General features: G+C 70.6%; 130 protein-coding genes and 1 pseudogene (1 of these 131 running past the window's edge). 104 read left to right on the plus strand and 27 right to left on the minus strand.

Features of this window, described 5'->3' with window-relative positions; translation table 11 throughout:
* Both OG219_RS46970 and OG219_RS46975 read right to left on the minus strand, forming a co-directional pair.
* Positions 1 to 541: the 5' portion of an SDR family oxidoreductase gene (locus OG219_RS46970; RefSeq protein ID WP_266837772.1), read on the minus strand. The gene continues 215 nt to the left of window position 1, outside the view; the window shows 541 of its 756 coding nt (coding positions 1–541); the start codon lies at positions 539 to 541; its stop codon lies beyond the left edge, outside the window.
* A gap of 51 nt (positions 542 to 592) precedes the next feature.
* Positions 593 to 1,813, minus strand: a complete 1,221-nt coding sequence (locus tag OG219_RS46975; RefSeq protein WP_266837774.1) for an acetyl-CoA C-acetyltransferase — start codon at positions 1,811 to 1,813, stop codon at positions 593 to 595.
* A gap of 298 nt (positions 1,814 to 2,111) precedes the next feature.
* Here OG219_RS46975 and OG219_RS46980 point away from each other — a divergent pair, with 298 nt between their 5' ends.
* Together OG219_RS46980 and OG219_RS46985 are read left to right on the plus strand one after the other, a co-directional pair.
* On the plus strand, positions 2,112 to 2,930 hold the full coding sequence (locus OG219_RS46980; protein ID WP_266837776.1) for a PaaX family transcriptional regulator C-terminal domain-containing protein: 819 nt from the start codon (positions 2,112 to 2,114) through the stop codon (positions 2,928 to 2,930).
* A gap of 78 nt (positions 2,931 to 3,008) precedes the next feature.
* Positions 3,009 to 3,839, plus strand: a complete 831-nt coding sequence (locus OG219_RS46985; protein ID WP_266837778.1) for a p-hydroxycinnamoyl CoA hydratase/lyase — start codon at positions 3,009 to 3,011, stop codon at positions 3,837 to 3,839.
* Positions 3,840 to 3,943: 104 nt separating this feature from the next.
* Here the strand turns inward: OG219_RS46985 and OG219_RS46990 are convergent, their stop codons facing one another.
* Both OG219_RS46990 and OG219_RS46995 read right to left on the minus strand, forming a co-directional pair.
* The gene (locus OG219_RS46990) at positions 3,944 to 4,897 is read right to left on the minus strand and encodes an oxaloacetate decarboxylase (protein ID WP_266837780.1); all 954 of its coding nucleotides are present in this window, start codon (positions 4,895 to 4,897) and stop codon (positions 3,944 to 3,946) included.
* A gap of 34 nt (positions 4,898 to 4,931) precedes the next feature.
* On the minus strand, positions 4,932 to 6,392 hold the full coding sequence (locus tag OG219_RS46995) for an aldehyde dehydrogenase family protein (RefSeq protein ID WP_266837782.1): 1,461 nt from the start codon (positions 6,390 to 6,392) through the stop codon (positions 4,932 to 4,934).
* 186 nt (positions 6,393 to 6,578) lie between these two features.
* On the opposite strand from OG219_RS46995, the gene OG219_RS47000 reads away from it, so the two are divergent.
* The 11 genes from OG219_RS47000 to OG219_RS47050 all read left to right on the plus strand — a co-directional run bounded on the left by OG219_RS47000 (position 6,579) and on the right by OG219_RS47050 (position 17,367).
* Positions 6,579 to 7,760, plus strand: coding sequence for a CdaR family transcriptional regulator (locus tag OG219_RS47000; protein ID WP_266837784.1), 1,182 nt, complete (start codon positions 6,579 to 6,581; stop codon positions 7,758 to 7,760).
* A gap of 283 nt (positions 7,761 to 8,043) precedes the next feature.
* On the plus strand, positions 8,044 to 9,546 hold the full coding sequence (locus tag OG219_RS47005; protein WP_266837786.1) for a 4-hydroxyphenylacetate 3-hydroxylase family protein: 1,503 nt from the start codon (positions 8,044 to 8,046) through the stop codon (positions 9,544 to 9,546).
* 22 nt (positions 9,547 to 9,568) lie between these two features.
* Positions 9,569 to 10,573: an amidohydrolase family protein gene (locus tag OG219_RS47010; RefSeq protein ID WP_266837788.1), complete on the plus strand. Its 1,005-nt coding sequence runs from the start codon at positions 9,569 to 9,571 to the stop codon at positions 10,571 to 10,573.
* 11 nt (positions 10,574 to 10,584) lie between these two features.
* Positions 10,585 to 11,598 (plus strand): hypothetical protein, encoded by a 1,014-nt coding sequence (locus OG219_RS47015; RefSeq protein ID WP_266837790.1) that lies wholly within the window; start codon positions 10,585 to 10,587, stop codon positions 11,596 to 11,598.
* Positions 11,595 to 12,293: an RraA family protein gene (locus tag OG219_RS47020; RefSeq protein WP_266837792.1), complete on the plus strand. Its 699-nt coding sequence runs from the start codon at positions 11,595 to 11,597 to the stop codon at positions 12,291 to 12,293. The genes OG219_RS47015 and OG219_RS47020 overlap by 4 nt, the downstream gene beginning before the upstream one ends.
* Entirely contained in the window at positions 12,290 to 12,937 is a 648-nt protein-coding gene (locus OG219_RS47025; RefSeq protein WP_266837794.1) for an RraA family protein, read from the plus strand. The genes OG219_RS47020 and OG219_RS47025 overlap by 4 nt, the downstream gene beginning before the upstream one ends.
* Positions 12,934 to 13,584: an RraA family protein gene (locus OG219_RS47030; protein ID WP_266837796.1), complete on the plus strand. Its 651-nt coding sequence runs from the start codon at positions 12,934 to 12,936 to the stop codon at positions 13,582 to 13,584. The genes OG219_RS47025 and OG219_RS47030 overlap by 4 nt, the downstream gene beginning before the upstream one ends.
* Positions 13,581 to 14,609, plus strand: a complete 1,029-nt coding sequence (locus tag OG219_RS47035) for a flavin reductase (protein ID WP_266837798.1) — start codon at positions 13,581 to 13,583, stop codon at positions 14,607 to 14,609. Before OG219_RS47030 ends, OG219_RS47035 begins: the two co-directional genes overlap by 4 nt.
* A gap of 45 nt (positions 14,610 to 14,654) precedes the next feature.
* Complete coding sequence (locus OG219_RS47040) at positions 14,655 to 15,800, plus strand: cupin domain-containing protein (RefSeq protein ID WP_266837800.1); 1,146 nt, start codon at positions 14,655 to 14,657, stop codon at positions 15,798 to 15,800.
* Complete coding sequence (locus tag OG219_RS47045) at positions 15,797 to 16,648, plus strand: fumarylacetoacetate hydrolase family protein (protein ID WP_266837802.1); 852 nt, start codon at positions 15,797 to 15,799, stop codon at positions 16,646 to 16,648. The genes OG219_RS47040 and OG219_RS47045 overlap by 4 nt, the downstream gene beginning before the upstream one ends.
* A complete protein-coding gene (locus OG219_RS47050) occupies positions 16,645 to 17,367 on the plus strand; it encodes a maleylpyruvate isomerase family mycothiol-dependent enzyme (protein ID WP_266837804.1) in 723 nt (240 codons plus the stop codon). Before OG219_RS47045 ends, OG219_RS47050 begins: the two co-directional genes overlap by 4 nt.
* Before the next feature lie 43 nt (positions 17,368 to 17,410).
* On the opposite strand, the gene OG219_RS47055 is transcribed toward OG219_RS47050, so the two are convergent.
* The 11 genes from OG219_RS47055 to OG219_RS47105 all read right to left on the minus strand — a co-directional run bounded on the left by OG219_RS47055 (position 17,411) and on the right by OG219_RS47105 (position 29,306).
* Positions 17,411 to 18,955, minus strand: coding sequence for an amidase (locus OG219_RS47055; protein WP_266837806.1), 1,545 nt, complete (start codon positions 18,953 to 18,955; stop codon positions 17,411 to 17,413).
* Positions 18,956 to 19,072: 117 nt separating this feature from the next.
* Positions 19,073 to 20,542 (minus strand): substrate-binding protein, encoded by a 1,470-nt coding sequence (locus tag OG219_RS47060; RefSeq protein WP_266837807.1) that lies wholly within the window; start codon positions 20,540 to 20,542, stop codon positions 19,073 to 19,075.
* Between the two features lie 12 nt (positions 20,543 to 20,554).
* Entirely contained in the window at positions 20,555 to 20,902 is a 348-nt protein-coding gene (locus OG219_RS47065; RefSeq protein WP_266837809.1) for a helix-turn-helix transcriptional regulator, read from the minus strand.
* Between the two features lie 121 nt (positions 20,903 to 21,023).
* Positions 21,024 to 21,878: a carbohydrate ABC transporter permease gene (locus OG219_RS47070; RefSeq protein ID WP_266837811.1), complete on the minus strand. Its 855-nt coding sequence runs from the start codon at positions 21,876 to 21,878 to the stop codon at positions 21,024 to 21,026.
* Between the two features lie 2 nt (positions 21,879 to 21,880).
* Positions 21,881 to 22,870 carry a carbohydrate ABC transporter permease gene (locus OG219_RS47075; protein WP_266837813.1) on the minus strand — a complete coding sequence of 330 codons (990 nt, stop codon included), beginning with the start codon at positions 22,868 to 22,870 and terminating at the stop codon, positions 21,881 to 21,883.
* 73 nt (positions 22,871 to 22,943) lie between these two features.
* Positions 22,944 to 24,287 (minus strand): sugar ABC transporter substrate-binding protein, encoded by a 1,344-nt coding sequence (locus OG219_RS47080; RefSeq protein ID WP_266837815.1) that lies wholly within the window; start codon positions 24,285 to 24,287, stop codon positions 22,944 to 22,946.
* Positions 24,288 to 24,393: 106 nt separating this feature from the next.
* Positions 24,394 to 25,869 carry a glycoside hydrolase family 32 protein gene (locus OG219_RS47085; RefSeq protein ID WP_266837817.1) on the minus strand — a complete coding sequence of 492 codons (1,476 nt, stop codon included), beginning with the start codon at positions 25,867 to 25,869 and terminating at the stop codon, positions 24,394 to 24,396.
* A 232-nt stretch (positions 25,870 to 26,101) separates the two neighbouring features.
* Positions 26,102 to 26,293, minus strand: a complete 192-nt coding sequence (locus tag OG219_RS47090) for a hypothetical protein (RefSeq protein ID WP_266837819.1) — start codon at positions 26,291 to 26,293, stop codon at positions 26,102 to 26,104.
* Between the two features lie 94 nt (positions 26,294 to 26,387).
* Entirely contained in the window at positions 26,388 to 27,446 is a 1,059-nt protein-coding gene (locus tag OG219_RS47095; protein WP_266837821.1) for a LacI family DNA-binding transcriptional regulator, read from the minus strand.
* Between the two features lie 137 nt (positions 27,447 to 27,583).
* Positions 27,584 to 28,528 (minus strand): phosphotriesterase, encoded by a 945-nt coding sequence (locus tag OG219_RS47100; protein WP_266837823.1) that lies wholly within the window; start codon positions 28,526 to 28,528, stop codon positions 27,584 to 27,586.
* 73 nt (positions 28,529 to 28,601) lie between these two features.
* Entirely contained in the window at positions 28,602 to 29,306 is a 705-nt protein-coding gene (locus OG219_RS47105; RefSeq protein WP_266837825.1) for a GntR family transcriptional regulator, read from the minus strand.
* A gap of 244 nt (positions 29,307 to 29,550) precedes the next feature.
* Here OG219_RS47105 and OG219_RS47110 point away from each other — a divergent pair, with 244 nt between their 5' ends.
* From OG219_RS47110 to OG219_RS47150, 9 genes are all read left to right on the plus strand, one after another.
* Positions 29,551 to 30,330: an SIS domain-containing protein gene (locus tag OG219_RS47110; RefSeq protein WP_266837827.1), complete on the plus strand. Its 780-nt coding sequence runs from the start codon at positions 29,551 to 29,553 to the stop codon at positions 30,328 to 30,330.
* Positions 30,327 to 31,019, plus strand: coding sequence for an SDR family oxidoreductase (locus OG219_RS47115; protein ID WP_266837829.1), 693 nt, complete (start codon positions 30,327 to 30,329; stop codon positions 31,017 to 31,019). Before OG219_RS47110 ends, OG219_RS47115 begins: the two co-directional genes overlap by 4 nt.
* Positions 31,016 to 32,350, plus strand: a complete 1,335-nt coding sequence (locus tag OG219_RS47120) for an FAD-dependent oxidoreductase (RefSeq protein ID WP_266837831.1) — start codon at positions 31,016 to 31,018, stop codon at positions 32,348 to 32,350. The genes OG219_RS47115 and OG219_RS47120 overlap by 4 nt, the downstream gene beginning before the upstream one ends.
* Positions 32,351 to 32,404: 54 nt before the next feature.
* Complete coding sequence (locus OG219_RS47125; protein WP_266837833.1) at positions 32,405 to 33,085, plus strand: bifunctional 4-hydroxy-2-oxoglutarate aldolase/2-dehydro-3-deoxy-phosphogluconate aldolase; 681 nt, start codon at positions 32,405 to 32,407, stop codon at positions 33,083 to 33,085.
* 107 nt (positions 33,086 to 33,192) lie between these two features.
* Complete coding sequence (locus OG219_RS47130; protein ID WP_266837835.1) at positions 33,193 to 34,167, plus strand: ROK family protein; 975 nt, start codon at positions 33,193 to 33,195, stop codon at positions 34,165 to 34,167.
* A 232-nt stretch (positions 34,168 to 34,399) separates the two neighbouring features.
* Positions 34,400 to 35,401, plus strand: coding sequence for a substrate-binding domain-containing protein (locus OG219_RS47135; protein ID WP_266837837.1), 1,002 nt, complete (start codon positions 34,400 to 34,402; stop codon positions 35,399 to 35,401).
* A complete protein-coding gene (locus OG219_RS47140) occupies positions 35,398 to 36,456 on the plus strand; it encodes an ABC transporter permease (RefSeq protein WP_266837839.1) in 1,059 nt (352 codons plus the stop codon). Before OG219_RS47135 ends, OG219_RS47140 begins: the two co-directional genes overlap by 4 nt.
* A complete protein-coding gene (locus OG219_RS47145) occupies positions 36,453 to 37,226 on the plus strand; it encodes an ATP-binding cassette domain-containing protein (protein WP_266837841.1) in 774 nt (257 codons plus the stop codon). Before OG219_RS47140 ends, OG219_RS47145 begins: the two co-directional genes overlap by 4 nt.
* A 150-nt stretch (positions 37,227 to 37,376) precedes the next feature.
* The gene (locus OG219_RS47150; RefSeq protein WP_266837843.1) at positions 37,377 to 37,505 is read left to right on the plus strand and encodes a hypothetical protein; all 129 of its coding nucleotides are present in this window, start codon (positions 37,377 to 37,379) and stop codon (positions 37,503 to 37,505) included.
* 51 nt (positions 37,506 to 37,556) lie between these two features.
* Here OG219_RS47150 and OG219_RS47155 read toward each other — a convergent pair whose 3' ends face one another.
* Entirely contained in the window at positions 37,557 to 38,522 is a 966-nt protein-coding gene (locus OG219_RS47155) for a pirin family protein (RefSeq protein ID WP_266837845.1), read from the minus strand.
* 204 nt (positions 38,523 to 38,726) lie between these two features.
* Between OG219_RS47155 and OG219_RS47160 the strand changes: the two genes are divergently transcribed.
* The 3 genes from OG219_RS47160 to OG219_RS47170 all read left to right on the plus strand — a co-directional run bounded on the left by OG219_RS47160 (position 38,727) and on the right by OG219_RS47170 (position 40,105).
* Entirely contained in the window at positions 38,727 to 39,224 is a 498-nt protein-coding gene (locus OG219_RS47160; protein ID WP_266837998.1) for a MarR family winged helix-turn-helix transcriptional regulator, read from the plus strand.
* Positions 39,225 to 39,250: 26 nt separating this feature from the next.
* A complete protein-coding gene (locus OG219_RS47165) occupies positions 39,251 to 39,688 on the plus strand; it encodes a MarR family winged helix-turn-helix transcriptional regulator (protein WP_266837847.1) in 438 nt (145 codons plus the stop codon).
* Between the two features lie 69 nt (positions 39,689 to 39,757).
* Positions 39,758 to 40,105, plus strand: a complete 348-nt coding sequence (locus OG219_RS47170; RefSeq protein WP_266837849.1) for a M48 family metallopeptidase — start codon at positions 39,758 to 39,760, stop codon at positions 40,103 to 40,105.
* A 274-nt stretch (positions 40,106 to 40,379) separates the two neighbouring features.
* On the opposite strand, the gene OG219_RS47175 is transcribed toward OG219_RS47170, so the two are convergent.
* On the minus strand, positions 40,380 to 41,768 hold the full coding sequence (locus tag OG219_RS47175; RefSeq protein ID WP_266837851.1) for a PepSY domain-containing protein: 1,389 nt from the start codon (positions 41,766 to 41,768) through the stop codon (positions 40,380 to 40,382).
* 202 nt (positions 41,769 to 41,970) lie between these two features.
* On the opposite strand from OG219_RS47175, the gene OG219_RS47180 reads away from it, so the two are divergent.
* Positions 41,971 to 42,627, plus strand: a complete 657-nt coding sequence (locus tag OG219_RS47180) for a peptide deformylase (protein WP_266837853.1) — start codon at positions 41,971 to 41,973, stop codon at positions 42,625 to 42,627.
* 62 nt (positions 42,628 to 42,689) lie between these two features.
* On the opposite strand, the gene OG219_RS47185 is transcribed toward OG219_RS47180, so the two are convergent.
* A complete protein-coding gene (locus OG219_RS47185; protein WP_266837855.1) occupies positions 42,690 to 44,123 on the minus strand; it encodes an NAD(P)/FAD-dependent oxidoreductase in 1,434 nt (477 codons plus the stop codon).
* A 121-nt stretch (positions 44,124 to 44,244) separates the two neighbouring features.
* On the opposite strand from OG219_RS47185, the gene trxA reads away from it, so the two are divergent.
* Positions 44,245 to 44,622, plus strand: coding sequence for a thioredoxin (trxA, locus tag OG219_RS47190; RefSeq protein ID WP_266837857.1), 378 nt, complete (start codon positions 44,245 to 44,247; stop codon positions 44,620 to 44,622).
* Positions 44,623 to 44,631: 9 nt separating this feature from the next.
* Here the strand turns inward: trxA and OG219_RS47195 are convergent, their stop codons facing one another.
* The 3 genes from OG219_RS47195 to OG219_RS47205 are packed head-to-tail and all read right to left on the minus strand — an operon-like array spanning position 44,632 to position 48,368.
* Complete coding sequence (locus OG219_RS47195; RefSeq protein WP_266837859.1) at positions 44,632 to 46,068, minus strand: benzaldehyde dehydrogenase; 1,437 nt, start codon at positions 46,066 to 46,068, stop codon at positions 44,632 to 44,634.
* A 39-nt stretch (positions 46,069 to 46,107) separates the two neighbouring features.
* On the minus strand, positions 46,108 to 47,286 hold the full coding sequence (locus OG219_RS47200; RefSeq protein WP_266837861.1) for a 4-hydroxybenzoate 3-monooxygenase: 1,179 nt from the start codon (positions 47,284 to 47,286) through the stop codon (positions 46,108 to 46,110).
* A gap of 47 nt (positions 47,287 to 47,333) precedes the next feature.
* Positions 47,334 to 48,368: a LacI family DNA-binding transcriptional regulator gene (locus tag OG219_RS47205; RefSeq protein ID WP_266837863.1), complete on the minus strand. Its 1,035-nt coding sequence runs from the start codon at positions 48,366 to 48,368 to the stop codon at positions 47,334 to 47,336.
* A gap of 169 nt (positions 48,369 to 48,537) precedes the next feature.
* Here OG219_RS47205 and OG219_RS47210 point away from each other — a divergent pair, with 169 nt between their 5' ends.
* The 4 genes from OG219_RS47210 to OG219_RS47225 all read left to right on the plus strand — a co-directional run bounded on the left by OG219_RS47210 (position 48,538) and on the right by OG219_RS47225 (position 52,434).
* Positions 48,538 to 49,962 (plus strand): amidase, encoded by a 1,425-nt coding sequence (locus tag OG219_RS47210; protein WP_266837865.1) that lies wholly within the window; start codon positions 48,538 to 48,540, stop codon positions 49,960 to 49,962.
* 47 nt (positions 49,963 to 50,009) lie between these two features.
* Positions 50,010 to 50,234, plus strand: a complete 225-nt coding sequence (locus OG219_RS47215; protein ID WP_266837867.1) for a hypothetical protein — start codon at positions 50,010 to 50,012, stop codon at positions 50,232 to 50,234.
* A gap of 178 nt (positions 50,235 to 50,412) precedes the next feature.
* Positions 50,413 to 51,897, plus strand: a complete 1,485-nt coding sequence (locus OG219_RS47220; protein ID WP_266837869.1) for a flotillin family protein — start codon at positions 50,413 to 50,415, stop codon at positions 51,895 to 51,897.
* Between the two features lie 90 nt (positions 51,898 to 51,987).
* Positions 51,988 to 52,434 carry a type II toxin-antitoxin system PemK/MazF family toxin gene (locus tag OG219_RS47225; protein ID WP_266837871.1) on the plus strand — a complete coding sequence of 149 codons (447 nt, stop codon included), beginning with the start codon at positions 51,988 to 51,990 and terminating at the stop codon, positions 52,432 to 52,434.
* A gap of 63 nt (positions 52,435 to 52,497) precedes the next feature.
* On the opposite strand, the gene OG219_RS47230 is transcribed toward OG219_RS47225, so the two are convergent.
* Positions 52,498 to 53,328: a TIGR02452 family protein gene (locus tag OG219_RS47230; RefSeq protein ID WP_266837873.1), complete on the minus strand. Its 831-nt coding sequence runs from the start codon at positions 53,326 to 53,328 to the stop codon at positions 52,498 to 52,500.
* Between the two features lie 257 nt (positions 53,329 to 53,585).
* On the opposite strand from OG219_RS47230, the gene egtA reads away from it, so the two are divergent.
* The 5 genes from egtA to OG219_RS47255 all read left to right on the plus strand — a co-directional run bounded on the left by egtA (position 53,586) and on the right by OG219_RS47255 (position 58,371).
* Positions 53,586 to 54,956 carry an ergothioneine biosynthesis glutamate--cysteine ligase EgtA gene (egtA, locus tag OG219_RS47235; protein ID WP_266837875.1) on the plus strand — a complete coding sequence of 457 codons (1,371 nt, stop codon included), beginning with the start codon at positions 53,586 to 53,588 and terminating at the stop codon, positions 54,954 to 54,956.
* Complete coding sequence (gene egtB, locus OG219_RS47240; RefSeq protein WP_266837877.1) at positions 54,953 to 56,293, plus strand: ergothioneine biosynthesis protein EgtB; 1,341 nt, start codon at positions 54,953 to 54,955, stop codon at positions 56,291 to 56,293. Before egtA ends, egtB begins: the two co-directional genes overlap by 4 nt.
* Entirely contained in the window at positions 56,293 to 57,084 is a 792-nt protein-coding gene (gene egtC, locus OG219_RS47245; protein ID WP_266837879.1) for an ergothioneine biosynthesis protein EgtC, read from the plus strand. The genes egtB and egtC overlap by 1 nt, the downstream gene beginning before the upstream one ends.
* Positions 57,081 to 58,043 (plus strand): L-histidine N(alpha)-methyltransferase, encoded by a 963-nt coding sequence (egtD, locus tag OG219_RS47250; RefSeq protein WP_266837881.1) that lies wholly within the window; start codon positions 57,081 to 57,083, stop codon positions 58,041 to 58,043. The genes egtC and egtD overlap by 4 nt, the downstream gene beginning before the upstream one ends.
* A 112-nt stretch (positions 58,044 to 58,155) precedes the next feature.
* Positions 58,156 to 58,371: a dodecin gene (locus OG219_RS47255; RefSeq protein ID WP_266472267.1), complete on the plus strand. Its 216-nt coding sequence runs from the start codon at positions 58,156 to 58,158 to the stop codon at positions 58,369 to 58,371.
* 33 nt (positions 58,372 to 58,404) lie between these two features.
* On the opposite strand, the gene OG219_RS47260 is transcribed toward OG219_RS47255, so the two are convergent.
* Positions 58,405 to 58,896, minus strand: a complete 492-nt coding sequence (locus tag OG219_RS47260; protein ID WP_266837884.1) for a hypothetical protein — start codon at positions 58,894 to 58,896, stop codon at positions 58,405 to 58,407.
* Positions 58,897 to 59,171: 275 nt separating this feature from the next.
* Between OG219_RS47260 and OG219_RS47265 the strand changes: the two genes are divergently transcribed.
* Positions 59,172 to 60,359 (plus strand): arabinofuranosidase, encoded by a 1,188-nt coding sequence (locus OG219_RS47265; protein ID WP_266837886.1) that lies wholly within the window; start codon positions 59,172 to 59,174, stop codon positions 60,357 to 60,359.
* Positions 60,360 to 60,556: 197 nt separating this feature from the next.
* Here the strand turns inward: OG219_RS47265 and OG219_RS47270 are convergent.
* The 3 genes and pseudogenes from OG219_RS47270 to OG219_RS47280 all read right to left on the minus strand — a co-directional run.
* Positions 60,557 to 61,729, minus strand: a pseudogene (locus OG219_RS47270) (recombinase family protein); the annotation flags it as partial.
* Complete coding sequence (locus OG219_RS47275; protein ID WP_266835948.1) at positions 61,695 to 61,952, minus strand: hypothetical protein; 258 nt, start codon at positions 61,950 to 61,952, stop codon at positions 61,695 to 61,697. The gene OG219_RS47275 and the pseudogene OG219_RS47270, both read right to left, overlap by 35 nt.
* 114 nt (positions 61,953 to 62,066) lie before the next feature.
* Positions 62,067 to 62,540 carry a helix-turn-helix domain-containing protein gene (locus OG219_RS47280; protein ID WP_266835947.1) on the minus strand — a complete coding sequence of 158 codons (474 nt, stop codon included), beginning with the start codon at positions 62,538 to 62,540 and terminating at the stop codon, positions 62,067 to 62,069.
* A 243-nt stretch (positions 62,541 to 62,783) separates the two neighbouring features.
* Between OG219_RS47280 and OG219_RS47285 the strand changes: the two genes are divergently transcribed.
* From OG219_RS47285 to OG219_RS47410, 26 genes are all read left to right on the plus strand, one after another.
* Positions 62,784 to 63,056 carry a helix-turn-helix transcriptional regulator gene (locus OG219_RS47285; protein ID WP_266835946.1) on the plus strand — a complete coding sequence of 91 codons (273 nt, stop codon included), beginning with the start codon at positions 62,784 to 62,786 and terminating at the stop codon, positions 63,054 to 63,056.
* Complete coding sequence (locus OG219_RS47290) at positions 63,053 to 63,274, plus strand: hypothetical protein (RefSeq protein ID WP_266835945.1); 222 nt, start codon at positions 63,053 to 63,055, stop codon at positions 63,272 to 63,274. The genes OG219_RS47285 and OG219_RS47290 overlap by 4 nt, the downstream gene beginning before the upstream one ends.
* A 105-nt stretch (positions 63,275 to 63,379) precedes the next feature.
* Positions 63,380 to 63,736, plus strand: coding sequence for a hypothetical protein (locus OG219_RS47295; protein ID WP_266835944.1), 357 nt, complete (start codon positions 63,380 to 63,382; stop codon positions 63,734 to 63,736).
* Positions 63,733 to 64,236, plus strand: a complete 504-nt coding sequence (locus tag OG219_RS47300) for a hypothetical protein (RefSeq protein ID WP_266835943.1) — start codon at positions 63,733 to 63,735, stop codon at positions 64,234 to 64,236. The genes OG219_RS47295 and OG219_RS47300 overlap by 4 nt, the downstream gene beginning before the upstream one ends.
* Before the next feature lie 76 nt (positions 64,237 to 64,312).
* Positions 64,313 to 64,723, plus strand: a complete 411-nt coding sequence (locus OG219_RS47305) for a hypothetical protein (protein ID WP_266835942.1) — start codon at positions 64,313 to 64,315, stop codon at positions 64,721 to 64,723.
* On the plus strand, positions 64,720 to 64,998 hold the full coding sequence (locus OG219_RS47310) for a hypothetical protein (RefSeq protein ID WP_266835941.1): 279 nt from the start codon (positions 64,720 to 64,722) through the stop codon (positions 64,996 to 64,998). The genes OG219_RS47305 and OG219_RS47310 overlap by 4 nt, the downstream gene beginning before the upstream one ends.
* A complete protein-coding gene (locus OG219_RS47315) occupies positions 64,995 to 65,912 on the plus strand; it encodes a hypothetical protein (RefSeq protein WP_266835940.1) in 918 nt (305 codons plus the stop codon). The genes OG219_RS47310 and OG219_RS47315 overlap by 4 nt, the downstream gene beginning before the upstream one ends.
* Positions 65,909 to 66,472, plus strand: coding sequence for a hypothetical protein (locus tag OG219_RS47320; protein WP_266835939.1), 564 nt, complete (start codon positions 65,909 to 65,911; stop codon positions 66,470 to 66,472). Before OG219_RS47315 ends, OG219_RS47320 begins: the two co-directional genes overlap by 4 nt.
* The gene (locus OG219_RS47325) at positions 66,469 to 67,311 is read left to right on the plus strand and encodes a hypothetical protein (protein WP_266835938.1); all 843 of its coding nucleotides are present in this window, start codon (positions 66,469 to 66,471) and stop codon (positions 67,309 to 67,311) included. The genes OG219_RS47320 and OG219_RS47325 overlap by 4 nt, the downstream gene beginning before the upstream one ends.
* A 3-nt stretch (positions 67,312 to 67,314) precedes the next feature.
* A complete protein-coding gene (locus tag OG219_RS47330) occupies positions 67,315 to 68,412 on the plus strand; it encodes a hypothetical protein (protein ID WP_266835937.1) in 1,098 nt (365 codons plus the stop codon).
* Positions 68,409 to 69,227: an exonuclease domain-containing protein gene (locus OG219_RS47335; protein ID WP_266835936.1), complete on the plus strand. Its 819-nt coding sequence runs from the start codon at positions 68,409 to 68,411 to the stop codon at positions 69,225 to 69,227. The genes OG219_RS47330 and OG219_RS47335 overlap by 4 nt, the downstream gene beginning before the upstream one ends.
* Entirely contained in the window at positions 69,224 to 69,709 is a 486-nt protein-coding gene (locus tag OG219_RS47340) for a phiSA1p31-related protein (RefSeq protein ID WP_266835935.1), read from the plus strand. Before OG219_RS47335 ends, OG219_RS47340 begins: the two co-directional genes overlap by 4 nt.
* On the plus strand, positions 69,706 to 70,326 hold the full coding sequence (locus tag OG219_RS47345) for a hypothetical protein (RefSeq protein WP_266835934.1): 621 nt from the start codon (positions 69,706 to 69,708) through the stop codon (positions 70,324 to 70,326). The genes OG219_RS47340 and OG219_RS47345 overlap by 4 nt, the downstream gene beginning before the upstream one ends.
* The gene (locus OG219_RS47350) at positions 70,323 to 71,201 is read left to right on the plus strand and encodes a DNA adenine methylase (protein ID WP_266835933.1); all 879 of its coding nucleotides are present in this window, start codon (positions 70,323 to 70,325) and stop codon (positions 71,199 to 71,201) included. The genes OG219_RS47345 and OG219_RS47350 overlap by 4 nt, the downstream gene beginning before the upstream one ends.
* Positions 71,198 to 71,470: a hypothetical protein gene (locus OG219_RS47355; RefSeq protein ID WP_266835932.1), complete on the plus strand. Its 273-nt coding sequence runs from the start codon at positions 71,198 to 71,200 to the stop codon at positions 71,468 to 71,470. The genes OG219_RS47350 and OG219_RS47355 overlap by 4 nt, the downstream gene beginning before the upstream one ends.
* A gap of 6 nt (positions 71,471 to 71,476) precedes the next feature.
* Positions 71,477 to 71,926 (plus strand): hypothetical protein, encoded by a 450-nt coding sequence (locus OG219_RS47360; protein WP_266835931.1) that lies wholly within the window; start codon positions 71,477 to 71,479, stop codon positions 71,924 to 71,926.
* Complete coding sequence (locus tag OG219_RS47365) at positions 71,923 to 72,285, plus strand: hypothetical protein (protein WP_266835930.1); 363 nt, start codon at positions 71,923 to 71,925, stop codon at positions 72,283 to 72,285. Before OG219_RS47360 ends, OG219_RS47365 begins: the two co-directional genes overlap by 4 nt.
* A 17-nt stretch (positions 72,286 to 72,302) precedes the next feature.
* Positions 72,303 to 73,088 carry a hypothetical protein gene (locus tag OG219_RS47370; RefSeq protein WP_266835929.1) on the plus strand — a complete coding sequence of 262 codons (786 nt, stop codon included), beginning with the start codon at positions 72,303 to 72,305 and terminating at the stop codon, positions 73,086 to 73,088.
* Positions 73,085 to 73,735, plus strand: a complete 651-nt coding sequence (locus OG219_RS47375) for a hypothetical protein (protein WP_266835928.1) — start codon at positions 73,085 to 73,087, stop codon at positions 73,733 to 73,735. Before OG219_RS47370 ends, OG219_RS47375 begins: the two co-directional genes overlap by 4 nt.
* Positions 73,732 to 73,947 (plus strand): hypothetical protein, encoded by a 216-nt coding sequence (locus tag OG219_RS47380; protein WP_266835927.1) that lies wholly within the window; start codon positions 73,732 to 73,734, stop codon positions 73,945 to 73,947. The genes OG219_RS47375 and OG219_RS47380 overlap by 4 nt, the downstream gene beginning before the upstream one ends.
* Positions 73,948 to 73,976: 29 nt before the next feature.
* Positions 73,977 to 74,564, plus strand: a complete 588-nt coding sequence (locus OG219_RS47385; RefSeq protein WP_266835926.1) for a hypothetical protein — start codon at positions 73,977 to 73,979, stop codon at positions 74,562 to 74,564.
* Positions 74,561 to 74,830 carry a hypothetical protein gene (locus tag OG219_RS47390; RefSeq protein ID WP_266835925.1) on the plus strand — a complete coding sequence of 90 codons (270 nt, stop codon included), beginning with the start codon at positions 74,561 to 74,563 and terminating at the stop codon, positions 74,828 to 74,830. Before OG219_RS47385 ends, OG219_RS47390 begins: the two co-directional genes overlap by 4 nt.
* Before the next feature lie 33 nt (positions 74,831 to 74,863).
* Complete coding sequence (locus OG219_RS47395; protein ID WP_266835924.1) at positions 74,864 to 75,244, plus strand: hypothetical protein; 381 nt, start codon at positions 74,864 to 74,866, stop codon at positions 75,242 to 75,244.
* A gap of 6 nt (positions 75,245 to 75,250) precedes the next feature.
* Positions 75,251 to 75,499, plus strand: coding sequence for a hypothetical protein (locus OG219_RS47400; RefSeq protein ID WP_266835923.1), 249 nt, complete (start codon positions 75,251 to 75,253; stop codon positions 75,497 to 75,499).
* Positions 75,496 to 75,873 carry a hypothetical protein gene (locus tag OG219_RS47405; protein ID WP_266835922.1) on the plus strand — a complete coding sequence of 126 codons (378 nt, stop codon included), beginning with the start codon at positions 75,496 to 75,498 and terminating at the stop codon, positions 75,871 to 75,873. Before OG219_RS47400 ends, OG219_RS47405 begins: the two co-directional genes overlap by 4 nt.
* 98 nt (positions 75,874 to 75,971) lie before the next feature.
* Positions 75,972 to 76,958 carry a hypothetical protein gene (locus OG219_RS47410; protein WP_266835921.1) on the plus strand — a complete coding sequence of 329 codons (987 nt, stop codon included), beginning with the start codon at positions 75,972 to 75,974 and terminating at the stop codon, positions 76,956 to 76,958.
* A 59-nt stretch (positions 76,959 to 77,017) separates the two neighbouring features.
* Here the strand turns inward: OG219_RS47410 and OG219_RS47415 are convergent, their stop codons facing one another.
* On the minus strand, positions 77,018 to 77,281 hold the full coding sequence (locus tag OG219_RS47415) for a hypothetical protein (RefSeq protein WP_266835920.1): 264 nt from the start codon (positions 77,279 to 77,281) through the stop codon (positions 77,018 to 77,020).
* Between the two features lie 148 nt (positions 77,282 to 77,429).
* On the opposite strand from OG219_RS47415, the gene OG219_RS47420 reads away from it, so the two are divergent.
* From OG219_RS47420 to OG219_RS47620, 41 genes are all read left to right on the plus strand, one after another.
* Complete coding sequence (locus OG219_RS47420; protein WP_323183339.1) at positions 77,430 to 78,581, plus strand: DUF2637 domain-containing protein; 1,152 nt, start codon at positions 77,430 to 77,432, stop codon at positions 78,579 to 78,581.
* Positions 78,582 to 78,598: 17 nt separating this feature from the next.
* A complete protein-coding gene (locus tag OG219_RS47425) occupies positions 78,599 to 78,745 on the plus strand; it encodes a hypothetical protein (RefSeq protein WP_266835919.1) in 147 nt (48 codons plus the stop codon).
* A gap of 127 nt (positions 78,746 to 78,872) precedes the next feature.
* Positions 78,873 to 80,384, plus strand: a complete 1,512-nt coding sequence (locus OG219_RS47430) for a hypothetical protein (protein WP_266835918.1) — start codon at positions 78,873 to 78,875, stop codon at positions 80,382 to 80,384.
* A gap of 11 nt (positions 80,385 to 80,395) precedes the next feature.
* Positions 80,396 to 82,522 carry a hypothetical protein gene (locus OG219_RS47435; protein WP_266835917.1) on the plus strand — a complete coding sequence of 709 codons (2,127 nt, stop codon included), beginning with the start codon at positions 80,396 to 80,398 and terminating at the stop codon, positions 82,520 to 82,522.
* On the plus strand, positions 82,519 to 82,803 hold the full coding sequence (locus tag OG219_RS47440; RefSeq protein ID WP_266835916.1) for a hypothetical protein: 285 nt from the start codon (positions 82,519 to 82,521) through the stop codon (positions 82,801 to 82,803). Before OG219_RS47435 ends, OG219_RS47440 begins: the two co-directional genes overlap by 4 nt.
* Before the next feature lie 20 nt (positions 82,804 to 82,823).
* Complete coding sequence (locus OG219_RS47445) at positions 82,824 to 83,285, plus strand: hypothetical protein (protein WP_266835915.1); 462 nt, start codon at positions 82,824 to 82,826, stop codon at positions 83,283 to 83,285.
* 17 nt (positions 83,286 to 83,302) lie between these two features.
* Positions 83,303 to 83,710: a hypothetical protein gene (locus OG219_RS47450; protein ID WP_266835914.1), complete on the plus strand. Its 408-nt coding sequence runs from the start codon at positions 83,303 to 83,305 to the stop codon at positions 83,708 to 83,710.
* Positions 83,711 to 83,716: 6 nt separating this feature from the next.
* Positions 83,717 to 83,983, plus strand: a complete 267-nt coding sequence (locus OG219_RS47455) for a hypothetical protein (protein WP_266835913.1) — start codon at positions 83,717 to 83,719, stop codon at positions 83,981 to 83,983.
* A complete protein-coding gene (locus OG219_RS47460; RefSeq protein WP_266835912.1) occupies positions 83,976 to 84,155 on the plus strand; it encodes a hypothetical protein in 180 nt (59 codons plus the stop codon). The genes OG219_RS47455 and OG219_RS47460 overlap by 8 nt, the downstream gene beginning before the upstream one ends.
* A 330-nt stretch (positions 84,156 to 84,485) precedes the next feature.
* The gene (locus OG219_RS47465; RefSeq protein ID WP_266835911.1) at positions 84,486 to 84,764 is read left to right on the plus strand and encodes a hypothetical protein; all 279 of its coding nucleotides are present in this window, start codon (positions 84,486 to 84,488) and stop codon (positions 84,762 to 84,764) included.
* Positions 84,765 to 85,032: 268 nt separating this feature from the next.
* Positions 85,033 to 85,278, plus strand: coding sequence for a hypothetical protein (locus OG219_RS47470; RefSeq protein WP_266835910.1), 246 nt, complete (start codon positions 85,033 to 85,035; stop codon positions 85,276 to 85,278).
* Entirely contained in the window at positions 85,275 to 85,577 is a 303-nt protein-coding gene (locus OG219_RS47475) for an HNH endonuclease (RefSeq protein ID WP_266835909.1), read from the plus strand. Before OG219_RS47470 ends, OG219_RS47475 begins: the two co-directional genes overlap by 4 nt.
* Positions 85,578 to 85,711: 134 nt before the next feature.
* On the plus strand, positions 85,712 to 85,906 hold the full coding sequence (locus OG219_RS47480; protein WP_266835908.1) for a hypothetical protein: 195 nt from the start codon (positions 85,712 to 85,714) through the stop codon (positions 85,904 to 85,906).
* Positions 85,907 to 86,064: 158 nt separating this feature from the next.
* Positions 86,065 to 86,265, plus strand: a complete 201-nt coding sequence (locus OG219_RS47485; protein ID WP_266835907.1) for a hypothetical protein — start codon at positions 86,065 to 86,067, stop codon at positions 86,263 to 86,265.
* 112 nt (positions 86,266 to 86,377) lie between these two features.
* Complete coding sequence (locus OG219_RS47490) at positions 86,378 to 86,965, plus strand: bifunctional DNA primase/polymerase (RefSeq protein WP_266835906.1); 588 nt, start codon at positions 86,378 to 86,380, stop codon at positions 86,963 to 86,965.
* Positions 86,966 to 87,013: 48 nt separating this feature from the next.
* Entirely contained in the window at positions 87,014 to 87,502 is a 489-nt protein-coding gene (locus OG219_RS47495) for a hypothetical protein (RefSeq protein WP_266835905.1), read from the plus strand.
* Between the two features lie 81 nt (positions 87,503 to 87,583).
* Complete coding sequence (locus OG219_RS47500) at positions 87,584 to 89,179, plus strand: terminase (RefSeq protein ID WP_266835904.1); 1,596 nt, start codon at positions 87,584 to 87,586, stop codon at positions 89,177 to 89,179.
* Between the two features lie 15 nt (positions 89,180 to 89,194).
* A complete protein-coding gene (locus OG219_RS47505; RefSeq protein ID WP_266835903.1) occupies positions 89,195 to 90,625 on the plus strand; it encodes a phage portal protein in 1,431 nt (476 codons plus the stop codon).
* Positions 90,618 to 91,421 (plus strand): hypothetical protein, encoded by an 804-nt coding sequence (locus tag OG219_RS47510; RefSeq protein WP_266835902.1) that lies wholly within the window; start codon positions 90,618 to 90,620, stop codon positions 91,419 to 91,421. The genes OG219_RS47505 and OG219_RS47510 overlap by 8 nt, the downstream gene beginning before the upstream one ends.
* Before the next feature lie 58 nt (positions 91,422 to 91,479).
* Positions 91,480 to 92,235: a hypothetical protein gene (locus OG219_RS47515; protein WP_266835901.1), complete on the plus strand. Its 756-nt coding sequence runs from the start codon at positions 91,480 to 91,482 to the stop codon at positions 92,233 to 92,235.
* 19 nt (positions 92,236 to 92,254) lie between these two features.
* Entirely contained in the window at positions 92,255 to 92,647 is a 393-nt protein-coding gene (locus OG219_RS47520) for a head decoration protein (protein WP_266835900.1), read from the plus strand.
* 16 nt (positions 92,648 to 92,663) lie between these two features.
* Positions 92,664 to 93,716, plus strand: coding sequence for a major capsid protein (locus tag OG219_RS47525; protein WP_266835899.1), 1,053 nt, complete (start codon positions 92,664 to 92,666; stop codon positions 93,714 to 93,716).
* Positions 93,713 to 94,030 carry a hypothetical protein gene (locus OG219_RS47530; RefSeq protein WP_266835898.1) on the plus strand — a complete coding sequence of 106 codons (318 nt, stop codon included), beginning with the start codon at positions 93,713 to 93,715 and terminating at the stop codon, positions 94,028 to 94,030. Before OG219_RS47525 ends, OG219_RS47530 begins: the two co-directional genes overlap by 4 nt.
* Before the next feature lie 4 nt (positions 94,031 to 94,034).
* Positions 94,035 to 94,481 (plus strand): hypothetical protein, encoded by a 447-nt coding sequence (locus OG219_RS47535; protein WP_266835897.1) that lies wholly within the window; start codon positions 94,035 to 94,037, stop codon positions 94,479 to 94,481.
* Positions 94,478 to 94,831 carry a hypothetical protein gene (locus OG219_RS47540; RefSeq protein WP_266835896.1) on the plus strand — a complete coding sequence of 118 codons (354 nt, stop codon included), beginning with the start codon at positions 94,478 to 94,480 and terminating at the stop codon, positions 94,829 to 94,831. The genes OG219_RS47535 and OG219_RS47540 overlap by 4 nt, the downstream gene beginning before the upstream one ends.
* Before the next feature lie 6 nt (positions 94,832 to 94,837).
* A complete protein-coding gene (locus OG219_RS47545) occupies positions 94,838 to 95,116 on the plus strand; it encodes a hypothetical protein (protein ID WP_266835895.1) in 279 nt (92 codons plus the stop codon).
* Positions 95,116 to 95,523 (plus strand): hypothetical protein, encoded by a 408-nt coding sequence (locus OG219_RS47550; protein ID WP_266835894.1) that lies wholly within the window; start codon positions 95,116 to 95,118, stop codon positions 95,521 to 95,523. The genes OG219_RS47545 and OG219_RS47550 overlap by 1 nt, the downstream gene beginning before the upstream one ends.
* Before the next feature lie 75 nt (positions 95,524 to 95,598).
* Positions 95,599 to 96,231 (plus strand): phage tail protein, encoded by a 633-nt coding sequence (locus tag OG219_RS47555; RefSeq protein ID WP_266835893.1) that lies wholly within the window; start codon positions 95,599 to 95,601, stop codon positions 96,229 to 96,231.
* Positions 96,232 to 96,335: 104 nt separating this feature from the next.
* Entirely contained in the window at positions 96,336 to 96,674 is a 339-nt protein-coding gene (locus OG219_RS47560) for a hypothetical protein (protein WP_266835892.1), read from the plus strand.
* A 170-nt stretch (positions 96,675 to 96,844) separates the two neighbouring features.
* Positions 96,845 to 97,126: a hypothetical protein gene (locus OG219_RS47565; protein ID WP_266835891.1), complete on the plus strand. Its 282-nt coding sequence runs from the start codon at positions 96,845 to 96,847 to the stop codon at positions 97,124 to 97,126.
* Positions 97,127 to 97,129: 3 nt separating this feature from the next.
* The gene (locus OG219_RS47570; RefSeq protein WP_266835890.1) at positions 97,130 to 100,663 is read left to right on the plus strand and encodes a phage tail tape measure protein; all 3,534 of its coding nucleotides are present in this window, start codon (positions 97,130 to 97,132) and stop codon (positions 100,661 to 100,663) included.
* Positions 100,664 to 101,644, plus strand: coding sequence for a phage tail protein (locus OG219_RS47575; RefSeq protein ID WP_266835889.1), 981 nt, complete (start codon positions 100,664 to 100,666; stop codon positions 101,642 to 101,644).
* 60 nt (positions 101,645 to 101,704) lie between these two features.
* Positions 101,705 to 102,826: a siphovirus ReqiPepy6 Gp37-like family protein gene (locus OG219_RS47580; RefSeq protein ID WP_323183337.1), complete on the plus strand. Its 1,122-nt coding sequence runs from the start codon at positions 101,705 to 101,707 to the stop codon at positions 102,824 to 102,826.
* Positions 102,827 to 102,838: 12 nt separating this feature from the next.
* Positions 102,839 to 103,783 carry a hypothetical protein gene (locus OG219_RS47585; protein WP_266835887.1) on the plus strand — a complete coding sequence of 315 codons (945 nt, stop codon included), beginning with the start codon at positions 102,839 to 102,841 and terminating at the stop codon, positions 103,781 to 103,783.
* A 2-nt stretch (positions 103,784 to 103,785) separates the two neighbouring features.
* Positions 103,786 to 105,588 carry a right-handed parallel beta-helix repeat-containing protein gene (locus tag OG219_RS47590; RefSeq protein WP_266835886.1) on the plus strand — a complete coding sequence of 601 codons (1,803 nt, stop codon included), beginning with the start codon at positions 103,786 to 103,788 and terminating at the stop codon, positions 105,586 to 105,588.
* Between the two features lie 80 nt (positions 105,589 to 105,668).
* Positions 105,669 to 105,953, plus strand: coding sequence for a hypothetical protein (locus OG219_RS47595; RefSeq protein WP_266835885.1), 285 nt, complete (start codon positions 105,669 to 105,671; stop codon positions 105,951 to 105,953).
* Positions 105,950 to 106,753 carry a CHAP domain-containing protein gene (locus OG219_RS47600; protein ID WP_266835884.1) on the plus strand — a complete coding sequence of 268 codons (804 nt, stop codon included), beginning with the start codon at positions 105,950 to 105,952 and terminating at the stop codon, positions 106,751 to 106,753. Before OG219_RS47595 ends, OG219_RS47600 begins: the two co-directional genes overlap by 4 nt.
* A 56-nt stretch (positions 106,754 to 106,809) precedes the next feature.
* Positions 106,810 to 107,127, plus strand: a complete 318-nt coding sequence (locus tag OG219_RS47605; protein WP_266835883.1) for a hypothetical protein — start codon at positions 106,810 to 106,812, stop codon at positions 107,125 to 107,127.
* 51 nt (positions 107,128 to 107,178) lie between these two features.
* A complete protein-coding gene (locus OG219_RS47610) occupies positions 107,179 to 107,511 on the plus strand; it encodes a hypothetical protein (protein WP_266835882.1) in 333 nt (110 codons plus the stop codon).
* A complete protein-coding gene (locus OG219_RS47615) occupies positions 107,508 to 108,185 on the plus strand; it encodes a collagen-like protein (protein ID WP_266835881.1) in 678 nt (225 codons plus the stop codon). The genes OG219_RS47610 and OG219_RS47615 overlap by 4 nt, the downstream gene beginning before the upstream one ends.
* Positions 108,186 to 108,328: 143 nt before the next feature.
* Positions 108,329 to 109,187: helix-turn-helix domain-containing protein (locus OG219_RS47620; RefSeq protein ID WP_266837888.1), on the plus strand; the 859-nt coding region annotated here is incomplete at its 3' end.

Here is a 109,187-nt window from a genome sequence, read left to right on the forward strand (position 1 = left end):
TGACGCGGACGGACGGGCCGAGCTCCACCGCGAGCTCCCGGGTGAGATAGGTGAGCAGCGCCTTGCTGGAGCCGTAGACGCCCATCCCGGGTGCGGGGCGAAGTGACGTACCGGAGCCCACGTTCACGACGGCGCCGCCGTGCTCGCCCATCCAGGCCTGGTGCGCCTGCTGCACCCAGGACAGGGCGGCGACGCAGTTGACCTCAATGATCTTCCGTACGGCGGCGAGGTCCACCTCGACGAGCGGCCCGAAGATCGGGTTGATGCCCGCGTTGTTGACCAGGAAGTCCAGGCTGCCGAAGGCCTCGACCGCGCGCTTCACGGTCTCCGCCTGATGGTCGGGGTCGTCGGCCTTGCCTGCGACGCCGAGAGCGTGTTCGGGGCCTCCGAGCGATGCGACGGCCTCGTCGAGCGCCTCCTGTTTCCTGGCAGTGACGACGACCTTGGCGCCCTCGTCCACCAGGCGCTGGGCGATACCCAGCCCGATCCCGCGGCTCGCTCCGGTGACGACGGCCGTCCTGCCCGTGAAGCGTCCTGTCATGTCTTCCTCCTCATTTCCCTTCCCATCTCTTCCCGCAGGTCAGCAAGGGTCCTAGCTCAGGCGCTCGACGATCATCGCCATGCCCTGTCCGCCGCCGACGCACATGGTCTCCAGGCCCACCTGCTTGTCGTGGTGCTGAAGGGAGTTGATCAGCGTGCTGGTGATCCGAGCCCCGGTCATGCCGAAGGGGTGCCCGATCGCGATGGCGCCGCCGTTGACGTTGAGCCTGTCCTCGTCGATGCCCAGCTCACGGGCAGAGGGGATGACCTGCGCCGCGAAGGCCTCGTTGATCTCGACGAGGTCGATGTCGCCGATACCCATCCCCGCGTGGGCGAGTGCCTGACGGGTGGCCTCCACCGGGCCGAGGCCCATGATCTCGGGCGACAGGCCGGTCAGTCCGGTGCTGACGATGCGGGCGAGCGGGGTGATGCCGAGCTGCCGCGCCTTCGTGTCGGACATGATCACTACGGCGGCCGCTCCGTCGTTGAGGGGGCAGCAGTTGCCCGCGGTCACGGTGCCGTCCGGCCGGAAGACGGGCTTCAGTTCACTGACCGCTTCCACGGTGACCCCGGGACGGGGGCCGTCGTCCCGGCTCACCACCGTGCCGTCGGGGAGGGTGACCGGCGTGATGTCCTTGGCCCAGAAGCCGTCCGCGATCGCCTTCTCGGTGCGGTTCTGGCTGCGTACCGCGAACGCGTCCTGCTCCTCGCGTCCGATTCCGTGCAGCGCCGCGACGTTCTCGGCGGTGTGCCCCATCGCGATGTATACGTCCGGCAGGACCCCCTCGTCGCGCGGGTCCGTCCAGGTCCGGCCGCCCGAGGCGATCTCGTCCGTCCGCGCCCTCGCGTCGACGAAGGCCGGGTTGAGGGCGTCGGGACGCAGGTCGGAGTACTCGGGGCCGCCGTAGCGGCTGACGGTCTCGACGCCCGCGGAGATGAAGACGTCGCCCTCGCCCGCCCTGATCGCGTGCAGTGCCATCCGGGTGGTCTGCAGGCTGGAGGAACAGAAGCGGTTGACAGTGGTGCCGGGCACCTGGTCGAGGCCGGCGAGCACCGCCACGATCCGGGCCATGTTGAACCCCGAGACACCGGACTGCTGACCGCACCCCAGCATGAGGTCGTTGATGTCGCCCGGGCCGAGCTGCGGAACCTGGGCGAGAGCCGCGCGCACCATCTGCACGGTCAGGTCGTCGGGGCGTATGTCCCTGAGCGACCCCTTGAAGGCTCGGCCTATGGGAGAACGGGCGGTGGCGACGATGACGGCTTCGGTCACGGAGACTCCTAGAGAGGCGAAACGCTGCGGCTGGAGACTCGGCCCACAAGGCCGCTCCAGATCCGAGGCACGGCCGGCAACCGCGACCGCGCTGTGCATCCGGTGAGCACCATACTCTTCACGAAACACATTTGGAACGCCACGCGCAATTTCGTTAAACATGGATCCTCGGCCCCCGCGATTCCCCAAGCCCAGCCCCTCCACCACCTCCATCGCTTACACCTCAGACCGAACGGATCCTCGAAAGCACCGACGATGATCTGTTACACGTTCCAGGGAGTCCCCTAAGATGGGACCCATGGTGGACACCGAGAACTCACCCAAGCCGACCTCCCTGGCCATGGACCTGCTGGGCGACTTCGACCGCACAGGCGGCCGGGAGATCCGATTGAAGGCCCTCGTCGCGCTGGGCGAGGAGCTCGACATCTCCGGCCCGGTGATGCGGGTCACCCTGGCCCGGCTGCGCGAGCGCGGCTGGTTCGACGTACGACGCGAGGGCCGGGAGTCGATCTACCGCTTCACGCCGACCGCCCTCCAGGCACTCGACGAAGGACGCCGGAAGATCTTCCGCGATCCGACCGCTCCCTGGAACGGCGAGTGGTCGATGGTCATCTACACGGTGCCGGAGAACGATCGCCAGACCCGCGACGACTTGCGCAAGAAGCTGGCCTGGCTCGGCTTCGGCTCGCTCGCCGCCGCCACCTGGGTCTGCCCCCATCCCCGCCTGGACGAGGTCGCCAACGCCGCGGCACTCCTGCCCACCGCCCGGCTGACCCTCCTCACCACCCGCACCACGGGCCTGTCGGCCGACCGCGCCATGGCCGCCCAGTGCTGGGAGCTGGACGAGATCGCCGCGGACTACGCCGAGTTCGTACGACGGCTCCGCACCGGCCACGGAGACTTCCGAGCCCGCACACTCGACGCCGGCGCGGCACTCGCCGAGCGCGTCCGGCTCGTCAACGCCTACCGCCACGTCGTACAGCGGGACCCGCAGCTCCCGACCGAGCTCCAGCCACCCGGCTGGACCGGCGACGAGGCACACCGGCTCTTCACGCAGGCCCACGAGGCGCTCGCCGCCACGTCGACCGATCTCTACGCGAAGGCCTCCGCCCAGTAATAAATAACACTCCTATGGTGGCAGCCGTATTGTTGTTATACATTGCTCCTCGAAGCCTAGTGGTCGAGGAGCTACGACATGCCCCACTACGAGTGCATATCTGTTGAGACCGAGGACCGCGTCACCACGGTCACCCTCAACAGGCCGCACAAGCGCAACGCGATGAGTCCGCAGCTCAATGACGAGATGCTGGACGCTCTGACCCGCCTGTCCACGGACGGCGGGACGGACGTCCTGGTCCTCACGGGCGCGGGGGAATCCTTCAGTGCCGGAATGGACCTCAAGGAGTACTTCCGGGAGACCGATCACGACCCGGTCCTCGCCGACAAGGCGCGGTGGACCATGCGGGAGTGGTCCTACAACCGGCTGCGTTTCTTTCCCCGGGTGACCATCGCCGCCGTCAACGGCTGGTGCTTCGGCGGCGCCTTCATGCCCCTCATCTCGTGCGACCTCGCGATCGCCGCGGACGAGGCCCGGTTCGGGCTGTCCGAGGTGAACTGGGGCATCCTGCCCGGCGGCCTGGTCACCCGGGACATCGCGATGGCGCTGGGCTACCGGGACGCGCTCTTCTACGCGCTCACCGGGGACACCTTCGACGGTCGGCGCGCTCAGGAGATCGGGCTCGTCAACAGCTCAGTCCCGAGGGAGCAGTTGAGCGAGGCCGTTCGTGAACTCACGGCCAAGCTGCGCAAGCTCAACCCCGAGGTGCTCCGCTCCACGAAGGAGACGTTCCGGCACGCGGCGACGATGAACTACGAGCAGGCCACCGACTACATGGCGGCCAAGTCGGCCCAGCTGCTGACGCGCGACCAGGAGGACGGCCGGCAGAAGGGCCTGTCACAGTTCCTGGACACGAAGGAGATCAAGCCGGGGCTGGCGCCGTACCAGCGAACGGACTCCGACGCCTGAGGCGAGAAGGCCGGCGGGGTACCCGCACACCCGCCGGCACGCCCGGCCGCAGAAGATAAACGCGAAGGGGAGAGCAACCGTCGGACTGTTGCATTTCCCGCCGCTCACGTGGACGGCGTGTGCCCGAACGTCGACTCGTAGTCGCGCCGGAACTCGGTCGGCAGGAACTCGTCCTCCAGCTGCCGCACTCGCTCGGTACCGGTGAGGGAAGGCAGCGGAGCCGCGCCCCAAGGGCTCTCGGCGACCTTCCGCGCCCAGGCGTCGAGAGCCGGTGTCCCCTCGTGCCGGAAGGCGTGCAGCAGATCCCATGCGGCCTGCAGCCCGGACTTCGAGGCCAGCACCGGGAAGAGCGCGATCCGCAGGCCCAGCCGCTCGTACTCGTCGAGGGTGGGCCCCGGGCCCTCGCCACCCCATACGGTCATCACCGGGGCCGGAATGCGCTCGCACGCCTCCGCGATCTGCTCCCGCGTCTGGAGCGAGTTCAGCCAGACGAAGTCCGCTCCCCCGTCCTCGACGTAACGGACGCAGCGTTGGACGGCTTCCTCGAAGCCGCCGCCCTCGGCGCCGATGGCGTCGCACCGCGCGCAGATCGTGAACAGCGGGTCGATTTCGTCGCGGGCGCGTACGGCGGCCCGGTATTTGCCGACGGCCTCCTCCACCGACACGAGACGGCGTCCCGCGTCGGTGCCGGACTTCTTCGGTGCTTCCTGGTCCTCGATCTGCACCGCCGCCGCGCCCGACCGGACCAACTGCTGCACCGCGAAATACACGTTCACCGCGTTGCCGTAGCCGGTGTCCCCGTCCACGAGGACGGGGATGTCGGCGTGACCGGCGACGCGTCCGGCGTGGACCGCCATGTCGTTCAGGCCGAGGACACCGACGTCGGGCGCACCGTAGAGGAACGCCGCTGCCTGGGAGCCGGCGAGGAAGAAGGCGCCGTAGCCCGCGCGTTCGGTGATGGCGGCGTCCATGGGACTGAATCCGCCGGGTACGACGGTCACGCCCTCGCGGGCCAGCACGGACCGGAACAACTCGCGCTTCTGTGTCGCCGATCGCACCGTCGGCTCCTTTCGTCCGGGTGGAGCCCGGGGTTCAGATCGGGTAGGTGGGGGCCGTCGGGCTCGCCGTCACCCACTGCCAGTGGGTGAACTCGTCGAGGTTCCAGTGGCCGCCGTGCCGGCCGCCGTTGCCCGAGCCGCCCAGGCCTCCCATGGGAATGTGCGCGGCGTCGTTGATCGTCTGTCCGTTGACGTGGACCATCCCGGCCCTGATCCGGTCCGCCACGGCGAGGCCGCGCGCGAAGTCCCTGGTGTGCACGGCGGCGGAGAGGCCGTACTCGCTGGAATTGGCGAGTGCCACCGCGTGGTCGTCGTCCGTGAACGGGGTGACCGCGATGACGGGGCCGAAGATCTCCTCGGTGAACGCGGGAGATGTGGGGTCCACGTCGGCCAGCACGGTGGGGGTGAAGAAGGTGCCGGTGCGGACGCCGCCCGAGACCAGCCGCGCGCCGGCCGACACCGCCTCGTTCACGATCTTCTCGACGCGGGCGGCCTGCTCCTCGGTGATGAGCGGGCCGATGTTCACGGTCGGGTCCGCCGGATCTCCGACGCGCAGGGCCTCGGCCTTGGCGGTGATCTTCTCGACGTAGGCGTCGGCGAGGCTCTCGTGGACCAGGTGACGGCCGGTGGCCATGCAGATCTGGCCCTGGTGGAGGAAGGATCCCCAGGCAGCGTTGTTGACCGCGGCGTCGAGGTCGGCGTCGTCGAGCACCAACACCGGGTTGTTCCCGCCGAGTTCGAGCACCGCGCGCTTGATGAGGGCCCCGGCCGCGGCGCCGACGCGGCGGCCGGCGGCCGAGGAACCGGTGAAGGAGATCACCGGCACGCGCGGGTCCGTGACCAGCGCCTCGCCGGTCTCCGGCCCGCCGGGAACGACGTGCAGCACCCCCGAAGGCAGCCCCGCCCGTTCGAAGATCCGGGCGATCACCCAGCCGCCCGAGAGCGCTGCCTTCGGGTCGGGCTTGAGCACCACGGCGTTGCCGAGCGCCAGAGCGGGCGCGACGGAACGCATCGCAAGCAGGAGCGGGGCGTTCCAGGGCGAGATCACGCCCACGACGCCGACCGGGATGCGGCGCGCCATGCTGAGCGTTCCCGGTGAATCATGCGGGAGCAGCTCCCCCGTCGGGTGCTCGGTGAGCGATGCCGCCGCCGTCAGTTCGTCGAGCGACTTCGTGATCTCCTGCTCGGCCTTCCCCCTGGTGCTGCCCGTCTCCGTGATCAGCGTCGACACCACCTCGGCGCGCGCCTCGGCGAGGGCCGCGGCCGCGGCCAGGAGCACCTGCTTGCGGTGCGTGGCAGGGCTGAGCCCCCACTGCCGCTGTGCATCCAGGGCTACGGCGCACGCGCGGTCGACGTCCGTGGGGTCACCGAGGCCGATCGTGCCGACCCGCGACCCGTCCGCCGGGTTGAGCACCTCCCGCTCACCGCCGGATGGGACGCGCCACCCGTCGGAGAAGATCAATCCCTGGAGCGAGATCAGGTTCAGGGCGGACATGTGGGCTCCCCTCTCGGCGTACGGCCCCACGCTAAGATCCACCGCGCCCCGCCGCCTTGGGCCCACTGCGCCAATCTGTTCCCTCTGTTTCCTACACGGTGTCGGATGCGATCATGGAGCGGGGCCCATTTACAGGCGAGGGCGGGCGGGCCGTCCCAGGCCGGACCCAGGGCAAGGAGGCCGCTCATGGACATCGACGCGACGGTGGAACACCTCGCCGAGCTGCTCGAACGCCCGCTGGTGCTGTACGACGTCGATCTCAACGTGGCCGCCTACAGCGCCCACGACGCGGACGTCGACGAGGCCCGTCGGCTGACGATCCTGTCCCGGCGCGGCAGCACCACGGTCCGGGACATGCTGCGCGCCTCCGGTGCGGCCCACGCGTCCGCTCCGGTGCGGCTGCCGGCGGCGGACGGGTTTCCCGAGCGGGTGGCGGTGGCGGTGCGCCACGACGGCCAGCTGTTCGGCTATCTGGTGTGGGTCGAGCCCGGTGCCCCGAGCGAAGTACCGGGCGCGGTACGCGAGTTGGTCGACCGGTTCGGACCGGACCTCGGACGGCTGCTCGCGGTACGGGCGCTGGACAACCAGGAGACCCGGCTGCGGCTGCGCATGCTCGTCTCGGACCTGGTGTCCGACGACGCGGCACGGCACGCCGAGGCCGCCCGTCTCCTGGTGGCCGACGGCGTCCTGCCCGCGGCGGCGGAGTACACGGGGCTCGTGATCGTCGCTCCCGGTGCCGGCGGCTCGTCGGCCGCGCAGCGGCGCACCGCGCTGGAGGCGGCGCTGGGGGGCCTCGCCCGGTCCATGCGCGAGGCGGTCGCGGGTGCGGTGATCGGCGACCGGGCCGTGGCCGTCCTCGCTCACGGACCGGGCCGGTCCCCGACGCCCGGTCGGCCGCCCGCCCGTGACGGGGTGCTGCTCGGCATGGGGGCCCCGGTGCACGAACTGTCCGACGCCGTGTCGTCGGTACGGCAGGCCCGACTCGCCGTACGGGGAGGGGAACTGGACCCCGGCCGTTACGGCCCGGTCGTCTCGTGGGACGACCTCGGTCTGGACCGGCTCCTGCTGCAACTGCCGTTGGAGCGGCTGACGGTGGAGGATCTCCCCGCCTCGGTCGGCGCGCTGGTCGACCCGGCGTCCGGGCCCGATCTCGCCACCACACTGGAGGTCTACCTGGACTGCGGCGCGGACGGCCAGGAGACCGCGCGACGCCTGATGATCCACCGCAGCACGCTGTACTACCGGCTCGACCGCGCCCGCAAGGTCACGGGAGCCGACCTCCACGACGGCGCCGTCCGCAGGGAGCTGCACACAGGACTGCGCGTCGCACGGCTGGCGGGGATCCTGCCGCCTGCGCCCGCCCTCTGAAGGACCACGCGGTCCGGAGCGCATGGTCCTCCAGAGGGCGGGCGGTGCCGGGACCGAGCGCCCGCGCTCCCCCGGGCCGACCAGCCACTCCCCCGCTCCCTCGCGTACCCGCGCCCCACGTTCCCCCGGCCCACGCGGGCCTCCCTCGCTCCCGCGCTCTCCGACACGGTGTCGGAAATCCCGCGCCCCATGTGGTCCACCGCATCCGATGTGCCCGCCCCGGTGCCTGGCATTGACTCCGAGACACACAGATCTCGCAGGGTCCAGGTCCGTAGGAGCACACATGACCACCTCAGTACCGGCCGACACTCCCGATGCCCTCGCCGGGGCGAGCGGCGCCATCGCCGACATCGGCGGCGCCACCGGCATCCTGACCGGCGACCAGTACCGCGCGAGCCTCGACGACGGCCGCGACGTGTGGCTGTCGGGCAAGCGCGTGGACAACGTGGCCACGCATCCGGCCTTCCGCGGCGTCGTCGACGAGTTCGCGAGGCTGCTGGACCTGCGCCACTCCCCCGAGCACATCGAGCTGTCCACGTATCGGTCGCCGGAAACGGGCAACCGCGTCAGCCAGGCGTACTCGATGCCGTCCACCCCCGAGGAACTGCGCGCCAAGTTCGCGGCCAGCGAGTGGTGGATGCGCGAGAGCCTCGGCCAGCTCGGCCGCTCTCCCGACTTCATGTCGAACGTCGTCGTCGGTCTGCGCGACTACGCGCCCGAACTCGACGCCGCCCGGGAGGGGTTCGGGCAGCACGCCGTCGCCTACCACCGCTACGCCAGTGAGCACGACCTCGTGCTCACCCATGCCCTGGGCGACCCCCAGATCGACCGCAGCGCGGACCCGCTCGTGGACGACACCCTGTCGCTCCACATCGTCGAGGAGAGAGCGGACGGCGTGGTCGTGCGCGGCGCCAAGCAGCTCGCCACACTCGCCCCCTTCTCGCACGAGGTCCTCGTCTACCTCAACGGCGTGACCGCCGCGCGCGGAGCCGAGAAGTTCGTGCTCTGGTTCGCGCTGCCGATGAACGCTCCCGGCCTGAAGATCCTGTGCCGTGAGCCGTACAGCCTGGACGCCGAGGGCCACACGCACCCGCTCGGACGTCGCTTCGACGAACAGGACGCGATGCTGTTCTTCGACGACGTGCTCATCCCCTGGGACCGGTTGTTCCTGCGCGGCGACAGCATGACCGCGATCAAGGGGCTCGTCCGCATCAACGCGTGGAGCCTGCAGAGCACCCACATCCGGTTCCTGCAGCGGCTGCGCGTGTTCGTCTCCGTCGCGAAGATGGTGGCCCACTCGATCGGCGTGGACACCTTCCGCGGCGTCCAGGAGCAGCTCGGCGAACTGATCTCGTACGCCGAGACCCTGGAGCTGGGCATCATCGGCGCCGAGGCGGCAGCCGAGCGCACGCCCGGCGGGCTGCTCGCCCCGCGCGTCAGCTACGGCCTCGGTTTCTGGTCGGCCGGCGTCTCGGCGCGGGTGGCCGAGATCCTGCGCCAGATCGGCTCCTCGGGGCTGATCATGCAGCCCAGCGAGGCCGACCTCACCTCTGAATTGCGCCCGACCCTTGAGACGTACATGCGCGGCCACGACATCGGCGTGGACGAGAAGTCCCGGCTGTTCCGCATCGCCTGGGACCTGGTGGGTTCCGGATTCGGCTCACGGCAGGAGCTGTACGAGTACCTGCACCGCGGCGAGCCGGGCGCCGGCCGCACCCGGCTGTGGCGCTCGTACGACAGCTCGGCCGTCGACGCACAGATCCGCGACCTGATCTCCCGCCCCTGAAACCCCTTGTAAGGAGCCCCCGTTGATCATCGACGTCCACGGGCATGTCACCGCGCCCGACTCGCTCTACGTGTGGAAGTCCGGCCTGCTGTCGCACCGCGGTGCGCACGGCGTACGACCGCCGTCCGTCAGCGACGACCAGGTTCGCGAGGCCTGGCAGGCCCCGAACCCGAGCTTCGGCCACGTCTCCCACCTCGACCACCTCGACGAGGCCGGGATCGACATCCAGCTGATCTCGCCGCGGCCGTACCAGATGATGCACAGCGAGCAACCCGCCCGCATCGTCACGGCGTTCACCGAGGCGGTCAACGACGCGATCCACCAGTCCGTGCAGCTGTTCCCGGACCGGCTGCGCGGCATCGCCGGCCTGCCGCAGACCCCGGAGACGGACGTGGCCGCGTGGACGAAGGAGCTGCGCCGGACCGTCACGGACCTCGGATTCGTCGGGGCGCTGCTCAATCCCGACCCGTACGAGGGCACCCGGACGCCCCCCGCGCTGGGCGACCGCTACTGGTACCCGCTGTACGAGGCGCTGTGCGAGCTCGACGTGCCCGCGGTCATCCACTCAGCCGGGTGCCGTCCGCCGACCCGCGAGCCCTACAGCCTGCACTTCATCCAGGAGGAGACGGTCGCCGTCTGGAGCCTGCTCTCCTCCTCCGTGCTGACCGACTTCCCGGACCTGAAGATCGTGGTCTCGCACGGCGGTGGCGCGATCCCGTACCAAGTCGGGCGCTTTCAGCCGGACTTGGTCCGCTCCGGCGGCGGGTCCTACGTCGACCGGCTGCGGCGGCTGTGGTTCGACACCTGCCTGTACACGCAGGACGCCATCGAGCTGCTGATCCGCACGGTGGGCGTGGACCGCTGTCTGTTCGGCACGGAGAAGCCCGGAACCGGCTCGCAGATCAACCCCGCCACCGGCGGCTGGTTCGACGACATCCACACCCTGGTCAACGGTATCGAGTGGCTCAGCGACGGGGACCGCCAGGCGCTCTACGAGAAGAACGCCGTCTCGCTGTTCCGGATCTGACGGAGGATCACATGGCTCGCATTGTCACGGGGATCGGCTCCTCGCACGGCCCCCAGCTGAAGATGGCACCGGATTTGTGGCACGTGCGCGGCACCGCCGACCGCCGCAGCGACTCCCTCGCCTTCCGGGGCGGGACGTACACGTTCGCCGAACTGGCCGCACTGCGCGAGGACTTCACGGACCAGTGCACGGTCGAGGTCCAGACGCAGCGCTCGGCCTCGTGCCAGAGCGCCCTGGACGACCTCGGCCGGCATCTGGAGAAGGCCGACGTGGACGTGCTGGTCATCGTCTCCAGTGACCACAAGGAGGTCTACGACGACGAGTTGCTCCCGGCGTTCTCCGTCTACTGGGGCGACGAGGTGGCCCATGTGCCGTTCACCCAGGCGCAGTTGGACGCGATGCCGCCCGGCCTGGCGGAGGCCGCCTTCGGGGATGTGCCCGACCACCTGATCACCCGGCCCACGGCCTCGGCGCTTGCCCGCCACCTCATCGAGGAGACCGTCGGCACCGGCTTCGACACGGCTGCCTCCAAGCGGTTGCCCGCGGGCGACTACGCCAACCACAGCATTCCGCACGGCTTCGGCTTCATCTACCAGCGGATCCTGGGCGAGACCTCGACGGTGCCGTTCGTGCCGGTGTTCGTGAACACCTTCTACGAGCCCAACCCGCCGACGGCCCGGCGGTGCGTCGCCTTCGGTGAGGCGCTCGCCGCCGCCATCGCCTCCTTCCCCGAGGATCTGCGGGTCGGGCTTGTCGCCTCCGGAGGCCTGTCGCACTTCGTCGTGGACGAGGAACTCGACCAGCGCTTCCTGGCGGCCCTGCGGGACGGAGACACCGCCGCCCTGACGGAGTTCACGCCCGAGGAGATGCGGTCGGGCAGCTCCGAACTGCGCAACTGGATCACCGTCGCGGCGGCACTGAACACCACCGGGCTGGCCGTGGACTCCGTGCGCTACGAGCCCTGTTACCGCACCGAGGCCGGCACCGGCAACGCGATGGGCTTCGTCACCTGGAGCCAGGCATGACGACGAACTCGCTTACGGACACCGCTGATCCCCTGGTGCTCAAGCAGCTGCGCGAGCTGGACGCCTGCGCCGTCTCCGACGCGCTGGACTCCCTGGGCCTGCCCGGTGCCGTCATCGGCATCGCTCCCATGTGGGCGGCACCGGGCGTCACCGTGGGTCGGGTCCGCACGGTCAAGGCGGTCCCGGTCGGCACCGACGGCCCCACCACGCACATCGCGTCGCCCCTGGTGGCCGTCGCGGGAGCCGGTGACGTGGTGGTCGTCGACAACGGCGGCCGGACGGACGTCTCCTGCTGGGGCGGACTGCTGGCCGAGGCCGCGACCGTCCGCGGCGTCACGGGCGTCATCGTCGACGGCGCCTGCCGCGACGTGCAGGAGTGCGAGCAGCTCGGCCTGCCGCTCTTCGCCCGCGCCGCCGTACCGGTCAGCGCCCGTGGCCGGATCGTCCAACAGGCCATGGATGTCCCCGTGTTGATCGGCGGCGTGACCGTCGAGCCCGGGGACTGGCTGGTCGCCGACCGCAACGGGCTCGCCTTCATCCCCCGCAGCCGCCTCGACGACGTCGTCGCCGCCGGCCTACGGATCGTGCGACGCGAACGCCTCATGGGCAAGGCGGTACGGGCCGGGCGCTCGGTCGTCGACGTCATGCACGACTCGCAGTTCACCGCATCCCGCTTCCAGGAGCCGACCCCATGACCGACCTCACCGACTGGTCCGGCCTCTCCACGGCCACCATCTCCGACGCCCTCGACCGTCTCTCGCTGCCCGGCTCGCTGCACGGTCTTGCGCCCCTCGGCGCCGGGCAACGACTGGTCGGCCGCGCCTTCACCGTGCGCTACCAGGCCGCGGGGTCCCCTCCGGGCACGGTGGGCGACTACCTCGACGACGTGACGCCCGGTCAGGTCGTCGTCCTCGACAACTCCGGCCGTACGGACGCCACCGTGTGGGGCGACATCCTCACCGCCGTCGCCCACCAGCGCGGGGTGGCGGGAACCGTCATCGACGGCGTCTGCCGCGACACCCACCGGGCACTCGGGCTCGGCTACCCCGTGTACAGCCGGGGCCGGTTCATGCGCACTGGCAAGGACCGCGTGGAGGTGGCCGACGTCCAAGGGCCGGTCACGGTCGGCGGCGTGCAGGTGCGGCCGGGCGATCTGCTGATCGGTGACGAGGACGGTGTGGTCGCCGTGCCCTGGGACCGCGCCGAGGAAATCCTCGGTGTGGCACGCGAGATCGAGCAGCGGGAGGCCGGCATCCTGGCCGCCGCGCTGGAGGGCGCCACCATCGCTGAGGCGCGGGCCCGCTACGGCTACCACCTCCTGCAAAGGAGGTCGTCATGAGCGCCCTCCAAGCCCTCGACGCCGGTGAGCTGAAGGAACTGCTGGACCTCGGCTCGGCCACCGCCTACGAGGCATCCGGACTGCCGTGCGCCCTCCCGCCGGTGTTCCGGCCGGCCTGGGCGGGCGCACGGTGCGTGGGCACCGCCCTGCCCGTCGCCGCGGCACCGGGCGACAACCTGCCGCTGCACTGGGCTCTTGAGGCGGCGGTTCCGGGCGAGGTGCTCGTCGTGGACGCCGGCGGCAGCGAGCACGGCTACTGGGGCGAGGTCCTCGCCGCCTCCGCCCTCGCCCGTGGTGTCGTCGGGCTGGTCATCGACGGTGGCGTGCGCGACACCGACCGGCTGCGCGAGCTCGGCTTCCCCGCGTTCTCGACGTCCGTCTCCATCCTGGGCACCGGCAAGTCCTGGCCCGGCCGCGTCGGCAGCCCCGTTCAACTGCGGGGCCACCGCGTGGCACGGGGCGACCTGGTCGTCGCGGACGCGGACGGCATCGCGGTGCTGCCCGCCGCCGAGATACGGCGCGTCCGGGACGCGGCCCTGGCCCGCGCCGCCAAGGAGGACCAATACATGGCACGGCTGCGCGACGGCGCCCTCACCCTCGACCTCTACGGCTTCCGCGAACTGGGACAACCGGAGGACCACCGATGACGACCACACCATCCACCACCACCTCACCTCCTCCGGCGCAGAGTCTGACGGACCTTGAGGACGCCTTCCGCGGCGCCGCCGGCCGCTTCGCCTCCGGCGTGACCGTCGTGGCCCTGAGCGGACCCAGCGGCCTCTACGGCCTCACCGCGACCTCGTTCGTCTCGCTGTCACTGCGCCCGCTGCTCGTATCGGTGTCGGTGAACACCGGCAGCGCCCTGCTGGACGAGGTGCGTGCCGCCGGTTCGTTCTCCGTGAACGTGCTGGGCCAGGATCAACAAGCCGTGTCGAAGTACTTCGCGACGCGCGGCCGAGGGTTCAGCCAGGACGCGTTCCCCGGCATCCCGAGCCGCACCGAGGTCACCGGCGCACCCGTCCTCGACGGCAGTCTCGCCTGGTTCGACGCGACGGTGGAGGCGATCCTTCCCGCCGGCGACCACGAGACCCTGGTCGGGACCGTCAAGGCCGCGGGCCGCCGAGACGGCGAGCCCCTCGTCTACTGGTCCGGCGGCTACCGGCGCCTGGATCCGACGGATCCCGGTTCCCCGGACGACCGCATCGCCCCCCTCTCGGCCGCCCTGTCCGAGCAGTTGAGCGCCTCGGGCCTGTCGCCCGCGGACCTCATCGACGCCCAACTCGCCCTGGAGCCGGTGGCCGCCGAACTCGCCGCGTTCCGCCACGACCCGGAGACTCTCGCCGCGTTGCGCGAGACCATGCGCCGCGCCCACGCGGCGACCGGTGACCCGGAGGCGTTCACGGCCGAGGCCGTCGCCTTCCACACCGCTCTGGGCCGGGCCAGCGGCAACCCCGCCATCCGCGCGGCGCTCGACACCCTGGTCCACGCCCGGCACCGGCACTACGCGGCCGGCACCGACAAAGCGGCCACCGCCCACACCAACACCGCGCATCAGGTGATCTACGACGCCATCGCCCGGGGCGACGCCGAGGCGGCCCGCGTGGCCATGACGGACCACCTGGCCGTCGTACGCACCGGTCTGCGCCAGGCCCGGCCCACGACCGGCGACTGACCGGATCACCCATCCGCCACCAGGAAGCAGCAGGAGGTTCTCCGCATGAGCGGTACCGAGACGCCGGTCCGGCTGGAAGCCGTCGAGGCGGCCGGCCAGCCCGAGGTCACCCCAGGACTCCAGTCCCTCTACCGCGGGTTCGAGCAGGAGTTGCTGGTCCCGCTGTGGACCGAGATCGGCGACCTGATGCCCGCGCACCCGAGGTCCAGGGCCGTACCGCACCTGTGGCGCTGGGACCGGCTGCGCGAACTGGCGGGCCGGGCCGGGGAGTTGGTCCCGGTGGGCCGCGGCGGCGAACGCCGGGCCATCGCCCTCGCCAACCCGGCGCTGGGCGGGCGTCCCTTCGCAACTCCCACCCTGTGGGCGGCGATTCAGTATCTGATGCCAGGTGAGGACGCCCCCGAGCACCGCCACACGCAGCATGCCTTCCGCTTCGTCGTCGAGGGCGAGGGCGTGTGGACGGTCGTGGACGGCGACCCCGTGCCCATGCGACGGGGCGACTTCCTGCCCCAGGCGGGCTGGAACTGGCACGCCCACCACAACGCCACCACCGAGCCGATGGCCTGGATAGACGGCCTGGACATCCCCTTGCAGTACGTCACGGAGGCGCAGTTCTTCGAGTTCGGCCGCGACCGGATCAGTGACGCGGAGCGGACCACTCCCGACCGCTCGCGGTCGGAACGCCTGTGGGGACACCCCGGACTCCGCCCCGTCTCGGCCGGTACGACGGCTCCCGGCTCCCCGCTGCTGGCGTACCGCTGGGAACACACGGACCGGGCCCTGGCCGACCAACTCGCCCTCGCAGCAGAGGGATTCGGGGGAACAGTCGAGCCCGGCCACGCGGCGGTCCGCTTCACCAATCCGGCGACCGGAACCGACGTACTGCCCACCATCCGGGCCGAGATGCACCGGGTCGTGCGCGGCGCGGAGACCACCCCCGTACGCGAGACCGGCTCCTCGGTCTACCAGGTCTTCGACGGCTCCGGCACGGTCACCGTGGGCGAGCAGACCTGGACGGTCACGCGGGGCGACCTGTTCGTCGTCCCCTCCTGGCAACCCTTCTCGGCGCGTTCCGAGGCGGGAGCCACCGACTCCGACGCAGGGTCCCTCGACCTGTTCCGCTTCAGCGACGCGCCCGTCTTCGAGGCGCTCCGCCTCAACCGCGTACAGACCGAAGGAGCCGCCCGATGAAACTCGCCACCCTCCGCACCGACAGCACGACCAGGGCCGTCCGGCTCGACGGCGACGTCCTGATCGACCTCGGGGACTCCGACCTCGGCACGTTCCTGGCCCGGCCGGACTGGTACGAGCGCGCCGAGGGCGCCACCACGGCCGGTGCGGCGACGTATCCGGTGGCCGGCGCGGACTTCGCACCCGTGGTGCCCCGCCCCTCCAAGGTGGTGTGCGTGGGTCTCAACTACCGCAACCACATACAGGAGATGGGCCGCGACCTGCCCGAACACCCCACGCTCTTCGCGAAGTTCGGCGACAGTCTGATCGGAGCCGGTGACGACATCGCACGACCGGAGGAGACGACTCAGTTCGACTGGGAAGTGGAACTCGCGGTCGTCATCGGCAAACCCGTCCGCCGGGCCACACCCGACGCGGCCGCGGGAGCGATCGCGGGCTTCACCGCGCTCAACGACATCACCTGCCGCGATTGGCAGTTCCGCACCCGCGAATGGCTCCAGGGCAAGATGTGGGACTCCTCGACGCCCGTCGGCCCCTACCTGGTGACGCCGGACGAACTGCCCGGCGGCGTACGCCCGGTACTCGACGTACGCCTGGAGGTGGACGGCGAGATCATGCAGTCCGACTCCACCGGCGACCTGCTCTTCGACCCCGTCGCCCTCGTCGAGTACGTCTCCACGATCGTGCGGCTCAACCCCGGAGACATCATCGCCACCGGCACTCCGGGCGGGGTCGGACACGCCCGCAAGCCCCCGCGTTTCCTGCTGGGCGGCGAGACCGTGGTGGCGGAGGTCGCGGGGATCGGCCGGCTCGACAACCGGGTCGTCAAGGAGGGCGGGGCCCGATGAACCGATCCCTCGCGGACACGCGCCGCTGGATGCGGGAAGGTACCGAACTCCTCATCCACGCCACGGCCCGACTCGACGAGGCGGCCTACGCCGCGCCCTCGCTCCTCCCCGGCTGGTCCCGCAAGCACGTGGTGGCACACGTCGCCGCCAACGCGGACGCCCTGGCCAACCTGGTCCACTGGGCCTCGACCGGCACGCCGACCCCGATGTACGCCTCCCCCGAGGAACGCGCGACCGGCATCAGGGAAGGCGCCCGACAGCCCGGCACACGCCTGACGGAATGGCTCCGCCTCTCCTCCGACGCCTTGGAGAAGGCGATGGACGAGCTGGACGACAACCAGTGGGCGTCGCGCGTCCTCACCGCACAGGGCCGTACCGTCGCGGCCACCGAGATCCCGTGGCTGCGCTCGCGCGAGGTGTGGGTGCACGCCGTCGACCTCGGCAGCGGAATCGACTTCGCCGCCCTGCCCACCGACTTCCTCACCGCGCTGTGCGACGACATCGTGATCAGACGCAGAGGCGCCCCAGGGCCTGAGGTCGTTCTGCGGCCGACCGACCTACCCGCTCGCTGGTATCTGCCCGGCGCACCGGACACGGCCGAGGATGCGACTACGGTCACGGGCCCGCTCACCGAGATCACCGCCTATCTCGCCGGCCGACCGAACGGTGCGACGGCGGTGGGATCGGCGGCAGTACCGGTATTGCCCGCCTGGTTGTGAACACCAGGCGGGCAGTACCGAGTCGTCCGGCTCCGGAATCGATCTATGAACCGCTCCCCGTGACAGGAGGCATCGGAAATCCGCCGACCGCCTGTTCATAGGTGTGCGCGACGCGGAGCACTGTGGCGTCGTCGAAGCGCCTGCCGGTGATCATCAGACCTGCCGGAAGGCCGTCGACCAGGCCGGTCGGCACGCTGCAGGACGGATGGCCGGTCACGTCGAAGGGCGCGGTGTTGCCGACCATCGACAACGCGGTGTGCAGGTAGTCGGCCAGGGAGACATCGGCGGGCGGGATCTCCTTGGCTGTGTACGGGACGGTGGGCATGACCAGCACGTCGTACCGGGCCAGTGCCGCGTCGTAGGCCGCGCGGACCTCCGGAAGGAGGCGGCGGGCCATGCCGTAGTACTTCCCGCCCCCGGCCTCGAAGGTGTAACGGCCGGACAGGCCGACGAGTTTGACGGTCCTGGAGAGAGTGGCGCCGCGGTCGACACGCCCCTGCGCGTAGTGGGCGATCAGCTCCGGGTCGTAGAAGTCCTCGGTGTTCATGCCGTAGGCGTTGCCGTCGAGCATCTGATAGGCGGCGCCCTCGGTCGCGATCACGTTCCATACGTGGAGGGCGTCCAGGTGCCAGGGGATCGACACCTTCTCCACGGTGAGTCCGGCCGAGCCCAGCACGTCGATCGCGGCGTGGACGGCATCGTCGACGCCCGGGTCCGACACCGGCGTACCGAAGCCCTCCGTGACGACTCCGACGCGCAGGCCGGAGGCCGGTTCGGCCAGGGCCGCCAGGTAGTCCACCGGCTCGATCACGTCGGGCTGGCGCGGGTCGAAGCCGTCCACGCCGGCCAGGACGCCCAGCATCGCGGCCGCGTCGGCGACGGTGCGGGTCATCGGGCCCACGTGGTCGATGGTCCGCTCGATGGGGAAGGCGCCGGTGTAGGGCACCAGTCCGTGGGTGGGCTTGTGTCCCACGATGCCGCAGAAGGCGGCCGGCAGGCGGATCGAGCCGCCCTGGTCGCCGCCGAGGGCGAGATCGACCTCCCCGGTCGCCACGAGCGCGCCGCTGCCACTGGACGAACCGCCCGTGTTCCGGCTCTCGTCCCACGGGTTGCGCACCGGCCCCGGGTGGGAGGTGAAACTGGCGCCGGAGAAACACAGGTCCTCGCACACCGACTTGCCCGCGATCGTCGCGCCGGCATCGAGCAACCGCCGTACGACGACGGCGTCCTGGCGCGGGATGAAGCCCTCGACGGTGCGCGAGCCGTTCATCATCGGCACGCCCGCGACGGCGATGTTGTCCTTCACCGCGACGGTACGACCGGCCAGTTGACCTTCGGCGGACTCGTTGACCGAGGTCTTCACATACCAGGCGCCCAGCCGGTTCTCGTCCGGAGCGGGCGATGTCCAGTGACGGTCGGGGGCGGTGGGAGCCGTGCGCTCGTAGAGCCGCTCGACCGCCTCCGAGGCCGCCAGGGTGCCCGCCACCGCGGGTGCGAACTCTTCGAGTTCCTCGACGGAGAGGCCGAAGTGGAAGTGCTGGTCGATCGCCGCGAGGCGAACGGCATCGGGCACGGGGAGTGAGGACAAGGGACGACTCCTTTCAACGGAACATGCGTCAACTTAGAACGTCGCGCCAATAGGTCAATACTTATTGACGTAACTTCGCGGTTAAGCGGACCGACGGAGCTACCCGGATCTACGGGGTTACAGCGAGACCGGTCGCAGTCCGGTGGCGGTCGCCTCGGCGACGAAGAGGTCCTGGGCGACCCGGCCGCCGTCGTCCAACGTGACGGTCCCGCGCGGGAGTTGGAACCTGCCGGGGCGCATCGCCTCGGCGATCAGCCGCGGTTCGTCCGCGCCGACCCGGCGCGCGGCGGACCACCAGATGTGCGCCGCCTCGAAGACCGACTCGCTCAGGGTCGACAGCGGCGGGGCCCAGCGGCCGTACGCCTCCCGGTAGCGGTGCAGCAGTACGGCGTTGCCGGCCGACCCCAGCTGCTCGACGTAGCCGGAGACGGCGTACAGGCCGGGCGCCGCGTCGGCTCCGACATGCTCCAGGGTGGACTCGTCCATGGCCGGTGCGAGCGTGACGCACCGCTCGCGCAGGCCCATCGCGTGGCACTGGCGCTCGAACGCGGCGGCGTCCGCGCCCACGAAGGTGGACAGCACGATGTCCGCGCCCGAAGCCGTCACCGAGTCGATGACCTGTGTGAAGTCGCGCGTGCCCAGTGAGGCGTACCGCTCCCCCACCACCCGTGCGCCCGATCGCGGCAGGATCCGTCGGGCGGCAGCGTGGGTGCTGCGCGGCCAGCAGTAGTCGTTGCCGGCCAGGAACCAGCGCTTGCCGTCGGCCGCCCGCATCAACGGTCGTACCGCCGTGGCCAGTTGGTCCTCGTTGTGCTCGCCGAGTTGGACGCGCAACGGACCGGAGCCGCCACCCTCGTTCATGTGGGGCTGTATCAGGAGTACTTCGGTGCCGGCGAGGGCCCGCGAGACCGCGAAGTAGGTGGCGGAGGTCGTGGCGACGAGGATCGTCCGGCAGCCGGCCCGGACCAGCCGCCGGGCCTCGGCGACGCCGACCATGGGATCCGTGGCATCGTCTCCGACAACCAGTTCCACCGGTCGGCCCTGCACCCCGCCCTCCGCGTTGATCTCCTCGACGGCGAGCGTGGCCATGTGGTCCGTCGCGGCTCCGAACATGCTCCCCAGGCCGGATTTGCTGTTCAGCAGACCGAGCCGCGCGTTCGGATTCGGCGAGGCACCCCGACCGGCAGGCAGGCCTCGGCGGCGCATCAGCCACTCCAGTCCGGCCTCGTCCAGTTCGGCGAACAGCCGGATCCTCGTCCCACCGCGGTCGGCGTCGAAACGCAGCCTGATCCGGCCCCGCCAGGGCTGATCGTGCACGATCTCGATACGGCCACCCCGTCCTGCGGTACTGCCGTACCCGCTCACGGACGACGGCGGCCGTACTTCGGTGATCCGGCCGATGATCTCCACCGCATCGGCCACCTGGCCGCCGAGCGGAGCCCCCATCCTCACCACCGCGCCCACCGCGACCCGGTCGCACACGGCGTCGAAGACCCAGCCCGCCCCCGTGCCCGCGCCGAACAGACCGAACGTCGTGGCCGGCGATGCGCCGGTCCATTCCTCGGCGGGCAGCAGGAGTGCGGCCATCACGTCACCCCATCAGGCAGACCGGCTGTCCTTGTGTTCCTGGCTGCCGGGGTCGGCCGCCGCGGCAGCACGCCCGGCGTCCGCAAGCGCTCCCTGGAACAGCGCCTGCAGCGTCGCGATGACCTCGCGTGCGGGGCCGGCCGGATCGATCGAGTAGTGCCGGAACCGGCCCGCTTTGCGCTCGGTCACCAGGCCGGAGGCACGCAGCACACGCAGATGGCTGGAGACTCCCGTACGGCCGATGCTGCTGATCTGCCCGGCGAGCTCACTCACGGTGCACTCCTCGCGTTCGGCCAGCACGCCCAGAATCTGACGGCGTACGGGGTCGGCGAGTGCGTCGAACGCCAGGTCTGCGGGCACCTGTGATCGCCCCCCTCCATCGGTCAGCGACGGTTGACGTATCACAGCGTAGTCCAGGGTGCCGGACCGCTCTGAGGAGCCGCTTCCCCCCAGCCCGCTCCCGTCCGTCGGGAGATCGGGTTCAGCCCTTGACCGCCGAACTTGCGACACCTTGTACGAACCACCGCTGGAAGAAGGCGAAGACGATCAGCACGGGCAGGACGAGCAGCACGCCGAACGCGAGGACCTGGCCCCAGTCCACGGGCATCTGGCCCTGGAAGACGCTGATCTCCAGGGGCAGGGGGCGCACCGAGGGGTCGGAGACCATCAGGACGGGCCAGAGGAAGGAACCCCACTGGGTGAGGAAGGTGAGGATCGCGACCGAGGCGAACACCGGCTTCGACATCGGAACGATGATCGCGAAGAAGGTACGCCAGGGTCCGGCGCCGTCGATGCGGGCGGCTTCCTCGATGCTGGGCGGGATCGCTCGGAAGAACGTGGCGAACTGGTAGATGGAGAAGGCGTTCGCGATGAAGGGGACGGCCTGGATGTAGATGGTGTTGCGCTGGTCGTTGAACATGTAGAAGAGCGGGACGGCCACCGCTTCGAACGGGACCAGCATCAGCAGCAGCACGAGGGCGAAGACGGCGCGTTGGCCTTTCCAGCGCAGCCGGGCCAGTCCGTAGGCGGCCATGGAGTTGACGATCAGCCCACCGAGGACCACGACCGTGGCCAGGAGCAGTGAGATGCCCATGAAGCGCCAGAAGTAGCCGGTGGCATCGGAGTTGAAGCTGTCCAGGACGGCGGCGTAGTTGTCGAGGGACAGGTGGGTGGGCAGGAAGCCGGTCAGGCCGTTCAGTACCTGGTCGGAGGGCTTGAAGCTGCCGAGGATCAGGTAGAGGACGGGCAGGACGAAGATGAAGGCCAGCACGCTCAGGACGGCGTAGTCGAGGAAGCGGCGCAGGGGTGTGCGGGCGAGGCCCGTGTGGGTGCTCATGGTCAGTCCTCGTTGCCGGTGCGGACGGCGCGGCGCTGGATGAGGGTCAGGGCGACGACGATCAGGAAGAAGACGACGGTGATCGCGGACGCCTGGCCGACGTTGTTCTGGTCGAAGGCGGTGGTGACCGCCTCGTACATCACCGTGCGGGTGGCGTCCTCGTTCAGGCCGCCGCCCTTGACCAGGACGTAGACCTGGTCGAAGACGCGGAAGGACAGCACCGAGGTGAGCATGACGACGAAGACGAGGGTGCCGCGGATGCCGGGCAGGGTGACGTGGCGGAACTGCTGCCACCGGGAGGCGCGGTCGAGTTCGGCGGCCTCGTAGAGCTCGCCCGGGATCTGCTGGAGGCCGGCCAGCAGGATGACCATCTGGAAGCCGACGCCCTGCCAGACGGACAGCGCGATGATCGAGGCCATGGCGGTGAGTCCGTCGCCGAGCCAGTCGAAGGCGCCCCAGTTGCCGAAACTCACCACGTGCAGGGCGGAGTTGAGCAGGCCGTCGCCGCTGCGGGCGAGGATCAGCCGCCAGATGACGGCGACCAGGGCCATGGGGAAGACGACCGGCAGGAAGAACAGGGACCTGAACAGGCCGATGGCCTTCAGTTTGCGGTTGAGGAGGATGGCCAGGGCCAGCGCCAGGCCGGTCTGTACGGGGACCACGACCACGGCGAAGGTCAGGTTGTTCAGCAGGGACCTGAGGAACGGCCCGGACATGTCGGGGTCGGTGAACAGCCGCCGGTACTGCTCCAGGCCGAAGAACGTGGGCGCCAGCGGGGAGCCGAGGCGCACGTTGTAGAAGGAGAGCACGACCGCGTAACCGAACGGGACGCCGACGAAGGCGATGAGCCCGGTGAGGGCGGGTGCGGACATCAGCAGTCCGTGCATCCGGTCACGGTTCTTGCGGGGCGGCCGCGGGGACCTGGTCCTGGCGGCGGGCCGGCTCTGGTCTCGGCCGGAGGGCGCGGCGGCCGCGGGTTCCACGGTTTTCACGAGTGGTCCTGTTCCCGGCGGGGCGGACAGCCTTCTCTCAAGGTGCCCGCCCCGGCCGCTGGGTCCGACGGAGTTACGGGATCTTGTAGCCGGCGTTGTCGGAGAAGTCCTGGTCGATGGCGCGGGCGGCCTTCTCCAGGGCGCCCTTCGGGTCGGCGCCGCCGTAGATCGAGGCGAGGGCCTCGCTGAACTTGGCGGTGACCGTGGGGTATCCGGCGGTGAGCGGGCGGGTCACGGCAACGCAGGACTTGGTGATGTCACTGTCGCCACAGGGCTTGGCGAGCTGGTCGGCGAAGAGCTGGAGCGGGCCGCCCTGCTTGTACAGGGGGCTCGCGGCGAGCGCTGACTTGGTGCCGGGAGGGGCGCCGTTGGCCGTGGTCATCGCGGTGACGTTGGTGTCGTCGAGGAGGGAGTCGAGGAAGGCGCCGGCGGCCTTGCCGTTCTTGGAGCCCGCGCCTATGCCCCAGGCCCAGGAGCCCTGACCGGTCTTGGGGCCGTTCCCGAAGTCGGGCAGCGGCAGGACTACGAGGTCGGAACCGAGAGCCTCGCTGTACGCGGGGTACATCCAGTGGCCGACCCAGCTCAGGGCGACGCGGCCCTTGGTGAAGGCGTTTCCGTCGGTGTTGGGGTCGGTGTACGCCTTCCAGGACTGGAAGGTCTTCAGCGCGGAGGCCACGGCCGGGGTGTCCAGTACGCCCTCTGCCTTGCCGTTCTTCAACAACGATCCGCCGGCCGACCAGACGATCGGGGCGAAGCCGTACGTGCCCCACTCGGTCGCGTAACCGTTGGCCTCCTGGAGGTCCAGGCTCTTCCCGTCGGAGTCCTTGGCGGCCAGCTTCTTCACGGCGTCGGTGAACTCGGCCGCGGTCCAGGCGTCGGACAGCCCCGTCGGGTACTTGACCCCGGCGGCGTCCAGCAGCTTCTTGTTGCCGTAGATGCCGAGCCCCGAGTCGTACATGCCCAGGCCGTAGTGCTTGCCGCCGATCTCGCCCTCGGCCTTGATGGCGTCCGTGGCGTTGGCCATGGTCTTGGCGGAGACGTAGTCGTCGATCGCGGCGAGCTTCTTGTTGTAGACGAAGTTCGCCATGGTCGGGCCGTCGAACTCCATCACGTCCGGCAGCTTGGAGGCGTCGGTCGCGGTGATCGTCTTGGTGTAGTCGGCGTCGGGGATCAGGGTCAGCTTGGCCTTGACCTTCTTCTGTGAGGAGTTGAAGGACTTCACCGCGTTCTGCAGTGCGGTGGACTCGGCCTTGACGCCTTGATGGGCCCAGACGGTGATGGTGCCCGTGCCGCTGCCCTGCTCGGCGGAGGTGTCGGTGGTGCTGCCCCCGCCGCAGGCGGCCAGTGCGGCCAGGGGAAGGACGAGGGCCAGAGCCGTACAGGCTGTCCGGCGGGATGTTCTGCTGCCGATGTTCATCGTGGGTTCCTCCGGTGTGCGGTGCGGGTGAGGGTGGATGGTGCGGAGGTGCATGGGGGGATTCGGGGTCGGCACGGGCCTTACGGCGGCGTGGGCGATGGCTCCGTCATATGGGCCGCCCTTGCGGCAGGTCGGTACCGGTGCTCGGCTCCTTGATCACGAGGGGCAGCAACTCCCAGGCGTCGACCGCGTAGTCCAGCCGGGCGTCCGGCGCGGTGTGGGCCTGCAGGCGCCAGGGTCCGGTGCCCGTCGGGTAGAAGCGCAGGGTGAGCACCTGGCCGGTGGCGGGCAGGAAGACCTCGGCGACGGAGTGGTCGACGACCACGCGCAGCTCGACCGGCTCACCGGTGGGACAGGGCATCCGGTAGGAGCCCCCGTGGGCCCGGTTGTCCGCCGAGGCGTGGTCGCGGTCGACGACCAGTTCGCCGGTGCCCGGATCGAAGCGGATGTCGAGGTACTCGGTTTCGTCCGGGCCGGTGAGCAGTCGTAGACCGGCTGCGGCGGTCGGCTCCAGACGGGCCGTCAGGTCGAAGGCGCGGCCCACGCTGCCGAGTTCCACCGGCCCGGGGCCGTTGGCCACGCCCTCGGTGTGCACGGTGTGCTCGCCTCGCAGGGCGAGCAGTTCCACGGCGGGCCGCTGACGCAGTGTTCCGTCTTCGCTCACGGAGATCTCGCGGGGCAGGGTGAGCACGCCGGCCCATCCGTCCGCGACCGCCCAGGAATCCTCGCGGGCCTCATTCGACCAGCCCCACAGCAGCCACCGGCCGTCCGGTGCGCGCAGCAGCGCGGGTGCGTAGCAGTCCGGGCCGTGGTCCACGAGTACGGGTGCGCCGGCCTGGAAGACGTCGCCGTGCTCCTCGCCGACCAGGGCCACGACACAGCGCGGGCCGCCGTGTTCGTGCCACGCGCTGAAGATGAGGACACCGGGGCGTCCGGACTGTGCCGGGAGGTACTGGGGACACTCCCAGCCCTCGCCGGTGCGCAGGTCGGTGCCGCCGACCTGCTCCTGCTCGCGGGCGGCGAAGGGACCCAGGCAGGTCCAGGTGTCCAGGTCCGTCGACTCGTACAGCAGGGCGGCGCCACGGCCGTCCGCGAGGGTGGCGCCGACCAGCATGCGCCAGCCGTCTCCGTCCCGCCAGACGTACGGGTCGCGGTACATCGTGCAGCCCTCGGGCAGTTCGGGGACGAGCAGTTCGCCGTACGGGGTGAAGGTCCGACCGCCGTCGAGCGAGGTGGCTCGGGTGACCGGCTGGTGCTGGGGCGAGCGGTCCCAACGGTTCGCGGAGTAGAAGGCGATCAGCCGGTCGCCGTCGGAGACGGCGTTGCCGGAGAAGCAGCCGTCGGCGTCCTCGCCGCCCGGGGTCGGGGACAGGGCTGTCGGCAGCGGCTCCCAGCTCAGCAGGTCGGGGCTGCGGAAGTGGCCCCAGTGCATGTTCGCGTGGGCCACGCCGTAGGGGTTGTACTGGTAGAAGACGTGGTACTGGCCGTCATGGAAGACCAGCCCGTTGGGGTCGTTGATCCAGTTGCGAGGCGGCCGCAGGTGCGCGACGGGCCGGTACGGATCAGGGGGCGCGGTGGACACACACGTGCCTTTCGGTATGCGTGGAGAGCATGCGGGGACTATCACCGGGCGCAGCCGGCCACGATCCCCCCGCGGAACTCGAAGCTCGTAGATCTCGAAGAAGGCAGAAGGCGGCTTCCGCCGGCACTCACTGCGGGCGCCCGGCGGCATGGCGACGGAAGCCGGGTCCGGCCGCGAGCTGCGGGGGCGGCTTGTCGGAGCGCCGACGTCCGGTCGGCGAGAAGCGTGCGGCTCAGTAACCTCGCGCCTGAGAGGCCGGGGTGTCGGAGGAGCGGGACGGACTCGCGCGGAACCGGCCGACCGTGTCTGCCGGCTGGGGCTCGGGCTCGGCGAAGGCAGGGCCGGAGTCGGAGTCGGAGTCGGAGTCGGAGTCGGATATCAGCGGGCGGCGGCTCGTCGGCTCGTGGAACGGCTCAGGGGACATGTGTGTACCCTCACTGTGTTCGAAGTACTGACAGGGATGTCGACCGTTTGCCGCGGTCGCCTGTCTTGGTGCGAAACGCTTTGCCGTCCCGAGGTCAGAGTCGGGGCGGCGAAGTGACCGATGCCCGCGCCACGAGCGGGCAAAGCAGCATCTCCTGGGTGTCCGGGCCCGGTGGCCGGCCCGGCGTCGCGGTGAGCGCGAGCAACTGGGCCACGGCCCGTGCTCCCATCTCGTAGTGCGGGAGCTGAACCGTGCTCAGTGCGGGGTGCACGGCCTCACAGATCAGCTCCTGGTTGTCGAACCCCATGACCGACAGATCGGCGGGGATGGACAGTCCCAACTCCGCGGCGGCCCGGTAGGCACCGGCGGCCATCGCGTCGTTGAAGCAGAACAACGCCGTGGGGCGCTGCTCCGCCGTCAGCAGACGCCGGGCGGCGCGGTAGCCCGCGTCCACGTCACTGGCCGCGCTGCCGATGGCCAGTGCCGTCTCTGCGGCGACCAGGGACGGGTCATAGGCGACCCCGACCTCGGCCAACGCCCTGCGGTAGCCCTCCAGTCGGCCCCGCCGGGCGGGCACGTCGACGGTCTGCACGGTCACGCCGATCCGGCGGTGCCCGTAGTCGGTCAGCTCGCGCACGGCCGTGTAGCCGCCTTGCACCTCGTCGGGCACCACGAAGGGGATGGCGGGGTCGTCGGCACGCGCGTCCAGCAGCACGGTGGGGGTCGAGCCCAGGCTCTCCGGCAGACGCACGTCGTGGTGGTACATCGCCGCGTACAGCACACCGTCCACCTGCCGCTGGAGCAGCATCTCGATGCTGGTGCGCTCCAGTTGAGCATCGCCACTGGTGTTGACCAGAAGGAGTACCAGGCCCTCGGCCGCTGCGGCCTCCTGGGCCCCCAGAATCATCCGGCCCGCGTGGGGGGTGGTGGCGATCTCGTCGCTGACGAAGCCGATGGTCTGCGACCGCTTCAGCCGCAGCCCCCGGGCGAGGCCGTTCGGCGCGTACCCGAGTTCCTCGGCGACCTGCAGGACGCGTCGCCGGGTCTCGGCGCCGGCCCGCTTGCCCTCGACGCCGTTCAGGATGTGGGACACCGTCGCGGTCGACACACCTGCCGCCGCGGCCACGTCCTTGATCCCGATCCGGCGCGCCATTGCCCCTGCCCAAAGTAGTGGATATCGGGTTGGCTAATCGTTTAGCCAACTGCGTGAACATGAGAGTGCCGACGGTCGGAGCTGCTGTCAATAGCGCGTTACAAACTCTTGGCCGCCGCATGTCCTCGGCCGCGGGATCAGTCTGTGCGGACGGTCCGGAGAACGGCCTGCGGGGCGGTTTCCAGGACGGTGCGGACCGCGTCGTCGCCGAGCCGGCGGCGCAGCCGGGGGACGAACTCGCGGCCGAGCACGTCCATGCCGGGGCCACCGCCGTACGAGGTCAGCATGTTGCTGCGGCCCACGTCGGTGCCGAGGCAGACGTGGTCGAGCCTGCCGTGGGTGGCGATGGTCTCCAGCAGGTCGAGTACGACGGAGTCGGGCCGGTACTTGATGCGTCCGATGGTGTCGTAGACGAGATGGGCGCCGTGCTCGATGAGATCGAGGTGGAGGTAGGGGTCGGGGTTGCGGTCGGTGTGCGCGAGCAGTACCCGTTCGGCGGGGATGCCGTGGTCGGCGAGGAGTTGGAGGACGGCGAACGCCGCGGTGCCCACCTCGGTGTGGACGGCGATGGGCACCCCGGTCTGGGCCGCGGCGGCTGCCCCTGCGGCGAACCAGCGCCGTTCCAGACCGCTGATCTTCTGGTAGGAGGCGCCGAGTTTGATGATGCCGGCCTTGTGCGGGGTGGGCTCCGGGCGCGGGAACGCCCAGTCGTGACGGTCGATGCCGACGGTCAGGTCGTCCATGAGAACGCTCAGGAGAGTCCGGTCGTCCGCGTGGCGCGCCCAGTGGCTGTCGGCATAGTGCGCGGCGCGGTGGTAGCCGGTCGCGGCGACCACGTGGACCCCGGTCTGCCGGGATGTCTCCGCCAGCTCCAGCGGCTGACGTCCAAGGCCGACAGGGGTGAGGTCCACGACCGTACGGATGCCGGACGCGGCGACGAGCGTCAGCTCGGCGACCGCTTTCGCGGGGTCGAGGAAGTCGTCGCCGGGGTTGACGGGCGTACGCAGGAACACGTGCTCGTGTGCGTCGACGGCGCCGAGTTCGCCGGGCCGGACCGGGCCGAGGATGGTTTCGACGGACACGGGTTGCTCCTTGCTGACGTGCGGATGCGCGCGGGCCCGTGGTGGGTGCGGGGCGCCCGGCCGGGGGTCCGCGTCAGGACAGTTCGATGTGGAAGACGAAACGCGAGCCGGCGTAGCGGGATTCGGTCTGCTCGATCGGCGTGCCGTCGTCGGTGGTGATCAGTCGCCGCTCGACGAAGAGCGGGGCGCCCGGCTCCAGGTCCAGCAGCGCGGCGTCGTCGGGTTCCGCGATGGCGGCGATCTGGGTACCGGTGGCCCGGGCCGGCGTGAAGCCGTGGTCGGTCAGGGCCTGGTGCAGCGACCCGTTGGCCAGGTCGACGTCGAGCAGCCACGTGCAGAAGGGCGGCAGTACGACGTCCTCGATCGCCATCGGTTCCTGGCCGGCCAGCCGGATGCGGCGCAGGTGCACGACGCTCGACTCGGGCGCCAGGCGCAGGCCGGCAACCTCCTCCTTGGTCCCCGGGCGTACTTCGGCGGCGAGCACTTTCGAGGACACGGTCCTGCCGCGCAGGGCCATCTCCTGGGTGAAGGAGCGCAGTTGTCCCATCTGGCGGTGGACCTGGGGTTCACCGACGAAGGTGCCGACGCCGGAGACCCGGTAGATGGCGCCTTCGGCGACCAGCCGCTGCGTCGCCTGGCGCACTGTCATGCGGCTGACGCGGAACAGGTCGCACAGCTCCGCGTCGGATTCGATCGGGTCTCCCGGGCTGAGACCTGCGATCCGGCTGCGGATGTGGCGCTCCACTGCCTCGTGCCGGGGCATCGCGCGTCGACTCACCGGGGACCCCCTTATGTCTAGACCGGTAATGCCGGTCAACAGCATAACCCAGGCCCCTTCCAGGATCGCCGCTGCGGACCTGCCACAGCCATTGGGGAAAAGTCGCTGACGGGAGGGTTGACCGGCCGCGGGACTGCCATTACGTTTCACCCGTATTACCTGTCTAGATAGGTAGGGGCTGGTGGCGACCACAGGGGCGTCGTGCACCTGCGCAGTCCCCCGACCAAGTTGGAAAGGCCGTGCCGTGACTTCCTGGATCCGCTCCGCTGTCGACATCGTCGAACAGCTCGCGCAGTCCCAAGCCGAGGCGATCGAAGCGGCGTCCCAGATCGCCGCGCGGTCCATCGCGGCGGACGGCGTCGTCTACACCTTCGGCACCGGCCATTCGCGGATGCCGGTCGAGGAGTTCTTCCCGCGTTACGGGTCCTATCCCGGGTTCCAGCCGATCGCGGAACTGTCGATGACCTTCCACACCCAGGTGGTCGGCGCGAACGGCCAACGCCAGGCCATGTACATCGAGCGCGTCGAGGGCCTGGCAGCCCAGATCCTGGCCAACTTCGAACTCCGGCCCGCCGACAGCATGTTCGTCTTCAGCGTCAGCGGTCTCAACGCCGTCCCGATCGAGATGGCGATCGGCGCCCGCAAGGCGGGGCTGTCGGTCATCGTCGCCACGTCGCTGGCCGAGACCAACGCGAGCGAACCTCGGCATCCCAGCGGCACTCGCCTGTCCGACCACGCCGATGTCGTCATCGACCTGGGCTCGCCGGTCGGCGACGCGATCTGCGCCGTACCCGGACTGGACGTGCCGGTCGGCCCGGTGAGCACGTTCACCGCGGTCGCGGTGGTCAACGAGATCAAGGTCCGGGTCGCCGAACTGCTCACCGAGCGGGGCGCCATGCCGTCGGTGATCACCAGCGCCCGCCTGGTCGGCGCCGAACGCAGCGAGGACCTGTTCGAGGGCGCCTACCTGGACTTCGCCCGCCGGTCCGCGGCCACCCTGCGCACCGAAAGGGCCCCGCGATGAAGCGCGTACTGGTCGCGGGTGCCAGCGGCGGCATCGGCGCGGCCTGCATGCGGGCGGCGCGGGCCGGCGGTGCCGAGGTGTTCGGCGTCGACCGGGACACCCACGACGTCACCACCCCGGCCGGGGCCGACGCCGCGGTGGCCGCCGCCGTCGAGACACTCGGCGGGCTGGACGGCATCGTGCACGCGGTGGGCATGTCGGGGCGCAGGCTGGGCGACGGCCCGATCACCGAGTGCACCGACGACGCCTGGCGCGAGGTGCACCGGGTCAACCTGGACTCGGTGTTCTATCTGCTGCGCGCCGGGGTGCGTGCGTTGTCCGGCACCGGCGGTTCGATCGTGGTGATCGGCTCCGCGCTGGCCAGCACCCTCGACCAGGACTTCCTGACCGCCGCCTACGCCTCCGCCAAGGGCGCGCTGGTACCGCTGGTGCGGTCGGCCGCGTTCACGGGCGCACCGCACGGGGTGCGGGTGAACATCGTCGCCGCAGGGCTGGTGGACACCCCCATGGCCGCGCGGGCCATGACGAACCCCGCCATCCAGGAACGCCTGCCCCAGCTCATGCCGCTGGGCGCACGAGCCTGCACGGCTGACGAGGTCGCGCAGGCCGTGACCTGGCTGCTCTCGGACGACTCGGCGCGCACCACCGGGACCGTGGTTCCCGTCGACGGAGGGTGGCAGCTGCGATGAACGCACCGGAGCCAGACCAGGTCCGGATCAGCCCGCTGGAAGCCGAGCGGTATCCGCTGCTGTGGGACGGTGACGTGGCCGTCGTCGGGGGCGGCTCCGCCGGCGCCTCGGCCGCGGTGGCCGCCGCCCGAACGGGCGCGACCACGCTGGTGGTGGAGAACGCCGCCCACCTCGGCGGAACCGGCGCCACCGTGCTGGACACCTTCTACGGCTTCTACGCCCCCGGCGGCAGCGACCGGGTCGTGGGCGGCGTCGGCTGGGAGGTCTGCCAGGCGCTGAGCGAGCGCGGTGCGGCCTTCGAACGGCCCAACACCTACGGCGCGGGCACCGGTGTCACCTACGACCCCGAGGCGTTGAAGGTCGTCTGGGACGACCTGACCCGCGCCGCGGGAGCCCAAGTCCTCTTCCACGCACGGGCCTCCCGGGTCGTCATGGAGGGCGACACCGTCCACGGCATCATCGTGGAGACCGTCGCCGGTCCCGGCCATGTCCGGGCCAAGGCGGTCATCGATGCCAGCGGCGACGCCGACATCGCCTGGCGGGCCGGCTGCGCGCTGGAGCGGCCGGCGCCGCAGCGGGTCGTACAGCCCCTCACCCTGACGTTCCGGCTCGCCGGCGTCGACCTCGGCGCCACCTCCACGGCCGAACTGCACCGGCTGATGCGCGAACACGGCGACAGCGGCGCCTACGACCTGCCACGCCGGGAAGGCTCCGCGCACCGCACGACCGAAGCCGGAGTCGTCCATACCAACCTGACCCGGGTCAGCGGAGTCGACCCGACCGACCCCTGGCAGCTGTCCCTCGCGGAGTCGGAAGGCCGCCGTCAGGCAGCGGAGTACATCCGTTTCCTCACCGAGCGAGTCCCCGGCTACGAGAACGCCTTCCTCGCCGGGGCCGCCGCCCGCATCGGGGTCCGCGAGAGCCGGCGGCTGATCGGGGAGTACGTGCTGACCCGCGAGGACGTCCTGGCCGGACGGCAGTTCGAGGACGCCATCGCGCGGTGCGGCGCACCGATCGAGGACCATGCCGCGGGGCAGGCGACGATCTGGCAGTACGTCGGCTCCGGCGACGAGACGCCGACCGGCCGTACCTACGGCGTGCCGTTCCGCTGTCTGGTGCCGGCCGACGTGAACGGGCTGCTGGTCGCGGGGCGGTGCCTGTCCGCCACGCACGACGCGCACGCCTCCGTCCGGTCGATCGGGCAGTGCACGGCCATGGGGCAGGCCGCCGGGACCGCCGCCGCACAGGCGGCCACCACCGGCAGCCGGCTGCGTTCGATCGACATCGCCAAGCTCCGCGAGCAGCTCACCGCCGACGGCGCTCTGCTCTGACCCCGCATGCCCCTACCGGAATCGACAGTGCCCCAGACCCAGGGACGGCTCCCGATGCACCAGACCACGTCCGCACAGCCGGACTCCGCAGACACGACCGGTGACATCCGGGAGGCACTCGGCGCCTACCGTGTCCTGCCCGTCGTCGTCACCGACGATCCGCACATCGCACAGCCGTTGGCCGAGGCGCTGCTGGCGGGTGGGCTGCCACTGCTGGAGATCACGCTGCGGACACGCAACGCGCTCCAGGTGCTCGCCGAACTGCGCGACGTTCCCGGCGTGAGCGTCGGCGCCGGGACGGTCCTCAACGCCCAGGGGGCCGAGGCGGCGATCGCCGCGGGAGCCCGCTTTCTGGTCACCCCCGGGTACAGCAGTGCGGTCAACGACGCGGCCCGGCAGGCCGGCATACCGGTCATCGCCGGTGTGGCGACCGCGACCGAGATGATGCGCGCCCTCGACGACGGCCACGACCTCGTGAAGTACTTCCCCGCCGGGGTGGTCGGCCCCTCCGCGCTGAAGGCGCTGGCCGCGCCGCTGCAGGGGCTGCGGTTCGTGCCCAGCGGCGGCATCACAGCACAGAGCGCGGCGGAGTGGCTCCGGTTGGAGTCCGTGGTCGCGGTCGGCGGAAGCTGGATGGTCACCCCGCGGTTGCTCGCCGAGCGGTCCTTCTCCACGGTCACCGCACTGGCCCGGGAAGCGGTCGCTCTGGCCAACCAGGCTATACAGCCTCACTAGTCCGATCCAGCTACACCAAATCGTTAGAGCAAAAGGCATTGCCGGGATGGTTTCCGACACGTAAATTCCAGCCAGTCTATACAGGTTGTACTAGACGGGAGCGGCAGATGACACTGACCCGCGAGAGGGACCGCGCCGGCGGCCCTGTGCTCGGTGTCGACATCGGAGGCACCAACATCAAGTGGGTGCTCTGGACCGACGGAGAGGCGGCGGACGCCGGCTCGCTGCCGACTCCCCGGGGCGGGCCCGACGCGGTCGTCGCCGCCCTCGGGGAACTGGCCGACCCCGACACCGTCACGGCGCTGGGAGTGGCGGTCCCCGGCCACCTGAGCAGGGACCGCCGGTCCACGACGGTCATCCCGAACCTCGCCGGCGACTGGGACGGCTACCCGATGGCCGATCGCTTGCAGAGTTCCACCGGGATCACCGCCGTCCTCCTCAACGACGCCCGGGCCTTCGCCCGCGCCGAACTGGCGCTCGGTGCCGCACGCGGCAGATCCGAGGCGGTATTCGTGACCATGGGCACCGGGATAGGGGGTGCCGTCGCCGTCAACGGTGAAGTGGTGTGCGGCCCAGGAGACACTCTCGGCGAGATCGGGCATGTAACGGCCGTCGCCGACGGCGCCCCCTGCGGTTGCGGAGCGCGCGGCTGCCTGGAGACGCTCGCCGGCGGCCGGGCCCTGGCGGATGCCTGGTCGGCGCGGACTTCTGCCGACGCCGCGGCCGGAGTGTTGCCTCTGGTCGAGGCGGCCCGGCTGGGCGACGCCGCTGCTCAGCGGATTCTGGATCGGGCGGGCCACGCGATGGGCACCGTACTGGGCAGCGTTCTGGCCCTGCTCGGACAACACACTGCTGTCGTCGGCGGCGGTGCCGCGCCGGCGTTCGCGTTCATGCGCTACGCCGTCGTGCAGGCCCTGTTGCCCCGCCACGGCCTGATCGGAAAGGTCGAACTGCTCTCCGCGGGGCTGGGTTCTCAAGCGGGCGCCATTGGTGCGGCCCTGCACGCGGCGGAGCACACCGGGCCACACCGAACCGACCACCAGCTCCTCCATACGGTGGCACCACTGCCCAGAGCGCCGTAACCCGTCGCCGCCGGCCTCACCGTCGTGCCTGCCGGTGCACCCCACAGGCAGCGCACCTCCACACCCGGAGCCCCGTCTCCCCTCTCCGCGCACTCCTCTGCCCGTGTCACCCGGCTTGCGGCACCACTCCATCCCGCAACCCGTACGGCAAGAACGTCACTCCTCACTTCCCTCCCGGCAGTCGCCCGGCCCTTCGCCATACCCGGAAACACACCCACCCGAAGGAATGACCATGTCCGAAGACAGCGCACCGCGCAGCAACAGATTCTCCCGGCGAGGGCTGCTGGCAGCCGCCGGCGCCATCGGGGCCGTCTCCGCCGTCTCCGCCTGCGACAGCAGCAAGGACACCGCCGACAGCTCCGCCTCCGGTGGATCCGGCGGGGTCTACTACTGGCTGTCGCACGGCACGCCCGGCGACCCGATCTGGGTGATCGCCAACAACGGCGCGACCCAGGCGGGCAAGGACCTGAAGGCCGATGTCCGTACCTCGTTCTTCAGCAACGACGTCGCCAAGCAGAAGGAGGCGTTCACCTCGGCGATCGCGGCCAAGCCGGCCGGGATCGCCACCTCGGCCCCGCAGCCGAAGGTGCTCGACGACCTGATCGCCCAGGCGACCAAGGCCGGAATCCCGGTCATCACCTTCAACTCCGACACACCCACCAGCAATCGACTGGCCTACGTCGGCGCCGACCTGCAGTTGGCGGGTGTCACCTGGGCGAACTACCTCGTGGACAACGACCTGGTGAAGTCCGGCGACAAGGTGTGGCTGCCCGTCGAGGCCGCCGGCGCCACCTACCAGGTACTGGAGACCACCGGCATCAAGTCCGTGTTCAGCAAGCACTCCATCACCGTCGACGTCTTCCAGGCCGGCTCCGACCCGGCGCAGTCCCTGTCCGCCATGCAGGACTACCTCACCGCGAACAAGTCGTCCGTCGCGGCCGTCATCGGACTCGGCGACCTCGTGATGGGCAACATCCAGAAGGCGTTCACCGCGGCCGGCATCGCACCGGGCAAGACCCCGGTGGTCGGATGGGGCAATACCAAGGACACCGCGACAGCCGTCAAGGCCGGATACGTCCAAGCGGCCCTGTGGCAGTACCCCGACTCTCAGGGATACCTGCCGATCGCCCTGCTGAAGATGCTCAAGGACGGCCTCGGCGCCGGCTACGACATCGCCACCACCGCGCTCTACACCAAGGACAACGTCGACGACTACGCGAGGTTCCTCAAGTGAGCAGCACCACCGAACAGGCCGCGGAAGAGGCCACCGCCGTTCCACCGGCACAGGTGCCCGCCTCGCCCTGGCGCTTCCTCCGCAACGCCGCCGCCGTCCCCGAAGCCCTGCCCGCGACGATGCTGGTCGTCGTGGTCGTGGTGTTCTGGACGTGGAACTCGGCGTTCGTGTCGTCCGAGAATCTCAGCGGCATCCTCGCATTCCTCCCCGAAGTCGGCCTCATCGCGCTCGGCATGACCATGCTGCTCACGGCCGGGCAGTTCGACCTGTCCGTCGGCGCGGTCTTCGGGTTCGTCCCCTTGCTGGTGTTCATCCTCGTCAACCAGAGCGGCCTGCCCCTGCTCGGAGCCATGGCGGTCGGCCTCGTCGCGTCAGCCGTCATCGGCCTGGTCAACGGCCTCATCGTCACCAAGGCCAACATCTCCTCGTTCCTGGTCACGCTGAGCACCCAGCTCATCATCGGCGGCGGCGCGCTGTACATGTCCAGCGGCTTCCCGCAGTCCACCCTCGACATGGGTTCGGCCGTCCGGTCCGCCCTCGTGGGCAAGACGACCATCGCCGGCATCACCGTCTACTCCAGCGTCCTGTGGTTCCTCGGCATCGCCCTGGTCCTCGGGTACTGCCTGTCCCAGACGCGTCTGGGCAACTGGATCTCGGCGACGGGCGGCAACCCGGATGCCGCCCGGGCCCGGGGCATCCGCACCGACCGCGTCACCATCGGCCTCTTCGTCCTCGCCTCGCTCCTGGCCGGCTTCGCCGGCATCATCTCCGACCTGCGGATCGGAACGGCTTTCCCAACGGCCGGACAGGGCTACGAACTTGAGGCCATAGCCATGGCGGTCGTCGGAGGCACCTCTCTGTTCGGAGGACGCGGCACCATCATCGGCACGATCCTCGGCGCGCTGCTGCTGCGCGTCATCCGCAACGGCGTCGTCCTGGTCGGCGTGCCCGGTCTCGCCTACACCATGTTCGTCGGCGGCATCATCCTGCTCGCGATGATGCTCCAGGGCGCCCTGCACAAGTTCGGCATCCTCACGAAGGGAGGCAGGCCATGACCGCCACCACACCCCCGCCCCAGCGGCTCGTGGAAATGACCGGCATCCGCAAGTCGTTCGGCGGAGTTGCCGCCCTGAACGGCATCGACCTCCACGTCGACACCGGTGAGATCGTCGCGCTCCTCGGCGACAACGGCGCCGGCAAGTCCACCCTGATCAAAATGCTCAGCGGCATCGGCCGACCGGACTCCGGCTCGATCCGGATCCGGGGCAAGGAGCTCGGGCTTCGCTCCGCCCGGGACGCGATCGACGCCGGGATCGAGACCATCTACCAGGGCTCCGCACTCGTCGACGAACTGAGCGTCTCCCGCAACCTCTTCCTCGGCCGCGAACCGCAGAAACGCCTCCTCGGATTCCTGCCACGCCTCGACAAGCAGACCATGGACAAGCAGTCCAAGGCACTGCTGAAGGAAATGGGCCTGCACCGCGACGTGGATCCCAGTTCCTCGATCGCCAAGATGTCCGGCGGCGAACGCCAGTCGATCGCCATCGCCCGCGCCATGCAGTTCGAAGCCGACCTCATCATCCTCGACGAACCGACCAACAACCTCGGCGTCGAAGAGACCTGGCGCGTCCTTCAGTTCATCCGCGACGCGAAAGCCGCCGGAAAATCCAGCATCTTCATCACTCACAACATCTTCCACGTGTTCCAGGTGGTCGACCGCGCCGTCATCCTGCGCCGTGGCGAAGTCGTGGCCGACCTGACCATCGCCGACACCACGATCGAGGAGGTCGAACGGCTGATCACGGGGACAACCACCCCGGTCTAGAACAAGCCCTGCCCGGACCGGTCCTCACCGTGACGAAGGGCGTCCCCGGCTCGTGCTCGACCACTTGCCCGGACGCCCTTCCGACAGCGCCCTGTCATCGTGTTCCTGCTTGCTCAGTGGCCGAACTCATTCGGCAGCACCTCGCACCCCATGTCCACACGGCCGGAGGGACGCCCGAGCCGTGGCCGGCTGGAGGACTTCATGGACCGCATGCTCCTGATGCGCAGCTTCGTCACCGTCACGCAACTCGGCAGTTTCAGCGGACCGCCCGAGCCCTGAGCTCGTCCGGCTCCCTTCGCCGAGGTCGAGGCGGAGAGCGGGAACCCCAGGTCAGCGCACCCTTCCGCGCGGTTTCAGTGGCACCGGCGGGATTTCGGGAGCAGGGAGTGGCGCCCCGTCGTACCCCACCACCTCACCGAACCGCGAGCCCGCCATCCAGTCCGAACGGGCCTGTGCGATGTCCTCGTTGGACCGTCCGATGAAGTTCCACCACATGATCAGCTCCTCCTCGAAGGGCTCGCCGCCCAGGAGCATGAGGCCCGCGTCGGACTCGGCCCGCAGGGGGAGTTCGGTGCGGCCGCAGCCGAGGTAGAGCATCGAGCCCGGAAGCAGCGGTACGCCGTCGACGTGGGCCTCGCCCGACATGGAGAGCACCGCGTACTCGAAGTCGGGATCCAGGGGCAGGCGTACGTCGGTGCCGCTCGACAGGGCGAGGTCGGCGCCGACGATCGGGGTGTACGTCGTGCCGGGTGAGGTCGTGCCGTCGACGGTGCCCAGGATGAGCGTGGCGCGGAGGCCGGGAGCCGTGACCAGGGGCAGTTCGGCGTGGTGCTCGAAGCTCGGGTCGGTGTGGCGGTGGCTGTCCGGGAGGGCGACCCAGAGCTGCGCGCCGTGCAGAAGGCGGGCGTGCGACTTGGGGCTCTCCTCGGAGTGGCTGATGGCCCGGCCCGAGGTCATGAGGCCCAGTTCGCGCAGGTGGATGGTCTGCAGGCTGCCCGTGGAGTCGCGGTGCAGCACCTCGCCCTCGTGCAGCCAGCTGACGGTCTGCAGGCCCATGTGCGGGTGCGGCGGAACCTGCATGCCGGGCTCGTCGGCGATGTCGTCGGGCCCGTAGTGATCGACGAAACACCACGCGCCGACCATACGGCGGCCCAGGTTGGGCAGCAGGCGGCGGACTTCGGTGGACTCGCCGAGCTTCACCCGGCGGGGGCTGAGGAGTTCGCGCACCGGCTCGGCCACCACGAAACCGCGGCCACCGCACAGCGCGGGAACTGCCTCGCGATCAAGATTGCTCATGCCCCACAACCTAGCCCCGTGGGGGACCCGCCGTCAGGCCATCGACCCGCCCATTGAGGGGCACTTGGCGCAGAACCGGCAGAGGGCTTAGGACCCGGGTCTCAGGCGTGTACGCCGTTGGTCGGACCAGAATCAAAAATAGTAGCCATGGACATAGTAGCCATGTACGGTTTCTTGCATGAGTTCGATCAAGTCGGTGACCTGGTGAGTTCGGTGCCCGAGAACGCGACGCCCGGTTTCCTCGTCTGGCGGCTGTCGATGAAGTTGCGGGTCTCCGTCGACCGGGCGCTCGCACCGTTGGGCCTGACCCACGCGCAGTACTCGCTATTGGGGTCGCTCTACGGCATGCACAGGGCCGGCCGCCGGCCGAGCCAGCGCGCGCTCGCCGACCACACCGGACTCGAACCGCTCTACGTCTCCAAGCTGGCCCGCGCCCTGGAGGCGGCCGGAATCGTCGACCGGACACGGGATCCGGCCGACCCCCGTGCGGTCCAGCTGTCCCTCACGAAGGAGGGGCACGAGGTCACCCGCCGCGCGATCGGGGTGGTCCAGGACCTTCTGGACCAGCTCTTCGAACCACTCGGCGGGCTCGACGGCGAGCGCACGAAGGTGTTCAGCCGCGAGTTGGCGACCCTGCTCGACGTACCACTCGATCCACGTCCCGAGACCGAGAAGGCACCACCCAAGAACGAACACCCCTAGAAGGAACCTACCGAGAAGGAGCAGTCATGACCACCGCCACTCCCCTCGTCAACGGCCAGACCATAGGCCTTGCCCACTACGCGAGCCGCGCCCTCCTCGAGCGCGTGCTCGCCCGGAGCGGAACCACGTTCAACCAGTCGGTGGCCCTTCGAGCCGTCTCGGACAACGGCGGCACGGTCGAGCGGGCCTGGCTCGTGGGCCGCCTGACCGGCGCACTGAAGATCGACGAGTCGGCCGCTCACAAGACGGTCGCCGGGATGACCGACGCGAAGCTGCTGGAGCCCGTGGCCGGGCAGGTGTCCCTCACGGACAGCGGCAGGGAGCTGTTCGAGGGGGTCCGCGTCGGCGGCAACGAGATCGCGGCCCGGCTGTACGCGGGCATTCCGGCCGAGGAGCTGGCGACCGCGGGGCGCGTACTGGCTCTGGTCACCGAGCGGGCCAACGCGGAGCTGGCCGACGCGTAGCCCCCTCGGGCCGAGGTCGTGGAATATTCAACCATCGACCGCAGTTGAGGCCGTCGAAGGAGGTCAGCAGTGAACACGACGTACTACGACCACGGGACGGCCGCGGAGCGCTGGGAGCGGGCGCGGATGTTCTTCGACGCCAAGGACTATGCCGCCGCTGCGCGGGTTCTGGGTGGCCTGGTCGAGGAGGTGCCGGAGCAGGTCGGACCCCGGCTGCTGCTGGCCCGCTCGTACTACCACTCGGCTCAACTTCGGCGTGCGGAGGCCGAGTTGCGCGTTCTTGTGGAGCTCGACCCGGTTGAGCACTACGCGCGGCTGATGTTGGGGCGCACGCTTCAGCGGCAGGGGCGGGGCGCCGAGGCGGAGTCGCATCTGCGGATCGCGTCTGCGCTTGCCGGTGATTTCTCGCAGGTGTAGCAGACCCCCGCGAAGAAGGCCGGTCACCTCGGTGACCGGCCTTTCGCATGACTCGCGGAGTTCCGCGGCGGCGGATCGGGGCTGGAGCGGATGGCGGCTGCGGGGCAACCTGCCGGTTGGGGTTGGGGGTTGGGGCGGTTTTTTCGCCCCCTCCGCCCCTACCCGTCCCGTACCTGGGGGCTGCCGCCCCCCCGAGACCCCCGCATCGCGCTGACGCGCTCGTCCTCAAACGCCGGACGGGCTGAAAGATCTCCCCCGGCCGGACCGAGGCTTCTCAGCCGCCGTACGCCCTCCTCCCCCGTCGGTGCGCGATCTCGCCGAGCAGTACGTCCACGGCGATGAACACCGCCAGTGGGATGCCGAGCAGCGGGACGAAGTAGCCGAGTACGGCGATGGTTGCCATGGCGGGGACCAGGATCTGCGGTGGGACCTGGGCCCAGGCGCCGCGTGGGATGGGGCGGCCGAACGCGGAGGCTCGGCCGCGTAGCCACCACATGCGGTAGCCCAGGACGATCAGGAGGATCAGTGAGCCTGTGAGGGCCATCAGCACGATTTGGTTGACGAGGCCGAAGAGGACGCCGGTGTGGGCGTCGATGCCCCAGCGGGTCAGCTTGGCCAGCAGGGGGTAGTCGGCGAAGCGGAGTTCGTCGGTGACCTCGGCGGTCGTCGGGTCCACGGCCACCGCGTCCTGCTTCTCGGGCCAGCTGCGCTGGACCTGCTTGACGACGTAGGTGGAGGAGGCGTCGGCGGGCGGGACGATCTCGACGGGATCGCCGAGGCCCTTGGCGCGGGCGGCGGCGAGGATCTCGTCGAGCCCCGCTCCGCTCTCCGTGTCGACCGTTCCGGCCGCGGCGTCGTGTTCCGCGTGCTCGCCGCCCGCCGAAGAGACCGAGGGGGTCGACTGGCCGAGCGAGGTCCTGAGGACGTCGATGTTCGCGCCGGCGTACGTCGACCAGGTCAGGCCGGTCCCCGAGAGGAAGATGAAACCGGCTGCCGCCCAGACGCCCACCGTGCCGTGCAGCCCCAGGGTGCGGCGGCGCCCGTTCGTGCCGCGCACCTTGCGCTGCGAGCGGCGGCGCGCGAACCACAGCCCGAGGCCGCCGCTCGCGATCACCCAGAGCCAGCTGGCGGCGAGTTCGCTGTAGAGGCGGCCGTTGTCACCGAGGTGCAGGTCGCGGTGGAACTCGTCGATCCAGGTGCGCACCGGGAGCGCGCCTGTGGAGCCGTACTGCTCCAGGGCGCCGCGCACCTTCGTGGTGTACGGGTCGACGAAGACCGCGAGGGTGTGGTCGGCGTCGATGCCCGGGGCTCCCGAGATCATCACCCGGGTCGTCGCATCCGCCTCGGGTGAGGGGCGTACCGCCGTGACCGTGCCCTCCGGGTGGGCCTTGCGGGCGGCGGCCACCTGGTCGGACAGTGCCAGCTTCTCGTCGCCGACCGGGACGGTCAGCTCGTGCGAGTAGATGATCTTCTCGGCCTGGAAGGAGGCGGCGTACAGGAAGCCGGTCGTGGCGGCTACCAGCAGGAAGGGGGCGACGAGCACGCCGGCGTAGAAGTGCAGGCGCAGTACCAGGGGTCGGAGCGAGGACCAGGTTTTTCGGGTGGGTGCCGGGGAGACGGACTGCGGGGACTCGTCCGTCGTGGTCGGGGGAGCGGTGGACATCGGCGGGGTTCTCCGGTCGTGCAGGGGACGGAAACGGGCCGTGGGCCGGGAGTGGGGTCCCTTCACCGGTGGCGGTCCAGTGGTCGGGGCCCGGGGGCGTCGAGTTCCCGGGCGAGGACGTGGCCTGAGTCACATTCGGGAAGGTGCGGCACTCCCCTGGCGCCGCCTCGCACCGCGCGACCCCGCTTGGCATCCTGGCGCGATGGCATCCGAACGTGACCCCAGCACCTCCCGTCGCCTGAGCGACCAGGTCGAGGAACTTCTCGCCCACGAAGGCCCTTTGCCGATCGTCGCCGCCGGTGACCCGGTGCTGCGTCGTGCCGCCGAGCCGTTCGACGGCCAGTTGGCTCCGGGACTGCTGGCCCGTTTCGTCGCCGCCCTGCGCGCGACGATGCACGCGGCGCCCGGCGTCGGCCTCGCGGCGCCGCAGGTCGGCGTACCGCTGCGGCTGGCGGTCATCGAGGACCCGGCGCCGGTGTCCGAGGAAGTGCGGCTGGTCCGCGGGCGGGTGCCGCAGCCGTTCCAGGTGCTGATCAATCCGGCGTACGAGGGGATCGGCGGGGAGCGGTCGGTGTTCTTCGAGGGCTGCCTGAGCGTGCCGGGCTGGCAGGCCGTGGTGCCCCGGCACACCCAGGTGCGACTGCGCGCACTGGACGAGGAGGGCCGCGCGGTCGACGAGGTGTTCACGGGCTGGCCCGCGCGGATCGTCCAGCACGAGACGGACCATCTGGACGGTGTGCTCTATCTCGACCGGGCGGAGACGCGCTCGCTTTCCTCAAACCAGGCGATGGCGGAGCGCTGGGGGCAGCCGACGCCGGAGGAGGCGGCCGCGGCCCTCGGCTTCACGCTGCCCGGCTGAGACGTGTCACCCGCAGCGAGGGTGTCCCACCGGTCCGGCGGAACACCCTCGCCAGGTCCGCGTCACGCGTCCCGGTACGCCTCCAGCAGCCGAAGCCACACCTCGCTCACCGTCGGATAGGACGGCACCGCGTGCCACAGGCGTCCGATGGGCACCTCGCCGGCGACGGCGACGGTCGCCGAGTGGATCAGTTCGCCGACGCCCGGGCCGACGAAGGTGACGCCAAGGAGGATCTCGCGCTCGATGTCGACGATCATGCGGGCCTTGCCCCGGTAGCCGTCGGCGTACAGGCCCGCGCCCGCCGCCGAGGACATCTCGACGTCCACGGCCCGGACCCGGTGGCCGGCCTGTTCGGCCTCGGCGAGGGAGAGGCCCACGGCGGCGGCCTCCGGGTCGGTGAAGACGACCTGGGGGACGGCCGCGTGGTCGGCGGTCGCGGCATGGGCGCCCCAGGGGTCCGTCTCCAGGAGCGGTACGCCGGCCGCGCGCGCGGCGATGGCGGCGCCCGCGATCCGGGCCTGGTACTTGCCCTGGTGGGTCAGGAGCGCGCGGTGGTTGACGTCGCCGACCGCGTACAGCCACTCGCTGCCGGTGACCCGGAGGCTGTCGTCGACGTCGAGCCAGGTGCCCGCTTCCAGGCCCACCGTGTCGAGGCCGATGTCGCCGGTGTGGGGCACGCGGCCGGTCGCGAAGAGGATCTCGTCGGCCTCCAGGCGGTCGCCGGTGTCCGTCAGGACCACCACGGTCGAGCCCTCGCGCGTCACCGCGGACACCGAGGTGCCGGTGCGCACGTCCGCGCCCGCCTCCGCCAGCCCCTCGGCCACCAGTTCTCCGGCGAAGGGTTCCATGCGGGGCAGCAGTCCCTTGCCGCGGACCAGGACGGTGACCTGGGAGCCGAGGGCCTGCCAGGCGGTGGCCATCTCGACGGCGACCACACCGCCGCCGACCACGACCAGCCGGCCGGGCACGGCCTGCGCGCTGGTGGCCTCGCGGCTGGTCCAGGGCTTGACCTGGGCGAGCCCCGGCAGGTCGGGAAGGAGGGCGCGGGTCCCGGTGCACACGGCGACCGCGTGCCGGGCGGTCAGCACGTGCCGCTCCCCCTCGGGCCCCTCGACCGTCACCCTGCGCGGTCCGTCGAGACGGCCATGGCCGCGGTACAGGTCGGCGCCGATGCCGTCCAGCCAGCCGACCTGGCCGTCGTCCTTCCAGTGGGAGGTGAAGTAGTCGCGGTGGGCGAGGACCGCGGCGGCGTCGAGGGGGCCCTGCACAGCCTGGCTGAGGCCGGGCACGCGGCGGGCGTCGGCGCGGGCGATGACCGGGCGCAGCAGGGCCTTGCTGGGCATGCAGGCCCAGTAGGAGCACTCGCCGCCGACCAGTTCGCTCTCCACGACCGCGGTGGAGAGGCCGGCCGCGCGAGCGCGGTCCGCGACGTTCTCCCCCACGGGCCCGGCACCGAGCACCACGACGTCGTACGCGATGGATTCCGTTTCCGTCATGGGGCCAGTCTGGTTCCTCGTGTGCGCCGTGGCCACACGGGTAGGCACGCGGAATACGGCACCGGCGGGCGGCGTTGTGCGAACCGGCACGACCCGGACACGAGAAATGAGGGAGACACGCATGAGCAGCACCGTGGAGCTCACCAAGGAGAACTTCGACCAGACGGTCACGGACAACGAGTTCGTCCTGATCGACTTCTGGGCGTCCTGGTGCGGGCCGTGCCGTCAGTTCGCGCCGGTCTACGAGAAGGCGGCCGAGGCCAACCCCGACCTGGTGTTCGCCAAGGTCGACACGGAGGCGCAGCCCGAGCTGGCCGCGGCCTTCGACATCCAGTCGATCCCGACGCTGATGATCGTCCGCGACCAGGTCGCGATCTTCGCCCAGCCCGGTGCGCTGCCGCAGGCCGCTCTGGACGACGTCATCGGCCAGGCCCGCAAGCTGGACATGGACGAGGTCCGCAAGTCCGTCGCCGAGCAGCAGGCCCAGGCCGGCCAGTAAGTCCCCCGCTCAGAACGGGTACGCCGCGACATCCCCGCGCACCGTCGTCCAGCGGACGTCGGTGAAGGCCTCCAGGTTGGCCTCACCGCCGAAGCGGGCGCCGGTGCCGGAGGACGCGATCCCGCCGAAGGGCGCGACGGCCTCGTCGTTGACGGTCTGGTCGTTGATGTGGGCGATGCCGGTGGGGATGCGCTCGGCGAGGTCGAGGCCGCGCGCGGTGTCCCTGGTGACGATGCCCAGGGAGAGGCCGTACGGTCCCGCCGAGGCGAGGGCGGCGGCCTCGTCGACGTCCGCGAAGGAACGTACCGGCGCGACCGGGCCGAAGACCTCCTCCACATACGCCGGGGTCGAGTCGTCGACTCCGGCAAGGACCGTCGGCCGGTAGAACAGCTTCTCGTGCGTGCCGCCCGCCGCCAGCTTCGCCCCGCGTGCCGTGCTGGACTCCACCAGCCCCTGGATCTTGGCGAGTTGGGCGCTGTCGATGATCGGCCCGAGGTGCACCTGCTCGCGGTGCGGGTCGCCGACGGCGAGCGAGTCGGCCTTGGCCGCCAGCCGCTCGACGTACTCCTCGTAGAGCGAGGCGTGGACGAGATGGCGGCCCGTCGTCATGCAGATCTGGCCCTGGTGGAAGAACGATCCCCAGGCCGCCGTGGAGATCACCGCGTCGATGTCGGCGTCCGCCAGCACGATCAGTGCGGAGTTTCCGCCCAACTCCAGGTGGACGCGCTTGAGTTGACGGCCGGCGGCCTCACCGACCGCCCGCCCGGCGGCAGTCGACCCCGTGAACGAGATCACCGGCACCTGAGGGTCGGCGACCAGCGCCTGGCCGGCCTCGGGGCCACCGGGCAGTACGTGCAGCAGGCCGTCCGGGAGGCCCGCCTCCGCGAAGACGGCGGCGAGCGCGAGGCCGCCGCAGACGGCGGTGCGCGGGTCCGGCTTCAGGACGACGCCGTTGCCGAGCGCGAGCGCCGGTGCCACCGAGCGGATCGAGAGGATCAGCGGGGCGTTGAAGGGGGCGATGACGCCTACGACACCGACCGGGACGCGCCGTGTGTACGACAGACGCGGGGCCTCCGAGGGCAGGATCTGGCCGGTCGGGCGCGAAGCGAGCGCGGCGGCCTCGTAGCACTCCTGGGCGGCGACGTGCAGTTCGAAGTCGGCCTTGCCGGGGATGGAGCCGGACTCGCGGACGATCCAGTCGCGCAGTTCGTCGGCGTGCGCGGCGAAGAGGTCGCCCGCCCTGCGCAGCACGGCGGCGCGGACGAAGTGCGGGACCCTGGCCCAGTCGGACTGGGCGGCGCGGGCGGTCCGGGCGGCCGTCGAGATGTCCTCGGCGGTGGCGAGCGTGACGGTACCGAGTCCCTCGCCGGTGGCGGGTTCGGTGACGGTGTGCTCACCGCCCGACAGCGTGCGGGACTGCCAGGTCTTGGGGTCGAGCAGCGGCATGACGGCTCTCCGATCGATCACTGATCACCAGCGGGGCACTCACAGTGAGAGGGGTAATCCCGTGTAGTTCGCGGCCAGTTCGGCCGCCGCGTGGCGCGATGCCGTGATCCGGCGCAGCCGTGCGAGCTGCACCCGGTGGTCGAAGACATCCGCGTCCGGTTGAGTGTGCAACATCCTGGTCATGTCGTACGAGAAACGCGTGGCCTGCCATACCCGGTCGAGGCACAATTCCGAGTAGCGGTCGAGGAGTTGGGACGATCCCGTGCGGTGCAGCGCCGCGAAGCCGCGTGCCAGCACCCGGACGTCGGACACCGCGAGGTTGAGCCCCTTGGCGCCGGTCGGCGGCACGATGTGGGCGGCGTCCCCGGCGAGGAACAGCCTTCCGTAGCGCATCGGCTCGTGGACGTAACTCCGCATCGTCGTCACGGACTTGGACGTGACCGGGCCGCGCTCCAGCCGCCAGTCGCCGTCGATCGCGAAGCGCGCGGCGAGCTCGTCCCAGATGCGCTCGTCGGGCCAGTCGGCGGCGTCGGTGCCGTTCGGGACCTGCAGATACAGCCGCGACACCGACGGCGAGCGCATGCTGTGCAGGGCGAAGCCCCCATCGCCGCGCGCGTAGATCAACTCCTCGCAGGAGGGCGGCACATCGGCGAGGATCCCCAGCCAGGAGTACGGGTAGTCGTGCGCGTACGTGCGACTCGCCCCGTCCGGGAACGCGTCGCGCGCGATGCCGTGGGAGCCGTCGCAGCCCACCACGTAGTCGCAGCTCAGCGTCTGCTCGCGCCCCTCGTGCACGAAGCGCACGACGGGTGAGTCGCTGTCCGGCTTCTCGATGGCGATCGCCTCGGCCTCGAACAACAGCGGCGGCCCGTCGGCGAGTTGAGAGGCGATGAGGTCCTTCACGATCTCCGTCTGGGCGTAGATCGTGACGGTGCGACCGCCGGTGAGAGTGGGGAAGTCGATGTGGTGGCGCTCGCGGTCGAAGCGCAGCTCGATGCCGTGGTGGATCAGACCCTCGGCGTCCAGGCGGTCGGCGGCGTCGCACTCGCGCAGCGCGTCGACCGTGCCCTGCTCCAGCATTCCGGCGCGCTGGCGCTGCTCGGCGTACTCCCGTGTCCTGCTCTCCAGGACGACACAGTCGACGCCCGCCCGGTGCAGCAGCCGGGCGAGCAGCAGCCCGGCGGGACCGCCGCCGATGATGCCGACCGTGGTCCGCATGACGCGCCTCCGTGTCCGGTCCGGCCGGGGAACACTCCCAGCCTCTCTCAGCTCGACTCGCGGTGCACGACCCTCGCTCCCAGCACCTCGTGCGTTTCGGGCGCCGCGCCGGGATCGCGCACCGCGCGGTCCACCAGTTCGGCGAGGTCACGCCCGGACGGCAGCTCGATGTGCACGGTGCTCAGCCGGGGCCGCAGGAGCCGGCCGAGCATCAGGTCGTCGGCGCCGACGACGGCCGTCTCGTCCGGGATCCCGATGCCCTCGTCCTGGAGGGCGCGCGTCAGCAGCATCGCGTACTCGTCGTTGTAGGCGAACACGGCGTCGAGATCGAGGGAGCGCCAGCGCGCCGCGAGCCGGGAGGCGGCCACCTCCTCGTACGCGAGCGGCAGCTCGGTCACCGTCGCGTCCGTGCCCCGCAGAGCACGCCGTACGCCTTCGAGGCGGGGCTTGGAGAAGATCTCCAGGCCCGCTTCCTGGGGCACCACGACGCCGATGCGGCGCCGGCCACGCGCCACGAGGTGGGCGCCCGCGCAGTGGCCGACCCGGTCGTGATTCATGAGCAGCGCGTGCGCGCCCTCGACCCGCTCGGGGCCCATCGTGACGACGGCCCGGGCTCCGGAGCGCTTGAGGACACCCACGCCCTCGGGGCCGAGCCCGCTGCCCGGTACGAGGACGGCGACCGGCCGCAGCTCGGCCCAGGCGCGGGCGGCCTCGTCGCCCTGCAGGCCGACGCTGCCGTACTGCACGACGGTGTAGTCGAGGCGGCCCAGAGCCCACTGGAGCTCGTTGAAGAACTGGCTGTAGAGCGGGCCCACGGGCACGGAGGGCGCCGGCATCAGGACCATGCGGCTGTGCCCGGCGCGCAGGCTGCGGGCGGCGGCGTGCGGGACGTACCCGAGTTCCTTGGCCGCCTCGTGGACGCGGCGGCGGGTGGGTTCGCTGATCCGGACGGCGCTGGTGTTGTTCAGGACGTACGAGACGGTCGCGCGGGAGACGCCCGCCAGGCGCGCCACATCGGCACTCGTCGGCACTGGTCGTTGTGCGGACGATGGAGGAGCGGACTGCTTCGGTATCTGCACCATGACGTGACGCATCCTTGCAGAAGCGCGGCGCGCCGCTTTGCGCCGGGGGAGCCCGGCGACCCCGGGTGGCCGGAACTGCCCCTTCCGCAAAGGATGTTCGATATCCCGTACCGAATGGCCCGTCCGGAGGTTACCGTGCGGTAGACGACCTGCTTCGGAGGTGCCCCTCTTGGCTCCCGACCGTGCCCATGGCCTGGCTGAAAGTACTCGCTCCCTCGCCGACGGCGAGGTGACCGCGCGCGAGATGACCGAGCGGACACTGGCCCGCATCGAGGCGACCCAGCCCTCGCTGAACGCCTTCCGCCTGGTGCGCGCCGAAGCGGCGCTCGCCGAGGCCGACGCGGCGGACAAGAAACTGGCCGCGGGCGTGCGGCTGCCGCTGCTCGGGGTGCCGGTGGCGGTGAAGGACGACATGGACGTGGCGGGCGAGCCCACCGCTTTCGGCTGCCGGGGGGAGTTCCCGGCCCAGACCGAGGACGGGGAGGCCGTACGCCGCCTGCGCGCGGCCGGCGCGATCGTCATCGGCAAGACCAACACCTGCGAGCTCGGGCAGTGGCCCTTCACCGAGGGGCCCGCCTTCGGTGCCACCCGCAACCCCTGGCACACCGACCACACGCCGGGCGGTTCCTCGGGAGGCTCGGCCGCGGCGGTGGCGGCGGGCCTGGTCTCCGCAGCGCTGGGCTCGGACGGCGCGGGCTCGGTCCGCATCCCGGCCTCCTGGACCCACCTGATCGGGATCAAACCGCAGCGCGGCCGGATCTCGACCTGGCCGCGCCCGGAGTCGTTCCAGGGCATCACGGTCAACGGGACGCTCGCCCGCACGGTCGCGGACGCGGCCCTCCTCCTGGACGCGGCGAGCGGCAACCACGACGGCGATCTGCACCGCCCGTCCACCCTGCGCGTGTCGGACGCGGTGGGCCGCGATCCGGGCCAGCTGCGGATCGCGCTGTCGCTGAAACCGCCGTTCACGGCGCTGCCCGCGCGGCTCGATCCCGCCGTACGGGAGCGGGTCCTCACGCTCGCGGAGCGGCTCGCGGCGCTCGGCCACGTGGTGGAGGAGGCGGAGCCGCGGTACGGGCAGATCGGGCTGTCGTTCATCCCGCGCGCGACGGTCGGTCTCGCCGAGCGGGTACGCGACGTGCCGCAGCAGGATCTCCTCGACCGGCGCACCCGCGACGCCGCCAGGCTGGGACGCGTACTCGGCGGCGCGCCCCTGCGCGTCGCCCGCCGCGCGGAGGCGACGCTGCACCGGCGGATCGGGGCGCTCTTCGAGACGTACGACGTGCTCCTCGCGCCGACGACCGCCGCTCCCCCGCCCCTCATCGGCTCGATGGTGAACCTGAACGGGCTGGGCACCGACCGGGCCATGATCGCCGCCTGCCCGTTCGCGTGGCCGTGGAACGTCCTGGGCTGGCCCGGGGTCAACGTGCCCGCGGGGTTCGTGGGCGACGGTCTGCCCGTCGGCGCCCAGTTGCTCGGTCCGGCCAACAGCGAGCCGCTGCTCGTGTCGCTGGCCGCCCAGTTGGAGGCGGACCAGCGCTGGCACGAACTGTGGCCGCCGCACGAGAGTGTCGCGGACTCCCCTGCGGCGTAAGGGAGTTCGTCCAGCCCGCTGTGACCAGCGGATTCCGGCCGTAGTCTGTGACCATGGGCGATGCGTCGATGGTCGGGTTGATGGGGCGGGTCACCGGCACGGTCGGGCCCGGGCTCGTCGGCGAGGTGATCGTCCGGGTGCGCGGTGGCGCCGAGCACTTCCTCGCGTATCCGGCCGCCGCGAAGGACCGCATCGAGCCGGGCACTGTGGTGATGGTCGTGGAGTACCTGCCGCCGCGGACGGTGTACGTCTCGGCGGCGTACGACAGTTGACGAGCCGGCGGCGTACGGCGATCAACGGGTCGACAGCTCGAATGTGCGCGCCCCGCCCCAGGTGAGAGCCGTGTTCGTCAAGATTGCAACAAGGATTCGTCAGCGTCTGTCCCCCGGCCTTGCGCAGGAGCACACTCCCTTCGTTCGGTGCCGAAAGGGCACCATCCAAAGGGGGCGTATGCCGATGGTTGTCGGCGTCGTGGCGGGGGCGGTTGTCCTCGCGCTGATCTTCATCGTTGTGGTCTTCAAGCTCATGTGGCGGGTCGCGGAGCCCAACGAAGCGCTGATCATTTCCGGTTCGAAGCATCGGACCGAAGGCCTTGAGGAAGGCATGGGATTCCGCATCGTGACGGGGCGCGGCACGCTGGTCCTGCCGGGTGTGCAGGCGGTGCGCAAGATCTCGCTCGACCTCAACGAGACCGAACTGCACGTGGACTGCGTGACCCACCAGGGCATTCCGCTCAAGGTGCGGGGCGTTGTCATCTTCAAGGTGGGCGACGACTTCGTGTCGATCGCCAACGCGGGCCGCCGCTTCCTCGACCAGCAGAAGCTGATGTCGGAGCGGGTGCACAACGTGTTCGCCGGTCATCTGCGGTCCATCGTCGGCGGGTTGACCGTCGAGGACATGATCCGCGACCGGGAGAAACTGACCGGTCAGACACGGGCCGCCTGCGGGACCGAGATGGAGAAGCTGGGTCTGATCGTCGACTCGCTGCAGATCCACGAGATCGAGGACCCGACCGGCTACATCAAGAACCTGGCCATGCCGCACGCCGCCGCCGTACAGCGCGACGCGCGGATCGCGCAGGCCGAGGCGAACCGGCTCGCCACAGAGGCGGAACAGAAAGCCGCGGCACGGATGTCGGAGGCGACCCGGGACAGCGAGATCCTCCAAGCCGGCTACCAGGCCGAGCGCGACAAGGCGGCCGCCAAGGCCCAGCAGGCGGGACCGCTCGCGGATGCCGCCGCCCGGCAGGACGTCGTCGTCCAGGAGACGCGCATCGCCGAACTCGAGGCGCAGCGCCGGGAGCAGCAGCTCCAGGCGGACGTCCGCAAGCCGGCGGACGCCAAGGCGTACGAGACCCGGGCGCGGGCCGAGGCCGAGCGCGACGCGCGGATCTCCGCGGCGCAGGCCAAGGCCCAGGAGACCGAGCTCGCGGCCGCAGCGGAGGCGACCCGGGTCAAGACGGCCGCGGGCGCCGATGCCGAGGCGACGAAGGCGCGGGGCGTGGCAGCCGCGTCGGCGACCCGGGCCACCGGCGAGGCCGAGGCCGCCGCCGCTCAGGCCAAGGGACTCGCCGCCGCCGAGGCGACGCGCGCCCAGGGTCTCGCGGAGGCTGAGGCGATCAAGGCGCGGGCCGCCGCCCTCGCCGAGAACCAGGAGGCCGTGGTCGCCCAGCAACTCGCCGAGAACTGGCCGGAGATCGTCCGGGCGGGCGCGAGCGCCTTCGACAACGTCGAGCACATGGTGCTGCTCAACGGCGCCGACGGTATGTCGGACATGTTCGCCAAGGCGCTCACCATGGGCGGCACGGGGCTCGGCCTGGCACGGCAGTTGCTCGCGTCGATGAACCAGAACGGTACGGCGCCGGACGGTGCGACGGCCGGGGTCAACGGCGTTGTGCCGCCGCGTTCGGAGAGGGTGCCGGTGGAGAAGGAGTAGGGCCTGTCCGGCTGTCGAGCCGGAGGGTGAGGCGGTGAGCTTCGGGGGTACGGGAGTTGGCTTCCGTACCCCCGAAGTAACGTGGCCCCCGTGACTGCCTCAACCGATGAAGACGTCCCCGGCCGCTACGGCCGCTCCGCGACCACCGAAGCCGAGCCCCGCGAGGTGGGCCGGGTGCGGACGGAGTACTCCCCCGCGCACGACGGCGACCCGGATCCCGGCGAGATCGTCTGGACGTGGGTGCCCTTCGAAGAGAACGACGGGCGGGGCAAGGACCGCCCGGTGCTCGTCGTCGCCCGCGAGGACGCGGGGACGTTTCTCGCCGTCCAGCTGTCGAGCAAGCGGCACGACGGTGACCGGGAGTGGGTGCCGATCGGGAGCGGGCCGTGGGATCGGACCGGGCGGGACTCGTGGGTGGATGTGGATCGCGTGCTGCGGCTGCATGAGGACGGGATGCGGCGGGAGGCTTGTGCGCTGGACCGGATGCGGTTCAACTCCGTTGTGCGGCGGTTGCAGGAGCGATACGGATGGCGGTAGGGGCCGTTTGTGGACTGCGGGGCCGTCGTGGCTGGTCGCGCAGTTCCCCGCGCCCCTAAAATCTCACCCGACCCGGAGGCTAGAGGCGAACGCCTGCTCGAATGCGCCTCTCGTCGCCGAACCCGCCGTGCGGTCCAGGATCCCGAACACGACGTGCTCGAAGTGTCCCTCGAAGCGGCCCTTGACCAGCAGGCCGTGGAAGGCGCTCGCCACCTGTGCCGGGTCGTTCTGGAAGACCCCGCAGCCCCATGCGCCCAGCACCAGTCGCCGGTAGTCGTGGGCCGCTGCGACCTCCAGGACCCGTTCGGCGCGTACGGCCAGGGCTTGCGGCAGTTCCGGGGCGCGCTCAGGGGTGGTACGCAGGACCACTCCGGCGTTGGGCGCGGCGGCGGTCAGGAATGCGGCCGTGTAGGGCTCGTCGTGGAGTCGTCCGCGGTCGTCGCGGAAGACGGGCACGGCGGGTGAGTGGATGACACGGTCCGTGTAGAACGGATCGCGGTGGGCGCGGTGGTGGTCGTAGAACGGCCGGGCCCGCAGCAGGCAGGTGTACAGGGCGGAGGCCCGGCAGAGGGCCTCTTCCTGGGCCTGTGCTCCCTTGAGGTAGCCACCGCCAGGATTGCGCGCGGAGGAGAAGTTCAGGACGGCGACGGGGTCCGTCCCGCCCGCGAGCCGCCGCGCGGCCTCCAGGCTGCTCTCCCCCGTGACCTCGAACGTCGTGTCCATGGGGCCGGCCTGCGGGATCTCCACAGGCTCGGGCCCGTACATCCGCGTGCCCTCCCGCGCGGCCTCGACCGCCGCGGCGATCGACACCGTGCGCCCGTCGGACGCGCGGTACGAACCGGCCGCGACGATCTCCTCCGTGTGCTGCGCGATACCGCGCAGGCGCGCGCTCACGGCGTGACCCCCGTACGCGCCGTGACCGCGCCCCGCGCGATCTCCCCCGTCGTGCTCATGAACGCATCGTGAGCGATGCTGGTCATGCGGCGCAACAGAGTTTCCCGGGCTTGCAAACAGTGTTTCCCGGTCCTTAAAGCGACGATCTGCACCCTTGTGCGAACAGGCGTGCGTGGTCTTGGGTAGGACGAGCATTGCCGGTCCGGCCCTACAGACGCCGGGCCGGCGGCATGGTGGAATCTCAGGAGGATCCCGACATGTCCGATTCGGTGAGTGACTGTACGGAGCACCGCTCCGTCGTCACCGAGGCCGAGGTGGAAGCGCTGGTCCGAGGCATCTGCTTCAAGACCGGACCACCTCGATTCATCGGTGTCGAAGTGGAATGGCTCGTCCACGAGCTGCGGCTGCCGCGGCTCCCGGTAAGACCAGAACGACTGGAAGCGGCCTACGCCGCACTGCGGACCCTGCCCCTGCGTTCGGCGCTCACCGTCGAACCCGGTGGACAGCTGGAGCTCAGCTCCCTTCCCGCCGCCTCCCTGATGGAGTGCATCGGGTCCGTCTCCGCCGACCTCGACGCCGTACGCGCGGTACTGCGCGAGGTGGATCTCGGCCTCACTGGCTACGGCCAGGATCCCTGGAACCCCCCGAGCCGCTTCCTCCATGAGCCGCGCTACGACGCCATGGAGCGGTACCTCGACCGCACGGGTCCCGAGGGGCGCGCCATGATGTGCACCTCTGCATCCGTCCAGGTGTGCCTGGACGCCGGGTACGAGGAGCCGGGCCCGCTCGGGCACGGCCGCCGCTGGTGGATGGCGCACCAGCTGGGCGCCGTCCTGCTGGCGGCTTTCGCCCACTCCCCGATGGCCAGGGGACGGCACACCGGCTGGCGCTCCACGCGGCAGTCGCTGTGGGCGGCGATGGACCCCGGGCGGTCCAACGCGCCTCCGCTGGGGCCCGAGCCGCGTGGCGCCTGGGCCAGGCGCGTGCTGGACGCGCCGGTGATGTGCGTACGGGCGCCGGACGGCCCCTGGGACGTACCGGAAGGCATGAGTTTCCGGGCGTGGACCCGCTCCGACAACCCGCCGGACCGGGCCGACCTCGACTACCACCTGACGACGCTGTTCCCGCCGGTGCGTCCGCGCGGCCATCTGGAACTGCGCATGATCGACGCGCAGCCGGGCGACGACGGGTGGATCGTGCCGCTCGCCGTGACGACGGCTCTCTTCGACGACCCGGAGGCCGCGGAGATCGCCTACCGAACGGTCAAGCCCCTTGCGGAGCGGGCGGGTTCGCTGCCGGCTCCGCGCAATCCGCTGTGGCAGGACGCCGCGCGGTACGGCCTGACCGACCCCGAGCTGCGTGAGGCCGCCGTCATCTGTTTCGCGGCGGCGGCCGAGGCGCTGCCCCGGCTCGGTGCCACCACCGAGGTCCTGGACGCCGTCGCGGAGTACACCGACCGCTTCGTGGCCCGGGGCCGCTGCCCCGCCGACGATCTGCTCGTCCAGCTCCAGGGCCGGTCCCACGATCGGTCCGACGGCCAGTCCCGCAGCCGGCTCCGCGATCAGTTCCATGACCGGCTCGACGGTCGGTTCCACGGTCAGTTCCAAGGGAAGGACATCGGCTCATGACGGCCCCCGAATCAGTCACGGATCCCGGATCGCTCACGGATCCCGAGTCGCTCAGGGAGCGTGCACTCGACGCGCTGACCACGGCCCGCGACCGCACCGCGCTCCTCACCTCGTGCGTCGAGGAGCCCGAACTGACCACACAGCACTCGCCGTTGATGTCCCCGCTGGTGTGGGACCTGGCGCACATCGGCAACCAGGAGGAGCTGTGGCTGCTGCGGGCGGTCGCCGGGCGTGACGCGATGCGGCCGGAGATCGACGGGCTGTACGACGCGTTCGAGCACTCGCGCGCCGAGCGGCCCTCGCTGCCGCTGCTGCCGCCCGGGGAAGCCCGCCAGTACGCCGCCGAGGTGCGCGGGCGGGCGCTGGACATCCTGGAGAGCACCGCGTTCGGCGGGACCCGGCTGACCGAGGCCGGTTTCGCCTTCGGGATGATCGCGCAGCATGAACAGCAGCACGACGAGACGATGCTGATCACCCATCAGCTCCGCAAGGGACCCGCGGCCCTGACGGCGCCTGATCCCGCGCCCGCCCCGCTGTTCACCGGTCCCGCCGAAGTCCTGGTTCCCGGCGGCCCGTTCACGATGGGCACGTCCACCGAGCCGTGGGCGCTGGACAACGAGCGGCCCGCGCATCGACGTACGGTCCCGTCGTTCTTCATCGACACCACACCGGTGACGAACGCCGCGTACCAGGCCTTCATCGCGGACGGCGGCTACGGCACCGCGCGCTGGTGGACTCCGGAGGGCTGGGACCACATCCGGACGCACGGCATCGAGGCGCCGCTGTTCTGGCGTCATGAAGGCGGGCAGTGGCTGCGGCGCCGCTTCGGCGTCACCGAGTTGGTGCCGCCAGACGAGCCCGTGCTGCACGTCAGCTGGTACGAGGCGGACGCGTACGCCCGCTGGGCGGGGCGGCGGCTGCCCACCGAGGCCGAGTGGGAGAAGGCCGCCCGCCACGACCCGGCGTCGGGCCGCTCCACGCGCTACCCGTGGGGCGACGCCGACCCGGGCCCCGAGCACGCCAACCTGGGCCAGCGCCATCTGCGTCCGGCGCCGGCGGGCAGCTATCCGGCGGGCGAATCGCCGCTCGGCGTGCGGCAGTTGATCGGCGATGTGTGGGAGTGGACGTCGAGCGATCTGTCGCCCTACCCGGGGTTCGCGTCCTTCCCGTACAAGGAGTACTCGGAGGTGTTCTTCGGTCCGGAGTACAAGGTGCTGCGCGGCGGCTCGTTCGCGGTGGACGCCGTGGCCTGCCGGGGGACGTTCCGCAACTGGGACTATCCGATCCGGCGGCAGATCTTCTCCGGGTTCCGCACCGCCCGCTCGGGGGACGCCTGATGTGCCGTCACCTGGCGTTCCTGGGAACCGAGGAGCCGCTCGGGACACTCCTGGTGGAGCCGCCGCACAGCCTGTTCCGGCAGTCGTGGGCACCCCGGCGGCAGCGGCACGGGACGGTCAACGCCGATGGTTTCGGAGTGGGTTGGTACGCCGAGGGAGACCCGGTTCCCGCCCGCTACCGCCGTACCGGGCCCATCTGGGGCGACCAGTCGTTCGCGGACCTGGCGCGTGTCGTCCGGACCACCGCGTTGCTCGCGGCGGTCCGGGACGCGACCGTCGCGGGTGCCGACGGGGAGGCCGCGGCGGCGCCGTTCGCCGCGGGCCCCTGGCTGTTCAGCCACAACGGCGCCGTCCTCGGGTGGCCGCGCTCCCTCGCCCCGCTCGTCCAGAACCTGCCCGCGATGGAGTTGCTGTCGATGGAGGCGCGCTGCGACTCGGCGCTCGTATGGGCGCTGCTCCTGCACCGGCTGCACGAGGGCGACGACGAGAGCCAGGCGCTGGCCGACACGGTCGTCGAGGTGGCCGAGGCGGCGCCCGGCTCCCGGCTCAACCTGCTCCTCACCAACGGCGATTCGATCACCGCGACGGCGTGGGGCGACACCCTCTGGTACCTCACCGAGCCCGGCCGTCGCACGGTCGTGGCCTCCGAGCCGTACGACGAGGACCCGCGCTGGCAGGAGGTGCCGGACCGCACGCTGCTGTCGGCGACCCGCGACGACGTCCTGCTCAGCCCGCTGAAGGACCCGCACGACCACCTGCCATCCGCACCACCGAAGGAGCCCCGTACGTGAGCCCGTTCCTTCTCACCCGCACCCTGGCCGAGGACGCCACGGAGGCCGCCCTGCGCGCCGACGTCCTGCACGGTCTCACCCGCACCCCGAAAACGCTGCCGCCGAAGTGGTTCTACGACGCGCACGGCAGCGAGCTCTTCGAGAAGATCACCGAGCTGCCCGAGTACTACCCCACCCGGGCCGAGCGGGAGATCCTGATCGCCCGGGCCGCCGAAATCGCCGGGGCGACAGGTGCGCGCACCCTGGTCGAGCTGGGTTCCGGCTCGTCCGAGAAGACGCGGTATCTGCTCGACGCGCTGCCGGGGCTGCACACGTACGTCCCGGTCGACGTCAGCGAAGCCGCCCTCACCCAGGCCGGGCAGGCGCTGATCGCCGAGCAGCCGGACCTCAGCGTGCACGCGCTGATCGCCGACTTCACCGGCGGCCTCACGCTGCCCGGCACGCCCGGACCGCGGCTCGTGGCGTTCCTCGGCGGCACGATCGGCAATCTGCTGCCCGCCGAGCGGGCCACGTTCCTGTCCTCCGTACGGGCCCTGCTGTCGCCCGGCGACGCGCTGCTCCTCGGCACGGACCTGGTCAAGGACGAGTCGGTCCTCGTCACCGCGTACGACGACGCGGCCGGAGTGACCGCCGCGTTCAACAAGAACGTGCTGAGCGTCGTGAACCGCGAACTCGGCGCCGACTTCGACCCGGACGGGTTCGACCACGTCGCACTCTGGGACCGCGAGCACGAGTGGATCGAGATGCGGTTGCGCTCGCGCGCCGAGCAGACCGTGAAGATCCCGGCCCTCGACCTCGCCGTCGACTTCGCGGACGGCGAGGAACTGCGCACCGAGATCTCGGCGAAGTTCCGCGAGGAGGGCGTGCGCGGCGAGCTGGCCGCTGCCGGCTTCGAGTTGGCCCACTGGTGGACGGACACGGAGGGCCGTTTCGCGCTGTCGCTGAGCACCGCCGGGTAGCGGCGGTCGCTCACGTCATCCACGGTGAGCCCCACATCTCGCGGACCGCCGCGCTGTGGGGCACCGTGGAATGACGCGTGGCACACCCGCCACGGCGGAGAGGAGTACCCGCATGTCCGACCACACGTACCGGGTCACCGAGATCGTCGGCACCTCCCACGAGGGCGTCGACCAGGCCATTCGCAATGGCATCACCCGCGCCTCGCAGACCCTGCGCGGGCTTGACTGGTTCGAGGTCACGCAGGTCAGGGGGCAGATCGTGAACGGACAGATCGAGCACTACCAGGTCGGCCTGAAGGTCGGCTTCCGCCTGGAGGACGGCGCCTGACCCCGGGGCCCGGCCGAGTAGCCCTGCGGCCCCTCAGGTCCGCCCCTCCCGTTCCTGCGCGTCCTTCAGTGCCTCGGACGCGCCGGTCCAGCGTGCCCGTACGACCGTGAAGCCCGCCCGCTCCGCGTCCTCGCAGACGAGCTCGTCGTCGTCCACGAGGACGCGGATCTCGCGGTCGTGGGCGAGCCCGCGGAGGACGTCCAGCTTGGTGCGGCGGGCCGGCCTGCGGTCGTCGTTGCGCCGCATCCAGACGCGGCCCTCGGGCAGGCCCTGTGCGGCCAGCCAGTCGAGCGTGTCGCGCCGGCACCGCTCGGGGCGGCCGGTGAGGTAGACGACCTCGCACTCCTCCGCGCTCTTCAGCGCCAGTGCCACGCCCTCGGCCAGCGGCGGATCCTGCGGAGCGGCCGCGAAGAACGCGTCCCAGTCCCGCGGCTTGCGCTCCAGGAACCGCTGCCGATGCGCGGAGTCCGCGAGCGTGCCGTCGAGGTCGAACACGGCGAGGGGTCTGCTGCTCTTCTGTGTCACGCCGATCAGCCTAAACAGCGCCCGCCGCCGCCGGCGCGCCGTGGCGGCCGATCGCCCGCGTCAACACGTACAACTTCCGTCTCCGCGGGCACTGTTCACAGCAGCAGCAAGCCCTTACCGTATTGCCTCGCACAGCATCTCGTACAACGTTCGGAATATCGAACCGGAGCAGGGCGGCGGAGGGACACCATCGCCCGGCTCCTCGGTATGCGCAGTTCTCCGCGCCGACCCCGCTCGACAGACGTCACTTCCTCATCCCCAAGGGAGAGCCGCCCATGAACACCCCGGACACACCCGCGCCCGCAGTCCCCCGCTCACCGTCCCGCCGCAGCCTCCTGCGCGCGATGGTCGCCCTGCCCGCCGGCGCCCTGATCCTGAGCGAACTGCCCGGTCTTGCCGGCACCGCCGCCGCGGCCGCACCCGCCCGGGGCTTCGCCACCCGCTACACCATCGTGCCGTTCCTCAACAGCAACGACGGCACCGTCAACGTCTACGAGTCCGACGACGCCACCGACTTCAGACTCCTCAAGGCATCCGCGTACACGCCGCCCAGCAATCGCATCCGCGATGCCAGCGTCTTCCGGCACACCGACGGCTACTACTACATCACCTACACCACGCACACCTGGCAGGACACCAGCACCACCATCGGCTTCGCCCGCAGCTCCGACCGGCTCAACTGGACGTTCCTGTACGACTACACGGTCCCCATCGCCAACCTTTCTCGCGCGTGGGCTCCCGAGTGGTTCGTCGACAGCGACGGCAGCGTGAACATCATCGTGTCCTGCTCGGTCACCAGCGACGAGTGGATCTTCACGCCCTACCTGCTGAAGGCAACCAACTCCGCGCTCACGGCGTGGAGTTCGCCCGTCGCACTGTCCGGCATCGGCGCCAACCACATCGACACGTTCATCGTGAAGATCGGCTCCACCTATCACGCGTTCACGAAGAACGAGACGACGAAGTACATCGAGTACGCCACCGCCTCCAGTCTCACCGGCACGTACACCATCAGCAGGACCGGCAACTGGGCGGGCTGGGGCGGCACACGAGAGGGTCCGGCCCTGGTCCAGCTCGACAACGGCGGATGGCGGATCTTCTTCGACGGCTACGGCGACGGCAGTTACTACTTCAGCGACTGTCACCCAATAACACACTCACACACCTACTCGGGGCGGTACGCCGGCCGGCCGGGAGTCTTAGGCTTCGGCGGGTCAGCGGGTGCCCACACCGGCACGACTGTGACGTCGTCGCCGGGGCGAACCTCGACGCGTCGGATCACACGCCCGAGCAGGAGACGCTTTGAGTCAACGCTGATCGTGTCCCACTCGGCGATCAGGCCGAGGACGGTCTCACGGTGCGGTACAGGCGACGCCGGTTCCTCGTCTGGCTTGGGCAGCTCGTCGAGCTGCCGCTGCGCCTCGCTCCGCTTCCCCTCGTGCCTCTCTCGCGTCTGCAGGTAGACCTCGCGAGCAACGTCGCCATCGGTGTACGCGTCGAACGCGCGCTGAATCGCCCCCGTGGCTTTCTCGACGTCCCGCTGCAGCGCCTTGCGCTTCTTGTCGAGGTCGGGCTGCTGCTTCGGCTGCGGCAGCACCACTTTGCCGGCGACGATGTCGTCAATCTCCTGTCGCAGATCGACGAGCCAGGACAACACAGCATCTTCGACGACGACTCGGCGCACCCATAGAGCGTCGTGCTTCACCTTGCGTCGATTTCGAGCCGCGCAGCGGTACGCCTTGCCTCGTGCTTTCGCGGTCTGATGGATCGCGGCCGCACTGTCGCACAGTCCGCAGCGCACGAGTCCGGCAAGGGGGTATACGGGCGCGAGTGCACGTCGCGGCGTTCCGGCCCTAGTGGTGCGCACGTCTAGGAAGTTGTCCCACTCATCACCCGTGACGAGGGACTCGTGTTCGGCGGCGAGGTAGGTGAAGTGGTCGGTCCTTTTGCAGTTGGCTGAATCGCCGCACGACGCTTCCGGGTTATGCACGTACAAGAGGCCGGCGGCGAATCCGCTGTTCATGTAAATCTTGACGCTCTGGTCCTGCCATGGGGTGCCGCGAGTGGTGAAGAACCCGAGGTCGTTCCAGCGTGAAGCGATCGAACCGAACCCGGTTTTCCCCTTGTTGTAGACCTGGAACGCCTCGACGGCGAGTTCAGCCTCGTCGGGCAGCACCTCGTACCGCTCTTCCTGCACGCGCCACCCGCCGAGCCCGTCGGGAATGCGGCGCGGGAACCAGCGGTACCCGTAGCGGCGGCGGCCGGTTGCAGGTAGGCCGAGGCGGCGGCGTAGGTCGTGGGTTTCCTTCCACTGCTCGCCCGCTCGGTCCGACTCGAACGCCGCGACTTCGAGCAGCATGCCGCGGGTGAAGCGGCCGACGGCTGTCTTTGCGTCGACGTCCTCGGTTGCGCTGACGAGTTCGCCGCCGACGTTCTCGATCCGGGCGAGATTGATCGCGACGCCGTGCCGGTTGCGGCCGAACCGGCTGAACTTCCATGACCACAGCTCGCGCTCGGGGCGCTCGTGATCCTCGACGATCTCGATCGCTCGCATGACTTTGCGTTTGAAGTTCCGGCCGGTCGCGTCCTCGTCGATGATCCATTCGGCGACGTATCGGTTTCGGCGGGCTGCAGCGTCCTCGACGACACCCTTTTGAATGTCGATGCTGATCATTTCCTCGCGCCACGTGGAAACGCGGGCGTACCCGATTACGGGAATGAGCTCGGACGCTTTTACGATCGAACGGGCCGGAGGGACGAGAAGTGTCCCGCTTCCGGTTGCCATGAAACCCCCAGATTTACGCGCTGCCGTCTCGGCGCATCTGGTGAGCATGGCGGGCGTGCGGAAGAATGACTATTTCCGCATCGCCCGCCCTCTCAGGAATTTCGGTGCTCAATGCGTCGAGCCGGGCAGCTTTATATCCCATTTCTGCGTACGCCTGCCGTTCTTGGACGGTCAGGCGCGCGACGTGCGCTTGCTGCGCCATGATCACTTGGGTGTTGTGTCGAGAGTTGAGGTGCAGGGACGCGGCCGCCGAGACGACCAAGGTGATCATTCCGATTCGGTAGGTCGCTGCTCGATCTGTGACTGTTCCGTGAAGGGCGCACACAATCCCCACAACTGCGAAAGCCTTGGCCAGAACTGTCACTCTCCGCTGGTCCCGCATCGTTCACCCCTCTGCGGCAGCACCCCCCGCAGCGCTGTCGCCCTTGTCGATACCGTCACGCTTAAGGCGTCGAACCATGGTCGCAAACCACGCTTGATCTTCTTCAGGGACACCTGCAGCCACAGCTACCTCTTCCGGTGTCAAGCGCTTTCCGGACTGTACCCCGAACTGACCGAATTCCTCCTCTGGAAGAGCAAAGTCGGTTTTCGTTGCCTTGCCTGTTCGAATGAGCAGCTCTACGACGGGAATGCCAGTGCTGCGCCCGAGCGCGAGCAGCGTCTCGTACGAGACAGATTGACCAGACATTAGGCGCGCGATGATTGACGCCGATAGTCCGGTATCCCGCGCGAGCTGTGCGCGGCCGCCGCTGCGCTCCGACGACAGGTCGTACCCCTTGTCAGTCAGGACGCCAACTAGCCAGACAAGCCACTCTGGCCGCTCCCCCGTGCTCTCGATCTCGTCATCTCGTCTCCGCATGCGCGCAGGCTACCGCTACTGGAAGGTCGTTATGCCGACATTCCACTAGCGGAAGCGCAGGTCAAGGCGTTCGGCGTACAACCTTCCGCCATCGCCGCACGTCGCTCCCATACTCGAACATCTGTGCGTTTTCCGCAATCGGAAACCGGATGTTGAGAACTTCCAGCATCGGAACTTCCACCATCGGAAGGACCGTGCTACCTTCCTTCCATCAAAGGAACTTCCACTACTGGAAGGAAGCCGATGCACACCATCGTGCTCAAGGTCGACGACTTCCTCGAACTGGCCAAGACCCGCGGCGACATCACGTACGAGCAGCTGTCGGCAACGACCGGGCTCGGCGTCGCGACCCTGCACCGGATGCGCAACGGCGGGCCGGCGAGCTCGACCGCGATCGCCGCGATCTGCAACGCGTACGACGTCGCGTTCGAGGACGCGTTCACGTTCGGCACGGTCACCCCGAAGCGAGTTCCCGCTCAGCGACCGGCCCGACGCGTGAAGGCTGCCGCCGCATGAGCACCGCCGAGACTCCGTCGCTGGTCCGCACGCGGGCCGTACAGGCGGCCGCCGCCGCCCTCGTTGACGCCGTCGCCGAGCGCGCCGCACGCACCCCTCGCGAGGCGGCCGAAGCGGCGTACTACCCCGGTCACCGGCTCGGCTCGGTCGAGGCGATCGAGGCCGAGATCATCCGACGCCGCGACGCCGAGGCGGCCGAGCAGCCGCTCGCCGCGTAGCTCCCCGCACAGAACAGAGGGGCCGTCCCGCAACGGCCAAGGAGCGGAACGACCCCGGGGCGCACGCCCCACTCAATCCAGCTAGGAAGAAAGCGAGGCGACGCCGTGAGCGTCCAGCCTATCCCGCTGCACCGTAAGCCCCGGCCGATGACCGCCGAGCAGCAGCTCGTCGCCGTCGAGTCGACGGTCTCGTACCTCAACCTGCCGACGGCGCGGCCGCCGATCGTCCGCGACGACGCCGTGCACGTGGTCGTCGTCGACGGCGAGCAGTTCGCCGCGTGGGTGTTCGCCCTCGGCGGCGACGTGAACCGTGCGCCGCAGATCGACGGGGCGTCGCTGTGGTCGCTGCGCACCGAGACGCCCGCCCGCGGCGACGGCTCGAAGGTGGCGATCCGCGTGCACGTCCCGCTCGTGCACGACGAGTTCGTGCCCGCCGAGTTCCGCGGGGCGGTGTCGGCATGACGAACCCGAAGATCGAACGGGCAGCCCGCACGATCGCGGCCGCCGTCGTGCACGGCACCTCGGGCGACCCCGCCCTCGAAGCGGCGCAGGCGCTCGACGAGTTGGGACTGCTCGCCCCGTCGACCGACCCGTTCTCGGTGCCCGGCAAAAACCGGCCCGCGCCGAGCCCGGCCGCCGTCGCCGCCCTCGACCAGTGCCGCAGGGCGAAGAGCGTCGCCGACAGCGCGCGGGCGCAGGCCGACGGCATGCCGGGCAAGCCCGACGTGTCGGCCGCCGGCGGCGAGGTCAAGTTCGTCGTTCATCCGCGATCGCTCGCTGACTGGCGGCAGTGGATGCATGCGCTCGGCGTCGGCGACGCCCGAGCCGACTCGACCGGGGTGTCGATGACCGTCCGCTGCACGGTCGGCGGCGTCCGCGCCCGCCTCGTCGGCATCGGCGTGCCCGCCCTGTACGGCGAGCAGCTCGCCGACCTCGGCCGCCGGACGGCGGTCCGCCCGTGATCGAGAACGCACTCGTCGCTGTCGTGCTGCTGCTCATCGCCGCGGCGCTCGTACTCGCTTCTTCCGGGGGGTCCCGATGACCAAGCCGAACACGCCCGTCGACGGGCCGTACCGCATCACCGTCGAGCCGCTGCCGACCGGCGTAACCCTCGACGTCGAGGCGTTCGTGCAGGGCGTCGTGCACGACGTCGTCGAGGCGCTGCTCACCGACAAGTACGCCGACCGCTTCGACGCCCTGCACGAGCTGCAGCCGCGCGACCCGCACGTGATCGAGCGCCCCGCCGACCTGCCGTTCGAGCAACTCGTCGAGGACCTCGTGAGCGAGGTGCGCACGAAGCTGCCGGTCTACGGGCTGCAGACGCTCAGGCTCGCCGGCCGGATCGAGCAGCTCGCGACGCCCGCGATCGCCGCCCTGCAGGCGCAGGCCGCGGTGCACGCCGTCGCCGTCGACTCGATTGTGCGCGGCGAAGGGAGTGCGGCCGCATGATCTCGCTTCCCAACGCCCGCCGCGCGGCCGCCGACGTGCTGCGCGAGTACGACCTCGACGGGCTGCCCGAGTGGCGGCTCGCCGCCGACGACGACACCGGCCGGACCGAGCCGCAGTGCATCGCGCCCGTCTGCCCCGACTCCGAACACGAGCGGGTCGACGCGAGCGTGTACTCGTGCTGCCCCGGTCCGGTCGTCGAGGTCGGCGACCGGCTGCTCGCCGAGTACCTCGTCGCGCTGCTCAACGACGACCGCGGGGCGGGTGAGTCCGCGTGACCAACTACATCAGCGAGTGCGGGTACTGCCGCGAGACGCAGTTCACGGGGTGGTATAGCAAGAGCGCCCCGCACGACATGTACGGGCGTGTCGACCGCGATTACTGCGACGGGCGGCCGGTCGCGTACTGCTCGGAAGAGCACCGCGACGCCGCCGACGCGCTGCGCGAGTCGTCCGCGGCCGCCGCGGCGGCGCTCGCCGAGCTGCTGACCGCGCCGCCCGCGTGGCTGCCGCCGGTCGACCATTGGGAGATCGCCGAGGACGACGGCGCGTGGCTGTTGTCGGCGTCGCTGCGGGGCGCCGACGACCTCGGCGAGAGTCGCCGGTATCACCTGATCGAGCGGATCGCCGCGGCGTCGAAGCTGCCCGTCGAGGACGACGGCCGGATCGTGAAGGCGCGGTTCGTCGTCGACGGCGTACAGGCGCAGGTGTGGTACCTGCGCCCGATCGAACGGTGGATCGTCCCCGAGCAGTGCGCGACGTGCCCGACCGAACTCGGGGCGCCCGACGTCAAGTTCGTGCGCCTCGGCGAGGGGCGCGACGCCCCGGTCGTCTGTGTCGCCTGCCGCGACCGCATGTACGCCGCATGGATCCGGGCTGCACGGAACGAGACGCTCGTGAAGGCACGCGAGGCGGCCGCCGGCATGTTCGAGGTCGAGGCCGGCGAGCGCCGCCCGATGTGGCGGGTCATCATCACCGACAGCGAGTCGCCGACCGGGGTCGCCCTGGTCTGCACCGCCGAGGGCGACGACGACTTGCACCTGTGGGCCAACTTCGGGAACGGGATCGAGCGTGTCGTCGACGGCGTGTGGGACTGCTGCCCCGACACGCAGTTCGACACGTACTCGACTGTCCTCGCCGAGTACCTCGTCGAGCTGCTCAACGCGGACACCGAGGCGGGTGAGCAGCAGTGAGCGCCCGGACCGTGATCGAGCACGCGTTGCGCGTCTACTACGCCGACAGCCGCGACCCGAACGGGCTCGTCGAGACGCTGCTCGCGAAGTACGACGCCGAGCGCGCCGCGATCCCGCCGCTGTGGGTCGCCGACTACGACGGCGCCCCGCTCACCCTGCACCTGACCCGCGAGGCTGCCCGAGACGCTTGTGACGACGTCGCCAAGGTAGACGCGCACGGTCAGTGCTGGGACTGGCGTACCGAGGACGGCGACGTCGACCGGCAGTTCTGGACGCACGCCGACGACGACCGGCCGACCGGTTACACCGGTGGCTCTGTCTGGCAGGTAACCGTCGAGGGGGGTGAGCAGGACACCCGCGGCGGATCGCCGCAACAGGGCGAGTCCACTCACCGGCACCCGCGCCCGTGCGAGTTCCCGACCGTGCTGCCCTGCAGGTGCCCGCGCCCGTCGGCGCTGCCCGAGGCATCGTTCATCCGCGCCCGGCATCGCGGCCGCATCGCCGCGTTCTTCCGCGGCGCTGCCGAGGGGCACGCCGCTCGGTCGGGGGCGGCGGCATGACCGACCCGAAGTGGGCTAAGTCGACCGAGCGGGGTCGGTACTACACCGACCCCGCCGGGGGGCCGGACCTGATCAGCGTGACGAACGCGCTCGGCAGCATCGCGAAACCGGCGCTCGTGCCGTGGGCGGCCGGGATGGCAGCCGACGCCGTCATCGCCGACCCGATCGCGACTGCCCGGCGGGCGCGTACCGAGCCGACCGAGCTGCGGAAGGAACTCGTCGCCGCCTCACGGGAGTACAGCGAGCGGGCGATGGATCTCGGGACGCGCGTGCATGTGCGGGCCGTGTCGCTCGTGCTGAACACCCCGCACCCGTACGACCCCGAGGTCGAGGCGTACGCCGTGCAGCTCGCCGCATGGTTCCGGCTGTGGCGCGTGCAGTTCGACCGCGACGTGCTCGCGATCGAGACGACCGTGATGCACCGCAAGGCGGGTTACGCCGGCACGGGCGATCTGTGGATATGGCTTCCGACCGGCCGGTACCGGCGGCGGCAGTTGTGGCTCGTCGACTACAAGACGAGCGGGCCGAAACCCGACGGCACGGTGAAACCGGACGACACGGTGTACGACGAGCAGCCGCTGCAGCTCGCGGCACTGCGGCACGCGCCCGAGTGGCTGCTGCCTGACGACACGAGCGAGCCCGCGCCGCGGGTGCACCGTACGGCGCTGCTGAACCTGCGGCCGCGGTCGCACCGGTTCATCGAAGTGCCGTCCGGCCGGGCGGAGTTCCGAGGCTTCCTCGGCGCGATGCGCACCCGTCAGTACCTCAACGACGCGCCCTCGGCGTACCCGACGGTTGTACCGCCGTGGGCGCCGGGCGCCGACCGAAAGGCAGCGTGACCCATGGGATCGCGCATTATGACCATGAAGCGGCAGGCGGCCGAGCTCGGCCGTATCCGCACCGGTTACAGCCGGCCGAACCCGAAGCCGAACGGGCGGCCGATCCCGGTCAAGTCCAAGACGTTCATTCTCACCTCGCACTCGCGCGAGTACATCGCGGCCGCGGCCGAGCTGTACGGCGGCCGGGTCGAGCAGTGGACGCCGCAGGGGCAGCCCGTCGCGCAATGGCGGGTGGTCACGGAGGCGACCGAGCTGCGGGCGATCCTGCCCGCCGGCGACCCGCTCGACCAGGCCAACGAGAAGTGGACCGCGGGCGGGTGTGAGCGGCGCTGCGACGGCGTCACCGAGAAGCTCTCGGGCCGTCCGTGCATCTGCCTCGCGCAGTACGGCGACGAGTGGCATGAGCGCAAGCCCGAAGAGGTGTGCCGGCCGACGTCACGCGTCGGCGTGTTCCTGCCCGACCTGCCCGACCTCGGCGTGTGGCGGCTGGAGACGAAGTCGTATTACGCGGCCGACGCGCTCGCCGGCGGGCTCGACACGGTGCTGCAGGCGACCGGCGGTAAGGGCATGTTGCCCGTCCGCATGTGGATCGAGCAGCGCAAGGCGGTGCGCGCGGGTAAGACGAAGCAGTTTCAGGTGATCGTCGTCGTGCCGTCGCTGCCGAAACTTCGGCACGCGCTGTCGGGCCCGATCTCGACCGCGGCCGCCCTCGACCCGGCGAGCCTCAACCGTGCTGCGATCGAGGCGGCGCCCGCCGAGGCGGTCGACTACCGCGCCGAGGCGGTCAACTGCCGTACCGCCGAGCAGGTGTTGCAGGTCTGGCAACGGGCGCGGGCCGAGGGGCACGCCGACGACCTCGTGCTGCGCGACGACCTCAAGAAGATCGCCGAAGACATCGCGGCCGGCGTCGACCCGCGTACGGGCGAGCTCGGCGACCAGGACGGCGACGCCGAGGCGGACGACGAGGGCGTCGTCGACGGCGAGTTCGTCGACGAGGGCGGCGAGGACGACGAGGACGGCGGCGAGGAACCGCCGGCCGCGCACCCCGAGGCCGCGTGGCCCGAGGCAGCGACGCCCGGCTCGAAGGGTGCCGCGCGATGACATGGCACCTCGGCCGATGGGCCGCGTTCGACCTTGAGACGACCGGCGTCGACGTCGAGAACGACCGGATCGTGACCGCCGCCGTACACGCCCGCGGCGGCGGCATCGAGCCCGAGGCCGGTGAGTGGCTCGCCGACCCCGGTGTCGAGATCCCGGCCGAGGCGTACGACGTCCACAAGATCAGCACCGAGCACGCTCGCGAACACGGCGCCCCGGCCGAGCAGGTCGTGCGGGAAGTCGCGGCCGAACTCGCCGCGCAGGTCACCCTCGGCGGGGCGGCGATCGTCGGGCATAACGTCCCGTTCGACCTCACGCTGCTCGACCGCGAGTGCCGCCGGTATGGGCTGCCGACGCTGCTCGATCTGCTCGACGGGCGGCCGCTGTACGTGATCGACACGCGTGTGCTCGATCAGCGGGCCGTGCCGTTCCGCAAGCGCGTGAGCGAGAAGCAAGGGGCGCGGCAGCTCATCACCCTCGCGCAGTTCTACGGCGTGCCGTGGGACGAGGAGAAAGCGCACGGCTGCTCGTTCGACGCGATCGCCGCCGCATCCATCGCGTACCGGATCGCGCTGCTCGCGCACATGCGGCGGGCGGACTGGCCCGACCACGTGCGGGCCGAGCGCCGCGTGTCGTTCATGCCGTTCCGCGACCTCACGGTCGCCGAGCTGCACGAGCAGCAAATCGAGTGGGCTGCCGAGCAGGCGGCCGGGCTGCAAAAGCACTTCCAGAAGACCGACCCGAACGCCGTCGTCGACGGCGCGTGGCCGCTGCGCCCGTGGGTCGAACCGACTGCCGCCGAGGGGGCACTCGCATGACCGACCGGTACATCATCGGGTTCGACGGCGCCAACAACGGCGACGCCGCGATCGTGGTCGCGGTCGAGCGCGACGGCTCGTACAACGTCAGAACCAAGGGCGTGTGCGATCACCTCGCCGCCGATCTGCTGCGCGGTATCGCCGACCGACTCGACGCGCGACACGGCCCGTTCCCCTGCACCCCGCCGCCCGAGCAGCACGACCGGCCGGCCGACGACGAGCCGATCGAGTACGAGCACGCCGACCCGCACGGCGGCCGCCTCGACCGCGAGCGGGGCGTGTGGCGCGACCCGCGCGGCGACGCGTTCGATCTGTCGCTCAGGTGGGCCGACTGGTTCGAGCGCGCGTGGCAGTGGGACGGCGCGACCGGGCAGTTCGGCGAGCCGATCCTGCGGGCCGAGGACGACGGCGAGCAGCAGCCGCTCAGTCTGCTGCGCACCCTGTACGGGCCGATCAGTCCGCTGTCGGGCGGTGCGGCATGACCGACATCATCCCCGGACTGATCGCGGCCGACGACGTGCCGGTCGACGACCGCACCGCCGCCCCGACCGAGCTGCAGGTGATCGGGTTCGATCTGTCGATCACCTCGACCGGCGTCTGCCGTACCGACGGCTCGACGTTCCGGATCCGGACCCGGCAGAAGGACGGGCCGCGCCGACTCACGATCATTCGCGACGTGCTGACGGTCGAGGTCGCCGAGCAGCGGCCGCACCTCGCCATGATCGAAGATCTGCCGACCAAGATGCACCCGCGGTCACTCAAGCCAGTCGCCGCACTGCACGGCGTCGTGCAGGCGCTGCTCGTCGACGCCGGCGTGCCATGGGCGTACGTGTCGCCGGCGACGTTGAAGAAGTTCGCCACCGACAACGGCGGCGCCTCGAAACGAGACATGACCGCGGCCGCATTCCTCGCAGATGGCGCGACGTTCGAGGACGACGAGGGCGCCGATCAGGTCGACGCATGGTGGCTGCGCGCCGCCGGGTTCGACTGGCTCGGGCTACCGCTGTTCACCATGCCCGAGGCGCAGCGCGAGTGCCTGAGCAAGGCGGATTGGCCGGACACGTACGCGCAGCGGTACGTGATGGGGGCAGCAGCATGAAGCCACCGTTCCCCTACTACGGCGCGAAGGGGCGACTCGCCCCGTGGATCGTCGGGCTCATGCCGCGCGAACACCGCGTGTACGTCGAGCCGTTCGCCGGCTCGGCCGCGGTGCTCTTCGCTCGACCGAGGCCGGCGGCGCACGAGGTACTCAACGACCTCGACGGCAACGTGACCACGTTCTTCCGCGTGCTGCGCGACCGCGAGCAGGACCTCGTGCGGGCGCTGTCGTTGACGCCGTACAGCCGCGAGGAGTATCGGGCGGCCGACCTCGAGGCCTCGCCCGATATCGACGAGATCGAACGCGCCCGCCGGTTCTTCGTGCGCACAACGCAGTCGTACAACGCGGCCGGCGCCGCAGCGAGTAAGCGCGCCTCGTGGTCGAACGGGATGCGCCGCGGCTCGTCGCAGGCGACGACCGTCGCCGACCTCGTCGACCGGCTGTACGCCGCGGCGAGCCGGCTGCGGAAGGTTGTGATCGAGAACCGGCCGGCCGCCGAGATCGTGCGGCTGTACAGCGCTCCCGACGTCGTTCTGTACTGCGACCCGCCGTATCTGGACTCGACCCGATCAGGGTTGAAGGCGCACAAGCGGGGCGACTACGCGCACGACACGAACACCGAGTCGGATCACCGCGAGCTCGCCGAGGTCCTGCACACGTCCCGCGCCGCGGTGCTGCTCTCGGGCTACCCGTCGCCGCTGTACGACGAGTTGTACGGCGATTGGGAACAGGTCGAGGTCGCCGTGCAGCGGCCGACGACGAACCGGCGCGGCAGCACCGGATCGGCAGGCATCGAAGTCGTGTGGTCGAACCGGCCGCTGTCGAGGCAGCCGGCGCTCTTCGGCGACGCACTCGACGAGGCGGTACCGGCATGAGTGCCGCGGTCACGCCGACGATCGGCGGTCGTCACCCCGGATTCGGTCTGCGGGTCCGGAAGGACGGTAACCGGGCGCTCGCCGTGGCCGATGCCGACTGCCCGTGCGGGAAGTTCAGCGAGGCGGCGAGCGGCGACGTTGACGTCGAGGCGCTCGTGATCCGGTACGGCCGGCACCGCCGCGACCAGTGTTCGAACCCCGTGATCCGTGCAGTTGCTGCTCGGCAGTACGCGGCGCTGCAGCAGTCCCTCAACAAGCGAAGGAAGTGATCACCCATGCCCAGGTTGGAAGAAGACGCAGAGGTCGAGGTCAAGCTCGACAGCGCAGCCGCATCGCTGGAAGGTGCGATTCCCGCGATCCTGCGCCGCGGATTGTTCGAGGCGCCCGGCGCCCGGATCGTCGCGGTCGTCGAGTTCGCGAGCACGCAGTACACCGGGCACGCGTCGGGCGAGGACAAGTCGCCGCAGGTGAAGCTACGGATCAAACTCGCCGAGGTCGCCACCGAGGGCGACCAGATCAGGCAGCTGCGCGAGGTCATGCGCGCCATGTACCGGCAGCGCAAGATGAACGGCACTCTCGACGAGCTCGGACCCGGCTCGCACGACGTCGACGCCGCGGTCGAGCTGCTGCTCGCCGAGCACCCGACCGAGGGCGAGTTCGAGGCGCACGAGGCGCAGCAGCGCGCCGCGAAGCAGGGTCACGGCCGAGTCGAGCAGTACGGGTGACCAGGCAGCCCAAGAGCAGCGGTGGCGCGCGCCGAACGCGCTGCCGCTGCGGGCGCCCCGTATATCGGCAGATCGTCGGCGCCCTCGACGTGACCGCGGACGCCGACGGGCTCACCCTCGCCGAGGCGCGGCAGCGCACCACTCCGAACCGGCTCGCATGGTGCCTGTACCAGCGGGGGGAGTGGTCGCCGCAGAACCTGCGGAGCGCGCACCCGAGCAGCCACCCCGCGGACTGCCCGCACCCGCACGTCGTCGACCACGTGTGCACCGGCCCGCCGCCTGCCGCGCCGCCCGCCGGCCGCAGAACCCGAAAGACGTCGCCGTCTGTCCACCCCGGACAGCAGCAACTCGCGCTCTGATCACAGGAGTTCACCCGATGGCATGGCTCGCCGTTGACGACAGCGCCGACACCCACCCGAAGATGATCGCCGCCGGTAACGCGGCGCTCGGGCTGTGGCTCAAGGCGGGCGCGTACGCCGCGCGTCATCTGACCGACGGCATCGTGCCCGGCGCCGTCGCCCGGATGTACAGCAACGGGTCGAAGACACAGATTGCGAAGTTGGTCGCGGCCGGTCTGTGGCACGAGCACGGGCACGCCTGCAGGCACCCGAAGTGCAAGCAGCCGGCCGCCGGCGACTACGCGATTCACGACTACCTCGTTTACAACCCCTCGCGCGCCGAGGTCGAGCGCAAGCGCGAGCGAGCCGCAGAGAAGAAGCGGAAGCAGCGCGCGGTGCAGTCCAGTGATCAGCCGTTGCCTGATCCCGACGAGGAGCGGCACGGCGACGACGGCGACCAGGACGCCCCGCCCCGGCCGGCGCGGCGCGACATGCACGAGCAGCGCCCGATCGCCGAGGACTGGCAGCCGAGCGACGCGGACGTGCAGGCGGCGCAGCTCGCTCGCGCCGACGCCGGCCGGCCGCAGCTCACCGCGCAGCAGCTCGACGCCGTGACCCGCAAGTTCGTGCGCCGCATGGCAGACGAGGGCAAGCGGGCGGCCGCGTGGGGCGGTCGCTGGCAGCAGTGGGCCGAGACCGAGCGCACCGAGCAGCCGGCCGTCGGAAGCAACGTCGTGCAGCTCGGATCCATGACCAAGGGAGCGCAGCAGCGAGCCGGGCTCGACGCGCTGCGGCAGCAGATGAACGGAGGGCACTCCGCATGAACCTCGACGAGACCCTCGACCTACTCGGGCAGATCTCGCTCGTCGACGACCGAGTCGTCAAGGTCGACCACATCGAGCAGCGGGCGCAGGTCACCATGTGGGCCGCGGTGCTGCGCGACGTGCCGCTGCAGTTCGCCGGCGAGGCGGCCGGCCGCCACTACGCCGAGCAGCCGTGGCCGATCAAGCCGAGCGATATCGCGACCCGTTGGCGGGATGCCGTACGCGACCGGCTCGGCCGGGCGACGGGCACGTTCGAGCCGACCCATCACCCGCACCTCGACCCCGACGACGTCGGCGGGTACGTGCAGGCGCTGCGCGCCGACCGCGGCGCCGTGGCCGGCGGCGACTCGCAGCCGGTCGCAGTCGCCGAGTTGATGCCTGCGGTCGGCGACAGGTTCGGCAGCCGGCTCGCCGAACTCGTGCCTGCGAACGCCGAGTTCACCGAGGCCAAACAGCAGCGTTACCCGCGCCGCGAGCAGCCGAAGGGGCCGCCCGAGCGGGCCGTGCACTGCCCGGCGTGCGGCGCCTCGGCGGGCCGACCGTGCAAGACGACGAGCCGAGGCCGGCAGATGACCGGCACGCATCCATCGCGCCGCGATGTGTACGAGGCGGCGCAGGCCACCGACAGCAAGGGGGACCAGTCGTGAAGGTGTACACCGACCCGCTACTCGCCGAGACCGTGCCCGACGGCACGTTCGGCGGCGCCCGCCCTCGCCGCGGCCGCGTTCGCGAGCAGCAGCGCACCAACCCGGCCGAGGGGCGCCGGCGCCTCGCTGAACTCACATCCGAGATCGCTGCCGCGAGCGCATCCCGTCGCGCCCGCCTCGCCTCGACCCCGACCGCCCGCCGCGCCGCATGACGCGTGCACACCTCGAAGGGACACCCGCGATGACCGAAGATCGACAGCCGCTCACCGCCGTCGAGGCGCTCGCCGCGTTCGCCGGCCGCCACACCGACCCGGCCGCCGTGCAGGCGCTGATCGCCGAGGCGACCCGCGAACTCACCGGCCGCACCGTCGTGTGGCCCGAGGACAACGTGACACCGCTGCGGCTGTACTTCCGGCGTCACGAGGACGTGAGCGGGGTGAGCGGCGAGGGGCGCATCGCCGACGGCGTGCAGTGGCCCGACGGCTCGCTGTCGATCCGGTGGCGCGGGCCGCACCCGAAGATCGATTTCTGCGATCGCGGGGTCGACACCGCCGAGTTCGTGCACGGACACGACGGGCTCACCGAGCTCGTGTTCATCGACCAGCCCGGCGAGACGCCCGCGCCGGCCCCGGCCGCAGCCGGCTCGGCGGCCGCCCCGCTCGTCGTCCGGCGGGTACTCGAACACGCCCTGAAGAAGCCCGTTCCCTGCCCGAAGTGCTCGCGCACCGCGCAGTGCAGGTGCATCGCCGACCGCACCGAGGGGCGTATCGACGCCGTGCTCGGCGCGCTCGCCCCGTGGCTCAACTCCGGTACAGGCGGGGCGGAATGAGCGCGTTCGATCACGACGACGTCGCCGACCTCGACGTCGCCGACCTCGACGTCGCCGACCTCGACGTCGCCGACCTCGACGTCGCCGACCTTGACCTCGACCCCGAGGACGTCGAGCAGCTCGCCGAGCTGACCGACGAGGACCTCGCGGCCGCCCTCGACTGGCTGCACGAGCGGAACCCGCTCGACGGTTACGGCACCCCCGTGACCAGGCCCCGCAAGCCGAACGCAGCCGGCCGCCGCATGGAAGACCTACCGCCCCTCTAACTCGCCCGCCATCCACAACCTGTGAGGTAACCCGTGGAAAACTCCAGTGCTCTCAACGGCCCGACCCAAGAGGCGTACGACGCCGCGTGCGCTGCGCTGTGGGCACACCGCGACCGCGCCAATGCCCTTGAGGCCGCCCTCGACGCGATCCGCGTGTGGCGGCACGGTGTGCCGACCATTCACCCGGCCGAGTTCGCCGGTCTCGACGCGGTGCTCGACGCCGCGGTCGACGGCGTCGCGACGCCCCTGCAGCGGCTGCGGCCGCCGAGCAGCCTGCAGGAAGCGGTCGCCGCTCACCGCGCCGTGATGCGCGAGCGGAACACGTCGCTCGCAGCGACGCGCGTCGTGTGGGATCAGATCGAGGCGGCCGCGCTGCGCGACATCGACCGGCACATGCACCCCGAGGTCGGGTGAGTGCCGATGCCCGCCTCGCAGGCAGCGTTCGAGGCGCTCGCCGTCCGGCTGCGGTTCGCGAGCGATCCCGGCTCGGTCGACATGCTGCTCGACACGTGGCTCGACTACCGCGACCGGGCGACCGAATGGGACGCGAAGCGGTGGGGGTTCGAGGACCCCGACCGATGGTGCGAACGCGAGCGCGCCGAGCTGAACCGAAGAGCCCGCCTGTACGTCGGGCCGCCACCCATGGATCACGAAGGGGAACGACTGTGAACATCCCGTTCCGCGTACGCATCGCGTGCGAGCAAGCCTCGAACCGCACCCTCGACACCCTCGCCGTGCTGCTCGGCTACTGCAACGACCGCTCTGTGAACAGTGGCGTACCGGGCGACGGCGGCGGTTACCTGCACTGGCGGTGCGCGTTGCGCCGCGGGCACGAGGGTCTGCACCGGTACCGCAACTACGTGTGGAACGAGCAGCGCGACGTCGAGTACGCGCCGGTCGCGCTGGCCGACCGGATGCCGTCGCAGCCGTGGGATCGCAGGTGCATCGGCACCCGTCGACAGTTCCGGCAGGCGATTGAGTGGCACAAGATCCAGGACGAGAAGCGGGCCGCGCTCCGCGCCGAACGGCGCCGCGCCCGCTGACACGACGGCGGGGCGCCCCGAGCCGGCAAGCATCGGGCGCCCCGTCCCCCTTCGCGGTGTGATCAGCCTACGCCCCACGCACCACAGGAGCGCTCACCATGCAGCACGCCGCCCGCCGCAGCACTGCCGACGACCTGCAGGTCGTCATTGACCACTGGACACACATGCGCGACCTGATCGACACCTCGCAGACCGCCGACACGTGGCCGCCCGCCATGGGTAAGGGCGAGTACCTGCACGACCTCGACCGCGCCCGCCGCGAGTTCGAGATCGCGATCGAGCACGCGCAGCACCTCATTACCAAGACCGACGAGCACGGCCGGCCGCAGTACGAGTGCGTGCACTGCGACTACGTCGGCGAGGGCGGGCCGCACACCCCGCGCGCCGACCGCGACGGGCTCGTGCTCGGCGAGCGCCCGGTGCCGTTGCGCCTGCACGTCGTCGACGCGTGCCGCGCCGTCGAGAATGCGCTGTGCGCGCTCGCCGACGAGGTCGCCGCCGCGGTGCAGCTCGGCCCTATGTCGCCGATGCGGCCGGTCAAGCACGGCGGGTACGCCACGCTGCGCGAGGCGCAGGTCGCGGCCGCCGACCGCGCTCGCCGCGATCTGCTCTCGGCCGCGGACGCCGCGAGCCCGGCTCGCTGGTCGTACACCGGCGGCCGCAGTGCAGTGCGCGCCGCCGAGTGGCTGCTCGCCCGGATCGAGGGGCAGCCCGGCCCGTTCCTTCCGCTGCGCGGGCTACACCGGGCGCACATCGCGGTCGTGGCGGCCGAGGCGGCGCGGCGGGTCGAGCGGACGATCGGCGGCAGCGTCGACCGGTACTCGGTGCCCATGGATGAGCCGTGCCCGTACTGCGGCGGCCGGCTCACGATGCACGCGGGCGGCGGCGAGAACGACGCCGTGACGTGCTCGGGTCCGGACTGCGAGGCGCCGGTCGGGCTCGACGGCGGCCGGCGTACCTGGTCGACGGCCGAGCAACTCGCCGCCCTGCAGCGCGAGGTCGAGGCGGCGGCGCGGCGCCGTAAGCGCGCGACGGATCGGGCACGGCAGCGAGCAGCAGCTCGCGCTCGGCGCTCGGCCGCGTAGTCGTACGACAGGACGCAAACGACCCCGCCGCGGATCACGGCGGGGTCGTCGTCGTTGGCCTACTGCTCGTCGTCCTGCAGGTCGGTTCGGGCGCCGGGGCGCAGGTCGCGGTTGTCCCAGTAGGTACGTACCTCGTCGAGGTCCCACTCGTCACGGGTACTGCCGGGGCGGCGTCGAGCCGGCGGGAAGTCGTCGTGCGTGCGACGCCAGTTGTGCAGCGCCTGCCGCGTTACGCCGAGTTCGGTCGCGAGGGTCGACATGTTCACGAGCCTCGGTTCCCCCTCGGCCGCATCCGTCGACTGCGGCTCTTCCCGCTCTGGCATGTCGCTCATCCTGCCCTAACCTCGTTGACACTGTAAAGCAGGTTCACGTACCGTCGAACCCGCACAACGGAATGCCTCGGCCGGCGCTGGCACGCCATACGGCCGGGGCGGACCGTGCCCGCAACCGTCACGAAGAGGGCTGATCCGCGTGGCCGATGGTAACGGCGAGCTCAACAGCTCGCCCACCAGCACAGACCGACCCAAGTTCACCGACCTGCAGCGCCGACTCATCGCCGGCGTTGCGACCGGTGCCGCCCTGATCGCAGTGATCGGGTTCGTCGGCTCGTACGCCGCCGTTCGCCGCCTCGCGGAAGCGAAGCACTTCGGCGCGTTCGCAATGATCTTCCCGGTCGGCGTCGACGCCGGGATTCTCGTGCTGCTCGCCCTCGATCTGCTGCTCACGTGGCTGCGCATGCCGCTCGGCATGCTGCGTCATACGGCATGGCTGCTGACCGCGGCGACGATCGCGTTCAACGGGGCGGCCGCATGGCCCGACGCGATCGGCGTCGGCATGCACGCCGTGATCCCGATTCTGTTCGTGGTCGTCGTCGAGGCGGCACGGCACGCGATCGGGATCGCCGCGGATATCAGCGCCGCCAAGCACATGGAATCGGTACGGCTGTCACGGTGGCTGCTCGCTCCGATCGGGACGTTCCGGCTGTGGCGGCGTATGAAGCTGTGGGAGCTGCGGTCGTACGACGAGGTGATCGCCCTCGAACAAGAGCGGCTGATCGAGCGGACTCGGCTGCGCCGGCGGTACGGGTGGCGGTGGCGGTCTAAGGCTCCGATCGAGGCGGTGCTCGCGCTGCGCCTCACGCGGTATGGGCGCCCTCTCGCCCCGGTCGAGGTCGCCCTCGACGTCGACGACGCCCCGGCCGACGAGACCGCCCTCGCCCCGCAGGGCGCCCCCGAACTGCCGCCCCCGCCCCCGGTCGCCCCCGAGCCGAGCGCCCCGCGGCGCCCCGCCCTCGACGACCAGGGCGCCCCGAAGGATCCCGCCCCGGACGACGAGGGCGCCCCCGAGCGCCCCGCCGACGAGGGCGCCCCCGACAGCGAGGCGCCCCGCGACGAGACGAACCCGCCCTCGCGCACCGAGGCGAAGCGCAAGGTTCGCGCCCTGTACGACACGCTCAACGCCCGCCCGAAAGAGGGGCAGATCGTCGATCTGCTCAAGAGCCTCGACGGCTACCCGCACACCTCGCGCCGCCACGCGCAGAAGCTGCGCGACGAGATCGAGCGGAAAGAGCCGACGCTCGCCGCACGCGGCTCGGACAACGTCACTGCGCTAACCGGAACCTGATCAGGAAGGCACGCGCCATGACCACTCCCAAGCGAGCATCACGCGTCCGTATCAACCTCACCGGCGCCCCGCAGCAGCCGGCCCAACCGCCGCCCGACGAGCCCGTCGGCAAGCCTGCGTCGCGCGTCCGTATCAATCTCACCGGCAAGCGCACGACGGAGTGACAGCACCGTGACTGTGACTGCGACTGCAGTCACAGCTCGACCTCACCCCCCTCTCACCCGCCCGAATGCACGCGGACACACACCCCCGCAGCACCACGACCGCAGTCGCAGTGAAGGAGCAACCCCGGTGTCAGACACCACAGCACCGCCCGCGCCGACCGCGGCCGCGCCCGCACCGCCCGACTCGGCGACCGCCGCGCCGCCGATACCTGCGCCCGCACCCGCCGTCGAGCCGGCCGCCGAGACCGAGCCGCGCACCCGCCGCCGTCGTGGCGGCATACCGATCGAGCCACTCGTGATCGGCGTCCTAAACGGAACCGCGACGGCGACGACCGCCGCCTACCAGGCAGCCGGCCCGATGGGGATCGCGGCCGCGGCGGGCACGGCTGTCGTCCTCGCGGCCGGCGGCGTCGTGCAGCGGCGCCGTACTGTCCGACGTCGCGCGACGACCGCCGCGGGGCGCACCCGGGGCGGGGCGTCCGGATCGCCCCGAGGGCGTACTCGGGGCGGGGCGTCGAGCGGCTCGTCGGGGCGGGGCGCCGCCTCGGGGCGGGGCGGGGCGTCTCGCCGGGGCGGCAGCTCCGGGGCGTCCGGGGCGGGTTCCGGGGCGCGGGGCGGGGCGGGGCGTACCCGTCGGGGCGCCCTCGGCTCGCTCGGCGGGCGGGGCGCGGGGCGCCTGAAGACGCCCCGGCTCAACTCGCCCAAGAACGGCGGGAAGCACAAGCGCCCCGGCAAGGGCGGCACGTCGCCCTCGAAGCAGAAGCGCACGCCCCGCACCCGCAGCCGGCTCGGCATGGTGCGCCCCGCCGCGAGCGCTGCCCGCCGCGGCATGGCGGGCGTCGGCCGCGGGCTGCGCGCCACGGGGCGCGGCATCCGTGGCACGGGGCGAGGTATCGCTGCGGGTGCCCGCGGTGTCGGCCGCGCGGCGCGCTGGACTGCCGCCCCGGCTCGCGCACTGTGGCGCGGTACCGCCGCCGCGCGCCGAGGTGCCGGCCGCCGGATCGCCCGAGCCGCGGGCGCGGTGTGGGACGGCGCACTTGCCGGGCTCGGCGGGCTCGCCGCCGCGGTGTGGCGCTGGAGTGGCCGAGCCGGTCTCGACACGCTGCGCGCCATCTGGCAGCGCCGCCGCCGCAACCGCGCCGCCCGTCAAGCGGCGAACGGACCCGCCATGACCGGTCCGACGATCGCGGCGACCCCGCCGCCGGTCGCCCCCTACGTACGCCGCCCGGCGACCGCCGGCGGATCCCCCTCGACCCTTGGAGGACGCATGTCCGGCGGACACCACTTCCTTGCACCCGCAATGGAGCTCGAACGCATCGCGACGACCTACACGCCCGACGGCATGATGCAGGTCGGCCGCGACTTCGGGGCGCTGCCCGACGCCCTCGAACACATCGCGAACGCCATGAAGATCACGACGGCGCGCGCCGACGCCGAGCAGCCGCTCGACCCGAACATCGTCGAAATCATGAAGCAGATCTATCTACTGCAGATGAAGGCGTCGACCCTCGCGCGCGACCTCGCGCCCGCATTCAAGCGGCTGCACCACGTCGACATCACGCGCCTGCAGAACCCGCGCAAGGGCGCCAAGGCCGAGGCCGAGTGGGACGTGCGCGCGAACGCCGACACGAGCCTCTGAAAGGGCAGACAGTGCAGATCGATTGGGAATCGGGGCACGGTCCCTTCACCGCCCCGATCAGCGCCGCCGGTTCGATGCTCGCCGCCTCGTACGCGGCGAACTCGGCCGGCGTCACCCCCTGGTGGGGCGCCGGGATCGCAGGCGCCGGGCTCGTCGGCTCGCACATCGCGGGCCGGCAGTCCGGCGCCGGCCGGGGCAGCCTCGTACTCCGGGCGGCCGCATGGGTCGGCGCGGGCGCATGGTGCTCGTGGGCGCTCAACGTCGGCCCGTGGACGATGAATTGCCTCAGCGCGCTCGCCGCGGGCGCGGTCGGGCTCGGCGCAGCCATGGCGGGCAACCGTGCCGCGCAGCGCCGCGCCGAGGAAGCGCAGGCGGCCGCGTACGCGGCCGCCGCGCACGCCGCGGTGCAGCACGAACACCGGGCGCTCGCCGGCGAGTGGTCGGCCCGTTTCTCCCGCGTGTCCGGCATCGAGGGCGTACAGGTCGTCGGCGTCGAGATGTGGGATCAGGGCGGGTTCACCCTCGAAGGGCGGTTTCCCGAGGGCGGGTACACGTGGCGCGACATGCAGCGCTGCGCCGACGGGCTCGCCGGCGACGCCCGCCTGCCGAACGGCTGCAGCGTCGAGATCACCGAGGGAATCGACCGCGGCTCGTTCCTGGCCAACGTCGAGACCGTCAATCTCGTCTCGGGCAACCCGAAGACGTACCCCGCCGACTACTCGCCCCGCTCGTACAACGACGGGCTGCAGATGGGAACGCACCGCGACGGGTCCGAGTGCGCGCCGGTCTGCAGGCAGTTGACCGGCATCGGCACCGGTCGCCGAGGCTCCGGTAAGTCGAACCTGATGCACGTGTGGATCGCCGGGCAGGTGCGCATGGTCGACGCGCTCGTGTGGGTCGTCGACCTCAACGGCGGCGGGCTCGCGCTGCCGTGGCTGCGAGCCTGGCACCGCGCCGGGCGCCCCGGCCGGCCGCCGATCGATTGGGTCGCCGACACCCCCGAGAAGGTGCGCGACATGGCGGGCGCGCTGCTGCGGATCGCCAAGGCTCGCAAGCCCGGATACGCCGACCTGATGATCGAGGCCAACGACGACAAGCTGCCTGTGTCGCCCGAGGTGCCCGCGATCATCACGAACGCCGACGAGATCGCCGAGCTGTACTCGAACAAGGCACGCCGGAACCCGGTCCTGCGGCAGGCGGGCGACTGGTTGATTCACGTCGTCGAACTGGCTCGCGCCGTCGCCTGCAACCTGATGATGAGCGCGCTCCGGGCTACGCAGGATGTGCTCGAAGAGCCGCAGCTCGTCGTGCAGTCCGGTCTCAAGGTCGGCATGCAGAGCGACGAGCGAGAGATCAACTACCTGATGGGGTGGAACGACAAGATCTCGCCCGAGGACATGCCCGAGCCCGGAACGGGCGTCGTGAAGGAACTCGACGCACCCGCGCGCCCCTTCCAGGCGTACCGGATCACCCCGGCCGAGATCGCGAAGATCGTCGTCGCGGTCGCCGAGATACGGCCCGAACTCGACGAGCTGTCGCGGCTCGCGGCCGGCGAGGCGTACGAGCGTAGGTGGGAGAACACCGACCACCTGTTCGGCATCGCCCCGCAGCCGGCCGCGGTCGCGGTGGCCGAGCGCGAGCAGCCGGTACGCGAGGGATGGGCCGACCCGACAGCCGATTGGGACTCGCCCGGCGCGCAGTCTGCGGCCGACGTGCCGATCTCGTCCGGCGACGAGGCGCTCGCCGACGCCGACGCCGCCATGCGCCGGATTCACGAGCGGATCGACGACGCGACCGCCCGCGGCGGCGACGCCGACCTCGACGCCGAGGTGCGCGGCATCTTCGAGGCGAGCGGGCTCGGTTCCACCCCGCCCGAGCTCGGCGCCGCGGCCGCCGACGTACAGAACGGCGAACGCGACGACCCGCGCAAGCAGATCGTGTTCGAGATCGTGCTCAAGGCCGGCCCCGCCGGTATCGGACCCGAGGCGATCCGCGACGTGTTCGCCCGCCTGTACCCCGCCCTCGAAGCACCGCACGCCGCCACGATCGGCCGATGGCTCGGCGCCGACCCGCGCGTGCACCGCCCCAAGTTCGGCCGCTACGCCGTGCGCCCCTCGAATGGAGACAGCCCGTCATGAACCGACACCTCGTCCGCCTCATGAACCGCCGTACCGCCCGACGCGTCGCCGGCGTCGTGATTCTCAACGTCGGCGACGTGATCCGCGTGTGCGCGCTGCTCGCGATCGTCGTCGTCATCGCCGCGTACATCGACCCCGTGAGCGCGTGGAAGATCGACGCCCCGGTGTGGGGAGTCGTCGTGATCGCGTTCGCGCTGCTCGGCGTCGAGCGCGTCGGGCTCGCGCTGTACACCCTCGGCGACCGGCTCGCGCCCGCCCGCCCGAAGCGCACCGCGCACTGACCACAGCAAGGACGCCTGCCATGCAGCCCGAGCCGTACACACGCCCCGCCGCCCCGCCCGCCCGCATCGCCCGCGTGACCGAGGTCGTTCCCGCGGGCGAGCAGCAGCTCGCGCCCGCCCCGCCGCCCGGCATGCGCGTGATCGGGTACGTGCTGATCGACGGCATGATGCACCCGCAGTACGGGCCCCGGTACGAGCCGGCCGCGCCCGTTGCGCCGCCCGCGCCGTCCGGGCTCGACCCGCAGGCACAACGCACCGCCGCGCGCGGCGTGTTCGCGGTTGGGGTAGGCGCCGGCTCGTACTTCGGCATGCTCGGGCTGCAGATACTCGTCGACAGCCTCGTGCGGCTGCTCGCCGCCGCGGCAGTCGTGGGCGTCGTGTGGGTCGCGGCCGGCGGCCGACGCCGCGGCGGGTCGACGTACGTTACGAACAACCGCGGTTTCCTGGCAGGCTGGAAGTCGCAGAACGGCCCGCGCCGATGAACACCGGAGGAAACGCCTTGACCGAGCACACCGCCGACCAGGACGACCAGGAACCGCGCGTACGGCGCCCGTTCGGCTACCGGCCGCGCCTCGTGCCCAACGGCAAGGGGCGGGCGCTCGGCGAGCTGCTCACGATGTACGCCGACGGCGAGGTCGACCTCGAAGAGATCGCCCGGATCATGAATTCAGCCGACGCCGCCGCCCCCACTGCGAAAGATCTCACCCTCAACGTGCTCGACACGCTGCGCACCGACGGTGACCTCGACGCCGAGACGTACGACCGGCTGCGCGGCGCCGTCGAGCGGGCAGGCGCCGAGCAGCACGACGAGGCCGGCACGTACGTCATGAGCACCCGCGACCGGACAGACGAGCCGGTCGTCGAGGGCGGGTTCGTCGACGACTTCACCTCGCCCAAGGCAGACTGACCCGCCATGCCCCAACTGACGCCCGAGGACGCCGCCGACCGGCTCGGCATCGCCGACGAGAACGTCGAGGTGTTCGTGCGCCTCGTCGACGCGCTGCGTACGCCCGAGGCGCGCGACGCCGAGGTCGACCGGCTGCGCGCCGAGCTCGCCGCCGTCGACGAGGCGCTCGTGCAGGCCGGGATCACGTACCCGCTCGGCGCCCGCGGCGTGCGCGACCTCGGCGGCGCGCTGCGCATGGCTCGGGAAGACGAGGAAGGGGCGGACGATGCCTAAGAAGATCGAGCACGTGCCCGCGGGCAAGTTCATGACCCTCGACGAGATTGCACAGTTCGTCGCTGACGCATTCGCCGCCGGCGCGAACGGCGCCGACGTCCCCACGGGCCGGCTGTCGTTCGGCGGGAAGCTGCAGCAGCTCGTCGTCACCGTGGCAGACACCGACCAGTAGTACGCCCCGCCTCGCTACGCCCCGTTCGGCACCTCGCCGGGCGGGGCGTTTCGCTGTCTCCGCATGGTTTTTCACTGAGAATCGCGAGCATTTTCAACGGAAAACGCATGGAAAACGCTCGCGAATCCCTCGCGATTATTTCGCGTTCCCGCAGGTCAACGCGTTGTGTCCCTGGGGGACTCCATCGGGACTCGCGCGCGCGCGTTCCCCTCCCCTCCCATATATGGGGGGGGTGGCCGTAGAGAGAGCACCTACCGGTAGTAGGCAGCGCGCACGCGAGCGCTCTCTCTCCACACCCCCGATGTCACAGGGGAGAGGCATCATGGCGCCATGACCGCCGTACACAAGATCACCAGCCTTGACGACACATGGCACCCCGGCGACATCGTGCTCGACGCCGCCGGCAATCTTCGGGTGCGCTCCGAGCATCCCCGGTGGGTGTGGGACTACCCGAACGAGGGCGGCACGCGAGACGCGCTCGGCCGGCTCGCCGTCCCCGAGGGCGGGCTCGAAGAGCACGACGTACGGCGCCCGTTGACGCTGCTCGTACGCGACGGGCAGGCAGTCGCCGGACGCGTGATCGAAGAGCCCGAGCACCCCGCGACTTGACTGTCGGCGATCACGTGTCGCATTCTTGGCCGCAAGTCCGCCATGCCCGGACACACAAACTCCCCGAACGCCCCGCCCCTCCGCGGGGCGTTCGCCATTTCCCCCCCAATGCCGGTCGGGCACCCCACCCTCGACCGGTACGGCGCCGCCTCGACACCCCCAGAGAGGCGGCGCCGCCCCCACTCGCGCGGGGCGGGATCACTACGGACCATGGCGGGTTTGCTGACCGCCCCGCGCGTGCCACCCCCCGTCGAGAGGACCTCGCCCCATGCGCGTACGCCTCACCGACGGGCAGCACGAGGTCGAGATCAGAGCGAAGGGGTACAGCCGACGCCGGCTCGACGACGCCGAGAACGCGGCGCTGCGCATGCTCGACGCGCTGCGCAGCGAGCAGCCGACCGAGCGAGGCACGACGTTCGGGTTCGCCCCCGACGCCGCCCTCGACAGCAGCACCGAACGAGCCGAGCCGTACGACGACGGCCGCGACCAGGACGACGAGGACGACGACGCATGAGCGGCGGTTGGGCAGGCAGCAACCGGCGGCACGAGCTGCCGGCCGACTGGTACACCGTCATACGCCCGGCCGTGCTGCAGCGCGACGAGTACCGGTGCCGCAACCGCATCGAAGGGCGCGTGTGCGGACGCCACGCGAATCAGGTCGACCACATCGGCGACAAGCACGATCACCGGATCGAGATGCTGCAGGCGATGTGCGCCGACTGTCACGCGGTCAAGAGCAGCAGACAGGGTAACGACGCACGGTGGGCCGAGCGCATGCGACGCCCCCCGGAGAGACACCCCGGTCTGATCTGACCCCCGGCAGCAACTGCACCCCCCGCCCCTAAATCGGTACCCCCCGCCCCGAGTTGCACCCCCCTGACCTGCACGTATGCGCAGCCGCGTACATCGCTGCAGGTCAGAGCAGTGCACACCGAGGCGAGCCCGACATGCTGCTCGATCAGCACGTGCACCACACGATCGAGGCACGAGAGACATGCACAAAGCTGCAGGTCAAAGGCTCGCAACTCGCCGACGAGGCGCACGATTTGAGGACCGAGGACACAAGTACCGGACCGTCGGGCAAATCGAGCAGCCTGCACGACGATCGCAACGCTCTGACCTGCACGTTTATGCATCGTTGAGCCGCACGTGCAGGCACGACGAGCACGTACGACGAGGCATGCGCGGCGTATCCGCCTGCACCTCTCTGACCTGCACGTTTACGAGCACATGCACATATGTGCAGGTCAGGGGCTTGCAACTGTCGTGTGTGCGCTGCGATTTGAGGACCGACCCGGAAGTGCGCAGCCATGGACGCGAGCCGCTGTATGGCGATCTCGCGGCCGATCTCGCCCCCTGGGGGGTGACTCCCCTCCCCGCCCCGTCTGGGGCTCGGGAGGTGCTGTGGCTGTCCGTCTGTACGGGTCTGGGGAAAACGGCCGCGCTGCGGGGCGCGGGCGGCTCGCTGGCGGGCGAGCAGGAGGTCGGCCGGCTGATTTGATGGCGCGCGGTTGAGGGGCCGCAGATCGCCTCTCAGCCGGCCGCACTTCCGATACGAACCTGATACATGCAGGTCAGAGCGCTAAAAGCGTACGCGGCTGTATCATGGACACATGACGACGAGCCGCGACTGCGAGCACTGCGAGGGACCGATGCCGATCACGGCTCGGTCGCACGCGCGGTTCTGTCGGCCGGCGTGCCGCGCGGCCGCGCACCGAGCAGCGCGCACGATCCCGGCCGAGCTGACCAGCCGGCCGCGATGGATCCGGCGCACCTCGCGGAAGGTTCCCGTCGCCGTCGACGGCTCGGTCGCGAGCAGCACCGACCCGGCAACGTGGTCGCGGTACCGGAACGCCGCGGCGAGCGACGCCGGCGCCGGGCTCGGGTTCGTCCTCGACGGCGACGGGATCGTTTGCCTCGACCTCGATCACTGCCTCGACGACGAGGGCGCCGTCGCGGGTTGGGCGCAGGGCGTGCTCGACGCCGCCGGCGACACATGGGTCGAGGTGTCGGCGAGCGGCGACGGGCTGCACGTTTGGGGGCACGGCCGGCTGCCGGGCGCGGGGCGCCGACTGCAGCTCGGCGAGGGCTCGGTCGAGGTGTACGCGACCGGCCGGTACATCGCGGTCACGGGGCGGACGTTCGGCGGCACGCCGCAGCGCCTCGGCGACCTGCAGCACGTAATCGACTCGCTGCTGTAGCGCCCGACACGGGTGTGCGGCGGCGCACCCGACACGGGAGGTACAGCCATGGCAGGCAACGGGCCGGCGCCGAAGGATCCGAACCGCAGGCAGCGCCGGAACAAGGAAGCGGTACCGCAGACCGTACTCAGGTGGGAGCGCGCCGAGGCGCCCGAGCTGCCCGACTTCCGGATCGAGCAAGACGGCGACCTCGTCGAGTTCGTGTGGCCCGAGCGCACCCGTGAGTGGTGGCAGTCATGGATCGACTCGCCGCAGGCCGAGCACTTCGGCTCGGCTGACTGGCAGTACCTGCTCGACACCGCGCTGATTCACGCCCGGCACTGGAAGGGCGACAAGACTGCGGCGGCCGAACTGCGGCTGCGAGTCTCCGAGTTCGGATCGACGCCGTCGTCGCGGGCGCGGCTGCGCATGGTGTTCGCCGAGGCGGACGACGCCGACCAGGGGCGCGGCAGCTCGGGCGTGCCGTCGGCGCGTGAGCGGTACGGCAACCTGCGCTCGATCAACGGCGGGCGGACCGAGCCGGGCAAGAGCACGTAGCAGGGGGGCGTCATGCCGTGGCGCGGCCCGGAGTACGAGGGCGAGCGGCCGACGCTCGGGTACTACGTCCTCGACTGGATGATGCAGAACCTCGCGCAGCCCGGCCGCGACGTCGACGACCCCGCCCCGTTCCTGCCGACCGCCGAGCAGGCCGAGTTCTTGCTGCAGTTCTACGAGGTAGACCCGGTTACCGGCCGGCGGGTGATTCACCGCGGGCTGCTGTCGCGGCCGCGCGGTTGGGGGAAGTCACCGTTCGTCGGGGCGATCGCGCTCGCCGAGGCCTGCGCCGATGTGGTCGGCGCCGGGTTCGACGCGTACGGCGAGCCGATCGGCCGGCCGTGGCACTCGATCCGTACGCCGCTCGTGCGTATCGCCGCCGTGACCGAGGCGCAGACCGACAACACGTGGCTGCCGTTGCTGGAGATGGCGCGCGGCGGGTCGGTCGCCGCCGACTACGGGCTCGAATGCCTCGACACCGTGATCTATCTGCCACGCGGCGAGATCTCCCCGATCACGTCGAGCGCGACGTCGACGAAGGGTGACCCCGCCTGTTTCGCGTCGCTCGACCAGACCGAGACATGGACCGCTTCGAACGGCGGCGTACGCCTCGCGAAGGTGATGCGCCTCAACGCCGCCAAACTCGGCGGGTCGCTGATCGAGACGCCGAACGCGTACACGCCCGGCGAGGAATCCGTCGCCGAGACATCGGCGGCCGCCTATCAGGCGATCATCGACGGGCGGTCGCGGGCGCGCGGCATCCTCGTCGACCACCGTGAGGCGCCGCCCGAGACCGATCTGACCGACGAGCAGTCCCTCGTCGACGGGCTGCGGTACGCGTACGGCGACAGCAGCGATCACCCCGACGGGTGCGTGCTGCACGACCCGCCGTGCGAGCCGGGTTGGTCGCCGATCGAGCGGCTCGTGTCTGAGTTCTGGGACACGTCGAACGAGCCGCAGGATCTGCGGGGCGACCTGTTGAATCAGGTCACGCACGCGGCCGACGCGTGGCTGTCCGAGCCCGAGGTGCGGGCGACGTCCGACCTCAACCGCGCCGTGCAGCCCGGCGATCGCATCGTGATCGGGTTCGACGGCTCGCGGAAGCGCAACCGCAAGGTGACCGACGCGACCGCGCTGATCGGCTGCCGGCTGTCCGACGGGCACCTGTTCACGCTCGGCGTGTGGGAGCAGCCCGAGGGTAAGGCCGGCGAGGGTTGGCAGGTGCCGGTCGTCGAGGTCCTCGCCGCGGTGCACGAGGCGTTCGCGACATACGACGTCGTCGGCATGTACGCCGACCCCGCCAAGTGGGAAAGCCACGTCGCCGATTGGGAAGCTGCGTACGGGCCGCGCCTGCAGGTGCAGGCGACCCGGAATCACCCGATCGAGTGGTGGATGACGGGCGGCCGCAGCGTGCTGATCGTGCGGGCGCTGGAGAAGTTCCACACAGCGTTGACCGAGGGCGAGCTGACGCACGATGCCTCGTCGGCGATCGTGCGGCATCTGTGCAACGCGCGCCGCCGGCCCGGTCGTTCGGGCATGCAGATCGCTAAGGCGCACCCCGACAGCCCGAAGAAGATCGACGCCGCGGTCGCCGCCGTGCTCGCGTGGCAGTGCCGCCTCGACGCGATCGCGAAGGGTGTCGCGGCCGAAGAAGAAGAGATGTTCGGCGGCACGTTCTGACAGAGAGGGGGCGACATGCTCGACGAGACGCCCGAGCTCGACAATCCCGATTTCATGCTGCTGCGCCTCGGGCGTCGGCTGCGCAAGCGGCAGGGTGTGCTCGAAGGGTGGTGGATGTACTACCGAGGCCGCCCGCCCCTGCCCGAGCTGCCGAAGAACGCCGAGGCCGCGTTCCTCGACTTCCAGCGCAAGGCGCGCACGAACTTCTGCGGACTGATCGCGAACGCCTCGGTTCACCGGCTGCTCGCGCTCGGCGTGACCGGACCGGACGGCACGCCGGACGACAACGCGTCGCGCTGGTGGCAGGCGAACCGCCTCGACTCGCGGCAGAAACTCGTATGGCGATGCGGCATGGCGCAGTCGGTCGGGTACATGCTCGTCGGGCCGCACCCGACCCGCACCGAGGACAGCGGCCGGCCGAGCCCGCTGATCACGCCCGAGCACCCGAGCGAGTGCATCGTCGAGCATCACCCCGAGACCGGCGAGCCGTACGTCGGGCTCAAGGCGTTCACGAACGACATTGACGGGTACGGCTACGCGCGCGTCATGTACGACGACCGCTCGTTCCCGTACCGCACGAAGGAACCATGCGGTCACCGGCTGCCGTGGGGGCCGGACTCGTGGGAGTACGTCGGCGACCAGGACGACGGCGAGCCGCACGACCTCGGCGGGCTGCCGCTCGTCGAGTTCGCCCGCATGCCCGATCTCGGCGAGCACCCCGAGCCCGAGTTCGCGTGCGTCATGGACACCCAAGACCGTGTGAACCTCGGAGTGTTGAACCGCATGGCGGCGAGCCGGTACTCGGGATTCCGGCAGAAGTGGGTGCGCGGGCACAAGTTCGCGCGCAAGGTGGACCAGGCAACCGGTATCAAGGTCGTCGAGCAGCCGTTCACGCCCGGACCCAACACGGTGTGGGTATCCGAGGGTGAGAACGCACAGTTCGGGCAGCTCGACGCGACCGATCTGACGGGTTTCCTCAAAGAGCACGAGTCCGACGTGCGCGACATGCTGATCTTGTCGCAGACACCCGCGTACTACTACGCGAGCGACCTGATCAATATCAGCGCCGACACGGTCGCCGCCCTCGACCTCATGCACGTCGCGAAGTGCCGCGAGCACATCGCGTCGTTCGGCGAGGGACTCGAAGAGGTGATGAGCCTCGCCGCGGCGCAGGCCGGCGTGACCGACGACTACACCGAAGCAACGGTGCGGTGGGCCGACCCGCAGTACCTGAGTCCGGCCGTGATGGCGGACGCCGCGACCAAGCTGAAGAGCATCGGCTATCCGCTCGACGTCATCGCCGAGCAGCTCGGCGAGACGCCGCAACAGGTACGCCGCATCACGGCGGGCGCCGCCTCGCAGGCACTGCTCGCCGCCTCGCTGCTGCCGGCGAACCCGGCGCCGACGGCGGGCAACCTGCCCGACGAGGGGGCAACCGGTGGGTGAGGCGCTGCAGGCGGCGCTCACCGAGCGGTACGACGCACTGTCGACGTCGCTGCGCGACCGCGTGATCTCGTTCGTGCTCGCCGCGTTCGACAGTCTCGGCAACTACCGCGACAGCGACGCAGCGACGTTCCTCGAACGCGTGCTGCCGACCGTGCTCGCCACACAGCAACGCATGGGGCAGATCACCGACGCGTACCTCTCGGCGATGATCTCCGACATGCTCGGCACCGCGACGGCGGCGGCGGGCGTCGAGCTGCCCGAGGCGCTGCGCGGCGTCGAGCCGGCCGAGGTGTATCACCGCCCGTTCGTCACCGCGTACACCGCGCTCAGCCAAGGGAAGTCGTACGCGGAGGCGCTCAGCGAGGCGCGCACGCGGCTGCTGTCGATCACCGAGACCGACATGCAGCTCGCCCGCACGCACGCCGCGCGACAGTCGATGGAGCGGGGCGGCGTGAAGTTCTTCCGGCGAGCGCTGCGCGGGCCGGGCAACTGCGCGCTGTGCACGATCGCCTCGACGCAGCGGTACCGGGTCCAGAACCTGATGCCGATTCATCCGGGCTGCAACTGCAAGCCCGAGCCGATCATCGGCAACAAGGATCCGGGACAGGTGATCGACGAGGCGCTGCTGCGCGAGGCGCACGCCGCCGTCGCGAAGGAAGTCGGCGCCTCGGACGCCGGCGGCCGCGCCCCTGACTATCGCGAGGTGATCATCACTCGCGAACACGGCGAGTACGGGCCGCTGCTCGCGGTTCGTCGACACGAGTTCACCGGACCGGACGACGTTCCGAGCCCGTGATTCCCGCGCCGACACGGCGCACCCCACGCTCACCCAACCCGACACGGGAGACACCACCATGCGCACGCGCACTCTGCCCAACCTGCCCGGTATCGAGTCGGCGGCCGGCTGGTCGCACCCGTACCCGTCCGGCCCGTTCTCGCCGTACTGGTACGCCGACGGCGGCGACGGAGACGGCGGAGACGGAGACGGCGACGGCGACCAGGACGGCGACGGCGACGGGTCCGGCAAGGGCGACCAGGACGGCGACGGCGACGGGTCCGACAAGGGCGACGGCGACGGTACCGACTGGAAGACCGAGGCCGAGAAGTGGAAGACGCAGGCGCGTAAGCACGAGGGCCGCGCGAAGGAGAACGCGAACGCCGCGAAGGAACTCGCGAAGATCAAGCGCGACGGCATGCCCGAGCAAGAGCGCGCGGTCGCCGAGGCGGTCGCAAAGGCGCTCGCCGAGGCCAACGCGAAGAACGGCGCGAAGCTCGCGCGGCAGGCGTTCCTCGCCGCCGCGAAGGGACTCATCCCGAACCCCGGCGACGTCGCCGACGACGTGAACCTGCAGAGGTACGTCAACGACGACGGCGAGGTCGACGAGGAAGGGCTCGCCGAGCTCGTAAAGCGGCTCGCGCCGAAGCAGTCCGACAAGGACGAGAACGACGAGGACGACGACCGCGAGGGCGGGCGCGACACGCGCCGGCGCCGCCGCGGCGGCGGATTCGACCAGGGCACCCGCCGAGGCAAGAGCGGCGGTAAGGGCGGCGTCGAGGCAGGCGCCGAGCTGTACCGCAAGTACCTCGGCGCGGGCGCCGACAAGAGCTGACAACACGGAGGAATCGACCATGATTCTGGCTCAGACGACTGAGTCGTTCGGGTCCGATGATCAGTCGTGGCTCGGGTCCGCGCATGGCACGGACGCGACCGAGACGATCTCGCTCGACACGAGCCTGTTCACCGCAGGCACCCACTACCCCGACGGGTATTTCAAGTCGGGCATTCCGCTCGGCGCCATCACGGCGACGCCGGGCAAGTTCGGCCCGTACGACAACGCCGCGGCCGACGGCCGGCAGACCCTCGTCGGGTTCCTGTACGCCGCCGTCAAGGCACCGACCGTCAACACGATCGACCCGTCGGCGGCGATGCTCACGCACGGCAAGGTGCGCGAGTCGCGCCTGCCCGTCGCTGTCGACGCCGCCGGTAAGACCGACGTCGCCGGCTCGATCCGGTTCGTCTGAGAGGGGATGATCTGAGATGAGCTGGACTCTCGACACCGAGTTCATTGAGCCGACCGAACTCACCGGACTGATCCGGGCGGCGCTCGCCGACCTGCAGGTGAACCGCTTCACGCTGTCACGGTGGCTGCCGAACGTGTCCGTCGACGACATCGCGTACGAGTTCACCAAGGGCGGCGGCGGGCTCGCCGAGACCGCCTCGTTCCGCTCGTGGGACGCCGAGTCGAAGATCGGCCGCCGCGAGGGGATCGCGAAGGTCATGGGCGAACTGCCCCCGATCTCCGAAAAGATCCCGCTGAACGAGTACGACCGGCTGCGGCTGCGGAAGCTGGACACGAACGACGAGCGCGTGCTCGCGCTGCTCGCGCGGGATGCGCAGCGGATCGCCCGCAACATCGGCGCGCGGTTTGAGGTCGTGCGCGGGCAGGTGCTCGTCAACGCGCAGGCACCGATCACCGAGCTGCAGCAGACCGTCGACTTCGGCCGGCTCGGCGCGCACTCGGTCGTCGCCGCCGTGCTGTGGAGCGATCACACGAACGCGGCGCCGCTCACCGACCTGCGGTCGTGGGTGAACACCTACGAGGACACGAACGGCGAGACGCCGGCCGTGATCCTGGCACCGGTCGGCGTCGTGACGCACTTCGGCATGTGTCAGCAGGTGATCAGGCAGGTCTACCCGCTCGCTCCGGCCGGCACGGCGCCGATGCTGAACACGGATCAGGTGAACTCGGTTCTGCGTTCGCTCGATCTGCCGACGTTCGAGGTGTACGACGCGCGGGTCAAGGTCGACGGCGTGTCGACCCGGATCACTCCGGCGAACGCGATCGCGCTGCTGCCCGCGGCCGGCGCAACGACCGCGGCGCAGCCGACCGACCTCGGCGCGACGCTGCTCGGCACGACCGCCGAGGCGCTCGAATCCGAGTACAGCCTCGTCGCGAGCGAGCAGCCCGGCGTCGTCGCGGCGACGTACAAGTCGAAGGATCCGATCCGGCTGTGGACGCACGCCGCGGCGGTCGGTCTGCCGATCCTGCGCGAGCCGAACCTCACGTTCAAGGCGCAGGTGATCGCATGACCCGGCGACTGATCGCGTATGTGCACGTCGACGGCGTCGCGTACGGACCCGACAGCAAGGTACCGGCGGGCGTCGCGAAGAAGATCGGCGATCACGCATGGACCGACGGCGACGAGCCGGCCGTCGACGAGCAGTCGACCGGCGGCGGGCAGTCGACCGGCGACGAGGCGCCGCCCCGTTCGGGCCGCGGCTCGGGCGTCGACGCGTGGCGGGCGTTCGCCGAGCAGCACGAGCTCGACGTCGCCGCCGACGCGAGCCGCGAGGACATCATCGCGGCCGCCGAGTCGGCCGAGCTGATCGAGCGAGAGGAGTAGGGCGGTGGCGGCGTACGCAACGGTCGAGGACTACGAGGCGCGCGCCGCCGTCACCCTCGCCGAGGGCAGCCCGAAGCGGGCGCAGGTCGCGGCGTACCTCGACGACGCGACCGCGCTTATGCAGCGGCACATACCGACGGGCTACACGCCCGACGAGTCGACGCTGCGCGCGGTGTGCGTCGCGGTCGTCCGTAGGGTCATGGCCAATCCGGGCGGCCGCCGGCAGCGCACGATCGGGCAGTACAGCGAGACGCTCGGCGAGGACGGCGGTCTATACCTCACCGAGGACGAAAAGGCGCAGCTGCAGCCCGAGGACACGACCGACCCGGACGCCGACGCCGCGTACTCGATCGGCGTCGCCGACGAGGGGCTGCCAGGGTGGCGGCGGGATCCGTACCCGTACAGCCACTGCGACCCGACGCCCGGACTATGGGCGGAAGGTGTGTGGTGATCCCCGACGATCTGCTGCTGCACCTCGTCGACGTCGAGCACCCCGGTACGACGACCGACCGGTACGACAACCCGGTCGCCGACTGGTCGACGTCGACGCACGCCGCCGTCGACGCATGGCTGCAGCAGAACACCGGAGCCGAGGACACCGACCAGCGCGACGCGCAGATCGGCGAATGGCTCATGATCTGCAACCCATGGACGACCGCCGGCGACCCGCTCACGGTGTACGGCAACGATCGCGTGCACTGGTCCGGACTCGACTTCGAGGTGATCGGCCCGCCCGGTCCCGCGTACACGCCCGACGGGCTGCACCACTACGAGATCAGGCTCAAGACAGTCGAGGGGTGATCGGCCGTGGCAGGTTCGAGGTTCGTCCCCAACCGGCAGAACATCGCCGGGTTCTTGCGCACCCCGGAAGTGCGGGCGCTGATCGAGCGCAAGCTGCGGGCCGTCGAGGCGGCCGCGAGCAGCGCCGCACGCGCCGAGGGGGCGGGCGGACTGTTCCGGGTCGACGTCGAGACCGGCGAGCATCGCGTACGCGGCGCCGTGATCGGCGACTATTCGACCAGCGACCCCGAGGTGTCGCGGCGGGCGCTGCTGCGCGCCCTCGACGCCGCGCGAGGGGCCGACTGATGGCGGCGCCGGTCGAGTTCCCCGACGCCGTCGACGTCGTACGCGGATACCTGCGCGAGGCGCTGCTCGCGCGCGGGCTCGACGTACCGGTGCGTACTCGCGTGCCGGATCCGCGGCCGGCGCAGTTGGTGCGGATCGAGCGGGTCGGCGGCAGCCGGCTCGACCGGATCACGGACCGGCCGCGCCTCAACTTCGAGTGCTGGGGGCCCGACGAGGGCGCCGTCGCCGACCTCGTCAAGGTCGTGCGGGCGCTCGTGTTCGCGATCCCCGGATGGCGCGGCGCCGTGGCGTACGACGTCGTCGACGTCGGCGGGCCGAACACCGCGCCCGACCCGGTCTCCGGGCAGGAACGCAGCTCGTTCGCCGTCGAGGTGTCACTGCGCGGCAAGGCGCTCGCCGCCCCCTGATCGGCTCACCCGCCACCAGACATCGCACCCCCGGACCGCTCGGCGGCCGGGGGTTTCCCATGGAGGAACCCGAGCATGAGCACACCCCTTGAGACCGGTCTGCACAACGAGTACATCCGCAAGCAGCTCGTGCAGGCCGTGTTCGCCGCGGACTACGCGACCGCGGCAGTCACGGCACCGTTCAGCGCGATCGACGGCACACTGTCGGCGATCCCCGCCGGGTACGTGCCGGTCGGCTACACCACCGACGACGGCATCACTTTCACGTCCGATCTGTCGATGTCCGATGTCACCTCGTCGCAGTCGGTCGAGCCGACCCGATCCGACGTCGAGTCGGACGTGTTGAGCGCGCAGTTCGCGCCGCAGGAGACGAACGCTGCGACCGTCGCCCTGTTCGAGGGCATCGCGCTGTCGGGCACGGGCGCGCTGCCCGCGATCGGTACCGCGTGGCAGTGGGACCGGCCGTCGACCCCGGTCAACCCCTTCCGCAGGCTGCTGTTCATCGGGCTCGACTACGGCGACGACGGCGGAGAGATCTACGTCGTCAAGTTCTTCCCGCGCGCCCGGCTCACCTCGAAGGACGACGAGCAGTGGGCGCGCAGCTCGGAGACACAGCGGCCGGTCACGTTCAACGCCTACCGCGACTCGGTGCTCAACACCTCGTGCCGCAACTGGGTCGACGGTCCGGGTTGGCGCACCCTCGCGTAGCGCCGCCCCCCTGATCGGGCGAGGGGCGGCGGTTCTGGGTGAGCCCCGACCGCCCCTCGCCCTCACATGCTCACCCGCAGCTCACCCAAGAAAGGCACACGATCATGAGCAAGCCCGGCAAGGCGCGGTACCGGCTGGAGACCGTCAAGCGGTCGTACGTCGACGCGGTCGGCGGCGAGCGCGTCGAGTTCGAGGTCGGTCCCGAGGATGACCCGCAGGTGTTCAGCTTCCCGCACCCGATCTTCACGCCCGACGACATGCAGAGCGACCTCAACGACGCGCAGGGCAAGGGCGACGAGGCCGGCGCGCGCATTCTGCTCGGCGACCAGTACCCCGAGTTCATCGCCGCGGGCGGCGACCCGACCTCGGTCATGCTGCTGTACGTCGGCGTCCGTAACGAGGCGCAAGACACGGTGCAGAAGGTGCGCCCTACGAGGGGGTAGGCGACGGCGACGACGTCGTCGACACCTACACGTACGACGCCCTCGACGTCCTCGGCGAGCATCCCGAGGCGGTCGAGGCGGACCTCGCGCACCACTACCCCGGTTACGGACCGGGCGGGCCGCTCGCCGCTTACTGGCGAGGCGAGATCTCACTTCGGCTGCTGCGCGTCATGGTCGAGCACCTGCCGCCGGACGGGGCGACCGCCCGCGCCGAGAACGGCCACGCGTGGCAGCAGGGCGACTACGCGGCCGCCGACAGCCGAGATCTGCTCTCGCTGCTGCTGACCGCGTTCGTCAACGCGAACCGCGACCCGAAGAAACCGGCGATGCCCTACCCCAAACCGTCGTGGCGGCCGGGCGATCCGGTGCCCGACGAGGCGAAGAACGACGCCGACAAGGCGCGGGCGAAAGCGGCGTACGAGCACATCGTCGCGCAGGTGAAAGGGAGTTGAGCGATGTCGGTCGAGGTCGGCGTCGGGTACGTGTCCGTCGTGCCCGAGGCACGCGGGTTCGGCCGGCTGCTCAATCAGCAGATCAGCGGCGAGTCGGCGCGGGTCGGCACGAGCGCCGGGCAGGATGCCGGCGACGGGTTCCTCGGCGGGCTCGGCGGGAAGTTGAAGGCGGGTGTCGCCGGCGTCGCGGTCGCAGGCGGCGCCCTGTTCGCTGCCGGGTTCGCCGAGGCGGTCGAGCAGGACAAGGCAACGGCCAAGCTCGGCGCATCGCTCGGGCTCAGTGAGAAGGACACGGCACGCGCCGGCAAGATCGCGGGTTCGATCTATGCCAAGGGGTACGGCGAGTCGATCGATCAGGTCGACGACTCGCTCAAGGCGCTGCAGCAGAACGGCGTCGCCGCACTCAGCGCCCCGAAGAAGGAACTCACCGGGCTGTCGTCGGCGGCGCTCAACTTGGCCGAGGTGTTCGACGCCGACGTCGGCGAGTCGACGAAGGCTGTCGGGCAGCTCATTCGTACGGGCCTGGTCAAGAACGGCAAAGAGGGTTTCGACCTGTTGACGGCAGGGTTCCAGTCGGGCGCCGACAAGGCGGGCGACTTGATCGACACGGTCAACGAGTACAGCACCCAATGGAGGAAAGCCGGTCTCGACGGCGCGACCGCGATCGGTCTGATCAATCAGGGTCTGCAGGCGGGCGCCCGCGACGGCGACGTCGTCGCGGACTCGATCAAAGAGTTCACGATCCGTGCCGTCGACGGCAGCAAGACGACCGCCGACGGGTGGAAGGCGCTCGGGCTCAACGCCGACGACATGGCGGCGAAGTTCGCCAAGGGTGGCAAGGCGGCGAACGGTGTACTCGCGCTCACCCTCGACCGGCTGCGCGGCATCAAAGACCCGGTCAAGCAGTCGCAGGCCGCGGTCGCCCTGTTCGGTACGCAGGCCGAGGACCTCGGGCAGGCGCTGTACTCGCTCGACCCGACGACCGCAGCGAAGGGGATCGGCAAGGTCGGCGGTGCGGCCGGCAAGATGGGCAAGACGCTGCACAACACTGCCTCGAATGACATCGAGGTGTTCAAGCGGCAGGCGCTGCAGGGGCTCGCGAATTTCGCGAGCAAGTACGCGTTGCCTGCGCTGCGCGACTTCGGCTCGTTCCTGACCACGTACGTACTGCCGCCCGCGCAGACCGTCGGCGGCGCGCTGCTCGACTACCTCGTGCCCGCGGTGCGGGGTGTCGGCGACGCGCTCGCCGGCGGTGTGCAGTGGGTGAAGGACTACGGGGCGTGGCTGCTGCCGCTCGGCGTCGCGATCGGCGGTATCGCCGTCGTGGCGGGCGCCTCGGCTATCGGCACGTGGGCGATGACTGCAGCGTTCACGGTGTACCGCGGCGTGATCCTCGCGACGACCGCCGTCACCCGCGGGTGGGCGATCGCGCAGGGCGTGCTCAACGCCGTGATGAGCGCGAACCCGATCGGTTTGATCATCGTCGGGATTCTCGCCCTCGGCACGGCGCTCGTCGTCGCGTACAAGAAGAGCGAGACGTTCCGGGCGATCGTGCAAGGCGCGTGGGCCGGCATCCAAGCGGCCGCGATGACCGCGTGGAACGGGTTCATCAAGCCTGCGTTGTCGGGCATTTGGACGGCGATTCAGGCGGTCGGCACGGCCGCTACGTGGCTGTGGTCGAGCGTGCTGTCGCCTGTGTTCTCGGCGATCGCCCTCGCCGCGAAGGTGCTGTTTACGGTCGTCGCGGTGCTCGTGATCGCCCCGATCGTGATCGCGTTCAGGACACTCGGCGCGGTCGGCTCGTGGCTGTGGACAAACGCCCTGCAGCCGGCGTTCAGCGCGATCGGCGCGGGCGCAACGTGGCTGTGGAACAACGCGATCGGGCCGGCGTTCCGCGGGATCGGCGCGCTGATCTCGCTTTGGTGGACCGGCGTAAAGGTGATCTTCGGGTACTTCAAGGCCGGCGTGCAGGCGCTCGGCGCCGTCGGCATGTGGCTGTGGCACAACGCCCTGCAGCCGGCGTTCCAAGGGATCGTGACCGTCGTCGGCTGGTTCTGGGGCGGCGTGAAGGTCACGTTCGGGTACGTCAAGGCCGGCATACAGGCGCTCGGCGCGGCCGGCTCGTGGCTGTGGCACAACGCCCTGCAGCCGGCGTTCACCGGGATCAGTTCGGCCGCCTCGGTGCTGTGGTCGAAGGGGCTGAAGCCTGCGTTCGACGCTGCGAAGACCGGCGTAAAGCTCGTCGGCGACGCGTTCGGTACCGCGAAAGACGCGATCGGCACGGCGTTCGGCAAGATCCAGGACATCACGAAAAAGCCTGTGAACTTCGTGATCGATTCGGTGTACTCGCATGGGATTAAAGCCGTTTGGGATAAGGTGGCCGGTTTTGTCGGGCTCGGCAAGCTGCCGGCCGCGCCGAAGCTGCTCGCCGACGGCGGCCGCACGCACGGCGGCGTGCCCGGTAAGGACTCGATCCCGGCGCTCATGATGGCCGACGAGTTCGTCGTCAAGCGGTCGTCCGCCCGGAAGCTCGGGTTCGGCACGCTCAACTACATCAACCAGTACGGCGAGTTGCCCGTACAGCGGTTCGCCGGCGGCGGCATCGTCGGCGACGTCGCGGGGTGGATCGGCGACAAGGCGAGCAAGATCGGCGGCGCCGTGATGGATGGCGTCGACTTCCTCGCCAACCCCGGCAAGCTGTGGGACAAGGCGACCAAGTTCATCCGCGACAAGATCGCGCAGATCGGACAGAACAGGTTCGCACAGATGATCGGGAAGGTTCCGATCAAGATGCTGTCGAGCCTGAAAGACAAGGTCGTCAACTCCGCGACGAGCATGTTCGGCGGCTCGTCGGGCGACATCGGCGGGTCGGGCGTCAAGCGCTGGTCGTCGGTCGTGCTGCAGGCGCTCAAGTTGGTCGGGCAGCCGGCGAGTCTGCTGCCGACCGTGTTGCGCAGGATGAACCAAGAGTCGGGCGGGAACCCTCGCGCGATCAACAATTGGGACATCAACGCCCGCAACGGCACGCCCTCGAAGGGCCTGATGCAGGTCATCGACCCGACGTTCAACGCGTACGCCGGCAAGCTGCGCGGCCGCGGCGTGTGGGATCCGCTCGCCAACATCTACGCGAGCATGCGGTACGCGATGTCGAGGTACGGCTCGCTCGCCTCGGCGTACAACCGCGCGGGCGGGTACGCGAACGGCGGCCGGCCCCGGCCGGGCGAGGTCGCGTGGGTGGGCGAGAACGGGCCCGAGCTGCTGCAGTTCGGCGGCGGGCAGACCGTGCTCGACAGCGACTCGTCGATCTCCGCAGTCGGCGCCGCAGTGGTGCGCGGCATGGCACGGAGCATGCCGCAGTCGGTACCGGCCGCCGCGGCGGTACGGGCTGCACTCGGCTCGGCGGGCGGGCAGCAGTCGGCGGCGCCGGCCGGCAACACGTACAACCTGTATCCGCGCACGCTCGACATGACCGTGCGCGACCTTGAGGTGCTGCAGCGCCGACAGGATGCTCTCGCTCGGGTGGGGAGGCCGCGTTAAATGCCGCTGATTACCGCGCCGGTCACCACCCCGCCCGACACCGGGGGAGGCACCCCGACACCGGTACCGTTCCCCGAGATCGGGTTCGCCGTCGCGAGCTACACCGACCCCACGGGCAAGGTGTGGCCGCTCACCGACGAGGCGGCGGGTTGGTTCACCCTGGCCGACGGAGTATCCGGGCTCGGCGCCGCACCGTACGCGCTCACCAGTGACGCGCACCCGCGGGGCGGCGCGCGGCTGCGGTACGTGCAGCCGCAGGCGCGGGCGATCGTGTGGCCGCTGTACGTGTACGGCGAGACGCACGACGAGTTCGTCGGCCGATGGCGGGCGCTCGCGACGGCGTTCACGCGGACGCTGCGCGAGAACCCCGACGGCACCCGCACGCCGGGCGTGCTGGAGATCGCCCGGCCGGACGGCACGCGCAGGCACGTGCGGGTGTTCTATCAGGAAGGGTTCGAGGGGCGCGGCACCAAAGGGTCGGGCATTGTGTCGGATGCCGCGGCGCTCACGCTGTGGTGTGAAGACCCGTATTGGTTCGACCCCGTCGACGTGTCGGTGCACCAGGAGACCGGCGCACTGTCGAGCTTCTTCACCCCTTACCCGACGGTCTCGTCGTCGCAGGTGCTCGGCGCGACAACGGTCAAGAACCCCGGCGACGTGACCGTATGGCCACAGTGGACCGTCACCGGTCCCGCGAGCCTGATCACGTTCACGCACGAGGGAACCGGCGAGTCGTTCACCGTCGACCCGACGGCGGTCGGGCACGGCAACTTGCTCGCCGGGCAACAGGTCACGATCACGACCGACCCGCCCTCGGTGCGCTATCAGGACGGCTCGAACTGGGTCGGCGCGCTCGACTGGCCGAGCGCCGTTCTGTGGGGACTCGCGCCCGGCGACAACCCCGTGACGTTCCAACTCGACGGATCCGGCCCCGGCAGCGCCGTCGATCTGACGTACAACCCGCGGTACGAGACCGCCTGATCGGAAGGGGGCGGCGGTCGGGTGGCCGTGCAACTGCTCATCACCGACAAGAACCTCGACGTGCAGGGCGACCCGCTCGACGGCTGGACGAACCTCGACGCGACGAAACGCTTCAACGAGCCCGGCTCGGGCACGGTCGACATACCGGCGCGGCCGGACGTCATGGCGCAACTGCAGCCCGGAAACCGGCTGATGATCATTCGCGACGGCGCGGTATGGATGGCTGGCCCGCTGGAGATCCCGAGCGATTTCTCGTGGTCGGTCACCGAAGAGCCGGGTTGGGGAAAGGTCACGGTCAGTTTCTCCGACGACCTCGCGGTCGTGGCGGGCTACATCACGTGGCCGAGCCCGGCGAACGCGTGGACGGCGCAGCTCGCCAACACGTACCGGCAGCTCACGAGCACGAACGCGGAAACCATCATCCGCACCCTCGTGAACGAGAACTGCGGACCGGGCGCCCGGTCCGAGCGCCGCATGCCGAATCTCGCGCTCGGCGCCGTGGCGGGCGTCGGCTCGGCGACGACCATGAAGACACGGTTCGAGCCGCTGCTCGACGTGTGCAGGCGGGTTGCGCAGAACGGCGGGGCGATCGGGTTCCGCACGCGGCAGACCGCCGGGCAGATCGTGCTCGACTGCTACGCGCCCGCCGATCTCACGGCGACCGCACGGTTCAGCATCGGGCTCGGCAACCTGCGCTCAGTGCAGGCCAAGCTATCGGCGCCGACGGTCACGCACGCTCTGGTCGCCGGAACCGAGCCGGACACCGGCACGTCGGGGCGCACGTACGTGCAAGTCGCCAACGCCGGCGCGGCGTCGTCATGGTGGCGGGTCGAGAAGTACATCGACGGCTCGGCCGCCAACGATACGAACGGCGAACTCACGCAGGGCGGGAACGAGGAACTCGCGAGCGGCGCCGCCCCGGTCGAACTCGCCACGGTCACCGTTGACACCGAGGACCTCAAGGCGGGCAGAGACTTCGATCTCGGCGACAGGGTGACTGTCGCGCTCCCGACCGGTGTCGAGGTCGCCGACCTCGTGCGCTCGATTCACCTGCAGGCGACGCCCGATTCCGGCGAGTACGTGTCGACGCTGATCGGCTCGCCCGAAGCCACTTCCGACCCCGAGATGGTCAAGGCCATACGCACGCTCGGCCGCCGACTCGGCCGGCTCGAAACGCGATAAGGAGGCGCCCGCGTGGCTCAAGATTCCTGGCCGAGTCCGGCACACAACGGCAGGGCGGTCACTGACACCGAGTACGAGAAGATCGCCGCGAGATTCAGTGGCGACGGCGTGTACGGCGACCCCGTGAGTAGTACGCCAGTGGTCACCGCGGGTATCGGATGGTCGGTCAACGTCAAGGCGAACGCCTACGCCTCGGTGCGCGGGCACGCTTGGTACTCCGGGTCATCCGTCGAGAACCTACCGATCACCGCGAACGTCTCGGGCTCGACTCGCGTCGACCGCGTTGTGCTGCGGCTCGACCGCGCCACATGGACCGTACGGGCCGCAGTCCGGCAAGGCACCCCCGGCGGCGGCGCCCCTGCTCTCGTGCAGGACACCGGCGACACCGGTCTGTACGAGGTCCCCCTCGCTCAGGTGACGATCCGCAATGCCGCATCGTCCGTGACAGTCAGCCGCGAAGAGCTGTACGTCGGCGTTCGCATCCGGCCGTGCACCTCGACGACCCGGAACCCGAACCCGACGCCGGGCGAGATGTGTTTCGAGACGAACACCGGACGCGTGCGGGTGTGGACCGGCGACACGTGGGCCGGACTGTTCGACGACTCGGGCGTGATCGGTATCAACTCCCCGCTGTCCGCGTGGACGATCGGCACCGAGAGCGTGCTGCAGAAGCGCAACGGCAACGTTCATCTACGCCTCGGATCCTTCCAGCGCGCCGCGGGCACTCTTCAAGGCGCCGACGAGTCGCGACTGCCCGTACTGATCCCGTCCGCCTACCGGCACCCCAACCGCGACCAGTACGCCATTTGCTACACAACGGGCCTGCAGGTGAGCCGCGCAGTCATCTACTCGGCCGGCTCGGATCGCCCCGGTCAGGTGTGGCTGACCAACCATCCCAGCATCGAAAAGGGTGAGAACGTGCTTCCCGGATCCGGCGTCAGTTGGGTGGTGGACTGATCATGGCTCGCCACGAGTTCGGCTCAGGAATCGGCGACTTCGTTGTGCGCCCGTCCGACGGGCTGTGGGGCGTCGCCTCGGGCGCGGTCGTCACCTTCTACGACCAGTCAAGCGGCGGCACGCAGTACACCGACCTACTTGACGCAGGCAGCGCCGCGATCACGTCCGTGACCGCCGACGAGTACGGGGCGCTGCCTCGATTCTTCGGGCCCGACAACGTCGAGGGCATGTGGGCCGACGCCGGCGGCAGTTCCCGCGCGTGGATCGAGGCGCACAACGTCGGCGACAGCGAGACGGCGGCCGGCTCCGTACGTGACTGGCTCAACGTCCTCGACTTCGGCGCGAAGGGTGACAACGTCACCGACGACACCGCGGCGATTCAGGCAGCGCTCGCCGCGGCGCCGATGGGCGGCATCGTGTACCTGCCGGCGGGCGCGTACCGCACGTCGGCGCCGCTCACGATCCCGCCGGCGGTCACCCTGCAGGGCACGCACACGAACCTCATGACCGTGCCCGGACTGACCGACCCGCCGTGCTACCTCAAACCGCTGCCGTCGTTCGTGGGCACCTCGGTGATCTCGCTCGTCGACGCCGCGACGGGCGGGTACTCGACGATCAGCGCCGAGCACCGGATCTTGAACGTGATGATCGACGGGTCGGGCGTGATAGCGCCGGGACTCGACGGCATCCGAGCCGCAGGCAACATTCAGAACGTGGGATTGAGGGACGTCACCGTTCGGCGGGTGAGCGGCGCCGGCGTGCACACCGAGTTCAACGCCGGGTTTCATCCGTACAGTTGGCGCTGTCACCGCGTCATGATCGACAACTGCGGGTGGCACGGGTTCGCCATGCAGGTGATGACCGACCTCACCCTGATCGACTGCCAGGCGATCGGCAACGGGGCGAACGGGTTCGAGATCGACAACGCGGCGAACTCGCACGCGATCGGCTGCCGCGCCGAGTGGAACGTCGGCAACGGCTATCACCTGACAGGCGATTGGGCGACCGGCACCGGCTCGGGCGGGATGCTGCTGTCGGGCTGCTCGACGGACCGCAACGGGCAAAACGGGGTGCTGATCGACGCGGTCGGTAACCCGCCGCTGCAGATCGAGAACCTGCTGACCCGGCGCGACGGCCGCAACAACGGCGCGGGCGGCGGCGGGTATGCCGGGCTCAAGGTCGACGGCGCCGAGGTACCCGTGATCGTCGGCATGATCACGTGTTACCCCGGCGTCGACGACGACGGCACACAGACACTCTCGCCGCAGTACGGGGTGCGCGTCGAGGATTCCGAGTACGTGTCGGTCGCGTCCGGGTTCCTGCACGCTGCTGCTGCAGGCTGGTCGGACGGCGGCGGGAACAACGTGCTCCGGCGCGGGCTCAACATCGCCGAGCGCACCGGCCCGACGGCGGCGCCCGTCGACGCGTTCGCCGGCCCGACCGACGTCGCCGGAAACCTCAACGTCGGCGGGTACCTCGCCGCATCGTCCGGGCAGTCCGGCGGCGTGTGGAACATCTGGGACGGCACCCCCAAGGCGCTGAACATCGGCTCGCCCGGCGGCGGCGTCGCGATCAAGGAAGGCGCCAACGCACGCATGGGCGTCGCCACCCTCGCCGCGGGCACGGTCACCGTGCCCAACACGTCGATCACGGCGAACACGCGCGTCGCCGTGATCCGGCAGACGCTCGGCGGTGCGCCCGGACACCTGTCCGTGACCAAGAATGCGGGCGTCGGGTTCACCGTCAACTCGAACAGCGGCACGGAAACCTCGACCGTGCTGTACGTCCTGTTCGAGCCCGCGTAGCAGCACGCCGACGCACCTCACGCTCGCCCCTCGCCGACCGGCCGGGGGCGTTTTTCATGCCCGACAGGAGGGGCTCACCCATGGGTGACACAGAACGGCCGATCCCCGAGCGGCTCGGCGACCAGGAAGAGCAGGCGCAGCACCTCGTGCGCACCGGCAACGGGCCGACCGTCGACGACGAGGCCGAGCTGCTCGCCGAGCAGTACGGGCCGGCAGACATGGCCGGGTTCTACAGCGGCGCCGCGGTCGCCGACGAGGACGCCGAGGCGCCCGTCGACGAGCCGGCCGACGAGCCGGCCGACGAGCCGGCCGACGAGGGCGACGCCCCGACCGCGGACACCCCCGAGGGGGGCGAGTCCGCATGAGCCTCGAAGCCATGGTCAAGGCGGTCGAACGCTGGATCGGCACCGCCGAGCCGAACGAGATACAGGCCTGGTACCGGCAGCGCAACGGCTCGCTGTACAACGGCAACTTCGCATGGTGCGACGCCACGATCACGCTCGCCGCCGTCGAGGCCGGCGAGTACGACGCGGTGTGCTTCGGGACCGACTTCGCGTACACCGTGGCGCACGCCGCCCGCTTCAAGGCGGCCGGTCAGTGGACCGCGATGACCAACGGGATCAAGGCGAGCGGGATCCGTCGCGGCGACATCGTGTTCTTCGACTGGGCCGGTACGAGCGAGATCGGCAAGATCGATCACGTCGGCATCGTCACGGGAGTCTCGGCCGACTACAAGTACGTGTACACCGTCGAGGGCAACACCCTCAACGTCTGCGCGAGGCGCGTGCGCGTCGTGCAAGACATCGCCGGGTTCGGCCGGCCCAAGTACAAGCCGGCGCCGAGGCCTGCGACGAGCAGCGGCTCGTCGGGCTCGAAGCGGCCGCAGGTGTCCCTCAAGGCACTCGTGCAGGCATTCAAGGTCGACGCCCCGAAGAAGGGCACGCCAGTCTCGTACGCGCCGACGAAGTACGTCGAGCAGGCACTCGTCGCCGAGAAGCTGCTCGCCGCGCAGTACGCCGACGGTCACGCGGGCACGGCCACGCGCAGCGCGTACGCGCTGCTGCAGCACCGGTACGGCTACAGCGGCAAGGACGCCGACGGCATGCCGGGTAAGGCGTCGCTCACGCGGCTCGGTAAGGCGCACGGATTCGACGTCGTCGCCTGATCTCCACTCACCGACCGGCCGCTGCCGGTCTCTCACCACAAGGAAGGGGGCCGGTTATGCCTGCCCTGTTCGTCAGTTACATGCGTACGGTCGTGCCGCTCGTCGCCGGGTATCTGCTCACCCTCGCCGTGCGCGCCGGGTTCGAGATCAACTCGGCGACCGTCACCAGCGCCGTGACCATCGCGCTCGCGGCCGCGTACTACGTCCTGTTCCGGCTGCTCGAATGGATCGGCGAGCGGCTGCGCGGCAGCGCCCTGCAGAACCTCGCGGGCGTGCTGCTCGGGTGGGCGCGGCCGCCGGCGTACCCGCGGTTCGAGGCGCTCGAACCGGTCGACCCGAGCGGGTACACGAGCGGCTCGTCGACAAGCGGGTGACGTCGGCCCTACGGCCGCTCTTACCTGCCACTGCACAACCGGAGGTAGCGCGTGGACGCTGCGACGCTCGGCGCCGTCGGAACCATCGTCGTCGGGCTCGCGGCGGCCGCCGCCGCACTGGTCGGGCACCGCGGCGCGAACGCCGCCTCGCAGTCCGGCGTCGTGATCACAGGATCCCTCGGGCTCGTCAACGAGCTGCAGGAAGAGCGCGACAAGTTGCGCGACCGGATCGTCGAGAACGAGCGGCTGCTCGCCGCGGCGTACGCCGAACTCGCCAGTGAACGGGCCGATAAGGCAGGCCTGCACGAGCAGATCGCGGCACTCACGAACGAGAACCGGCAGCTGCGCGACCGGATCGCCGAGCTTGGAGGACAGACCACGTGACGCGACGTCATGCTCAGCCGATCCTCGCGCAGCGGTGGCGGTCGCTCGCGGTCGCCGCCGTGCTGCTCGTACTGTCGGGCGCCGTCGTCCTGGTGTGGCTGCGGATCGACGCCGAGTCGTCCGCCCGTAAGGAAGCGATCGCCGAGGCAAACCTGCGCGGCGACGCGGTAACGACGCTCGCCGGCGACGTGCGCGTGCTGCGCGAGCAGATCAAGGCAGAGGGGAAGACACCGGCCGCGCCGGACCCGGCGCGGGCGGTCGAGAACCTACCCGCGCGAGCCGAGGTGCCCGTACCGATCCCCGGTCCTGCAGGACCCCGCGGACCGCAGGGCGAGCCGGGCAGTCCGGGGCCGGCCGCGACAGGGTCGCCCGGACCGTCCGGCGCGCAGGGCGAGCCCGGCGCCACAGTGACCGGCCCGCCGGGTCCGGCCGGTCCGGCCGGTCCGACCGGACCCGCCGGCCCGCCCGGTCCTGCAGGCCAGGACGGTAAGGACGGCACCGACGGCCGCGACGGGCAGACATGCCCGGATGGGTACAGCCTGCAGGCGCCGTCATGGGACCCCGACGCCCTCGTCTGCAGGCGCGACGGCGCCCCGCAGCCGAGCGACCCGTCGCCGAGCCCGACCTCGTCGCCGCTGCTCGGGCTGCCTGCCGAGCGCCGCCGCATCGCATAACAGAACTGCGCCCCTGTCTGGCCTCACGGCCGGGCAGGGGCGCCTTTCTCGTTCCTCGACGTGACTGCGCCCCCCACAACTTCAGCCGCGGGGGGCGCATTCGGCGTACCGTTCTAAGTGCGACCAGAGAACGGAGCACCAGTATGCCTCTAAGCACAGATGAGCACATCGGCACCCGCGTGAAAATCGCCCGACAAGCGGCAGACCTGACACAAGCCGAAATGGCTGGGCTACTTGCTCGCACCGAGTCATGGCTCGCCAACGTCGAGGCCGGCAGGATGCCGCTCGATCGCTATTCACTGATCACCGCGATCGCCGATCTGTGCGACGTCGACGTCGTATGGCTGCTCGGACAGCCCTACCGACTGCAGCGCAGCGGCGGCAACCTCGCTCACGCCCACATCCCGGCAATGCGCACCGGGCTGCGCCGGACCGGGCTCATCCTGTCCGGGCACCCTGGGCTCGCTCCGCAGGGCGCCCCGGTCGACCTGGCCGACTTGCGCAACCGCTCGCGGAAGGCGAACCAGGCACGGCAGGCGGCCGATCTGCCCGCCGTCGCGACACTGCTGCCCGGAATGATCGAGGATCTCAATACGGCGCTGCTGCAGCACGCCGACGCCCGCGACGATGCGCTGCGCCTCATGGTGGACACCGCTCGCACGGCCCGTATGTGCCTCAACCAACTTGGATACCCCGACCTCGCATGGGTCGCCGCCGAGGTCGGGGCGGGCGCCGCAACCGAACTCGACGACCCCCTCGTCAAAGCCGCTGTCGCCTGGGACCGGTGCGGCGCATTGCTGCATCAAGCGTCGCTGCCGGAAACCGTGGCTGTCGCCGAGGCCGCGCTGCGCGATCTCGAACCGCTCGCCGAAGCGAGCAACCCGCAGCGCGAGGCACTGTCGCTACGGGGCGCGCTGCACCTGCGGGCGGCGATCGCACACGCCCGCGGGAATCAGGGCACCGACGCGTGGTCGCGGATCACCGCCGCATTGGAGGACGCCG

Origin of the sequence: Streptomyces sp. NBC_00038, from assembly GCF_026343635.1 — a bacterium.
Lineage (GTDB): Bacteria > Actinomycetota > Actinomycetes > Streptomycetales > Streptomycetaceae > Streptomyces.

What these genes read in the sequence shown, in the direction of transcription:
- OG219_RS46980 (WP_266837776.1), top strand. Translation starts at nt 2,112, where the DNA reads ATGGTGGACACCGAGAACTCACCCAAGCCGACCTCCCTGGCCATGGAC.
- OG219_RS46985 (WP_266837778.1), top strand. Translation starts at nt 3,009, where the DNA reads ATGCCCCACTACGAGTGCATATCTGTTGAGACCGAGGACCGCGTCACC.
- OG219_RS46995 (WP_266837782.1), bottom strand. Translation starts at nt 6,392, where the DNA reads ATGTCCGCCCTGAACCTGATCTCGCTCCAGGGATTGATCTTCTCCGAC.
- OG219_RS47000 (WP_266837784.1), top strand. Translation starts at nt 6,579, where the DNA reads ATGGACATCGACGCGACGGTGGAACACCTCGCCGAGCTGCTCGAACGC.
- OG219_RS47005 (WP_266837786.1), top strand. Translation starts at nt 8,044, where the DNA reads ATGACCACCTCAGTACCGGCCGACACTCCCGATGCCCTCGCCGGGGCG.
- OG219_RS47015 (WP_266837790.1), top strand. Translation starts at nt 10,585, where the DNA reads ATGGCTCGCATTGTCACGGGGATCGGCTCCTCGCACGGCCCCCAGCTG.
- OG219_RS47020 (WP_266837792.1), top strand. Translation starts at nt 11,595, where the DNA reads ATGACGACGAACTCGCTTACGGACACCGCTGATCCCCTGGTGCTCAAG.
- OG219_RS47025 (WP_266837794.1), top strand. Translation starts at nt 12,290, where the DNA reads ATGACCGACCTCACCGACTGGTCCGGCCTCTCCACGGCCACCATCTCC.
- OG219_RS47030 (WP_266837796.1), top strand. Translation starts at nt 12,934, where the DNA reads ATGAGCGCCCTCCAAGCCCTCGACGCCGGTGAGCTGAAGGAACTGCTG.
- OG219_RS47035 (WP_266837798.1), top strand. Translation starts at nt 13,581, where the DNA reads ATGACGACCACACCATCCACCACCACCTCACCTCCTCCGGCGCAGAGT.
- OG219_RS47040 (WP_266837800.1), top strand. Translation starts at nt 14,655, where the DNA reads ATGAGCGGTACCGAGACGCCGGTCCGGCTGGAAGCCGTCGAGGCGGCC.
- OG219_RS47045 (WP_266837802.1), top strand. Translation starts at nt 15,797, where the DNA reads ATGAAACTCGCCACCCTCCGCACCGACAGCACGACCAGGGCCGTCCGG.
- OG219_RS47050 (WP_266837804.1), top strand. Translation starts at nt 16,645, where the DNA reads ATGAACCGATCCCTCGCGGACACGCGCCGCTGGATGCGGGAAGGTACC.
- OG219_RS47060 (WP_266837807.1), bottom strand. Translation starts at nt 20,542, where the DNA reads ATGGCCGCACTCCTGCTGCCCGCCGAGGAATGGACCGGCGCATCGCCG.
- OG219_RS47070 (WP_266837811.1), bottom strand. Translation starts at nt 21,878, where the DNA reads ATGAGCACCCACACGGGCCTCGCCCGCACACCCCTGCGCCGCTTCCTC.
- OG219_RS47080 (WP_266837815.1), bottom strand. Translation starts at nt 24,287, where the DNA reads ATGAACATCGGCAGCAGAACATCCCGCCGGACAGCCTGTACGGCTCTG.
- OG219_RS47090 (WP_266837819.1), bottom strand. Translation starts at nt 26,293, where the DNA reads ATGTCCCCTGAGCCGTTCCACGAGCCGACGAGCCGCCGCCCGCTGATA.
- OG219_RS47095 (WP_266837821.1), bottom strand. Translation starts at nt 27,446, where the DNA reads ATGGCGCGCCGGATCGGGATCAAGGACGTGGCCGCGGCGGCAGGTGTG.
- OG219_RS47115 (WP_266837829.1), top strand. Translation starts at nt 30,327, where the DNA reads ATGAAGCGCGTACTGGTCGCGGGTGCCAGCGGCGGCATCGGCGCGGCC.
- OG219_RS47120 (WP_266837831.1), top strand. Translation starts at nt 31,016, where the DNA reads ATGAACGCACCGGAGCCAGACCAGGTCCGGATCAGCCCGCTGGAAGCC.
- OG219_RS47125 (WP_266837833.1), top strand. Translation starts at nt 32,405, where the DNA reads ATGCACCAGACCACGTCCGCACAGCCGGACTCCGCAGACACGACCGGT.
- OG219_RS47130 (WP_266837835.1), top strand. Translation starts at nt 33,193, where the DNA reads ATGACACTGACCCGCGAGAGGGACCGCGCCGGCGGCCCTGTGCTCGGT.
- OG219_RS47135 (WP_266837837.1), top strand. Translation starts at nt 34,400, where the DNA reads ATGTCCGAAGACAGCGCACCGCGCAGCAACAGATTCTCCCGGCGAGGG.
- OG219_RS47145 (WP_266837841.1), top strand. Translation starts at nt 36,453, where the DNA reads ATGACCGCCACCACACCCCCGCCCCAGCGGCTCGTGGAAATGACCGGC.
- OG219_RS47150 (WP_266837843.1), top strand. Translation starts at nt 37,377, where the DNA reads ATGTCCACACGGCCGGAGGGACGCCCGAGCCGTGGCCGGCTGGAGGAC.
- OG219_RS47155 (WP_266837845.1), bottom strand. Translation starts at nt 38,522, where the DNA reads ATGAGCAATCTTGATCGCGAGGCAGTTCCCGCGCTGTGCGGTGGCCGC.
- OG219_RS47165 (WP_266837847.1), top strand. Translation starts at nt 39,251, where the DNA reads ATGACCACCGCCACTCCCCTCGTCAACGGCCAGACCATAGGCCTTGCC.
- OG219_RS47175 (WP_266837851.1), bottom strand. Translation starts at nt 41,768, where the DNA reads ATGTCCACCGCTCCCCCGACCACGACGGACGAGTCCCCGCAGTCCGTC.
- OG219_RS47180 (WP_266837853.1), top strand. Translation starts at nt 41,971, where the DNA reads ATGGCATCCGAACGTGACCCCAGCACCTCCCGTCGCCTGAGCGACCAG.
- OG219_RS47185 (WP_266837855.1), bottom strand. Translation starts at nt 44,123, where the DNA reads ATGACGGAAACGGAATCCATCGCGTACGACGTCGTGGTGCTCGGTGCC.
- trxA (WP_266837857.1), top strand. Translation starts at nt 44,245, where the DNA reads ATGAGCAGCACCGTGGAGCTCACCAAGGAGAACTTCGACCAGACGGTC.
- OG219_RS47195 (WP_266837859.1), bottom strand. Translation starts at nt 46,068, where the DNA reads ATGCCGCTGCTCGACCCCAAGACCTGGCAGTCCCGCACGCTGTCGGGC.
- OG219_RS47200 (WP_266837861.1), bottom strand. Translation starts at nt 47,286, where the DNA reads ATGCGGACCACGGTCGGCATCATCGGCGGCGGTCCCGCCGGGCTGCTG.
- OG219_RS47205 (WP_266837863.1), bottom strand. Translation starts at nt 48,368, where the DNA reads ATGGTGCAGATACCGAAGCAGTCCGCTCCTCCATCGTCCGCACAACGA.
- OG219_RS47220 (WP_266837869.1), top strand. Translation starts at nt 50,413, where the DNA reads ATGCCGATGGTTGTCGGCGTCGTGGCGGGGGCGGTTGTCCTCGCGCTG.
- egtA (WP_266837875.1), top strand. Translation starts at nt 53,586, where the DNA reads ATGTCCGATTCGGTGAGTGACTGTACGGAGCACCGCTCCGTCGTCACC.
- egtB (WP_266837877.1), top strand. Translation starts at nt 54,953, where the DNA reads ATGACGGCCCCCGAATCAGTCACGGATCCCGGATCGCTCACGGATCCC.
- egtC (WP_266837879.1), top strand. Translation starts at nt 56,293, where the DNA reads ATGTGCCGTCACCTGGCGTTCCTGGGAACCGAGGAGCCGCTCGGGACA.
- OG219_RS47255 (WP_266472267.1), top strand. Translation starts at nt 58,156, where the DNA reads ATGTCCGACCACACGTACCGGGTCACCGAGATCGTCGGCACCTCCCAC.
- OG219_RS47265 (WP_266837886.1), top strand. Translation starts at nt 59,172, where the DNA reads ATGAACACCCCGGACACACCCGCGCCCGCAGTCCCCCGCTCACCGTCC.
- OG219_RS47275 (WP_266835948.1), bottom strand. Translation starts at nt 61,952, where the DNA reads ATGATCACCTTGGTCGTCTCGGCGGCCGCGTCCCTGCACCTCAACTCT.
- OG219_RS47280 (WP_266835947.1), bottom strand. Translation starts at nt 62,540, where the DNA reads ATGCGGAGACGAGATGACGAGATCGAGAGCACGGGGGAGCGGCCAGAG.
- OG219_RS47285 (WP_266835946.1), top strand. Translation starts at nt 62,784, where the DNA reads ATGCACACCATCGTGCTCAAGGTCGACGACTTCCTCGAACTGGCCAAG.
- OG219_RS47290 (WP_266835945.1), top strand. Translation starts at nt 63,053, where the DNA reads ATGAGCACCGCCGAGACTCCGTCGCTGGTCCGCACGCGGGCCGTACAG.
- OG219_RS47300 (WP_266835943.1), top strand. Translation starts at nt 63,733, where the DNA reads ATGACGAACCCGAAGATCGAACGGGCAGCCCGCACGATCGCGGCCGCC.
- OG219_RS47305 (WP_266835942.1), top strand. Translation starts at nt 64,313, where the DNA reads ATGACCAAGCCGAACACGCCCGTCGACGGGCCGTACCGCATCACCGTC.
- OG219_RS47310 (WP_266835941.1), top strand. Translation starts at nt 64,720, where the DNA reads ATGATCTCGCTTCCCAACGCCCGCCGCGCGGCCGCCGACGTGCTGCGC.
- OG219_RS47325 (WP_266835938.1), top strand. Translation starts at nt 66,469, where the DNA reads ATGACCGACCCGAAGTGGGCTAAGTCGACCGAGCGGGGTCGGTACTAC.
- OG219_RS47330 (WP_266835937.1), top strand. Translation starts at nt 67,315, where the DNA reads ATGGGATCGCGCATTATGACCATGAAGCGGCAGGCGGCCGAGCTCGGC.
- OG219_RS47335 (WP_266835936.1), top strand. Translation starts at nt 68,409, where the DNA reads ATGACATGGCACCTCGGCCGATGGGCCGCGTTCGACCTTGAGACGACC.
- OG219_RS47340 (WP_266835935.1), top strand. Translation starts at nt 69,224, where the DNA reads ATGACCGACCGGTACATCATCGGGTTCGACGGCGCCAACAACGGCGAC.
- OG219_RS47345 (WP_266835934.1), top strand. Translation starts at nt 69,706, where the DNA reads ATGACCGACATCATCCCCGGACTGATCGCGGCCGACGACGTGCCGGTC.
- OG219_RS47350 (WP_266835933.1), top strand. Translation starts at nt 70,323, where the DNA reads ATGAAGCCACCGTTCCCCTACTACGGCGCGAAGGGGCGACTCGCCCCG.
- OG219_RS47355 (WP_266835932.1), top strand. Translation starts at nt 71,198, where the DNA reads ATGAGTGCCGCGGTCACGCCGACGATCGGCGGTCGTCACCCCGGATTC.
- OG219_RS47360 (WP_266835931.1), top strand. Translation starts at nt 71,477, where the DNA reads ATGCCCAGGTTGGAAGAAGACGCAGAGGTCGAGGTCAAGCTCGACAGC.
- OG219_RS47370 (WP_266835929.1), top strand. Translation starts at nt 72,303, where the DNA reads ATGGCATGGCTCGCCGTTGACGACAGCGCCGACACCCACCCGAAGATG.
- OG219_RS47375 (WP_266835928.1), top strand. Translation starts at nt 73,085, where the DNA reads ATGAACCTCGACGAGACCCTCGACCTACTCGGGCAGATCTCGCTCGTC.
- OG219_RS47385 (WP_266835926.1), top strand. Translation starts at nt 73,977, where the DNA reads ATGACCGAAGATCGACAGCCGCTCACCGCCGTCGAGGCGCTCGCCGCG.
- OG219_RS47390 (WP_266835925.1), top strand. Translation starts at nt 74,561, where the DNA reads ATGAGCGCGTTCGATCACGACGACGTCGCCGACCTCGACGTCGCCGAC.
- OG219_RS47400 (WP_266835923.1), top strand. Translation starts at nt 75,251, where the DNA reads ATGCCCGCCTCGCAGGCAGCGTTCGAGGCGCTCGCCGTCCGGCTGCGG.
- OG219_RS47410 (WP_266835921.1), top strand. Translation starts at nt 75,972, where the DNA reads ATGCAGCACGCCGCCCGCCGCAGCACTGCCGACGACCTGCAGGTCGTC.
- OG219_RS47415 (WP_266835920.1), bottom strand. Translation starts at nt 77,281, where the DNA reads ATGCCAGAGCGGGAAGAGCCGCAGTCGACGGATGCGGCCGAGGGGGAA.
- OG219_RS47425 (WP_266835919.1), top strand. Translation starts at nt 78,599, where the DNA reads ATGACCACTCCCAAGCGAGCATCACGCGTCCGTATCAACCTCACCGGC.
- OG219_RS47440 (WP_266835916.1), top strand. Translation starts at nt 82,519, where the DNA reads ATGAACCGACACCTCGTCCGCCTCATGAACCGCCGTACCGCCCGACGC.
- OG219_RS47445 (WP_266835915.1), top strand. Translation starts at nt 82,824, where the DNA reads ATGCAGCCCGAGCCGTACACACGCCCCGCCGCCCCGCCCGCCCGCATC.
- OG219_RS47455 (WP_266835913.1), top strand. Translation starts at nt 83,717, where the DNA reads ATGCCCCAACTGACGCCCGAGGACGCCGCCGACCGGCTCGGCATCGCC.
- OG219_RS47460 (WP_266835912.1), top strand. Translation starts at nt 83,976, where the DNA reads ATGCCTAAGAAGATCGAGCACGTGCCCGCGGGCAAGTTCATGACCCTC.
- OG219_RS47465 (WP_266835911.1), top strand. Translation starts at nt 84,486, where the DNA reads ATGACCGCCGTACACAAGATCACCAGCCTTGACGACACATGGCACCCC.
- OG219_RS47470 (WP_266835910.1), top strand. Translation starts at nt 85,033, where the DNA reads ATGCGCGTACGCCTCACCGACGGGCAGCACGAGGTCGAGATCAGAGCG.
- OG219_RS47475 (WP_266835909.1), top strand. Translation starts at nt 85,275, where the DNA reads ATGAGCGGCGGTTGGGCAGGCAGCAACCGGCGGCACGAGCTGCCGGCC.
- OG219_RS47480 (WP_266835908.1), top strand. Translation starts at nt 85,712, where the DNA reads ATGCTGCTCGATCAGCACGTGCACCACACGATCGAGGCACGAGAGACA.
- OG219_RS47490 (WP_266835906.1), top strand. Translation starts at nt 86,378, where the DNA reads ATGACGACGAGCCGCGACTGCGAGCACTGCGAGGGACCGATGCCGATC.
- OG219_RS47495 (WP_266835905.1), top strand. Translation starts at nt 87,014, where the DNA reads ATGGCAGGCAACGGGCCGGCGCCGAAGGATCCGAACCGCAGGCAGCGC.
- OG219_RS47500 (WP_266835904.1), top strand. Translation starts at nt 87,584, where the DNA reads ATGCAGAACCTCGCGCAGCCCGGCCGCGACGTCGACGACCCCGCCCCG.
- OG219_RS47505 (WP_266835903.1), top strand. Translation starts at nt 89,195, where the DNA reads ATGCTCGACGAGACGCCCGAGCTCGACAATCCCGATTTCATGCTGCTG.
- OG219_RS47515 (WP_266835901.1), top strand. Translation starts at nt 91,480, where the DNA reads ATGCGCACGCGCACTCTGCCCAACCTGCCCGGTATCGAGTCGGCGGCC.
- OG219_RS47520 (WP_266835900.1), top strand. Translation starts at nt 92,255, where the DNA reads ATGATTCTGGCTCAGACGACTGAGTCGTTCGGGTCCGATGATCAGTCG.
- OG219_RS47525 (WP_266835899.1), top strand. Translation starts at nt 92,664, where the DNA reads ATGAGCTGGACTCTCGACACCGAGTTCATTGAGCCGACCGAACTCACC.
- OG219_RS47530 (WP_266835898.1), top strand. Translation starts at nt 93,713, where the DNA reads ATGACCCGGCGACTGATCGCGTATGTGCACGTCGACGGCGTCGCGTAC.
- OG219_RS47550 (WP_266835894.1), top strand. Translation starts at nt 95,116, where the DNA reads ATGGCGGCGCCGGTCGAGTTCCCCGACGCCGTCGACGTCGTACGCGGA.
- OG219_RS47555 (WP_266835893.1), top strand. Translation starts at nt 95,599, where the DNA reads ATGAGCACACCCCTTGAGACCGGTCTGCACAACGAGTACATCCGCAAG.
- OG219_RS47560 (WP_266835892.1), top strand. Translation starts at nt 96,336, where the DNA reads ATGAGCAAGCCCGGCAAGGCGCGGTACCGGCTGGAGACCGTCAAGCGG.
- OG219_RS47565 (WP_266835891.1), top strand. Translation starts at nt 96,845, where the DNA reads ATGGTCGAGCACCTGCCGCCGGACGGGGCGACCGCCCGCGCCGAGAAC.
- OG219_RS47570 (WP_266835890.1), top strand. Translation starts at nt 97,130, where the DNA reads ATGTCGGTCGAGGTCGGCGTCGGGTACGTGTCCGTCGTGCCCGAGGCA.
- OG219_RS47575 (WP_266835889.1), top strand. Translation starts at nt 100,664, where the DNA reads ATGCCGCTGATTACCGCGCCGGTCACCACCCCGCCCGACACCGGGGGA.
- OG219_RS47590 (WP_266835886.1), top strand. Translation starts at nt 103,786, where the DNA reads ATGGCTCGCCACGAGTTCGGCTCAGGAATCGGCGACTTCGTTGTGCGC.
- OG219_RS47595 (WP_266835885.1), top strand. Translation starts at nt 105,669, where the DNA reads ATGGGTGACACAGAACGGCCGATCCCCGAGCGGCTCGGCGACCAGGAA.
- OG219_RS47600 (WP_266835884.1), top strand. Translation starts at nt 105,950, where the DNA reads ATGAGCCTCGAAGCCATGGTCAAGGCGGTCGAACGCTGGATCGGCACC.
- OG219_RS47605 (WP_266835883.1), top strand. Translation starts at nt 106,810, where the DNA reads ATGCCTGCCCTGTTCGTCAGTTACATGCGTACGGTCGTGCCGCTCGTC.